Annotated in this window: 100 protein-coding genes, 1 tRNA gene and 2 riboswitches; of the genes, 37 read left to right on the top strand and 64 right to left on the bottom strand. The window is 65.4% G+C overall.

Translation table 11 applies throughout. The features are described 5' to 3' along the window. Positions 1 to 337: 337 nt before the first annotated feature. From ACN0S5_RS16870 to ACN0S5_RS16855, 4 genes are all read right to left on the bottom strand, one after another. Positions 338 to 1,444 carry an NAD(P)H-dependent flavin oxidoreductase gene (locus ACN0S5_RS16870; RefSeq protein ID WP_417209902.1) on the bottom strand — a complete coding sequence of 369 codons (1,107 nt, stop codon included), beginning with the start codon at positions 1,442 to 1,444 and terminating at the stop codon, positions 338 to 340. An 83-nt stretch (positions 1,445 to 1,527) separates the two neighbouring features. Beyond that, positions 1,528 to 2,085, bottom strand: a complete 558-nt coding sequence (locus tag ACN0S5_RS16865) for a GFA family protein (protein ID WP_417209901.1) — start codon at positions 2,083 to 2,085, stop codon at positions 1,528 to 1,530. A 16-nt stretch (positions 2,086 to 2,101) separates the two neighbouring features. Continuing rightward, positions 2,102 to 3,337 carry an NAD(P)-binding domain-containing protein gene (locus ACN0S5_RS16860; protein WP_417209900.1) on the bottom strand — a complete coding sequence of 412 codons (1,236 nt, stop codon included), beginning with the start codon at positions 3,335 to 3,337 and terminating at the stop codon, positions 2,102 to 2,104. 66 nt (positions 3,338 to 3,403) lie between these two features. Next, entirely contained in the window at positions 3,404 to 3,964 is a 561-nt protein-coding gene (locus ACN0S5_RS16855) for an OsmC family protein (RefSeq protein ID WP_417209899.1), read from the bottom strand. Positions 3,965 to 4,016: 52 nt separating this feature from the next. On the opposite strand from ACN0S5_RS16855, the gene ACN0S5_RS16850 reads away from it, so the two are divergent. Next, complete coding sequence (locus ACN0S5_RS16850; RefSeq protein WP_417209898.1) at positions 4,017 to 4,412, top strand: hypothetical protein; 396 nt, start codon at positions 4,017 to 4,019, stop codon at positions 4,410 to 4,412. Positions 4,413 to 4,417: 5 nt separating this feature from the next. Continuing rightward, entirely contained in the window at positions 4,418 to 5,119 is a 702-nt protein-coding gene (locus ACN0S5_RS16845) for a winged helix-turn-helix transcriptional regulator (RefSeq protein ID WP_417209897.1), read from the top strand. 229 nt (positions 5,120 to 5,348) lie between these two features. Here the strand turns inward: ACN0S5_RS16845 and ACN0S5_RS16840 are convergent. Further along, positions 5,349 to 5,433: transfer RNA gene (locus tag ACN0S5_RS16840), tRNA-Leu, on the bottom strand. Between the two features lie 147 nt (positions 5,434 to 5,580). On the opposite strand from ACN0S5_RS16840, the gene ACN0S5_RS16835 reads away from it, so the two are divergent. After that, entirely contained in the window at positions 5,581 to 6,078 is a 498-nt protein-coding gene (locus ACN0S5_RS16835) for a Hint domain-containing protein (protein WP_417209896.1), read from the top strand. An 8-nt stretch (positions 6,079 to 6,086) separates the two neighbouring features. Here ACN0S5_RS16835 and ACN0S5_RS16830 read toward each other — a convergent pair whose 3' ends face one another. Continuing rightward, entirely contained in the window at positions 6,087 to 7,682 is a 1,596-nt protein-coding gene (locus tag ACN0S5_RS16830) for an NAD(P)H-hydrate dehydratase (protein ID WP_417209895.1), read from the bottom strand. A gap of 168 nt (positions 7,683 to 7,850) precedes the next feature. Between ACN0S5_RS16830 and ACN0S5_RS16825 the strand changes: the two genes are divergently transcribed. From ACN0S5_RS16825 to ACN0S5_RS16805, 5 genes are all read left to right on the top strand, one after another. Continuing rightward, positions 7,851 to 8,189 carry a P-II family nitrogen regulator gene (locus ACN0S5_RS16825; RefSeq protein ID WP_323772023.1) on the top strand — a complete coding sequence of 113 codons (339 nt, stop codon included), beginning with the start codon at positions 7,851 to 7,853 and terminating at the stop codon, positions 8,187 to 8,189. An 87-nt stretch (positions 8,190 to 8,276) separates the two neighbouring features. Further along, positions 8,277 to 9,680, top strand: coding sequence for a type I glutamate--ammonia ligase (glnA, locus tag ACN0S5_RS16820; RefSeq protein WP_417209894.1), 1,404 nt, complete (start codon positions 8,277 to 8,279; stop codon positions 9,678 to 9,680). 188 nt (positions 9,681 to 9,868) lie between these two features. Further along, positions 9,869 to 10,114 carry a hypothetical protein gene (locus tag ACN0S5_RS16815; protein ID WP_417209893.1) on the top strand — a complete coding sequence of 82 codons (246 nt, stop codon included), beginning with the start codon at positions 9,869 to 9,871 and terminating at the stop codon, positions 10,112 to 10,114. A 334-nt stretch (positions 10,115 to 10,448) separates the two neighbouring features. Beyond that, positions 10,449 to 11,249: a lytic murein transglycosylase gene (locus ACN0S5_RS16810; RefSeq protein WP_417209892.1), complete on the top strand. Its 801-nt coding sequence runs from the start codon at positions 10,449 to 10,451 to the stop codon at positions 11,247 to 11,249. Between the two features lie 119 nt (positions 11,250 to 11,368). Next, positions 11,369 to 12,034 (top strand): hypothetical protein, encoded by a 666-nt coding sequence (locus tag ACN0S5_RS16805; protein WP_417209891.1) that lies wholly within the window; start codon positions 11,369 to 11,371, stop codon positions 12,032 to 12,034. Here the strand turns inward: ACN0S5_RS16805 and ACN0S5_RS16800 are convergent. Beyond that, a complete protein-coding gene (locus ACN0S5_RS16800; protein WP_417209890.1) occupies positions 12,015 to 12,899 on the bottom strand; it encodes a heme-dependent oxidative N-demethylase family protein in 885 nt (294 codons plus the stop codon). The two genes, ACN0S5_RS16805 and ACN0S5_RS16800, sit on opposite strands and share 20 nt — an antisense overlap. Positions 12,900 to 12,921: 22 nt before the next feature. Between ACN0S5_RS16800 and dddP the strand changes: the two genes are divergently transcribed. Continuing rightward, the gene (gene dddP / locus ACN0S5_RS16795; RefSeq protein WP_417209889.1) at positions 12,922 to 14,262 is read left to right on the top strand and encodes a dimethylsulfonioproprionate lyase DddP; all 1,341 of its coding nucleotides are present in this window, start codon (positions 12,922 to 12,924) and stop codon (positions 14,260 to 14,262) included. A 39-nt stretch (positions 14,263 to 14,301) separates the two neighbouring features. Here dddP and ACN0S5_RS16790 read toward each other — a convergent pair whose 3' ends face one another. The 3 genes from ACN0S5_RS16790 to ACN0S5_RS16780 are packed head-to-tail and all read right to left on the bottom strand — an operon-like array spanning position 14,302 to position 16,145. Next, on the bottom strand, positions 14,302 to 14,868 hold the full coding sequence (locus ACN0S5_RS16790) for an NUDIX hydrolase (protein WP_417209888.1): 567 nt from the start codon (positions 14,866 to 14,868) through the stop codon (positions 14,302 to 14,304). Next, positions 14,858 to 15,286, bottom strand: coding sequence for a hypothetical protein (locus ACN0S5_RS16785; RefSeq protein ID WP_417209887.1), 429 nt, complete (start codon positions 15,284 to 15,286; stop codon positions 14,858 to 14,860). The genes ACN0S5_RS16790 and ACN0S5_RS16785 overlap by 11 nt, the downstream gene beginning before the upstream one ends. Continuing rightward, on the bottom strand, positions 15,276 to 16,145 hold the full coding sequence (locus ACN0S5_RS16780) for an endonuclease/exonuclease/phosphatase family protein (RefSeq protein ID WP_417209886.1): 870 nt from the start codon (positions 16,143 to 16,145) through the stop codon (positions 15,276 to 15,278). Before ACN0S5_RS16780 ends, ACN0S5_RS16785 begins: the two co-directional genes overlap by 11 nt. A 106-nt stretch (positions 16,146 to 16,251) precedes the next feature. Between ACN0S5_RS16780 and ACN0S5_RS16775 the strand changes: the two genes are divergently transcribed. Then, a complete protein-coding gene (locus tag ACN0S5_RS16775; protein WP_417209885.1) occupies positions 16,252 to 17,463 on the top strand; it encodes an alpha/beta fold hydrolase in 1,212 nt (403 codons plus the stop codon). 104 nt (positions 17,464 to 17,567) lie between these two features. On the opposite strand, the gene ACN0S5_RS16770 is transcribed toward ACN0S5_RS16775, so the two are convergent. Beyond that, on the bottom strand, positions 17,568 to 18,173 hold the full coding sequence (locus ACN0S5_RS16770) for a biotin transporter BioY (protein ID WP_417209884.1): 606 nt from the start codon (positions 18,171 to 18,173) through the stop codon (positions 17,568 to 17,570). Between the two features lie 231 nt (positions 18,174 to 18,404). Here ACN0S5_RS16770 and ACN0S5_RS16765 point away from each other — a divergent pair, with 231 nt between their 5' ends. Next, a complete protein-coding gene (locus tag ACN0S5_RS16765; protein ID WP_417209883.1) occupies positions 18,405 to 18,845 on the top strand; it encodes a hypothetical protein in 441 nt (146 codons plus the stop codon). A 9-nt stretch (positions 18,846 to 18,854) separates the two neighbouring features. Here ACN0S5_RS16765 and ACN0S5_RS16760 read toward each other — a convergent pair whose 3' ends face one another. Continuing rightward, positions 18,855 to 19,154, bottom strand: coding sequence for a hypothetical protein (locus ACN0S5_RS16760; protein ID WP_417209882.1), 300 nt, complete (start codon positions 19,152 to 19,154; stop codon positions 18,855 to 18,857). A 223-nt stretch (positions 19,155 to 19,377) separates the two neighbouring features. Between ACN0S5_RS16760 and ACN0S5_RS16755 the strand changes: the two genes are divergently transcribed. Then, positions 19,378 to 19,881: a DUF6985 domain-containing protein gene (locus tag ACN0S5_RS16755; RefSeq protein WP_417209881.1), complete on the top strand. Its 504-nt coding sequence runs from the start codon at positions 19,378 to 19,380 to the stop codon at positions 19,879 to 19,881. Between the two features lie 188 nt (positions 19,882 to 20,069). On the opposite strand, the gene ACN0S5_RS16750 is transcribed toward ACN0S5_RS16755, so the two are convergent. The 4 genes from ACN0S5_RS16750 to ACN0S5_RS16735 all read right to left on the bottom strand — a co-directional run bounded on the left by ACN0S5_RS16750 (position 20,070) and on the right by ACN0S5_RS16735 (position 24,931). Next, positions 20,070 to 21,503: an NAD(P)(+) transhydrogenase (Re/Si-specific) subunit beta gene (locus ACN0S5_RS16750; RefSeq protein WP_417209880.1), complete on the bottom strand. Its 1,434-nt coding sequence runs from the start codon at positions 21,501 to 21,503 to the stop codon at positions 20,070 to 20,072. A gap of 13 nt (positions 21,504 to 21,516) precedes the next feature. Continuing rightward, on the bottom strand, positions 21,517 to 23,088 hold the full coding sequence (locus ACN0S5_RS16745; protein WP_417209879.1) for a Re/Si-specific NAD(P)(+) transhydrogenase subunit alpha: 1,572 nt from the start codon (positions 23,086 to 23,088) through the stop codon (positions 21,517 to 21,519). A 352-nt stretch (positions 23,089 to 23,440) separates the two neighbouring features. Beyond that, positions 23,441 to 23,890, bottom strand: coding sequence for a methyltransferase family protein (locus tag ACN0S5_RS16740; RefSeq protein WP_417209908.1), 450 nt, complete (start codon positions 23,888 to 23,890; stop codon positions 23,441 to 23,443). 90 nt (positions 23,891 to 23,980) lie between these two features. After that, a complete protein-coding gene (locus ACN0S5_RS16735) occupies positions 23,981 to 24,931 on the bottom strand; it encodes an MBL fold metallo-hydrolase (protein WP_417209878.1) in 951 nt (316 codons plus the stop codon). Positions 24,932 to 25,053: 122 nt separating this feature from the next. Between ACN0S5_RS16735 and ACN0S5_RS16730 the strand changes: the two genes are divergently transcribed. Then, on the top strand, positions 25,054 to 25,803 hold the full coding sequence (locus ACN0S5_RS16730) for an SDR family NAD(P)-dependent oxidoreductase (protein ID WP_417209877.1): 750 nt from the start codon (positions 25,054 to 25,056) through the stop codon (positions 25,801 to 25,803). An 89-nt stretch (positions 25,804 to 25,892) separates the two neighbouring features. Here ACN0S5_RS16730 and ACN0S5_RS16725 read toward each other — a convergent pair whose 3' ends face one another. Continuing rightward, positions 25,893 to 26,219, bottom strand: coding sequence for a hypothetical protein (locus tag ACN0S5_RS16725; protein WP_417209876.1), 327 nt, complete (start codon positions 26,217 to 26,219; stop codon positions 25,893 to 25,895). Between the two features lie 200 nt (positions 26,220 to 26,419). Then, on the bottom strand, positions 26,420 to 27,004 hold the full coding sequence (locus ACN0S5_RS16720; protein ID WP_417209875.1) for a TetR/AcrR family transcriptional regulator: 585 nt from the start codon (positions 27,002 to 27,004) through the stop codon (positions 26,420 to 26,422). Between the two features lie 90 nt (positions 27,005 to 27,094). Between ACN0S5_RS16720 and ACN0S5_RS16715 the strand changes: the two genes are divergently transcribed. Both ACN0S5_RS16715 and ACN0S5_RS16710 read left to right on the top strand, forming a co-directional pair. After that, positions 27,095 to 27,550 (top strand): (2Fe-2S)-binding protein, encoded by a 456-nt coding sequence (locus ACN0S5_RS16715; RefSeq protein WP_417209874.1) that lies wholly within the window; start codon positions 27,095 to 27,097, stop codon positions 27,548 to 27,550. A gap of 3 nt (positions 27,551 to 27,553) precedes the next feature. Further along, a complete protein-coding gene (locus ACN0S5_RS16710) occupies positions 27,554 to 29,791 on the top strand; it encodes a molybdopterin cofactor-binding domain-containing protein (protein ID WP_417209873.1) in 2,238 nt (745 codons plus the stop codon). Between the two features lie 308 nt (positions 29,792 to 30,099). Here ACN0S5_RS16710 and ACN0S5_RS16705 read toward each other — a convergent pair whose 3' ends face one another. Both ACN0S5_RS16705 and ACN0S5_RS16700 read right to left on the bottom strand, forming a co-directional pair. Then, positions 30,100 to 30,876 (bottom strand): gamma-glutamyl-gamma-aminobutyrate hydrolase family protein, encoded by a 777-nt coding sequence (locus ACN0S5_RS16705; RefSeq protein ID WP_417209872.1) that lies wholly within the window; start codon positions 30,874 to 30,876, stop codon positions 30,100 to 30,102. A gap of 209 nt (positions 30,877 to 31,085) precedes the next feature. Continuing rightward, positions 31,086 to 33,236, bottom strand: a complete 2,151-nt coding sequence (locus ACN0S5_RS16700) for a malate synthase G (RefSeq protein WP_417209871.1) — start codon at positions 33,234 to 33,236, stop codon at positions 31,086 to 31,088. Between the two features lie 156 nt (positions 33,237 to 33,392). Here ACN0S5_RS16700 and ACN0S5_RS16695 point away from each other — a divergent pair, with 156 nt between their 5' ends. After that, positions 33,393 to 34,022, top strand: coding sequence for a CatA-like O-acetyltransferase (locus ACN0S5_RS16695; RefSeq protein WP_417209870.1), 630 nt, complete (start codon positions 33,393 to 33,395; stop codon positions 34,020 to 34,022). Positions 34,023 to 34,108: 86 nt separating this feature from the next. On the opposite strand, the gene ACN0S5_RS16690 is transcribed toward ACN0S5_RS16695, so the two are convergent. Beyond that, complete coding sequence (locus ACN0S5_RS16690) at positions 34,109 to 35,926, bottom strand: ABCB family ABC transporter ATP-binding protein/permease (RefSeq protein ID WP_417209869.1); 1,818 nt, start codon at positions 35,924 to 35,926, stop codon at positions 34,109 to 34,111. Positions 35,927 to 36,013: 87 nt separating this feature from the next. Beyond that, the gene (locus ACN0S5_RS16685; protein WP_417209868.1) at positions 36,014 to 38,350 is read right to left on the bottom strand and encodes a LysM peptidoglycan-binding domain-containing protein; all 2,337 of its coding nucleotides are present in this window, start codon (positions 38,348 to 38,350) and stop codon (positions 36,014 to 36,016) included. Between the two features lie 129 nt (positions 38,351 to 38,479). Here ACN0S5_RS16685 and ACN0S5_RS16680 point away from each other — a divergent pair, with 129 nt between their 5' ends. Continuing rightward, complete coding sequence (locus ACN0S5_RS16680) at positions 38,480 to 39,031, top strand: TIGR00730 family Rossman fold protein (RefSeq protein ID WP_417209867.1); 552 nt, start codon at positions 38,480 to 38,482, stop codon at positions 39,029 to 39,031. On the opposite strand, the gene rarD is transcribed toward ACN0S5_RS16680, so the two are convergent. The 9 genes from rarD to ACN0S5_RS16635 form a co-directional block, all read right to left on the bottom strand. After that, positions 38,974 to 39,888: an EamA family transporter RarD gene (gene rarD / locus ACN0S5_RS16675; protein ID WP_417209866.1), complete on the bottom strand. Its 915-nt coding sequence runs from the start codon at positions 39,886 to 39,888 to the stop codon at positions 38,974 to 38,976. The genes ACN0S5_RS16680 and rarD overlap by 58 nt on opposite strands. A gap of 154 nt (positions 39,889 to 40,042) precedes the next feature. After that, the gene (locus ACN0S5_RS16670; protein WP_417209865.1) at positions 40,043 to 40,567 is read right to left on the bottom strand and encodes a DUF3592 domain-containing protein; all 525 of its coding nucleotides are present in this window, start codon (positions 40,565 to 40,567) and stop codon (positions 40,043 to 40,045) included. A gap of 410 nt (positions 40,568 to 40,977) precedes the next feature. Continuing rightward, positions 40,978 to 41,577 carry a superoxide dismutase gene (locus ACN0S5_RS16665; protein ID WP_323772065.1) on the bottom strand — a complete coding sequence of 200 codons (600 nt, stop codon included), beginning with the start codon at positions 41,575 to 41,577 and terminating at the stop codon, positions 40,978 to 40,980. Between the two features lie 92 nt (positions 41,578 to 41,669). Beyond that, positions 41,670 to 42,086 carry a hypothetical protein gene (locus ACN0S5_RS16660; protein WP_417209864.1) on the bottom strand — a complete coding sequence of 139 codons (417 nt, stop codon included), beginning with the start codon at positions 42,084 to 42,086 and terminating at the stop codon, positions 41,670 to 41,672. A 70-nt stretch (positions 42,087 to 42,156) separates the two neighbouring features. Then, positions 42,157 to 42,729, bottom strand: coding sequence for a sarcosine oxidase subunit gamma (locus ACN0S5_RS16655; protein WP_417209863.1), 573 nt, complete (start codon positions 42,727 to 42,729; stop codon positions 42,157 to 42,159). Beyond that, the gene (locus ACN0S5_RS16650; protein WP_417209862.1) at positions 42,722 to 45,742 is read right to left on the bottom strand and encodes a sarcosine oxidase subunit alpha family protein; all 3,021 of its coding nucleotides are present in this window, start codon (positions 45,740 to 45,742) and stop codon (positions 42,722 to 42,724) included. The genes ACN0S5_RS16655 and ACN0S5_RS16650 overlap by 8 nt, the downstream gene beginning before the upstream one ends. A gap of 62 nt (positions 45,743 to 45,804) precedes the next feature. Further along, positions 45,805 to 46,134, bottom strand: coding sequence for a sarcosine oxidase subunit delta (locus tag ACN0S5_RS16645; protein ID WP_417209861.1), 330 nt, complete (start codon positions 46,132 to 46,134; stop codon positions 45,805 to 45,807). A gap of 108 nt (positions 46,135 to 46,242) precedes the next feature. Beyond that, positions 46,243 to 46,491 (bottom strand): hypothetical protein, encoded by a 249-nt coding sequence (locus ACN0S5_RS16640; RefSeq protein WP_417209860.1) that lies wholly within the window; start codon positions 46,489 to 46,491, stop codon positions 46,243 to 46,245. A gap of 118 nt (positions 46,492 to 46,609) precedes the next feature. Beyond that, the gene (locus ACN0S5_RS16635; protein ID WP_417209859.1) at positions 46,610 to 47,854 is read right to left on the bottom strand and encodes a sarcosine oxidase subunit beta family protein; all 1,245 of its coding nucleotides are present in this window, start codon (positions 47,852 to 47,854) and stop codon (positions 46,610 to 46,612) included. 172 nt (positions 47,855 to 48,026) lie between these two features. On the opposite strand from ACN0S5_RS16635, the gene ccmI reads away from it, so the two are divergent. The 3 genes from ccmI (at position 48,027) to ACN0S5_RS16620 (ending at position 50,119) form a co-directional block, all read left to right on the top strand. Continuing rightward, complete coding sequence (ccmI, locus tag ACN0S5_RS16630) at positions 48,027 to 49,259, top strand: c-type cytochrome biogenesis protein CcmI (RefSeq protein ID WP_417209858.1); 1,233 nt, start codon at positions 48,027 to 48,029, stop codon at positions 49,257 to 49,259. Between the two features lie 129 nt (positions 49,260 to 49,388). Beyond that, on the top strand, positions 49,389 to 49,871 hold the full coding sequence (ruvX, locus tag ACN0S5_RS16625; RefSeq protein ID WP_417209857.1) for a Holliday junction resolvase RuvX: 483 nt from the start codon (positions 49,389 to 49,391) through the stop codon (positions 49,869 to 49,871). A gap of 11 nt (positions 49,872 to 49,882) precedes the next feature. Next, positions 49,883 to 50,119 (top strand): DUF1289 domain-containing protein, encoded by a 237-nt coding sequence (locus tag ACN0S5_RS16620; RefSeq protein ID WP_417209907.1) that lies wholly within the window; start codon positions 49,883 to 49,885, stop codon positions 50,117 to 50,119. Here ACN0S5_RS16620 and ACN0S5_RS16615 read toward each other — a convergent pair. The 8 genes from ACN0S5_RS16615 to ACN0S5_RS16580 all read right to left on the bottom strand — a co-directional run bounded on the left by ACN0S5_RS16615 (position 50,116) and on the right by ACN0S5_RS16580 (position 58,725). Continuing rightward, positions 50,116 to 51,300 (bottom strand): calcium-binding protein, encoded by a 1,185-nt coding sequence (locus ACN0S5_RS16615; RefSeq protein ID WP_417209856.1) that lies wholly within the window; start codon positions 51,298 to 51,300, stop codon positions 50,116 to 50,118. The two genes, ACN0S5_RS16620 and ACN0S5_RS16615, sit on opposite strands and share 4 nt — an antisense overlap. A 156-nt stretch (positions 51,301 to 51,456) precedes the next feature. Further along, positions 51,457 to 52,233 carry a hypothetical protein gene (locus ACN0S5_RS16610; RefSeq protein WP_417209855.1) on the bottom strand — a complete coding sequence of 259 codons (777 nt, stop codon included), beginning with the start codon at positions 52,231 to 52,233 and terminating at the stop codon, positions 51,457 to 51,459. Further along, positions 52,224 to 53,039, bottom strand: coding sequence for a sulfite exporter TauE/SafE family protein (locus ACN0S5_RS16605; protein ID WP_417209854.1), 816 nt, complete (start codon positions 53,037 to 53,039; stop codon positions 52,224 to 52,226). Before ACN0S5_RS16605 ends, ACN0S5_RS16610 begins: the two co-directional genes overlap by 10 nt. Positions 53,040 to 53,042: 3 nt before the next feature. Then, on the bottom strand, positions 53,043 to 54,035 hold the full coding sequence (gene dusA, locus ACN0S5_RS16600; protein ID WP_417209853.1) for a tRNA dihydrouridine(20/20a) synthase DusA: 993 nt from the start codon (positions 54,033 to 54,035) through the stop codon (positions 53,043 to 53,045). 266 nt (positions 54,036 to 54,301) lie between these two features. Further along, on the bottom strand, positions 54,302 to 55,885 hold the full coding sequence (locus ACN0S5_RS16595) for a tripartite tricarboxylate transporter permease (RefSeq protein WP_417209852.1): 1,584 nt from the start codon (positions 55,883 to 55,885) through the stop codon (positions 54,302 to 54,304). Beyond that, the gene (locus ACN0S5_RS16590; RefSeq protein WP_417209851.1) at positions 55,885 to 56,445 is read right to left on the bottom strand and encodes a hypothetical protein; all 561 of its coding nucleotides are present in this window, start codon (positions 56,443 to 56,445) and stop codon (positions 55,885 to 55,887) included. The genes ACN0S5_RS16595 and ACN0S5_RS16590 overlap by 1 nt, the downstream gene beginning before the upstream one ends. A gap of 25 nt (positions 56,446 to 56,470) precedes the next feature. Next, complete coding sequence (locus tag ACN0S5_RS16585) at positions 56,471 to 57,412, bottom strand: tripartite tricarboxylate transporter substrate-binding protein (RefSeq protein ID WP_417209850.1); 942 nt, start codon at positions 57,410 to 57,412, stop codon at positions 56,471 to 56,473. A 308-nt stretch (positions 57,413 to 57,720) separates the two neighbouring features. Continuing rightward, positions 57,721 to 58,725 carry an aldo/keto reductase gene (locus ACN0S5_RS16580; protein ID WP_417209849.1) on the bottom strand — a complete coding sequence of 335 codons (1,005 nt, stop codon included), beginning with the start codon at positions 58,723 to 58,725 and terminating at the stop codon, positions 57,721 to 57,723. A gap of 209 nt (positions 58,726 to 58,934) precedes the next feature. Between ACN0S5_RS16580 and ACN0S5_RS16575 the strand changes: the two genes are divergently transcribed. Then, positions 58,935 to 59,978 carry an endonuclease/exonuclease/phosphatase family protein gene (locus ACN0S5_RS16575; RefSeq protein ID WP_417209848.1) on the top strand — a complete coding sequence of 348 codons (1,044 nt, stop codon included), beginning with the start codon at positions 58,935 to 58,937 and terminating at the stop codon, positions 59,976 to 59,978. Here the strand turns inward: ACN0S5_RS16575 and ACN0S5_RS16570 are convergent. Further along, entirely contained in the window at positions 59,954 to 60,643 is a 690-nt protein-coding gene (locus tag ACN0S5_RS16570) for a D-lyxose/D-mannose family sugar isomerase (RefSeq protein ID WP_417209847.1), read from the bottom strand. The two genes, ACN0S5_RS16575 and ACN0S5_RS16570, sit on opposite strands and share 25 nt — an antisense overlap. Positions 60,644 to 60,783: 140 nt before the next feature. Beyond that, positions 60,784 to 60,992: riboswitch (cobalamin riboswitch) on the top strand. A 190-nt stretch (positions 60,993 to 61,182) separates the two neighbouring features. Here ACN0S5_RS16570 and ACN0S5_RS16565 point away from each other — a divergent pair. The 5 genes from ACN0S5_RS16565 to ACN0S5_RS16545 are packed head-to-tail and all read left to right on the top strand — an operon-like array spanning position 61,183 to position 64,554. Next, positions 61,183 to 61,935: a DUF4198 domain-containing protein gene (locus ACN0S5_RS16565; protein ID WP_417209906.1), complete on the top strand. Its 753-nt coding sequence runs from the start codon at positions 61,183 to 61,185 to the stop codon at positions 61,933 to 61,935. A 4-nt stretch (positions 61,936 to 61,939) separates the two neighbouring features. Next, positions 61,940 to 62,557: a cobalt transporter CbiM gene (gene cbiM / locus ACN0S5_RS16560; RefSeq protein WP_417209846.1), complete on the top strand. Its 618-nt coding sequence runs from the start codon at positions 61,940 to 61,942 to the stop codon at positions 62,555 to 62,557. Further along, complete coding sequence (locus ACN0S5_RS16555; protein WP_417209845.1) at positions 62,554 to 63,120, top strand: cobalt ABC transporter permease; 567 nt, start codon at positions 62,554 to 62,556, stop codon at positions 63,118 to 63,120. Before cbiM ends, ACN0S5_RS16555 begins: the two co-directional genes overlap by 4 nt. 4 nt (positions 63,121 to 63,124) lie before the next feature. Further along, positions 63,125 to 63,913, top strand: a complete 789-nt coding sequence (cbiQ, locus tag ACN0S5_RS16550) for a cobalt ECF transporter T component CbiQ (RefSeq protein ID WP_417209844.1) — start codon at positions 63,125 to 63,127, stop codon at positions 63,911 to 63,913. Next, the gene (locus ACN0S5_RS16545) at positions 63,904 to 64,554 is read left to right on the top strand and encodes an energy-coupling factor ABC transporter ATP-binding protein (RefSeq protein ID WP_417209843.1); all 651 of its coding nucleotides are present in this window, start codon (positions 63,904 to 63,906) and stop codon (positions 64,552 to 64,554) included. Before cbiQ ends, ACN0S5_RS16545 begins: the two co-directional genes overlap by 10 nt. Before the next feature lie 36 nt (positions 64,555 to 64,590). Here ACN0S5_RS16545 and ACN0S5_RS16540 read toward each other — a convergent pair whose 3' ends face one another. From ACN0S5_RS16540 to cbiE, 7 genes are all read right to left on the bottom strand, one after another. Next, positions 64,591 to 66,360, bottom strand: a complete 1,770-nt coding sequence (locus tag ACN0S5_RS16540; protein ID WP_417209842.1) for a trypsin-like peptidase domain-containing protein — start codon at positions 66,358 to 66,360, stop codon at positions 64,591 to 64,593. Between the two features lie 175 nt (positions 66,361 to 66,535). Further along, complete coding sequence (cobF, locus tag ACN0S5_RS16535) at positions 66,536 to 67,267, bottom strand: precorrin-6A synthase (deacetylating) (RefSeq protein ID WP_417209841.1); 732 nt, start codon at positions 67,265 to 67,267, stop codon at positions 66,536 to 66,538. Then, positions 67,260 to 67,994 carry a uroporphyrinogen-III C-methyltransferase gene (gene cobA, locus ACN0S5_RS16530; protein ID WP_417209840.1) on the bottom strand — a complete coding sequence of 245 codons (735 nt, stop codon included), beginning with the start codon at positions 67,992 to 67,994 and terminating at the stop codon, positions 67,260 to 67,262. The genes cobF and cobA overlap by 8 nt, the downstream gene beginning before the upstream one ends. After that, complete coding sequence (locus tag ACN0S5_RS16525; RefSeq protein WP_417209905.1) at positions 67,991 to 69,304, bottom strand: cobyrinate a,c-diamide synthase; 1,314 nt, start codon at positions 69,302 to 69,304, stop codon at positions 67,991 to 67,993. The genes cobA and ACN0S5_RS16525 overlap by 4 nt, the downstream gene beginning before the upstream one ends. Continuing rightward, on the bottom strand, positions 69,297 to 70,091 hold the full coding sequence (gene cobM / locus ACN0S5_RS16520) for a precorrin-4 C(11)-methyltransferase (RefSeq protein ID WP_417209839.1): 795 nt from the start codon (positions 70,089 to 70,091) through the stop codon (positions 69,297 to 69,299). Before cobM ends, ACN0S5_RS16525 begins: the two co-directional genes overlap by 8 nt. Beyond that, entirely contained in the window at positions 70,088 to 70,465 is a 378-nt protein-coding gene (locus ACN0S5_RS16515) for a cobalamin biosynthesis protein (protein ID WP_417209904.1), read from the bottom strand. Before ACN0S5_RS16515 ends, cobM begins: the two co-directional genes overlap by 4 nt. Continuing rightward, complete coding sequence (gene cbiE, locus ACN0S5_RS16510) at positions 70,462 to 71,661, bottom strand: precorrin-6y C5,15-methyltransferase (decarboxylating) subunit CbiE (protein ID WP_417209838.1); 1,200 nt, start codon at positions 71,659 to 71,661, stop codon at positions 70,462 to 70,464. Before cbiE ends, ACN0S5_RS16515 begins: the two co-directional genes overlap by 4 nt. Between cbiE and ACN0S5_RS16505 the strand changes: the two genes are divergently transcribed. Next, a complete protein-coding gene (locus ACN0S5_RS16505; RefSeq protein WP_417209837.1) occupies positions 71,660 to 72,415 on the top strand; it encodes a cobalt-precorrin-6A reductase in 756 nt (251 codons plus the stop codon). The genes cbiE and ACN0S5_RS16505 overlap by 2 nt on opposite strands. On the opposite strand, the gene cobJ is transcribed toward ACN0S5_RS16505, so the two are convergent. Genes cobJ through ACN0S5_RS16470 form a run of 7 tightly spaced genes read right to left on the bottom strand, consistent with a single transcriptional unit; the run spans position 72,388 to position 80,421 of the window. Beyond that, a complete protein-coding gene (cobJ, locus tag ACN0S5_RS16500) occupies positions 72,388 to 73,143 on the bottom strand; it encodes a precorrin-3B C(17)-methyltransferase (RefSeq protein ID WP_417209836.1) in 756 nt (251 codons plus the stop codon). The two genes, ACN0S5_RS16505 and cobJ, sit on opposite strands and share 28 nt — an antisense overlap. Further along, the gene (locus tag ACN0S5_RS16495) at positions 73,140 to 73,868 is read right to left on the bottom strand and encodes a precorrin-2 C(20)-methyltransferase (RefSeq protein WP_417209835.1); all 729 of its coding nucleotides are present in this window, start codon (positions 73,866 to 73,868) and stop codon (positions 73,140 to 73,142) included. Before ACN0S5_RS16495 ends, cobJ begins: the two co-directional genes overlap by 4 nt. Further along, the gene (locus ACN0S5_RS16490; protein WP_417209834.1) at positions 73,865 to 74,494 is read right to left on the bottom strand and encodes a precorrin-8X methylmutase; all 630 of its coding nucleotides are present in this window, start codon (positions 74,492 to 74,494) and stop codon (positions 73,865 to 73,867) included. Before ACN0S5_RS16490 ends, ACN0S5_RS16495 begins: the two co-directional genes overlap by 4 nt. A 4-nt stretch (positions 74,495 to 74,498) precedes the next feature. Then, positions 74,499 to 75,647, bottom strand: a complete 1,149-nt coding sequence (locus ACN0S5_RS16485; protein ID WP_417209833.1) for a precorrin-3B synthase — start codon at positions 75,645 to 75,647, stop codon at positions 74,499 to 74,501. Beyond that, on the bottom strand, positions 75,644 to 78,943 hold the full coding sequence (gene cobN / locus ACN0S5_RS16480) for a cobaltochelatase subunit CobN (protein WP_417209832.1): 3,300 nt from the start codon (positions 78,941 to 78,943) through the stop codon (positions 75,644 to 75,646). The genes ACN0S5_RS16485 and cobN overlap by 4 nt, the downstream gene beginning before the upstream one ends. 30 nt (positions 78,944 to 78,973) lie before the next feature. Continuing rightward, positions 78,974 to 80,029: a cobalamin biosynthesis protein CobW gene (gene cobW / locus ACN0S5_RS16475; protein ID WP_417209831.1), complete on the bottom strand. Its 1,056-nt coding sequence runs from the start codon at positions 80,027 to 80,029 to the stop codon at positions 78,974 to 78,976. Next, positions 80,026 to 80,421, bottom strand: coding sequence for a DUF1636 family protein (locus tag ACN0S5_RS16470; protein ID WP_417209830.1), 396 nt, complete (start codon positions 80,419 to 80,421; stop codon positions 80,026 to 80,028). Before ACN0S5_RS16470 ends, cobW begins: the two co-directional genes overlap by 4 nt. Before the next feature lie 77 nt (positions 80,422 to 80,498). Beyond that, positions 80,499 to 80,691: riboswitch (cobalamin riboswitch) on the bottom strand. 118 nt (positions 80,692 to 80,809) lie between these two features. Here ACN0S5_RS16470 and cobO point away from each other — a divergent pair. Genes cobO through ACN0S5_RS16450 form a run of 4 tightly spaced genes read left to right on the top strand, consistent with a single transcriptional unit; the run spans position 80,810 to position 84,360 of the window. Continuing rightward, the gene (gene cobO, locus ACN0S5_RS16465; RefSeq protein ID WP_417209829.1) at positions 80,810 to 81,418 is read left to right on the top strand and encodes a cob(I)yrinic acid a,c-diamide adenosyltransferase; all 609 of its coding nucleotides are present in this window, start codon (positions 80,810 to 80,812) and stop codon (positions 81,416 to 81,418) included. Positions 81,419 to 81,422: 4 nt separating this feature from the next. Further along, the gene (locus ACN0S5_RS16460) at positions 81,423 to 82,313 is read left to right on the top strand and encodes a DUF1289 domain-containing protein (RefSeq protein ID WP_417209828.1); all 891 of its coding nucleotides are present in this window, start codon (positions 81,423 to 81,425) and stop codon (positions 82,311 to 82,313) included. After that, positions 82,310 to 82,918 carry an HAD family hydrolase gene (locus ACN0S5_RS16455; RefSeq protein ID WP_417209827.1) on the top strand — a complete coding sequence of 203 codons (609 nt, stop codon included), beginning with the start codon at positions 82,310 to 82,312 and terminating at the stop codon, positions 82,916 to 82,918. The genes ACN0S5_RS16460 and ACN0S5_RS16455 overlap by 4 nt, the downstream gene beginning before the upstream one ends. Further along, the gene (locus tag ACN0S5_RS16450) at positions 82,915 to 84,360 is read left to right on the top strand and encodes a cobyric acid synthase (protein ID WP_417209826.1); all 1,446 of its coding nucleotides are present in this window, start codon (positions 82,915 to 82,917) and stop codon (positions 84,358 to 84,360) included. Before ACN0S5_RS16455 ends, ACN0S5_RS16450 begins: the two co-directional genes overlap by 4 nt. Here the strand turns inward: ACN0S5_RS16450 and cobD are convergent. From cobD to ACN0S5_RS16430, 4 genes are read right to left on the bottom strand one after another with little or no spacing between them, the layout of a single operon-like run. After that, a complete protein-coding gene (cobD, locus tag ACN0S5_RS16445) occupies positions 84,357 to 85,349 on the bottom strand; it encodes a threonine-phosphate decarboxylase CobD (protein WP_417209825.1) in 993 nt (330 codons plus the stop codon). The genes ACN0S5_RS16450 and cobD overlap by 4 nt on opposite strands. A gap of 12 nt (positions 85,350 to 85,361) precedes the next feature. Next, entirely contained in the window at positions 85,362 to 86,297 is a 936-nt protein-coding gene (gene cbiB / locus ACN0S5_RS16440; RefSeq protein WP_417209824.1) for an adenosylcobinamide-phosphate synthase CbiB, read from the bottom strand. Continuing rightward, the gene (locus ACN0S5_RS16435; RefSeq protein ID WP_417209823.1) at positions 86,294 to 87,085 is read right to left on the bottom strand and encodes a propanediol utilization protein; all 792 of its coding nucleotides are present in this window, start codon (positions 87,083 to 87,085) and stop codon (positions 86,294 to 86,296) included. The genes cbiB and ACN0S5_RS16435 overlap by 4 nt, the downstream gene beginning before the upstream one ends. Before the next feature lie 4 nt (positions 87,086 to 87,089). Further along, positions 87,090 to 87,674: a histidine phosphatase family protein gene (locus tag ACN0S5_RS16430; protein ID WP_417209822.1), complete on the bottom strand. Its 585-nt coding sequence runs from the start codon at positions 87,672 to 87,674 to the stop codon at positions 87,090 to 87,092. Positions 87,675 to 87,719: 45 nt separating this feature from the next. On the opposite strand from ACN0S5_RS16430, the gene cobU reads away from it, so the two are divergent. The 4 genes from cobU to ACN0S5_RS16410 all read left to right on the top strand — a co-directional run bounded on the left by cobU (position 87,720) and on the right by ACN0S5_RS16410 (position 90,515). Further along, a complete protein-coding gene (cobU, locus tag ACN0S5_RS16425) occupies positions 87,720 to 88,232 on the top strand; it encodes a bifunctional adenosylcobinamide kinase/adenosylcobinamide-phosphate guanylyltransferase (RefSeq protein ID WP_417209903.1) in 513 nt (170 codons plus the stop codon). Next, positions 88,229 to 89,236: a nicotinate-nucleotide--dimethylbenzimidazole phosphoribosyltransferase gene (gene cobT, locus ACN0S5_RS16420; protein WP_417209821.1), complete on the top strand. Its 1,008-nt coding sequence runs from the start codon at positions 88,229 to 88,231 to the stop codon at positions 89,234 to 89,236. The genes cobU and cobT overlap by 4 nt, the downstream gene beginning before the upstream one ends. Then, positions 89,233 to 89,985 carry an adenosylcobinamide-GDP ribazoletransferase gene (locus ACN0S5_RS16415; protein WP_417209820.1) on the top strand — a complete coding sequence of 251 codons (753 nt, stop codon included), beginning with the start codon at positions 89,233 to 89,235 and terminating at the stop codon, positions 89,983 to 89,985. The genes cobT and ACN0S5_RS16415 overlap by 4 nt, the downstream gene beginning before the upstream one ends. A 74-nt stretch (positions 89,986 to 90,059) precedes the next feature. After that, positions 90,060 to 90,515, top strand: coding sequence for a MarR family winged helix-turn-helix transcriptional regulator (locus ACN0S5_RS16410; protein WP_417209819.1), 456 nt, complete (start codon positions 90,060 to 90,062; stop codon positions 90,513 to 90,515). Between the two features lie 6 nt (positions 90,516 to 90,521). On the opposite strand, the gene arsJ is transcribed toward ACN0S5_RS16410, so the two are convergent. The 3 genes from arsJ to ACN0S5_RS16395 form a co-directional block, all read right to left on the bottom strand. Further along, on the bottom strand, positions 90,522 to 91,781 hold the full coding sequence (gene arsJ, locus ACN0S5_RS16405) for an organoarsenical effux MFS transporter ArsJ (protein ID WP_417209818.1): 1,260 nt from the start codon (positions 91,779 to 91,781) through the stop codon (positions 90,522 to 90,524). A gap of 108 nt (positions 91,782 to 91,889) precedes the next feature. Next, positions 91,890 to 92,894, bottom strand: coding sequence for an ArsJ-associated glyceraldehyde-3-phosphate dehydrogenase (locus ACN0S5_RS16400; protein WP_417209817.1), 1,005 nt, complete (start codon positions 92,892 to 92,894; stop codon positions 91,890 to 91,892). Next, positions 92,891 to 93,718, bottom strand: a complete 828-nt coding sequence (locus ACN0S5_RS16395) for a helix-turn-helix domain-containing protein (protein ID WP_417209816.1) — start codon at positions 93,716 to 93,718, stop codon at positions 92,891 to 92,893. The genes ACN0S5_RS16400 and ACN0S5_RS16395 overlap by 4 nt, the downstream gene beginning before the upstream one ends. A gap of 169 nt (positions 93,719 to 93,887) precedes the next feature. Here ACN0S5_RS16395 and ACN0S5_RS16390 point away from each other — a divergent pair, with 169 nt between their 5' ends. Continuing rightward, a complete protein-coding gene (locus ACN0S5_RS16390) occupies positions 93,888 to 95,087 on the top strand; it encodes a PLP-dependent aminotransferase family protein (RefSeq protein WP_417209815.1) in 1,200 nt (399 codons plus the stop codon). Between the two features lie 82 nt (positions 95,088 to 95,169). Here ACN0S5_RS16390 and ACN0S5_RS16385 read toward each other — a convergent pair whose 3' ends face one another. The 3 genes from ACN0S5_RS16385 to dctP form a co-directional block, all read right to left on the bottom strand. Beyond that, positions 95,170 to 96,573, bottom strand: coding sequence for a TRAP transporter large permease (locus ACN0S5_RS16385; RefSeq protein WP_417209814.1), 1,404 nt, complete (start codon positions 96,571 to 96,573; stop codon positions 95,170 to 95,172). Continuing rightward, positions 96,570 to 97,202 carry a TRAP transporter small permease subunit gene (locus ACN0S5_RS16380; protein ID WP_417209813.1) on the bottom strand — a complete coding sequence of 211 codons (633 nt, stop codon included), beginning with the start codon at positions 97,200 to 97,202 and terminating at the stop codon, positions 96,570 to 96,572. Before ACN0S5_RS16380 ends, ACN0S5_RS16385 begins: the two co-directional genes overlap by 4 nt. A gap of 112 nt (positions 97,203 to 97,314) precedes the next feature. Next, positions 97,315 to 98,331, bottom strand: coding sequence for a TRAP transporter substrate-binding protein DctP (dctP, locus tag ACN0S5_RS16375; protein WP_417209812.1), 1,017 nt, complete (start codon positions 98,329 to 98,331; stop codon positions 97,315 to 97,317). Positions 98,332 to 98,766: 435 nt separating this feature from the next. Here dctP and ACN0S5_RS16370 point away from each other — a divergent pair. Continuing rightward, a partial coding sequence (locus ACN0S5_RS16370) for an acetyl-coenzyme A synthetase N-terminal domain-containing protein (protein WP_417209811.1) occupies positions 98,767 to 98,965 on the top strand: 199 nt, incomplete at its 3' end.

Genomic DNA, 98,965 nt, shown 5'->3' with positions numbered 1-98,965 from the left:
CACCGCCAGCCGCCTGCTCAGCGGCTGGGAAAAACTCGGCCTGGTCGAAAGCAAACGCAAACGCATCAAGATCCGAGACCCGCACGCCCTGGTCATGCTCAGCCAGGGACGATAACCTCACAAACTCCCAACAATCGCCATACGCAACTCGGCAAGAAAGGCGGGCCGCAATCTGGCACGGCGGCGGCCGTTCCGCGCCGACAAGCACCGGGCGCGTGGCCGGTTTGATCGCGGCTTTGCAGAACCGCGGGTGGGACCAATCCCGTACCAGAGCGCCGTGGTCAACAGGGAGGCTTGGACCAAACTCGCGTGCCCAAACCCCGCACGGCAGGAGGGGTCAAGACCGCGAGGCACCTTGTGGAGCGAACCACCGCCGGGCACCGGATGCCAGATCACGGGTCAGCGCAAAAGCCGTCGTCTTGCGCCCAAGGGCCGCCGATTGACCGCAATAGTGGGCACTGAAATCCCGGCTGCCAATGTCTTCGGCGGCGGCCCGCAACGGCCCCATTGCGGCAAAGCCTTTGGGAAAGGTCGGTGCGTCCGCCGACATCGGGCCAAGTTCACGGGTCATCCGGTTGGCAAGCACGCGGGTTGGCCTGCCCGACATCAGGTTGCACAGGGTGGTTTCGCCGTTTGCGGCCCCGTCCAGAGCCTGCCGGTACACAGGGCTTATGGTGGCCTCTTCGGTGAAGAGATAGGCGGTGCCGATCTGAACCGCGCTTGCCCCCAATGCAAAGGCCGCGACGATGCCGCGCGCATCGCCAATGCCGCCAGCGGCAATAACCGGCACATCCACCGCATCGGCAATTTGCGGCACCAGGGACAGTGTCCCCATCTGGCTGCCAAGGCTGTCGGTGAGAAACATGCCCCGATGGCCGCCTGCCTCATAGCCCTGCGCGATGACGGCGTCGCAGCCATTGGCGGCCAGCCAGCGCGCCTCTGTCACCGTTGTGGCGGAACTCAGGATCTTGCAACCGGCGGCTTTGACCCGTGCGACCAACGCCGGGTCCGGCAGGCCAAAGTGAAAGCTGACCACCGATGGCGCGCACTCTTCGATGACGGCGCAGCGCGCCGCGTCGAATGGCTGGATCGGACCTGCGGACAGAGCCGCGGGCATGTCGAGGCCGAGTTCGGCATAGTAGGCGGACAATCGGCCAAGCCACGCCGCGTCGCGGTCAGGGTCTTCCTTCGGTGAGGCATGGGCGAAGAAGTTCACGTTCAGCGGTCTGTCCGTCCTGTCCCGCACGTCAGCCAACAGATCGCGCAGGCGGCCCGGATCGAGCGTCGCGCAGGCCAGCGAGCCAAGCCCGCCAGCCTTGCTGACGGCAAGCGCCATATCAGGACCGCTGGACCCCGCCATAGGTGCCTGGATGATGGGCAGATCAATGCAGAACAGATCGCGAAGTCTGTTGTCGGGCCACATGGCCGGATCCTTTCGTGTCATGGCTATTTGTGTCTTGTCTGTTTGTGTCATGGCTATTCGTATCATGGCCGTCGGACCGCACCTTTGCCGGCGCGGCCGCAACTTCAATTCAACGCGGAGCCTGTCGTTTCAGACAGTGTTTTCAACCTCATAAGGCTGTCCTCGGACCAGGTCGCCTTCCGGTCATAGAACACGTCGACCTTAGGGGTGTCGTCCCCGATGATATACCAGGGTTGCCTTGAGCCGGTGAAGATGTGCACGTCAGGCGGCATCAGTGACGGGTCGTCCAGCGTGCCCACCCGCAGGAAACGAAGGTCTCGGCCCTGATTGAAGATCAGGTAATTGCTCCAGAGCGCGACCTTGCAGGCCGCACAGCGCGCGATGCGCTGACCGCGACCGCTGGGCGTGTCGAGAAGGATCTCTTCGATCTCGCCCAAGCGGACTATGACGCGGTCCGCTTCGATCAGGGCGTTGACGGCGTTTGAACTGCCAGTCTGCCTCTGGCAGAGGCGGCAATGGCACGCGTGGACGATCATCGGGGCCGAGGTGACGCGGTAGCGCACGGCACCGCAGCCGCACCCGCCTTGGCAAAATGTCGGCGTGTCCGGGTGCCTTGCTCTGCTGCCGTTCGGCTCGGTCAACGGGTTTGTGGGATTGTTCATGGTTGGCTCCTGCATGTCAGGCGGCCTGTCGGCGGCGCGTTTCGACCATGTGCCGCGCAAGCGCGCGCGCATCGTCACCCACACCATCCAGAAAGGTGGATCTCCGGGTTCGCAGGAACGGCAGGCCAAGCACGTACAGGCCCGGCGCAACGATGCCGCCATCGTGCCGCAACCGCCCCCTGTCGTCGAAAACCGGCATGTGAAGCCACGACAGGTCGGGTTGAAATCCCGAGGCCCAGACGATGCTGGAGATGGCACCGCCCGCCAGTGGCAGGGTGAGACGCGGGTTCCGCGGCACCGATGTCGGCGCAAAACGGCGCGGCGCATCGGGGAGGTCCAGACCGGTTTGCCGCACCCAATCGTCAATCGCCGCAAGGGCACGATCCATCTTGAGGTCAGACAACGCTGCGGCATTGGCCAGCCCACCGGAAAAAAGCAGCGTCCCGTCGCGGCAGCCGACCAGCCGACCGACAACCTCCACCTCCATGCCCTGAAGCGCGTTGAGATCGAGAAACCGGCGCGACCTGTCACCAACCAGTTGCAGCGAGGGAAGCGCGCGCGCGCGGCCGATGTCGTCGATGTCGTCAAGGGTCGTCGAAACCAGTCCGGCACGCGCCATCAGCCACGCGATGTCATGACCGCGATAGTGGCGCGGCATCCGGATGTGATGGCCGGTCGCAAGGATGACAGGACGACCAGAGCCATGAATTTCTTCGGCAAGCTGCACACCCGTGGCGGAGGCACCGACGACAAGGACGCCGCCCTCGGGCAAATCCGACGGATTGCGATAGGTGAGCGGCGACACCTGAGTGATCATCGCGGGTATGTCCGACGCAAAACCCGGCACGGACGACCGATTGCAGGCCCCGCTTGCCACCACCACGTTCGAGGCGCACCAGACGCCTTTGTCGGTGGCAACGACATAGCCGGACCCGTCTTGAGTAACCGACGTAACGGTGACGCCCGTTTCGACCGGCGCGGCGATATGCCTGGCGTAGTCGGTCAGGTAACAGCGCACTTCGGGCATTGTCATGTACCCATGTGGATCGGCCCCGGTGTACGCGAATCCCGGCAGTCGGCTTTGCCAGTTCGGCGATTGCAGGGTGAGACTGTCCCACCGCTCATGCGCCCATGAATTGCCGACCTCTCCGCGTTCCAGCACGACATGAGGTTGCGACGCCTCCGTCAGGCAATGGCTCATGGCAAGACCAGCCTGCCCGGCCCCGATGACAAGTGTGGATATCCGTTTCATGTGTTGCGCCTTTCGCCAGAAATTGCGCCTGCCCCACAACCGTAGGGGCAGACGCCTTGGGGCCGATCAGACCACGGAGACGACGACATTGGTCGGGTTGGTCAGAATGTCGAACATGGCCGAGCGTTTCTGCGACTGGGCGACCAGGGCACGGATCTCTTCGTCCTTGGCATCGGCGTCGATGTCAAAGCTGACGCGGATCGCCGAAAAGCCGTTGCGGACCTCGGGGTCCATCCCGAGGATGCCGCGCACGTCGATGTCGCCCTCGACCGTCGCGCGGACCGAGCGAAGCTGGATACCCCGGTGTTGGGCAACCGCTGCGACGCCGCCGGTCAGGCAACTGGACAGGGCCGCCAGCACGATCTCTGTCGGGGTCGCGGCGCGGTCATGGGCGGCGAAGACCGCAGGGTGATCGGCTTCGATGGTAAAGCTCTGCTTGCGCGTCTGTTCCTCGCCCAGACCGAAATAGCCGTTGATCGTGTTGACGTTATAGGTGCCGTCCTTCCATTCGCATGCGCTGCGAAAGGTAAAGGCCGCCGCCTGCGGCATCTCGGCAAAGGCGCTGCGCGCCCCGATCAGGGCTTCGGTATTGACGCCGTTGTCAGCGATTTGGGTGTGCATGGTCATGTCTTTGTCCTTTGAGTTTGGGGGGGATGTGTAGCGGGCAGGATTGGTGGGCATGCGGGATCGCCCGGCGAACCAGCCGGAAAAACCTTCGGGGCCGATCAATCCCCGCAACCGGGCAAAACCGCTGCCGTATGGCGGCGACGGATCAAGTTTGAATATCTGGTGTTTCACAGGGGTGTCTCCTTTGGGTCTGACGCCGCCGGACATGTCCGGCGGCACCGTTTGGCGCGAATTTGCGCGCATCGGTGATCGCGCCAAAAACGCGGTGCGCAGCAGGTGCCGTTGCCGGGGCGGCATGGGTGGGGCGTTGTTTCTGGTCTCCAGTGCCATGCGTCAGCACGACGTTTCGTGGGACCAGATGTACTCTGCGCGACGCTCCAAGGCCGCTTTACACAATGGAGCAAGTCGCTATACCGATGGGAGCAAGTCGCTACATTTTATGGAGTAAGCGTCATGTCGCACAGGTATGGCCAGTGGTGCCCGATCGCGAAATCCACCGAAATCCTCGGTGAGAAATGGACGATGTTGATTGTGCGCGAGCTGTTGATGGGCAGCACACGTTTCTCTGAACTGCAACGCGGACTGGGGGCCATTTCGCCAACACTGCTGACACGCCGATTGGCGACGTTGGAGGAATACGACCTCGTTTACAAACGCCGGAAACAGGGCGGGCGCGGCCACGAATATGTGCCGACGCCCAGTTGCAAAAAGCTGCAACCCATCCTGCTGGCCTTGGGCAGTTGGGGCATGGAATGGTCCAAGGCGTTCATGAGCGATGCCGACTACGACGTGGAGTTGCTGATGCTCTACCTTCAACGCAGTGTCGTGACCGATAACCTTCCCGCCGGCAAAACCGTCGTACTGTTTCAGTTCACCGATTTTGCGGAACAACCCAAATGGTGGATCACGGCAGACGGCGAAAATGTCGATGTGTGCACCAGCGATCCGGGGCTGGATGTGGATGTGTTTATCACCACAAAGGTCCGCGCAATGGCGGATGCATGGCTTGGGCGCACCAGTTACCGCGCTGCCAAAGCCTCTGGCGCGCTGGAAATCATCGGCCCCACGGCCCTGACCCGTGACATCACACTCTGGTTGTCTGACTGCATCTTTGCCAACCTGCCCAACGCCGAAGATATTCTTGCCACGGGCTGAGGCGCAGATGTCATAGCCATCCAAGCGGCGGCCGGAGGAGGCTACCCCCGCGGCGCCACGACAATCAAGTCATTGTAATGTATTGTAAGTCTTTGGCCCCGACATATGCGAACCAGTGCTCTGTCGGGCCTAGTCACAGCTTCTGCCTCACGGCCCGGAAGAGCGGCAGAACTCCGTAATTTCACATGTCTTACATGGGTTTACAGGAAATCCGGGGCAGGACATTTGCTGGTGCGGGTGGAGGGACTTGAACCCCCACGCCTTGCGGCGCCAGAACCTAAATCTGGTGCGTCTACCAATTTCGCCACACCCGCTTCGACGCGATCAATACCAAAGCGATTCAGACGATGCGAGCGGAATTTTCCCGGAGTCTTCAGAAGAAATGTCCGGGACATAAACGCATTCTTGCCGTATCCTGTGAAAAAAAGAACGACCAGGCAGCAGATACAGGACAAGAAACGATGGCCCGGAACATGGTCCGGCGTGGCAGTGGCATTCCCACGGCCCGACACGTCGCTCACGATGCGCCGTTCAACGCGCTTCCCCTTGGCACGCTTGTGCTGACCCTTGACGGCGCATTGCCGGTGGAATTTCTCGGTCCCGGCGACCGGGTGATCACCCGCGACAGCGGCACCGCGCGGTTGCGCGCGTTGAACCCGGTGACGCGGCCCCTGCCTGCTGTCACCATCGCCCCCGGCACCTTGGGTCATATGCGCCCTGACCATGAGGTCACCTTGCCAGCGGCGCAGGAAATCCTGCTGCGGGACTGGCGCGCCAGCGCGCTGTTCGGTGCGCAACAGGCGCTTGTTCCGCTGTGCAGACTGGTGGACGGCACGTTTATCCGCAATCTGGGCGCGGTTGAGCTTCAGCTTTGCCAACTCATCTTCGACGAGCCGCATATTCTTTATGCGGACGGGCTGGAACTGGCCTCGGCCATCTCACAACAGGTTCGGTCCTGAGCGCGGGGTCATAGCCCCATCTCCCGGAAAACCTGCGGCAGCGTTTCGGGCAGGTCTTCGGCAATCAGGCCTGGCCCAAAGGCGCGCGCCGCCTCGACGTGCAGCCATGCGCCGGTTTCGGCAGCCTGCATCGCGGGCATTCCGCGCGCCAGCAGGCCACAAATGATCCCTGCCAGAACATCCCCCGAACCGGCTGTGGCCAACCACGGCGCGGCACTGTCATAAACCGCGGCATTCAGACTGCACCGGCCATCCGGTGCGGCGATCACCGTAGCCGCCCCTTTGAACACCACCACACAGCCGGCTCGCGCGGCAGCCGCGCGGGTGGCATCCAGCTTGGAATAGGCGGGACCGGTTTCGGGCGTGGCGGTCAGCCGTTCCGACAGATCCGGGAAAAGGCGCGCGAACTCACCGCCATGCGGCGTGAGAACACAGTTTTCATGCAGCAAATCGAACAATGCCTGGGGCGTGCGCTGGAACCGCGACAGCGCGTCCGCATCCAAAACCGTGCCGCGCCCTGATCCGAGGGCCGTTTTCACCAGTTCCCCGGTCGATGGCCCCAATCCCAAACCCGGCCCCAAACACAACGCCGTGTAGCGTCTGTCCTCCAGCAGTTCGGCCAGACCATGAGTGCCGTCCAGCCCCTGCACCATGATCGCGTTCAGATGAACCGCATGTTCGGACACGGCCCGCATCGGACATCCCACCGTGACCAGACCTGCGCCCACGCGCAGCGCCCCGCGCGCGGCCAGCCGCGCCGCGCCGCCCTTGCCGGGCGGTCCTGACAGGATCAGCGCGTGACCGTGGCCGAATTTGTGTTCGTCCACGTCTTTGCGCAGCGACGCAGGGTGGACAGGCCCGCACAGCGCAGCGGTCTCTGGCCGCCGGGCGCGCCAATCCTTGCCCGTCGGCGTGCCAAGCCCGATGTCCTTGACCACCAGCTTGCCACAGGTCGACGGCCCCTCGCCCAAATAGTGTCCGGGTTTGGCGGTGTGGAAACTGACCGTCAAATGCGCGCGGGCTGAAAACAGCAGGTGATCATCGGCATGGGGAAAGCTGCGCCCCGAGTCGGCGCAAAGGCCGCTTGGGATATCTATGGCGACAATGGCGGGCCGACAGGGCCGATGCCCCGCCTCGGCAGCGCGGCCATCGACCCTGTCCCCCATGTTCCGGAACACGTCGCCCAAGGGCTGCAATCCGCGCCTGAGCCCGGTGCCGAACAGAGCGTCCACCAACACGTCACAGTCCCAGAGGTCCGGCGCGGCGTGCGGGTCCAATGAGCGCACGTCCCCGCTCCAGCGCGCGCAATTTGCCTTTGCGTCGGGCGGCAGTTTGTCGGGGTCGCCGTAAAGGTACACCCTTACGCCCCACCCCCTCTCTTGCAGCAACCGGGCCACCACAAACCCGTCGCCACCATTGTTGCCCGGTCCGCATAGCACCACCGCCCGGTGTTCGCCCTGCCCCAGATCCGGCCATTCCTCCAGAACCGCCGCCACCACGCCCAGCCCCGCGCGCTCCATAAGGTCCAGCCCGGTCACCTGCCCGCTCTGGATGGCAGCCTGTTCAACCGCGCGCATCTGCTCAGACGTCAGAAGTTCCATCATTTTTCCCGCGATTCAGTTTCGCACTTATTTTGTGCGTTATGCTCAAAATTAAGGCGACCGCCTTAAATCGCCACGCCCAACACACGTCTCGGCAGTCTATCGGATTGTGACAGGGAAAGAGAAGTGATCTGCCAAGGCCACAAGGAGCGCAAGGGAGAGGCGAGGTCTATGAAAAAGATCGAAGCGATCATCAAGCCGTTCAAGCTGGATGAAGTGAAAGAAGCCCTGCAAGAAGCAGGCATACAGGGCCTTTCGGTCGTCGAGGTGAAGGGCTTTGGCCGTCAGAAGGGCCATACCGAACTGTATCGCGGCGCGGAATACGTCGTCGACTTCCTGCCCAAAGTGAAGATCGAGATTGTTCTGGATGACGATCAGGTCGATGCTGCCATCGAGGCGATTGTAGAGGCTGCCAAGACCGACAAGATCGGTGACGGCAAGATCTTTGTCAGCAATGTCGAACAGGCCATTCGTATCCGCACCGGCGAAACCGGCTCGGACGCGCTGTAAACCGCACGTCGCACGCGGCACGACAAATGGGCCGGGCGATTTCCACACAAGATATCCCAACAATATGACAGAAAGGGACTCACTGGTATGAGCAACGCTGTTCTCACCATGATCAAGGAAGAAGACGTCGCCTACGTCGACATCCGTTTTACCGACCCGCGCGGCCGGCTTCAGCACGTGACCGTCGTGGCCGATCTGGTCGACGAGGATTTCCTCGAAGAAGGCTTTATGTTCGACGGCTCGTCCATCGCGGGCTGGAAGTCGATCGAAGCATCGGACATGAAACTGATGCCCGATCAGACCAGCGCCTATATCGACCCGTTTTACGCGGAAAAGACGCTTTGCATCCACTGCTCCGTGGTCGAGCCGGACACCGGCGAACCCTATGAGCGCGACCCGCGCGGCACCGCCGAAAAGGCAGAGGCCTATCTCAAGGCGACCGGCATCGGCGACGTGTCCTACTGGGGCCCCGAAGCGGAATTCTTCCTGTTCGACGACGTGCGCTATTCGAACACCATGAACAAGGTGTCCTATGAGGTCGACGCGCTGGACGCGGCGTGGAACTCTGACACCGAATACGAGATGGGCAACACCGGCCACCGTCCCGGCATCAAGGGCGGCTATTTCCCGGTCAACCCGACCGATGACGGTCAGGACATCCGTTCGGAAATGCTGTCGACGATGAAGCGCATCGGCATGAAGGTCGACAAGCATCACCACGAGGTCGCGTCGTGCCAGCATGAGCTGGGTCTCATCTTTGGGACGCTGACCAAGCAGGCCGATGAACTGCAAAAGTACAAATACATCATCCACAACGTGGCGCAGGCCTACGGCAAGTCGGCAACCTTCATGCCCAAGCCGATCTACGGCGACAACGGCACCGGCATGCACTGCAACATGTCGATCTGGAAAGACGGCAAGCCGCTGTTCGCAGGCGACAAATACGCCGATCTGTCGGATGAGGCGCTGTATTTCATCGGCGGCATCCTCAAGCACGCCAAGACGCTGAACGCCTTCACCAACCCGTCGACCAACAGCTACAAGCGCCTGATCCCCGGCTTCGAGGCCCCGGTTCTGCGCGCCTATTCGGCCAGCAACCGGTCGGGCTGTGTGCGTATTCCGTGGACGGAATCGCCCAAGGCCAAGCGCGTCGAGGCCCGTTTCCCCGATCCGTCGGCAAACCCCTACCTGTGCTTTGCCGCGCTGCTGATGGCTGGTCTGGACGGTATCCAGAACAAGATCCATCCCGGCGAGGCAATGGACAAGAACCTGTACGATCTGCCCCCCGAAGAGCTGGAAGGCATCCCGACCGTCTGCGGCTCGCTGCGCGAGGCGATCGACAACCTCAAGGCGGACCACGACTTCCTGCTCAAGGGCGACGTGTTCACCAAGGACCAGATCCAGGGCTTTATCGACCTCAAGATGGAAGAGATCGAACTGTACGAGCACACGCCGCACCCGGTTGAGTTCGGCATGTACTATAGCTGCTGATCGTACCGCGATCACCGGCAGAACGGGCGCCTTCGGGCGCCCGTTTTTTTGTCCGCACTGTCCGAAGTTCATCGGTTTGCCGTGATCCTGCCCAGAAAATGTCCCAACCGCTCCGGACACTGTCGGGAAACAGTGAAAGACACCTCTGGCAGCGCAAGGCTCTGCCCGACATCCGAGGAAGACATGTCATGGACAACAGCTTTGAAGAGCGCCTTGCACGGATCAACGCCAAGTCCGGCGGTGGCGGTGGCAGCGAATCCCCGGCCCCGTCCCCTCGGCCGTCGGCGCAGCCGCGCCAACCGGGTCGCGGCAGTCCGATAAAACTGCTGCTGCTGTCCTTTGTCGGCGGTCTGGTGGTGATCGGCGGCATGACCTTTGCCATCCCGCGCATCCTCGGCGGCGAACCGGTCGCGGTTGTTTCCGAGGCGCGTTAGAGACGCGCGCCGATGACCGGCACCCGCCTATATGTCCACGTCAGATAGTTGGACATATAGGCATCGACCGATCCCGACCCACGACAACGCCAAAGGCGGAACACCGCCTATGCAGGTCAGACCACCGCAACGGCCCCACGGCCAAGGCGGGCATTGCCCCAGATCAAGGAAACCGCCCCCGAGCCGATCCGCACACGTCGTTTTGGCGATGACCGGTCACAGGGGTCATATGGCACCGGTCACGAAGTGAGCGGCGCGCGCGGGGCTTCCCCCTTTCCCCGATCCACACGCGCCGCTAGAGTTTCGGCCAAGCAGCCCTGACCGGAGATCCCCGATGCGCCGTCTCATTCCCGCCCTCGCCCTTGCCCTTCTGACCGCCGCCCCTGCGCTTGCCGCCGGATGCGGCAATACCGCCTCGGGTTTCGATGCCTGGAAAGGCGACTTCGCCAAGGAGGCCCGCGCCGCCGGTGTCGGCGACCGCGGCATCAACGCGCTGATGAGCGCGCGCTATTCGACCAAGACCATCAATGCCGACCGCAACCAGAAAGGCGTGAAATACAGCTTTGAGCGGTTCGTGAAGATCCGCCTTGGATCGCTCGACAGTTTTGCCAACGGCGCGCGCAAACGGATCGCCCAGAACCAGGGGTTCTACAATTCGCTGGAAAACCGCTTCGGCGTGCCCGCCGGAATCATCGTATCCATTCACGGCATGGAAACCGGCTATGGCCGCAGCATGGGGACAGAGCCGGTGATCAACTCGATCCTGACGGTCGCCTATGACTGCCGCCGCCCGCAATTGTTCCGCCCGCATGCCATTGCCGCGCTCAAGATGGTGGATCGCGGGATGCTGTCGCCAACCCAGAAGGGCGCATTCCACGGTGAGCTGGGGCACACCCAGTTCCTGCCGGGCAACGCCATGCGTTATGGCGTCGATGCCAATGGCGACGGGCGGGTGGATTTCTACAATCAGGCCGATGCGCTGGCCTCGACCGCCAATTTCCTGCGCCAGAAAGGCTGGAAAAAGGGGCAGCCCTACGGTCCCGGCACCCATAACTTTGGAGTGCTGAATGAATGGAACGCCGCGACCGTCTATCAGCAGGCCATCGCCGCAGCGGCGGAACGCATCCACCGCTGATCCAAATCCGGAAACAAAGCGCCTGAAATCGCGTAATTTTCTCTAAATTGCCCGATTGCGACCAGATTTGGCAGTCAGTTTCTCCTTGAGCGGATCCGACTCCGCACAAGGAGAGCAGCATGAGTTTCGACTATCCCTATGCAGGTCTGATTCTGCCGGATGCGCAGGATCTGTCCCCCGATCCCTACCTCGACAGTGCGGCGCGTGTGTTGGTCCGGCTTGACCCCTGCGACACCCCAGAGGCAGAGACCCGGCGCAATGGCAGCCGCGTGTTTGGCCGCCATCTTGGCATTTCGGTGATCCCCGAGGAACAAAGCGACTATGGCCCCCGCGTGGTGCTGGAGGTGGTCACTGCCGATGGCTCGCCGCCCGATGAGACCGACGCCGCCCGGTTGCTGTCGGACACGGTACGCGACGCGCTGGAGCACTCCTCCGCCGATATTCTGGAGTGGTATTCCCCCGAAGTGCTGATCGACCGTGAGGACTTTATCCGGCTGCGCAAATTCGTCTCACCCCGTCGCATCGGACAGATCGACGCCAATATCGAAGACGCGCTGTTCGAAAGCGCCGAGGCCGCGCAGGGCATCTTTGGCGCGCTTTACCCGAACGGATCGCACCCCGCCGAGTCCGATGCGCAGGCCGCATTGCCGCCAGAGACTCAACCGACCCGTGGTGGCTTTTTCGGCGTGCGCCGTGCCGGGCAGATTGCCGCTGTGACCTGCCTTCTGGCGGTCCTCACCTCTACCGGACAAATGCAGATATTGTTCAGCCAGTTCCTGCCGTGATGGCGGCGCTCTGCACCACATAGGTGTGGATCGAAAACACCACCGCCTGCGATTCTGGCAGTCGGACAAGGCATTGCCGTTCCGACCGCCAGAACGGCGCGCTGTCCGGATCGACCTCGGCGCGGCGCTGGGTGACGGAGCGCGGTTGGTGCAACTCGGCCGAGGCATAGGGAAAGGCATTGAACCGCCACAGCGGCTGGCCCGCCCGTACCCCGTCGAACAACCGCTGCACCCGGCGCGCGATATCGGCGTCATAGCTGTCGACCGGATCGTGGATCGCGGTCATCGGGCGCATGAATTTCTCATCCAGCCGCCAGCTTGCCGGGAAACACAGCACAGCGCCGGTCAGCACATGTTCGGCCCCGCGCTTTTCCATCAGGCACAGGTCCTCCTGCACGATGCGTCCCAAGGTGCCCAAAGGGTCATTGGCATCGCGCGCCACGGTTGTCCCGTCCGGACAAATCACCGCCGTGCCCGTGACGGTGAACCCCGCTGGCAAGCCCGCCAAAACGCGCGCTGACAGTTCCCGCGCGGCTGGAACGGCCTGCGGGTCCAGCGCCAGCACCGCGTCGCGCCGGGTGTCCAGCAGGTGCCGTCGCTGGGCCATTTGGGCCGCATAGGCCTCATCCACCTGCAACCACTCCGCCGGGTTCAGCGGTTTGATCCCCGGCAGCCTTGGGGTCGGGTGAATGTCGTAGGGAATGCGGTCCTGCAAGATCATGCGCAATAAGTAGCCCGATTGCCGGGTGTCTGGAATCCCCCAATTCGCCATCCGGCCGCCGCGCGCCAGCGTCAAAAAACGACGCTTCAACCGGTCGCAAAGCGGCGCGCCGGTCGCCGTGCGCCCCGGCAGGCTGGTCTGCAAGACAGTTTCGGAGCGCCAGACGATGAACACCCACTACCGCGACACCCGCAAGATTGACCCCACGCGCGGCGCTGTGACCGGCGACAACACCCCCAACGACATGGACCGGATCGAGATTGGTCCGACCCGTCTGGCCCTGAACGAATGGGCGGCGGCGGGGCTGGAACAGCCCGACCTGCAAGCCATGCGCCGCTATCGCTGGCGGCGGCTGACCGATCACATCGTCGCCCGCGATCTGGCCGGGCTGCTGGTCTTTGACCCGCTCAACATCCGCTACGCCACCGACTCGACCAATATGCAGTTGTGGAACACCCACAACCCGTTCCGCGCCGTGCTGCTCTGTGCCGACGGCTACATGGTGATCTGGGATTACAAGAACGCGCCCTTCCTGTCGTCGTTCAACCCGCTGGTGCGTGAGGCGCGGTCCGGCGCGGACCTGTTCTACTTCGACCGGGGCGACAAGGTGGATGTGGCCGCCGATGTCTTTTCCAATGAGGTGCGCATCCTGCTGGAGGAACACGCCCCCGGCAACAGGCGGCTGGCGGTGGACAAGCCAATGCTGCACGGGCTGCGCGCGCTGGAGGCGCAGGGGCTGACCGTCCTGCCCGGTGAGGAGGTCACCGAAAAGGCGCGGTCCGTCAAGGGCCCGGATGAGATCAAGGCCATGCGCTGCGCGGTCCACGCCTGTGAGGCCGCGATGCATGAGATGGAGCGGTTCACGCGGGAAAACGTCCCGCTGGGTGAGGTCTCAGAGAATGACATCTGGGCGGTGCTGCACGCCGAGAATATCCGCCGTGGCGGCGAGTGGATCGAGACGCGGCTGTTGACCTCGGGGCCGCGCACGAACCCTTGGTTTCAGGAAAGCGGACCGCGCATCGTTCAGAACAATGAGATCGTCGCCTTCGACACCGATCTGGTGGGCAGCTATGGCATCTGCGTCGATATCTCGCGCACGTGGTGGGTGGGCGATCAGGCGCCGCGTCCGGACATGATCGACGCGATGCGCCACGGGGTCGAGCACATCCGGACCAATATGGAGATGCTCCGGCCGGGGGTGAATATTCAGGACCTGTCGCGCAACACCCATGTTTTGCGGCCCGAGTTTCAACAGCTCAAATATGGCTGCCTGATGCATGGGGTTGGGCTGTGCGATGAGTGGCCGCTGGTGGCCTATCCGGACAAGATGGTCGAGGGGGCATTCGACTATGAAATCGAGCCGGGCATGACCCTGTGTGTCGAGGTTCTGGTCTCTCCCGAGGGCGGTGATTTCTCGATCAAGCTGGAGGAGCAGGTGGTGATCACCGAGGATGGATTTGAGAACCTCATCAGCTACCCCTTTGATCCCCGGCTGATGGGAGATTGAGGGCTGTCCACGCGTGGCGGGATTCCCGACGTTGCGTTTTCAATGGGTTACAGAGACGAATTTACATCTCGTTAACCACCCCGACGCCAGCCTGCGGGCCATCCGCAGCACGGACTCGGCCTGCGAATAGTGCCTGAGATCACCCAGTGGCACCCATGCAAGCGCGTGTGATTCCGCCGTTGCCGCAATCTTGCCCGCCTCGGCCCGCATCAGAAAGCGCACATCGTAATGCAGATGGGCGGGCTCTTCCCCGCGCGCCGGGATCTCATGGATGTCGACGTCAAAGACCTGATCGGACAACAGGGTGATCCGCGACAGGCCGCTTTCCTCATAGGCCTCTTTCAGGGCCACAAACCGCGCATCGGCGATGCCGTCGCAATGCCCGCCCAGTTGCAGCCAGCGGTCCAGTTTGGCGTGGTGGGTCAGCAGCACCGACGCACCGTCCGGTGACAGCACAAAGGCCGATCCGGTGACATGGCCGCCGATATGCGGATCGCGGGAAAAGGCCGCCTGCCCGTGGTGCGCGCAGAAGGCCGCGAGCCGGGACCACTCTTGCCGGTCGCGCCGGTCGCGCGGCGCAAACGCACCGACCCCGTCAATCCGCATCCAGACGCCCCCTTGCACGTACCCTCGCAGGGGCCGCCCGCCGAGGTGGGCGCGGCGCGCCCCGGCCAGCGCCGGTCGCGCAGACCTGATCCGAGAGTGGCCCGAAACGCGGCAGGCGGATGCGTGCCAGCCCGCTTTCCTCATAGGCCTCTTTCAGGGCCACAAACCACGCATCGGCGATGCCGTCGCAATGCCCACCCAGTTGCAGCCAGCGGTCCAGCTTGGCGTGATGGGTCAGCAGCACCGCGCGCCCATCACGCGACAGCACAAAGGCCGAGCCGGTCACATGACCGCCGATATGCGGATCGCGGGAAAAGGCCGCCTGCCCGTGGCGCGCGCAGAAGGCCGCCAGCCGGGACCACTCTTGCCGGTCGCGCCGGTCGCGCGGCGCAAACGCACCGACCCCGTCAATCCGCATCCAGACGCACCTTGGCCAGCACACCGGCATGGTCGGACCCCAGCAAGGGGCGCACCGCCGCCGTGCCGCCACCGGTCGCATAGGCCTGATCCAGCGGCAGCGGAATGGAAAACGGCCATCCCAGCAGGTTCAGCCAGTAGGTCGGGGACAACGGCCCCGCACGCCGGACGCCGGTGGCGCGGACCAGCCGCCGGACGTCGCTGCCCCAAGGCATCATGTTGAAATCCCCCGCCATCACGATGGGCCCTTGCAACGGTGCAACCATCTGTTCCAGCCGCTGCGCCTGTGGGCGCTGGTCGTGCGGCCAGGGCCAGAGCAGGTGCACCGACAGCACCCAGACCGGCCCCTGCGGCAGCGCGACCTGCACACCGGCAAGGCCGCGCCCGTTTGAACACATCTCGCTGCCCGGCACGACAGGGTGCCGCGACAGCACCGCGACGCTCCACCCGCGCGATGTACACAGATGCTGGTGCGGATAGACCGGGCGCAGGATGTTCAGCACGTGCTGGTTGTGGGAGGACAGCTCCTGCAAGGTCACAAGGTCGGGGGCCTGCGCAAGGATGTCGGCGGCCAGAACATCGGCCTCGCGGTTCCGGTACCAGAGGTTTTTCTGATAGACCGAGACCTCGCCCGCAGCGGGCACCTGCCACTTCATCGCGCCGACCTGCGCCAGACCCAACAGGCACAATCCCCCCAGCGGCCAGCGCAGGTGGCGCGGCCAGCTTGTCCAGATCACCGCCAGAGCCGCCAGCACAAGCAAGGGCACCCGCAACACCGACAGCGTGTCCCCGGCGGGGTGCAACGGCCCGGCCCATGTGGCCAACGCCAGCAAGCACAGGAGCGCTGCAACACTCTTCACCAGCCCGTCCCAGAACCTCACCATGGCGTGACGGCCCTGTCACTTTGGTTGTACCCGCGCCTGCCCCGGCCCATTGTTTGATCCAACCACATCATCAGGACTCCTCATGCCCAGCGAACGCATCAGTTTTCCCGGCCACACCGGGGACCGGCTTGCGGCCCGGCTAGATCTGCCGGACAGCCCGCCCATCGCCACAGCCCTCTTTGCCCATTGTTTCACCTGCGGCAAGGACATAGCCGCCGCGCGGCGCATCGCTCAGCGGCTCTCCGCCATGGGGATCGCCGTGTTGCGGTTCGATTTCACCGGGCTGGGCCATTCCTGCGGCGAATTCGCCAATACCACGTTCCGGTCGAACGTCGGCGATCTGGAGGCGGCGGCGGCCTATCTGGAGGATCGGGGCATGGCGCCCGATCTGCTGATCGGGCATTCGCTGGGCGGGGCGGCGGTGCTGCGCGCCGCGCCGCACATCGCCTCGGCGCGGGCGGTTGTCACCATCGGTGCGCCGTTTGACCCCGGCCATGTCACCCACACCTTTGCCGGGGCGCTGGACAAGATCGACAGCGACGGTCAGGCGCAGGTCAATCTGGGCGGGCGGCCGTTCACCATCGGGCGCGCGTTTGTCGAGGATGTGCAGGCGCAGGACCTTGAGCCGATCATCGGCGCGATGAAAAAGGCGCTGCTGGTGCTGCACGCGCCGCGCGACGCGGTGGTCGATATCTCGAACGCCACGCGGATCTTCACCGCCGCCAAACACCCCAAAAGCTTTGTCACGCTGGACGATGCCGACCACCTGATCAGCGCCCCGGAAGACGCCGAATATGTGGCCGAGGTGATTGCCGCTTGGGTCGATCGCTATCTGGACCTGCCCGCCCCGGCCCCGCCCATCGGCGCGCCCGAGGGCGTGGTGCGGGTGACAGAGGCGGCCCCGGACGGGTTTTTGCAGGACATCCAGAACGGGCCGCACCATCACGCGCTGGCGGATGAACCGGAGGCCTATGGCGGCAGCAACCGGGGCATGTCGCCTTATGGGTTTGTGGCGGCGGGACTGGGGGCCTGTACCTCGATGACGGTGCGCATGTACGCCCGGCGCAAGGGCTGGCCGCTGACCGGGATCAGCGTCGATGTCACCCATGACAAGGTGCATGCGCAGGATGCGGGCACCTCTGCCACGACGCGGATCGACCGGTTCCTGCGGCGGATCACGCTGGAGGGCGATCTGACCGGGGAACAGCGCGCCCGGCTGATGGAGATCGCCGACAAGTGCCCGGTGCACAAGACGCTGGAACAGGGCGCGCAGATCGAGACCGAACTGGCCTGAGCGGCCTCCGAAACACGAAAAGGCCGGGCGTGTTGCCCGGCCTTTTGTATTGCGTCGTCTTGGCCCACCGTCGGTAGGCCGGGCGTTCTGCCCGGCACCACAGGTCAGCCGCGCGCGCGGCCCACCAGTTTCCATGCCAGCGGCAGGACCACGGCGGCCAGCGCCAGCTTGATGCCGTCGCCCAGCAGGAAGGGCGTCAGGCCCCATTGCAGGATCGGCTTGTCCCAGCCGTAGAGCATGCCCAGCCAGATCAGGCCCGGCACATAGATCAGCACGTTGCCCAGCAGCATCGCGCCCGCCATCTTGGGCGCGGAGCGATCCCAGCCCGCGCGCGCCAGCACACCCAGCGCCAGCACCGCCAGCACGTAGCCGACCAGATAGCCGCCGGTGCCGCCCATCATGTATTCGAGACCGTTCAGATCGGCGGTCGAGTTCTGGAACACGTCATAGCCCAGCAGCCCGACGATCATGTAGCCCAGGATCGTCGCCAGCCCCAGCCTGGGGCCGTAGGCGGCGCCAATGGTCAGCACCGCGAAGGTGCCCATGCTGATCATCACCGGCGTTCCGGGCACCGGCGCCTTGATCTTGGCGGCCACGGCGAGGGCGAGAATGCCCAGCACAACCAGCGCCACCTGTTTCAGGCGCAGGGCTGCGCCCTCATTGGCGCCAAACGTCTCAACCAGCACATTGCGGTTCAAAGTGAGGTTCATGGGGTCCCCCTTTCTCATTTCTTGCGTCCAGAGGGTTGTGCCCCAAGGTCAGTTGCATCGCAAGAGCCCAAGCTGATCGCACCGCATCAAATTTGCAAAGCCGAAGTTTGCACCTGAAAATCCGCTGCGGATGAGGCGGACCGGCGGTTTTTCCCCGCAGTTGGTCGCCACTTCCAGTGGACCGGTCAACGAATTTTGCCCTATTTGTCCCCCAGAACCGACGAGGGGGACGTGTTTGTGCGAGTTGACGTGGGTCTAATCTCGGATGGCGAGCTGGCTTTTCTCCGCTTCCGCGGTGCGCAATCCGTTCGCGGGACGCTGGAGGCGCTGGCGATGATGCGCGCCCTGCCCGGCTATTGCCCCGGATTGCCGGAACTGGTCGATCTGTCGGGCATCACGGAAACCAATCTGGATTTCCACGGCATGCGCCGGATCTCACATGAGGCCGGCTCACGAGGGATCAGTGCAACCCGGATAAAGATGATCGCGGTCTATGCGCCGCAGGACACCCTGTATGGCATGGCCCGCATGTTCGCCACGCTGACCGACCTGCATCAGGGCAACGTGCGCGCCGCGGCGTTCCGCAGCGAGATCGACTCGCTGGCGTGGCTGGGCCGAAGCGAAACCCGCTTCATCGACATTCCGGGACATGCCGTCGTCGGACAGGACTGAGGCGCCGCCTTACAGCGGGCCAAGCCGTCCCAGCAATCCGGGCATCTGGCGCAATACGTCCAGCGCCATGTCGGCACTGCGCAGGCTGATGGCGGCCAAGGGATGATCCCAGTCCTGTTCATGCACCGCGTAGATGCGGTATTCGCCCGCCGCGTCGTTTGCGTGATAGCCGAATTCGACAACGATCCCGCGCTTGACGAATTGTGCCAGATCCTCGGCCAGCGCGGCGGTCTCTATGGGTTCCAGCGGTTTGACGACCTGCCAGCCTGCGCCACGGAACACGGAATTGATCTGAAGCGCCAGTTGCATGGTATCCCCTCTTGTTGACCCAAACTAGAAAGGGCGCGGCCAATGAGCGAGACCCTGATTGCCTTGGCAGGAGAGCTCCGGCGAAAACCCGCCGCAGGCGCGGTCAACACCTGAGCAAAGGATGCTGCGGCCCCCATGTGGCGGAGCCTGCAAATCTTGCCTATCCCGCCATCCGCGACCGGACTAGTTGTGAACCGATCAGATCGTTCAAACGGGACGCAAAATGGAATTTACCTTCAACCGGTTTTTTTGGCAGTCAAAGATCAACCTGCCCGCATGGTCGGAGTTCACCAAAGCCACCGCGACTGTTCTGACATTTGCGCCCGAGGGTAGAGACGATGCCCCATTGAGCGCGGAGGAGCTGGCCCTCGTGCAATGGGTGTCGGGCCATTACGCCATGCAGAAGCCCACCATTCTGGCGGCCGTCCTTGAGGCATATCCCGAAGTCCGGCGTCATTACTTTGAAGACTATGACCTCGAGGAGAACGAGGAAGATTTGCCCAGTATACCAACGGCGGAGGGTCTGGCGCAGGTTATCATGCTCACAGACGTGTTTGTGCCCCAGATTTCGAAGGATGGTGTGCCCTACGTCGGATACCAATTCTCATGTGAGTGGGACAAGGAACACGGCCTTGGTATCTTGATGCATGGCAGTCGCATTGTCGAGATTGGCGGCGCTGACACGGCGTTCACGCTTTGGATCGCGAAGAACGATCTGGACACGTGATGCCGGCCTCAGACAAGCGCCATTCTTTCCAGTGGTTCCCTTGCTGGCCGTCGGTGCTGCGGAGCCGATGGATGGGCTGGCCCTCCCCGTGACGCCCTGCCCGCGGGACCAATGCGCCCCTTCAGCCCAATAAAAAGGGCCCCGCGAAAACGCGGGGCCCCGATAGTGCGGGCATAGCCCGGTCTGATTTACGAGATGCGGTTGAGCAACTCGCCCAGCGAGGCCTTGGCGTCGCCGTAGAACATCCGCGTGTTGTCCTTGTAGAACAGCGGGTTCTCGATGCCGGAATAGCCGGTGCCCTGCCCGCGTTTGGAGACAAACACCTGCTTGGCCTTCCAGCATTCCAGAACCGGCATCCCGGCGATGGGGCTGTTCGGGTCTTCCTGTGCCGCCGGGTTCACGATGTCGTTGGAGCCGATGACGATGGCCACATCGGTATCCGGGAAGTCCTCATTGATCTCGTCCATTTCCAGAACGATGTCATAAGGCACCTTTGCCTCGGCCAGCAGCACGTTCATGTGCCCCGGCAGACGCCCCGCGACGGGGTGGATGGCGAAACGCACCTCTTTGCCCTTGGCCCGCAGGCGGCGGGTCAGTTCGGCGACGTTCTGCTGCGCCTGTGCGACGGCCATTCCGTAGCCCGGAATGATGATGACGCTGTCGGCCTCATCCAGCGCCTGTGCCACGCCGTCGGCGTCGATGGCGATCTGCTCACCCTCGACCGCCATCTGTTCCCCCGCAGGGCCGCCAAAGCCGCCCAGGATCACGCTGATGAAGGACCGGTTCATGGCCTTGCACATGATGTAGGACAGGATGGCACCGGAGGAGCCGACCAGCGCGCCGACCACGATCAGCAGATCGTTGCCAAGGCTGAAGCCAATCGCCGCCGCCGCCCAGCCCGAGTAGCTGTTGAGCATCGAGACAACCACCGGCATGTCGGCGCCGCCGATGCCCATGATCAGGTGATAGCCGATGAACAGCGCCGCCACGGTCATCAGGAACAGCGGGAAGAAGCCGCCGGTGCCCATGTACCAGAACAGGCACAGCACCGAGATCGCCGCCGCCCCTGCGTTCAGCATGTGACCGCCGGGCAGTTTTTCCGCCTTCGAGGTCAGCTTGCCCGCCAGTTTGCCAAAGGCCACGACCGACCCGGTAAAGGTCACCGCACCGATGAAGATGCCAAGGAACAGCTCAACCCGCAGGATGCTTTGCTCGACGCCGTCTTTCTTGGCGATCAGGGCGGCGAACCCTTCAAGCGATTTGCGCGCGGTCTCGTCCATGGCCATGACGCGGCCCAGTTCGATATGCGCGTTGAGGCCGACAAAGACCGCCGCCAGACCAACCAGCGAGTGCATCGCCGCCACAAGTTGCGGCATCTCTGTCATCTCGACCTTGTTGGCGACATACCAGCCGATGCTGCCGCCCGCCGCGATCAGGATGATCGACAGCAGCCAGAGGCCAGAGCCCGGCCCGATCAGCGTGGCAAAGACCGCAAGGCCCATGCCGACAATGCCGTACCAGACCGCGCGTTTTGCGCTTTCCTGGCCCGAAAGTCCCCCCAGCGACAGGATGAAGAGGACAGCTGCGACCACATAGGCCGCGGTGGTGAATCCGAAATCCATGATCCCCTACCCCTTAAGATTTCTGGAACATGGCAAGCATGCGCCGCGTGACGAGGAACCCGCCAAAGATGTTGATGCCCGCCATGAAGACAGACAGGGCCGCCAGCAGGATCACAAGGAAGCTCCCCGATCCGATCTGCATGAGCGCGCCAAGGATGATGATCGACGAGATGGCGTTGGTGATGGCCATCAGCGGCGTGTGCAGCGAGTGCGACACGTTCCAGATCACCTGGAAGCCGATGAAGACCGACAGCACAAAGACAATGAAGTGCTGCATGAAGCTGGCCGGGGCGACCAGACCGACCGCCAGCAGCAGACCGCCACCGATGGCCAGCAGGGTCACTTGCTGCTTGGTCTGCGCCTTGAAGGCGGCGACCTCATTGGCGCGCTTTTCCGCGGCGGTCAGTTCCTTGACCTTTTCCTTGGGCTTGGCCGCGATGGCCTGCACCTTGGGCGGCGGCGGCGGGAAGGTGATCTCACCCTGATGGGTGACGGTCGCGCCGCGGATCACGTCGTCTTCCATGTTGTGATTGATCTTGCCGTCCTTGTCGGGCGTCAGATCGGTCAGCATGTGACGGATGTTGGTGGCGTAAAGCGTCGAGGACTGCGTTGCCATCCGGCTGGGGAAGTCGGTGTAGCCGATGATGGTCACACCGTTGTCGGTGACGACCTTCTCGTCCATCACGGTGCCTTCGACGTTGCCGCCCTTTTCGGCGGCGAGGTCGATGATGACCGAGCCCGGCTTCATCGCCTTGACCATGTCCTCCAGCCACAGCTTGGGGGCCGGACGGTTGGGGATCAGGGCGGTGGTGATGACGATGTCGATGTCGGGGGCCAGTTCGCGGAACTTCTTGAGCTGCGCTTCGCGGAACTCGGGGCTGGAGACGGCGGCATAACCGCCGGTGGCCGCGCCGTCCTGCTGTTGCTCCTCGAAATCGAGGTAGACAAACTCCGCGCCCATGGATTCGACCTGTTCGGCCACTTCGGGGCGCACGTCAAAGGCATAGGTGATCGCGCCGAGGCTGGTCGAGGTGCCGATGGCAGCCAGACCCGCCACACCGGCGCCAACGACCAGAACCTTGGCCGGGGGCACCTTGCCCGCCGCCGTGATCTGGCCGGTGAAGAAGCGGCCAAAGTTGTTGCCCGCCTCGATGACCGCGCGGTACCCGGCGATGTTGGCCATCGACGACAGCGCGTCCATCTTTTGCGCGCGGGAAATCCGCGGCACCATTTCCATGGCGAGGACGGATGCGCCCTTGTCCTTGGCCTTGTTCAGGCCCTCTTCGTTCCCGCCGGGGTTGAAGAAGGTGATCAGCGTCTTGTCCGCCGTCAGGTAATCCAGCTCTGCCAGTGTGGGAATGCGCACCTTGGCGATGATGTCGGCCCCGGCCCACAGTGCATCCGCACCATCGACCACGTCGACACCGGCGTCCCGGTAAGACTCATCCGAAAAGCCTGCTTTTGCCCCGGCCCCGGATTCGATCATGCAGTCATAACCCAGCTTTTGAAGCTGGCGAGCCGAATCCGGGGTCATCGCAACGCGATTCTCTCCGGATTCAACCTCTCTTGGCGTCCCTATCTTCACGATAATCCCCTTTGTTCTCAGGTACTCCTACGCCCCTGATGAGGCGTTAATTCGCATTTCACCACGGTTACGCGGCCCTGCAGCGACAAGCAGCGTGGGTTGTAAAACATACCCTAGCAAAAAGTTAAACCCGCGCATCTATTCTTGCGCTCATTGAGTGCTGACTGAAACAATGTTGCGCACAAATTTCAATCCCGGTCCACCGGCTTGCCCAGTTTCTCTTTTTTCTCAGGCAGTTGAAAGCGGTTTTGGCAGCAAACCTGACGTTTTCACGGCGGCGGCGCACCCGAAATTCGCGGTCGCATGCGACGACACGTCCCTTTTTTCCGGGAAAAGCGGCGATCCGACGCGCTCAGACCCAGCGCCGCACGTCTTTTTCGTAGCGGGCAAACGCCGCGCGGAATTTGCGGCGCAGGCGGTCCTCCTCCGGTACGATAAAGCGTCTTTCGATCACCCAGACAAAGATCGGCACCAAGGGCAGCGCCAGCACCGCGCCCCAGTAGAGGATCATCCCCGCAAGGATCATCGAATCGCCCAGATAGATCGGGTTGCGCGAGCGTTGGAAAATACCGCTGGTCACCAGCCGGTCGGCGGTCCGGTGCGGGATCAACGTGGTTTGGTGCCGCCGCATTTCAGCGACCGCCAACGCCATCAGGATCAATCCGCCGCCCACCAGCAGCCCGCCCAGCAGGTCGGCCCAGACCGGCCCAAAGCCGAGGCCAAAGGCAAGGTACGTCTTTTGCAGCCACGCCAGCAGCAGCGCGCCCAGCAGCCAGACCGGCGGCATGTCGACCCATTTCAGCACAGTGGCCTCCTTGTTTGCGGCGCGTGTACGCCATGGCGCGCCGCCTTCTGAGCCGACGAAAGGCCGCAGCGCGCCGGTCGGCGCGCGCTACTCCCACTCCATCTCTTCGTAGACACGCCCGGCGTTCTTGGTCGCCAGTTCCTCGAACGTGTCCAGATGCGCCCATGCGGCCTGATCCACGTAATACGCCCCGGCCAGATCGCCGCCATCGTCGATGTGCTGCCCGATCTTGGCGCGCAGATCCTTGAGGTAGTCCGAGGTATAGCGCGTCACCTGCGCCATGTTGGTCGGGTGGCCATGGCCGGGGATCACATAGGTTGCGCCCAGCGCGGTGAACGGGCCGTCAAACGTCTCGATCCAGCAACTGGTGCAGGTGTCGGCAAAGATCGGCGGCATCCGCTCATGGAACGCGATGTCGCCCGCGATCACGATGCCCCACTGGGGAATCCAGACCTGCGTGTCGCCCGGCCCATGCGCGGACCCAAGGTGCAGCACCTCCAGCGTCACATCGCCCATTTCAACGCTGTAGCTGTCCGAGAACGACAGGTTCGGCAGGGCGATCCGGGTGCCCTCTGCCTTGTCCTGATTGTAGCGCATCATCCCTTGCAGGATGAAATCGCCGTTTTCCTCGACCGCTGCGATGGCGTCCTCATGGGCAAGGATATCGACCCCCAGATCGGCCCAGTAGGAATTGCCAAGCATGGCGTGCCCCTGCCCGTTCTCATTGATCACCAGTTTGACCGGCTGATCCGTGATCGCCTTGATCTCATCATGCAGGGCGGCGGCCAGCCGCGCCGAGGCACCGCCGTTGATCACCACCACCCCGTCGCCGGTGAGGACAAAGGACAGGTTGTTGTTATGGCCCGAATTTTCATAGGTCGGCGGGGCTGTGGCCCCGATGGCGGAAAACACATGCGGAATAACCTCGACAGGTTTGTCGTAGAGTTCGGACTGCGGGTATTTGTCGGCGATATCCTCGCTGGCGTTTGCGGCAACGGCGCAGAGGGCCAGAACAGAGGTCAGGGCAATACGTTTCATGAGATCCTCCCGGTAATCACCATCATATTCACATGCGTGAATAGCATTGCCAAGCGATCCGTCGCGGACCTCTTGTCACAGGACCCTGCCGCTGTAGGCTGCGGACAAAACGGGAGGGTTTCATGCTGGACGGAAAACACGCGCTGGTCACTGGCGGCGGCAGCGGCATCGGGTTGGCCATCGCGCGGGCGCTGGCGGCCGAGGGCGCGCAGGTGACAATCACCGGTCGCCGGGTCGACAGGCTGGAGGCGGCGCGCGGCGACCACATCTTTCCGCTGGCGATGGACGTGATGGATGAAACATCGGTTGTGCACGGCATCGCCGCAGCGGTCGAGGACCGTGGGCCGATCCAGATTTGCGTGCCCAACGCCGGGATCGCCGAGGGGCGGTCGATCCTCAAGACCGACATGGCCTTTTGGCGCACGATGATGGCGACGAACGTCGATGGGGCCTTTCTGACCATCCGCGAATGCCTGAAATCTATGTCCGACACCGATTGGGGCCGGGTGATCGCGGTGTCCTCGATTGCCGGTCTGCGGGGCCTGAAGGGTGCGCCGACCTATACCGCGTCGAAACACGCTCTGCTGGGGCTGATCCGGGCATTGGCGGCGGATTATGCCAAGAAACCCTATACCTTCAACGCGCTCTGCCCCGCCTATGTGGACACCGACATCGTTGACATGAATGTCACCTCGATCATGCAGCGCACCGGCTGGACCGAGTCCGAGGCCCGCGCCACCATGGTCAACGTCAACCCCCACGGGCGGCTGATCGCCCCCGAAGAAGTCGCGCAGGCGGCGGTCTGGTTGTGCCATGAGGCATCGGGCAGCGTGAACGGTCAGGCAATCCAGATCGCGGGCGGCGAGGTCTAGGCCGGGGCGCATAGCGGTTTTGGGCGCTGCCTGTCGATTGGTTCAGACTTTCGGCGCGGCGGCAATCGCCCCCGCACCACTCGCCGGTGTCAGGGGCAGAGCACAAAGCCGGAATTGTCGGTGATACAGGCCCCCCGGTTGATGCAGACGTCGCGGCAACCTTCCAGCTTGGCGCTGCATTCTTCGTAGACGACCTCATCGTCGGCCACCGCCTGTGCCGCCAGCCCGGTGGCCACGCAACTGTCATAGGCGGCCATGCAGGAGGTGTCGCATTGCGACGCCCCGGCGGCAAGGATCACCCGCAGGCTGTCGACGGACATGGCCGCCGGGGCGATCCGCGACTCCGCATGGGCCTGCGTGATCGACAGGGTGGCACATGCAGCGGCGGCGATCCGTATGAAAAGAGCTGTTTTCACGTCAATATCCTATACAGGTTGCGCGTCAGACCCTGCCTGTACCGATGACACCGGCGTGACGCCTGAAACCGGGTCTGCGCCAGCCCCGCCGTTGCGGCGGGGGCCGCTGACCCATGGGATACTTGCGACCCATGGGACACAGTGCGCCAGCACAGGGCGGTTTGCATAGGGTTTTGTCGGCTGCGGCCACGCCCGGACGCTTATCGCGGCGGGTGCAGCCCCCGCCCCAGCACCTGCGCCAGCCGGTCGCGGTCTGCCGCAAACCGCGCATAGGGCGGGCGTTTGATGCCATCGAGCGCGCGCAACAGCAGCGCCGCCATCTCTTCGGCTGTGCCGTCCAGCGCGACCCGGCCCTGTGCGGCCTCATGCGTCAGCCAGTCGGCAAAGACAGCGGTCATGCGCGCCATGCCCGCCTCGACCGCGTCGCGCGCATGGCTGTCCTTGAGGTCCAGCAGTTCCGCGCCGTGCGGGCTTTCCAGCATCTCGCGGATCATCGGCCCGGTCTTGGCCGCAAAGGCGCGCGCCAGTTGCGCCTCGACCGGTCCCGCGCCCGCCAGAGCGACGGCCACCTCATCCGCCGCGCGCTCAAAATAGACCTCGACCATGCGGCGGGCGATGTCTTCCTTGTTGCGGAAATGCTGGTACAGCGCCGGGCGCGACATGCCCGCCGCCCGCGCTATGTCCTCCATCGAGGTGCGGCGATAGCCATATTGGCACATGACCGCCATGGCGGCGGCCAATATCGCCTCTTGCTTGACGAGCTCGATGTCAGGTGCATCCATCATGGGACCAGTCCTGACAAAACTTCGCAATTCTGTCAATTGACACTCTGACATTTTCAGGTATTTCTGTCAGAAACCAGCCAGGAGGACGACATGGCTACCACGCTCACCGTCAACGGCGCCGCCCAAGAGGTGGACCTGCCCGAAGACGTCCCGCTGCTCTGGGCCTTGCGGGATGCGCTCAACCTGACCGGGACCAAGTTCGGCTGCGGCGTTGCCGCCTGCGGGGCCTGCACCGTGCATATCGACGGCGAGGCGGTGCGCTCTTGTCAGGTTCCCATCGGCGACGTCTGGGGCGAGGTGACCACCATCGAAGGGCTGGGCACACCCGACGCGCTGCACCGGCTGCAACAGGCCTGGGTCGACCATCAGGTCGCGCAATGCGGATACTGTCAGTCCGGCCAGATCATGCAGGCCGCTGCGCTGCTGGCCGAAACACCCAACCCCACCGATGACGACATCGACGCCGCGATGCAGGGCAATCTGTGCCGCTGCGGCACCTATCCGCGCATCCGCGCCGCCATCAAATCCGCCGCGCAAGGAGCCTGAGCCATGGCAAGCATCGGCAAGATCGCCCGCCGCACATTCCTGATCGGGGCCGTGGCCGTCGCTGGCGGCGCCGCCTTTGGCGCGTGGTATGTCAGTCGCCCCGCCCCGAACCCGCTGAAGCCCGGTGAGGGTGAGGCCAGCCTGAACCCCTTTGTGCTGATCGACGGCGAGGGTGTCACCCTGATCGCGCCCCGCGCCGAGATGGGACAGGGCACCATGACCACATGGGCCGCGCTGATCGCCGAGGAAATGGATCTGGCGTGGGAGGACGTGCGCGTCATCCACGGACCACCCGCACAGGCCTATTACAACAGTGCCCTGATGGGCGAAGGCATGAGTCACAAGGGCTATGACGCCTCATCGTTCCAGCATTCTCTGGGCGAGATGCTGGGCGTCATGGGCAAGGTCTTTTCCATGCAGGTCACCGGCGGGTCCACCGCCATGAAAGACGGCTATGAGCGGATGCGCGTCACCGGCGCGGCGGCACGCGAGATGCTCAAGACAGCCGCCGCCAAGCGTCTGAACGTCGGGCTGGACGCATTGCGCACCGAAAACGGCGCGGTGATCGCCCCGGACGGCACATCCATCCCCTATACAGAGCTTGCCGTCGAGGCGGCGGAGGTTGAACCACCCAAGGTCGAGCTGCGCGAGCGGTCAGACTGGAAGCTGCTGGGCACCTCGCTGCCCCGCAAGGACGTTCTGGGCAAATCCACCGGCACCGCCACCTTTGGCATCGACACCCGCCTGCCCGATATGCGCTATGCGGCCGTGCGCATGTCGCCCACGCGGGGCGGCATGAAAAGCTTTGACGCGTTTGAGGCCAGCCGCATGGCGGGCGTCGAAAAGGTGGTCGATCTGGGTGACGGGCTGGCGGTGATCGCCACCAACACGTGGCTTGCCCAGCAGGCGGTGGATGCCATCCCGGTCGAATGGAACCCGGCCCCCTACCCCGAGACCACCGAAGAGATGTTCCGCGCCATCGAGGCGGGGTTTGACGCAGAGCCGGATTCCACCCTGCGCGACGACGGCAACCCGGACAAGCTGCCCGACGGCGCAGAGCGCATCAAGGCAGAGTATCGCGTGCCCTTCCTCGCCCATGCCACGATGGAGCCAATGAACGCCACCGCGTGGTTCGACGGCAATCACCTGCGGCTCTGGTGCGGCAATCAGGGGCCGACCTTTTTGCGCGACGCCTGCGCCGCAGAGGCCGGGATCGCCCCCGAAGAGGTCGAGGTCAATGTCACGCTGATGGGCGGCGGCTTTGGCCGGCGGGGTGAGTTCGACTATGCGGTGATCGCGACCCGCGTGGCCAAATCGGTGCCCGGCACGCCGGTCAATGTCACATGGTCGCGCGAAGAGGACATGACTCACGACTTTTACCGCCCCGCAGCCATCGCCCGCATCACCGGCGCGGTCGCGGGCGGCAAGGCGGTGGCCTTTGACGCGCGCGTATCCTCTCCAGCGATTGGCGAACAGGCGCTGAACCGCTGGGTCGGCTTTGCGCCCGGCGGCCCGGCCAAAGAGATCGTCGATGCGATCTTTAACCAGCCCTACGGCATCCCCAACTACCGCGTGACCGGCCACAAGGCCGCGATCACCCCGCCGCTGGGGTTCTGGCGCTCTGTCGGGGCCAGCTTTAACGGGTTTTTCCATGAAAGCTTCATGGATGAACTGGCGCATGCGGCGGGGGCCGATCCGCTGCAATTCCGTCTGGATCTGACCCGTGACGAATGGCTGCCCGCCTACTATGTGCTGGAGGCGGTGCGCGACATGTCCGGATGGACCGGCCAGACAGAGGATGGCGTCGGACGCGGGATCGCCATGGTTTACAGCTTTGGCACCCCGACCGCGATCGTGATCGAGGTGCGTGACGTGGACGGCATGATCCGCCTCACCAACGCATGGATCGCCGCCGATCCGGGCGTGGCGCTGGACCCGGCCAACATCGAGGCGCAACTGACCGGCGGCATGGCCTACGGGCTGTCCTCGGCCATCGGCGAAGAGATCACCTTTGCCGGGGGCGTGGTCGAACAAAAGAACTTCCCCGATTACGATCCGCTGCGGATGCCGCAAATGCCCGCCGTCGAGGTGAAGATTCTTGAGAACCAAAAGCGCCTGAACGGCATTGGTGAGGTCGCCACCCCGCCCGCTGCTCCGGCGCTGGCGAACGCGATCTTTGACCTGACGGGACAGCGCGTGCGCGACCTGCCCCTGAACAAGGCGTTCGACTTTTACCTGTGACGAGGCTGCGCCCGGTTTGACCGGGCGCAGACCCACGGTCCGACAAGACTCCGCCCGCCACCGTTTGTAAATCGTGAACGCCGCCGATTGTGCGGTAATGTCCTTGTGCCGACGGCGGACTTATCCGAACGTATAGGCATCCCTTCCAGGTCTGTTCCTGGGCACGCCGTAAATCGTTAACGATCATTGGCCCCTGCTTTCCCGGCAGGGGCCGCTTTTATCGCCCGTCAGCCTGAAGGGCCGGGTCGGTGCGCTGGCGCGCGCCGATCCTCAGCGGGAAGACGATTTCGGCGGCGGTAAGCCTCGGGTCAGCTGGCGGCGCGCAGGCCCTCGGGGCCCTTCGCGGCCCATGCATGCACGGCCTGCCCAAAGGCGGCGAACAGCGGGCGCGACACCGGATCATTGGCGGCGTTCCATTCCGGATGCCACTGCACAGCCAGCGTGAACCCCGGCGCATCCCTCACATGCAGCGCCTCGGGCGTGCCGTCAGGCGCGTGACCTTCGATCTCGATCCGCGCCCCCGGCGTCTTGATGCCCTGCCCATGCAGCGTATTGGTCAACACCTCTGTCGCGCCGAACAGCCGGTGAAAGACGCCGCCTTCGGTCAAAGTCACCTTGTGACGCAGGGCAAATTTCTCTTCCAGCGTGCCATCGGGGGGCATCCGGTGGTTCATCCGGCCCGGCAGATCGCGGATTTCGGGGTAGAGCGTGCCGCCCATGGCGACGTTGACCTCCTGAAACCCGCGACAGATGCCAAGGAACGGCTGACCACGCGCCACGCAGGCGCGCACCAGCGGCAGGGTGATGGCGTCGCGATTGCGGTCGGGCTGACCGTGCGCCTCTGTCCATTCCTCGCCGTATTCCTCGGGGTGGACGTTGGGGCGACCGCCGGTCAGGACAAAGCCATCGCAGGCCTCAAGCAGTTCCTCGACCGTGACCAGACGCGGGTCCGACGGGATCACCATCGGCAGGCAGCCGGAAACGTCCGAGACCGCCTCGGAGTTCATCGTGCCGCCCGCGTGGGTCGGGTACTGATCGTTGATCATGTACTGGTTGCCGATGATGCCGACAATGGGGCGCGCCATGAATCCTGCTCCTCTTGGACACAAGATATGTAGACCACATGGCCCCGCGCGAAAAGTGTCCGCCCGCACAGAGCGCCCTGCGGCGGGACACAGAACACGCGCCCTGCATGTTTAGCGGGCAGGTCTCCCCACACGAAACAAGGCCCTTCAAAGGGCCTTGCCAACGCTTTTTCAAAAGCGTTTTGCCGCAGGACGCGGATGTTGCGCGCTCAGCCCGCCGCCTTCAGTTCCAGACGACGCTTGTGCAGCACCGGTTCGGTGTAGCCCGACGGTTGCACACGGCCCTCAAGGACCAGTTCGCAGGCCGCCTGAAACGCCACGCCGTCAAAGCCCGGCGCCATCGGCCGATAGGTCGGATCGCCCGCGTTCTGACGGTCCACCACCTCGGCCATGCGTTTCATGATGTCCATGACCTCATCGCGGCTGACCACCCCGTGGTGCAGCCAGTTGGCGATGTGCTGGCTGGAAATCCGGCAGGTCGCCCGATCCTCCATCAACCCGACATCGTTGATATCGGGCACCTTGGAACAGCCGACCCCGGAGTCGATCCAGCGCACCACGTAGCCAAGGATACCCTGCGCGTTGTTCTCGACCTCCCGCGTGACCTGTTCGGGACGCCACTTGCGGAAGGTGGCCAGCGGAATCTCCAGCACCGCGTCCACATGCGCGCGCCGCCCGCCCGCCCGCAGCCGCTTTTGCACGGCGAAGACATCGACCTTGTGATAGTGCAGCGCGTGCAGCGTGGCCGCCGTGGGTGACGGCACCCATGCGCAGTTCGCGCCCGCTTTGGGGTGTTCGATCTTGGCCTCCAGCATGGCGGCCATCTGGTCGGGCATGGCCCACATGCCCTTGCCGATCTGCGCGCGGCCCGACAGGCCGCATTCCAGACCGATATCCACGTTGCGCGCCTCATAAGCGCCGATCCAGCCCTTGCGCTTGATGAAATCCTTGCGGGAAAATGGCCCCGCCTCCATCGAGGTGTGGATTTCATCGCCGGTCCGGTCGAGGAACCCGGTGTTGATAAAGGCGACGCGGTGTTTGGCGGCGCGGATGCATTCCTTGAGGTTCACAGAGGTGCGGCGTTCCTCGTCCATGATGCCCAGCTTGACGGTGTATTGCGGCAGGTCCAGCGCCTGCTCGACAAAGGTGAACACCTCATCGGCAAAGGCGACCTCATCCGGGCCGTGCATCTTGGGTTTGACCACGTAGACCGACCCGTGATGCGAATTGCGCAGGCCGCCTTCGGTGCGTTGCAGGTCATGCCGGGCGATCAACACGGTGATCATGGCGTCCATCAGCCCCTCGAAGATCTCCGAGCCGTCGCGCAGCAGGATCGCCGGGTTGGTCATCAGGTGGCCGACATTGCGCACCAGCATCAGCGCGCGCCCCTTGACGGTGAAGGGCGCAGCGTCCGGGCCAAGGAATTCGGGGTCCGGCGTCAAACGCCGGGTCAGGGTTTCGCCGCCCTTCTCAAAGGTCTCGGACAGGTCGCCTTTCATCAGGCCCAGCCAGTTGGTATAGGCCAGCGTCTTGTCCTCGCCATCGACGCAGGCCACCGAATCCTCGCAGTCCATGATCGCCGAGACCGCCGATTCCAGCCGCACATCCGCCAGCCCCGCCTGATCGCGCGCGCCGATGTAATGGGTGCGGTCAAAGACCAGTTCCACATGCAGCCCGTTGTTGCACAGCAGGATGGCCTCGGGGGCCTTGGGGTGGCCGCGATAACCGCGAAACTTGGATGGATCGGCCAGCGGCTGGTCGTCCACCAGCAGCGCGCCCCCCTGAACGTGATAGCGCCGTGCGTCGGCATGGCTGACGCCCTCGACCGGAAAGGCCTCATCCAGAAACACCCGCGCGCGGGCGATGACCCGCGCACCGCGCCCCTTGTCATAACCCCCCTTGGGCGGGGCCGATCCCAGGGCATCCGTGCCGTACAGCCCGTCATACAGGCTGCCCCAGCGGGCATTGGCGGCGTTCAGAGCGTAGCGGGCATTGGTGATCGGCACCACCAGCTGCGGGCCGGGAACCGAGGCGAACTCCGGGTCGGTATTGGCGGTGTCGATCTCGAAATCCGCGCCTTCGGGGCGCAGGTATCCGATCTCTGTCAGGAAGGCCTTGTAGGCCTCATGGTCGTGCGGCTGGTTGGCGCGGGCCTTGTGCCAGTCGTCGATCTGCTTTTGCAGCGTCTCGCGGGTGTCCAGCAGCGCGCGGTTGCGCGGGCCGAAATCATGCGCCAGCTCTGACAGCTTGTCCCAAAAGGCCTCTGCCCCGATGCCGGTGCCCGGCAAGGCCTGCTTTTCGATGAACGTGGCCAGACGTCCGTCAACGTCCAGACCAGCGCGCGCTACACGGTCGACCATGGTATACCTCTTCTCATGCCTTGACGCGGACCGTAGCATCCTGTTTCCGATAGGCAACAAGCCCCGTGGCATTTATTGCCTCTCCCAAAGCAGAAGCTGTTTCAGGCAGGGTTTGAAACAGCCGTTTTGCGGCAGAGGCATCACAGGAGGTCACCGATGGCCGAACATTTGGTCGATCTGGACAGCTGGCCGCGTGCGGAACAGTTCCGGTGGTTCAAGACCTTCGAGAAACCGCATTACGCCGTGACCGTCAGGTTGAACGCGACACGGCTGATGACAACGCGCAAGCCGCAGGGCGCGTCGGTCTTTCGCGCCTGTCTGCATGCCATCGGGCATGGTCTGCACGCGGTGCCAGAACTGAACATGCGGTTTCGCGGCGATGTCGTGGTGCGGCATGACAGCGTTGTGTTGTCCTCTCCGGTGCCGCGTCCCGGAGGCGGGTTCAATTTCTCCTACGTCCCGTTTCATGAGGATTTCGCGCGGTTCGACCATAGCGCCATCGCGGCGATCGAAGAGGCCCGGAACCGGAAAACGCTGGAGGCGAACACCGGGCGCGGCGACGCGGTGGCCTATATGTCCTGCCTGCCGTGGCTGGATTTCACGTCGCTGGACAATGCCATGCCGGATGCCGAGGACTGCATTCCCCGTGTCGCTTGGGGCAAGATCGTGCCCGAAGGCGGCGGCTGGCGCATGGCGATGAGCCTGCAAGTGCATCACGCGCTGGCGGATGGCGAGCATCTGGGCGCGTATTTCGCCGCCGCGCAGGAGGCGTTGGACGGGGGTTGACGCGATGGGGCGGCGGTGGGGTGGCGGTGGGTTGGAAACCCACACTACGGGTCGGGCCGACCGGCCTGCGGCGGGGAAACCCCGCCCTAGGCGGCCTCGTCCTCGCCCGCCTGTTGCCGCGCCCAAAGCGCGGCATATCGCCCCTGCCGGATCAGCAGATCGTCATGGGTGCCCTGTTCGACCACCTGCCCGTCCTGCAACACCACAATGCGGTCGGCGTCAGCGATGGTCGACAGCCGGTGCGCGATGGTGATGACGGTCCGCCCCTCGCCCGCGCGGCGCAGCGCCTCCTGGATCGAGGCCTCTGTTTCGGTGTCCAGCGCGCTGGTCGCCTCATCCAGCAGCAGGATCGGCGGGTCCTTGAGCAGGGTCCGCGCAATGCCGACCCGCTGCTTTTCACCGCCCGACAGTTTCAGGCCGCGCTCACCCACCTGGGTCGCGTAACCCTCCGGCAGGCTGGCGATAAAGTCATGGATCTGGGCGGCGCGGGCGGCGGCCACGATGTCGTCCTCTGTCGCGCCGTCGCGGCCATAGGCGATGTTGTAGCGAATGGTGTCGTTGAACAGCACCGTGTCCTGCGGAACGACACCGATGGCGGCGTGCAGGCTGTCCTGCGTGACGTCGCGCAGGTCCTGCCCGTCAATCGCCACCCGTCCGCCGTCCACGTCGTAGAACCGGAACAGCAACCGCCCGATGGTCGATTTGCCCGACCCGGAAGGGCCGACCAGCGCCACGTTCTCCCCCGCGCCCACGGTCACGTCGATGCCCTTGAGGATCGGGCGGGCGGGATCATAGCCGAAATGCACATCTTCGAAGGTGACAACACCGCCCGCGACGTCCAGACCCGGCGCGCCGGGTTTGTCCGACACCTCGCGCGGCTGTTCCAGCAGTTCGAACATCTCGCCCATATCCACCAGCGCCTGCCTGATCTCACGGTAGACGGTGCCGAGAAAGTTCAGCGGCATGGTGATCTGGATCATGTAGGCGTTGACCATAACGAAATCGCCCACCGTCAGCGCGCCGTTCTGCACGCCCGTTGCGGCCATGACCATGACAGCAACCAGACCGCTGGTGATGATCAGCGACTGCCCGGTGTTCAGCGCCGCCAGAGAGGTCGCCGTCTTGATTGCCGCCGCCTCATAGCCCTGCATGGCCACGTCATAGCGCGCGGCCTCTCGCCCTTCGGCGCCGAAATACTTGACGGTTTCGAAATTCAGCAGACTGTCGATCGCCTTTTGGTTGGCATCGGTGTCCTGCTTGTTCATTTCACGGCGCAGCTTCACCCGCCATTCCGTCACCTTGAAGGTAAAGATGATATAGAGGCTGATCACCCCCACCACGACCGCCAGATACCAGACATCGAAGAGGAAAAAGAGCACCGCCGCGACCAGCACCAGTTCCAGCATCAAAGGCCCGATGCTGAACAACAGGAACCGCAGCAGGAATTCGACGCCTTTGACGCCACGTTCAATGATGCGGCTGAGGCCGCCGGTCTTGCGCGTGATGTGATAGCGCATCGACAGGCGGTGGATATGGGTAAAGGTCTCTAGCGCCAGACGGCGCAGGGCGCGTTGCCCGACCTTGGCAAAGACCGCATCGCGCAATTGCTGAAAGCCCACGGTCATCAGCCGCGCCACGCCGTAGGCCACGGTCAGCCCCACCGCCCCCAGCATCAGGTCGGACACATCCCCGGACAGCGTATCGACCGCCGCCTTGTAGAGGATGGGGGTAAAGACGGCGATCAGCTTGGCCAGCACCAGAAAGCCCAGCGCGATGACCACGCGGCGCTTGGCCCATGTCTGGCCCTCGGGCCAGAGATAGGGGCCGACGCGGCGGATGGTGCGCCAGCCCGAGCGGCGCTCTTCGCGGGCGATGTCACTGGCGGAGGTCAAATCTGGTGGCATGGGGGACCTTTGGCTGATCCCCTCACCTAGCCCTTTGGGTGCCGGGTTTCCAGAGCCGCCCCAACAATGGCCCGCCGGGGGTGCCGATCAGTTCCCGGTTCCGTCCGGCAGGTTGAAGATCTGGCCGGGATAGATCAGGTCGGGGTTGCGGATCCGCTCTCGGTTGGCCTCGAAGATACGGACGTATTGCATCCCGTCGCCGTAACGCTTGCTGGAAATCCCCCAGAGCGTGTTGCCCGGCTGGATGGTCACGGTGCGGACCGGGCCATCGCCGCCCCCGGCAAGGACGCGTTCCAGCACGGCGGCGCTTTCGCGCAAGAACGGGCTTTCGACGCGGGCGATGACCTGACCGCGCTCGTTGATCTGGTCGATGCGCAGCACATAGGTGCCCTGATCCACCTCTGGCAGTTCCACCCGCCAGCCGCCGTCTTCGCGAATACGCGAGGTGGTGACGGGGGTATTGTCGAGGTAGATGCGCACAAAGGCCGATGTCTTGCCGCGTCCCGACAGCAGAACGTCGCCCTGATCGTCGTAGCTGATCGAATCGAGCGCCACGTCCCCGGGCGCGATGGGCGCGGTTGACAGCGCCTCGATCCCGCGCGGTGTGGACAGAAGCACCGCAGGCGCGCGCGGCGAGGATGGCGGGTCGCCCGCCTCTGGCAAGGCGCGGGCGGTGATGACCGGGTCCACGGCGGGCCGCGCCGGGTCTGCGCCGTCGGCGGGGCCGACAGGTCCGGGGATGGTGGTGGTGACAGCGCCGACCCGCGGCGCATCCGGGTCGGTGTCGTCAACCGGCACAGCGGTGCCGGGCACAGCCCCCGGACGCAGCGGGGCCGCGCCGATCTCGGGCGCGGGTTGCGCGCCGGGAACAGGCCCGCGCGCCGGTGCGCCGTTCCATTTCGGCGCGCCCAGCGGATCGGGACCGGCCCCGACCTCGGGCTGTGGAAAGGCGCGGGCGATCTGCTCGGGCTTGGCAACGGGCGCGCCTTCGGCGGCACTGGGATCGACAGTGGGGTTGGCACCGGGAACAGAACCGGGATCAGAACCGGGATCGGCGGCGGCAACGGCACCGCTGTCCCCTGCGGGCGGCGAGGTGGTGGGCGGCGTGGTTGCCGGGGCCGCGGCGACAGGGACCGGATCGCCCTCGGGGGCGTCGGGGTCGGGCTGCGTCTCAAGGATCGGGCCGGTATCGACGGGGGTCTTGGGCTGACGTTCCGGGGTGATGTCGGCGGCGGCCACCTGCTGCGGGGCCACGATCACCTCGCCCTCGGACAGGACGGTCTTTTCATCGGCGGTCTGACGCAGGCTGATCACCGCCGCCCGGTCCGGCGGCAGGTTGAGGAAGGTGGTGAACTTGCCGTCGCTTCCGATCTCCAGCGTCTCGACGGGTTCGCCATCGACGATGACCTCCAGCTTGGCCCCCGGCTCACCGCCACCGGCGATCAGCGAAAACCCGTCGGTCTCGGCGCGCACCACGTCAAAGCTGGGCCGTTTGATCACCACGTCTCCGTCGAGCAGCAATTCGGGAACCACGGCGGTTGCGCCCGGATCGAAAAGCGGCAGCAGCGATCCGGCCACGGTCGCCGGGTCCGGATCTGGCGCATCGGGCGCGGCGCCGCCTTCTATCGGCGCGGGGGCGGCGGCGGTCTCGACCGGGGCGGGGGCCGCGCTGGTCTCATCCGGGGCGGGGGCGGCGACGGTCACGCCCGGCAAAGGGGCCGCGACAGGCGTGGACGGTTCCGGCTTGGCAGTTACTGTTTCGTCCGGCACGGGCAGCGCGCCCGCCTCATCCGGCGCAGGCGCGGCGGCGGTCTCACCGGGGGCAAGCGGACGGGGGGGCTGCGGCGGCTCGGACGTCACCGGATCGACCACGGCTGCCGTTTCCACCGGCGGGGTTGCCGGGTCGGTCGCATCCACGGTCGCAACCGGCGGGGTCGCCGGGTCGGTCGCATCCACAGCCTCGACCGGCGGGGTTGCCGGGTCGGTTGCATCCACAGCCTCGACCGGCGGGGTTGCCGGGTCGGTTGCCTCCACAGTCTCGACCGGCGGGGTTACCGGGTCGGTTGCCTCCACAGCCTCGACCGGCGGGATCGCAACCGGAGGCGTAGCCGGGTCGGTCGCATCCACAGCCTCGACCGGCGGGGTTGCCGGGTCAGTTGCCTCCACAGTCTCGACCGGGGCCGGATCAGGGGACGTCACCGGATCTGCCGCAGGCTTGGCCGGATCGGCTGAAGCCAGCGGCGCATCCGCTTCCGGCGCAATCGGCGGCACCGGCGCGTCCGGTGCGGTGACAACGGCGGCGGGGGGCGGCCCGTCCACGGGCTTTGTGCCCGGCAACTGGATCATGCCGGTCATCACCATCGTGGTCACGGCCCCGACGGTTCCTGCGCCAGCGATGGCCCAATAGAGTGCGATCTTGCTCATGGCAGCCTTCCGAAAGTCTGTCCCTGAGGCCGCAGTCCCCCGACGGGACCACAGGGTGGTTGAGCGTGTATATCCCACAGGCTACGAAGGGTCAAAAGTCGTTTTCTTTCGCCAACCTCGGGGCCTTTCATGCATAAAATGTCCATCTGCGTCTATTGCGGGTCGCGCAAGGGCGGAAATCCCGACTTCACGGACGAGGCAGAGGCGCTGGGACAGGCGCTGGCCGCGGAAGGCTGGCGACTGGTATACGGTGCCGGCGACGTGGGCCTGATGGGCACCGTGGCGCGGGCGGCACAGGCCGCCGGGGGCGAGACCTTTGGCGTGATCCCGACCCACCTGTTGCAGATGGAGGTCGGCAAGACCGATCTCACCCGGTTTGTGATCACCGAGACCATGCATGAGCGCAAGAAGGTCATGCTGATGAACGCCGACGCGGTGGTGGTCATGCCCGGCGGGGCCGGGTCACTGGACGAGTTTTTCGAGGTGCTGACATGGCGGCAACTGGGCCTGCATCAAAAACCCATCGTGCTGCTGGATGTGGCCGGGTACTGGGGACCGCTCAAGGCGCTGATGCGTCATGTGGTCGACAGCGGGTTCGCCGATGCCTCGCTGCTGGACTACGTTCAGAGCGGCGGTTCGGCAACCGAGGTCATGACGCTTTTGCGGCGCGCCCTGTCCTGAGCGAAACCCGACCCTGAGTACAGCGCCAGAGCGACCCAGATCAGCCCGAAGGCCGCGATATGCCACGGGGTCAGCGGCTCACCGAACAGCACCACGGCGCAAAAGAACTGCAAGGTCGGGTTGAGGTATTGCAGCAATCCCAGCGTCGCCATGTTCACCTTCTTGGCGGCGGCGGAAAACAGGATCATCGGCAAGGCGGTCAGCACACCCGAAAAGATCAACAGGGCCGAGGTCCGGAGATCCGCACCGAAAACGCCTTGGCCCTGCGCCTGAAGCACAAGCAGCCAGAACAGCGCCAGCGGACTGAGCAGCAGAACCTCGGCGGTGACGGACACCACCGCGCCCACGGCCATGCGCTTTTTCACCAGACCGTAGGCACCAAAGGTGACGGCCAGCGTCAGCGCGATCCACGGCGCGCTGCCCAGCCCAAGGGTCAGCGTGGTCACCGCCAGAGCGGCCAGAGCCACCGCCACCCATTGCAGCACGGCCAGCCGTTCGCGCAGCACCACCACCCCCAACAGCACCGCAACCAGCGGAAAGATGTAGTACCCCAGTGAGGTTTCGCGAACCTGCCCGATCTGAACCGAAAAGATGAAGAGAAACCAGTTGGTCGTGACCATCAGGGCGGCAAAGCCGGTGGTCACGACCGCCCTGCCCGTCCCCAGCGCCTCGCGCAATTTGCCCAGCCGTCCCTGCACCGCCAGCAGCCCGGCAAAGACCACCAGCGACCAAAAGGTACGATGCGCCAACAGTTCCAGCGACGGCACGTTGATCAGCAGCTTGTAGTAGATCGGCGAGAGGCCCCAGATCGTGCAAGCGCCGATCATCAGGAGGATGCCTTGGGTCTGGGCGGGCATGATGGTCTCCGGTCAATGCCCCTGCCCTATAGAGCGGCGCGCCGGGCTGCAAGACGGGGCCATCGGTTCGGGGCATCCTCGTTGCGCTGTCCTTGGGGCCGACGCGCGCCGGTCCGGGGCGTCACCGGGTCACGACAAGCCCCCCGGTCGTGCCTCAATCACCTGTTCCGCCGCGCAGCCAGCGGCGCACCCGCCAGGCCCCGAAAAGCGCAGGGATCAGGGTGATCAGGCCAATCGAAAATATCGTCAGCGGCAGCGCCCAAAGCTGTTCGAAGGCAGGCAGTTTCACATTGCCCTTGGTCGCGGGATTGAACAGGATCCCGTGGCGCGATCCGATCTCGAACCCCCAGTTTGCCGAGGATTGTCCGAGGCTGGCCTCGGTCATTTCCCCGTCTCGAAATTCATAGCGAAAGACCGGACCGTAGACCGTGTGGGTGCCCTTCCAGGGGGTCCAGTCCTCCCACTCGTAGACGCGGACAACCTCGCCGGTGGCCGTTTCGGCGCGCGAGACAAAGTTCACGCTGTCAAAGGCCAGAAGCGCCGCCGCCGCCAAAAACAGCACCGGCGTCACGAAGATCAGCACCCAGACGCGCCAGGACACCTGCCGCTGCCCGTCCGGTGTCGTGCGCCACAGGAATTGCTGTGTCTGGTTCATCCGCATGATCAGGCTGCGCAGCATCGTGCCCCCCACGCCTGACCGGCCCGTGACCGTACCGGACCGCCCTTTGGGCAATCCGCCAGAAACCTGACTGCATCCATGGCCTGAAATCCCTTTCCGAAGTGGTGACGATGGCCCGTGTGGCTCCGGGCCATGACGAAGACACCGCCACTTTACGATTTTCCTTCCTGCTTGTGAATCGCGGGGCTCGGAAATCACGGGCCGTGCATCAATCCTCCCGGTTCAATAAAGCTGTGGGCGACGCGCACCCAGTTCTTTGAAAACGCCCAGATGTGGATCGACCGGGTCAGACAGGCCGCCACCGCACGCACAGCAGCGGCGGACGCAAAACGCCCCCGCAATGTCTTGCGAGGGCGTGTTTTCTATCTGACATCGGGCAGGCGATCCCCTGCCCCGATCCGATCCGGGACTTACAGCCGCGAGGCCACGTTTTCCCAGTTCACCAGATTGTCGAGGAAGTTGGCAAGGTAGGCCGGACGCTTGTTGCGGAAGTCGATGTAGTAGGAATGCTCCCACACGTCGCAGCCCAGCAGAGCCGTCTGGTCAAAGCACAGCGGGTTCACGCCGTTTTCGGTCTTGGTGATCTTCAGGCCGCCGTCGGCGTCCTTGACCAGCCACGCCCAGCCCGAGCCGAACTGGCCCGCGCCCGCAGCGGAAAACTGCGATTTGAAGTCGTCGACCGTGCCAAAGCTTTCCTTGATGGCAGCTTCGAGTTCGGACGGCATCGCGTTCGGGCCGGGGCCCATCATTTCCCAGAACTGCATGTGGTTCCAGTGCTGCGACGCGTTGTTGAACACGCCCGACTGCGCCACGGCGCCCGCCTGATACGTGCCCTTTACGATTTCCTCGAGCGATTTGCCCTCCCACTCGGTCCCGGCAATCAGCTTGTTGCCGTTGTCGACATAGGCCTTGTGGTGGATATCGTGATGGTATTCCATCGTTTCCTGGCTCATGCCCTGGCTGGCCAGAGCGTCATGTGCGTACGGAAGATCGGGAAGTTCAAAAGCCATGGTGCACCCCTTCATTATGTGGCGGTATACTGCTCAATAGGTGTCCCTCTCGCAGAGGAAGGTCAACCCTGCCGGACCCCGGAATGATGCGTTCAGCCTGAAAGTTTTGTCACCTTGCAGGTTCCGGCGCGGCTGAACTGGCCTTCAAAGCCAATCGGACGGGCGGACACATTCACCTTGCCATTGGCCTTGAGATAGGTGGCGCGGTACGACATCCGCACGGTCTGGTTCGACGTGGACCGCATGTCCAGTTCCCAGGCAACGGTGACACGCGCGGCGTTGTCGCGCACCAGCCTGCCCTCGACCGGGACGCCTTCGTTAAAGCCCAGGATCGCCGCGTCGGACACAACGACCCGGTCGCTTGCGCGGTCCAGCGCGAAAAAGACCAGCGGTTGTATCCACTGCCGCCCGGAGGTGCCGTCAAGCACGCATTGATACGCGGTCTTTTCGGCCAAAGCCGCGCCGCAAGTAATGGCCCAGAACAGGGCCGACAGGATCATGCGGTGCATTGCGGCTCCATCGTCGGGGTTGCGCAGGCACTATCCGCAGCCGCGCGCCCCAAGGCAACCGCATGCGGGGTTATTTGACGTGAAAGCCCACAAAGCTGTCCGGGTCGGCCACCGTGCTGAGCAGGTTGAACATGTATTCCGCCACCGAGCGAAAGCAGAAAACCCGCGCCGTACTGTCGTCCACCAGCCAGACCCCGGCGGCGACCTGCGCAAACCGCGTGCGACGCAGTTCCCCGGCGGGCAGCGCCTCGGGGGCGAAATCGACCGGGGCCAGCTTGGCCAGCACGTCGCGGATCTGGGTGCCGCGCAGTTGGAACAGCGCGCGCATGTCCGAGACGTTGACGACCAGACAATGCTGCCCCGCCAGCGCGGCGTTCAGCCGGTCAACCGCCGAACCCGCCTGCCGATAGGGCACAAGGATCAGCAGTTCGTCCGGCGACATCCAGAGCAAGCCGGTGTCTCCGGCGGTATTGGCACCGCGCCGGTCAGGCAGTGGCTGTCCGGTCAGGTCGGTCACGGCGGCACTCACCTCGGGCGCGGACAGATCGCCGCGCAAGGTGATCATCCCCTGCGGTCCGATTTCGCGCACCTCGACAAGGCCCTCAAAGCTGGTGCCGCCCAGCGGCAGGGTGGGTTCAGACATTCTGCTTCTCCCCTTCGGGATCAAAGAAGACCGGGTTAACGATGCGGGCCGGGTGCTCTGTCTCGCCATCGTCGCCAATGAAGGTGACGACCTCGCCCATGCGGTCGGGTCCGTGTTTGACCAGCCCCATGGCGATGCCCTTGCCCAGCGTCGGCGAATGATAGGTCGAGGTCACGCGCCCCTGCGTGTTGCGCTGGCCGTTGGCGTTTCTGCCCGGCGCCACCGCATAGGCACCGTCCGGCAGGACAGAACCATCCAGCGTTTCCAGCCCCACAAGCTGCCAGCGCTCCGGGTCGGCCATGTGGCTGCGGGCCTGCGCGCGCTTTCCCAGATAGTCCTCTTTCTTCTTCGAAATCGCCCAGTGCAGGCCCAGATCCTGCGGGATGATGGTGCCGTCGGTTTCATCGCCGATCATGATAAAGCCCTTTTCGGCGCGCATGATGTGCAGCGCCTCGGTGCCGTAGGGGGTGGCGTTCCATTCGGCCCCCGCCTCCAGCACTTTGTCCCAAAAGGCACGGCCCTGATGGGCGGGCACGGCGATCTCATAGCTGAGCTCACCCGAGAAGGAGATCCGGTAGACCCGGACCGGGAACCCGGCCAGCGTGCCATCCGCCCAGCCCATGAACGGCAGCGTGTCCTTGGCCACATCCATGCCGCCCAGCTTTTCCAGCAGCTTGCGCGCGTTGGGGCCAACCACCGCGACCTGGGCGTATTGCTCGGTCACGTTGGCGGTGTAGACCTTCCAGTCCCACCATTCGGTCTGCAACCACTCTTCCATATGAGCATGGATGCGATCCGCGCCGCCGGTGGTGGTGTGGCACAGGAAGGTGTCCTCATCGATGCGCGCCACCACGCCGTCGTCACTGAGAAAGCCGTTTTCCGAACACATCAGACCGTAGCGGCATTTGCCCGGTTTCAGCGTCGACATCATGTTGGTGTACAGCATGTCGAGGAAACGGCCCGCGTCCGGCCCCTTGACGATGATCTTGCCCAAGGTGGAGGCGTCAAGCAGACCAAGGCTGTCGCGGGTGGCCAGCACCTCGCGGTGGACGGCCTGTTCCACGGTTTCGCCGTCGCGCGGGAAACAATAGGGCCGACGCCAGTGGCCGACCGGCTCCCAATGGGCGTTGTTGGCATCGTGCCAGCCATGCAGCGGCGTCTTGCGCAGCGGCTGAAAGATCTCACCGCGCGCCTCACCGGCAATCGCCCCCATGCTGATGGGCGTATAGGGCGGGCGAAAGGTGGTGGTGCCAACCTGCGGGATCGCCTCACCCAAAGATCCAGCAAGCGTCGCCAGTCCGTTGATGTTGCTGAGTTTTCCCTGATCGGTCGCCATGCCCAGCGTGGTATAGCGCTTGGTGTGTTCGACGCTTTCATAGCCTTCGCGCGCGGCCAGTTGCACGTCCGACACCTTGACGTCGTTCTGGTAATCCAGCCAGGTCTTCATCCGCAGGTCGTCCCAGGCATTCGCGGGCATCAACCAGACCGGCATCATCGCCGCCTCATCGGCGTCGGTCGCCTTGGGCGCGGCAAAGCGGCGGGGTTTGCCCCCTGCGGCCTTGGACACGGTTTTTGCCGATGTATCAGCGTCTTCCAGTACATCGTTCAGGCGCAAATGACCGTTGGAACTGCCCACACAGGTGACAAACCCCTCACCATCGTGGCTGGTCGGCGCGCGGGCGGGATCGGGTCGGAAAAAGGCCTGCGTGTCGTCCCAAGTCAGCTTGCCCCCGCAATGCGACCACAGGTGCACCACCGGCGACCAGCCGCCCGACATGGCGACCGCATCGCATTTGATCTCTTCCAGCATCGCGCCGCCGCCCGCCATTGTGCAGAGCACGACGCCAGTCACCCGCTTGCCGCCCTTGACCTTGGCAATGGCGCGCCCGGTCTCGACCCGGATGCCCAGCGCCTTGGCCTCTTCCATCAGCGCGCCGCCGCCGAGTTCGCGGGCATCGATCACCACGGGCACCGCCATCCCCGCCTTTTTCAACGCGATGGCGGTGCGATAGGCGTCGTCGTTGTTGGTCACGACCACGGTCTTTTCGCCCGCAGCGACGCCGTAATTCACAAGGTAGTCGCGCACCGCCGAGGCGAGCATGACACCCGGCACGTCATTGCCAGCAAAGCTAAGAGGGCGTTCGATCGCGCCGGTGGCGTTGATGATCTGCTTGGTCCGGATGCGCCACAGACGGTGACGCGGGCCGCGTGTCTTGGCCAGATGGTCGGTCAGACGCTCATAGCCCAGCACATAGCCGTGGTCATAAACCCCGGCCCCCATGTTGCGGGTGCGCATCGTGACATTTGGCATGTCTTCAAGGGCTTGCACGGTTGCCTTGATCCAGTCGTCCGGCGGCATCCCGTCGATCTCGCCGCCATCCACCGGCGCGCGCCCGCCCCAGTGGGCGGTCTGCTCCAACAGCAGCACCTTGGCCCCGGAATCCCCCGCCGCCTTGGCCGCCTGCAAACCGGCCACGCCGCCGCCGACCACCAGCACATCCACAAAGGCATAGAAATGCTCATAGGTGTCGGGGTCGCGCGTTTCGGGGTCGGGTGCCTTGCCCAGACCCGCCGACTGGCGGATGAAGGGCTCGTAAACGTGCTTCCAGAACGGACGCGGGTGGATGAAGGTCTTGTAGTAGAACCCCGCCGTCAGGTAGCGCGCAAAGAACCCGTTCAGCGCGCCGATGTCATAGTCCAGCGACGGCCAGTGGTTCTGCGAACGCGCCGCGAGGTTCGGGAACAGTTCCGTCGTGGTCGCCCGCTGGTTGGGCTCATGCCGGACGCCCTGCCCGAGGTTCACCAGCGCGTTGGGTTCTTCGGCCCCGCTGGCAACGATGCCGCGCGGACGGTGGTATTTGAAACTGCGGCCCACCAGCATCTGGTCATTCGCCAGCAGCGCCGAGGCAAGCGTATCGCCGTCCGCGCCGGTCATGGACCTGCCGTTGAAGGTGAATTTGACGGTCGAATTGCGGTCGATCAGACGGCCGCCACTGGCGAGACGGATGCTCATGGCTCAGGCCTTTACGTTTGTCTGGCGGGTGGAAAGAGGGGTATTTTTACAGAGAAGAAACATCAGGACAGATCCCTCCACGACCAGCCGGGGCGCTTGGCGGTAATATTGTCCAGCAGGTCCTGCGGCGGCTGAAAGGTCTGTGCCGGGTAGGTGCCGAAGACCTCCATCGTCAGGGTGCAGCGCGCGGCGTGAAACCACTTGCCGCAGCCGTTCACATGCCGCCAGCGTTCGAAATGCACACCCTTGGGGTTTTCGCGGGTGAACAGGTAGCCCTCGAAATCATCGTCCGACGCATCGGGGCCATGGCGCGTGATATGCGCCTCGCCCCCGGCGTGCAGTTCGGTTTCATCGGCCTCGACGCCGCAGCAGGGGCAGGTGAGGATCAGCATGGCAGAGCCTCCTTCGGTGACATGTTCGGTGACATGGGACGGGACGTGAAAAGGCCGGGGCGCGCATGCACCCCGGCCTTGCAGCCGGCCCGAAACGGACCAGTGACGTCAGTTGTCGCCCGCGGGTTTTGCATCCGGGGACGCGTCAACGGCAGGCGCGCCATCGCCCTGCACGGTGATGTTGAGGTCAGCGCCGCCGCCATCCGCGGCAGGCGACCCGATGTCACCGGCAAAGATAACGTAGGCCAGAACCGCGACGACAACCACGAGAATGCCGACAATGAACGCGAGCCCGGTGTTTCCGCCGGTGTCGCGGGTTGTGGTTGTGGTCGTATTGTTGTGCGTGGCGTCCGACATGGGGAGCCCTCCTTTGCTGTCATCTCGACTGTGCGATCTGACAGAGGAACGCCTTTGCCCGCGTCCGGGTTCCATGGCCCGCGCGCAGGGTCGGCAACAGGATGCGCAGGACACAGCATCAGTGAGCCACCCCCGCAGCCACGCTTTCGTCGATGAACTTGCCTTCGCGGAAGCGCCACATGCTGAACTCTTCGGTCAGCGGCGACTGCCCGCGCGCCATCAGCTCGGCAAAGCCCCAGCCAGAGCCGGGGATCGCCTTGAACCCGCCGGTGCCCCAGCCGGAGTTGATGAAACAGCCCTCCAGCGGCGTCTTGGACAGGATCGGAGAGCGGTCGCCGGTCACATCCACGATCCCGCCCCACTGGCGCAGCATCTTGAGCCGGGACAGCATCGGGAAAGTTTCGATCAGCGCGCGCACGGTTTCCTCGACGTGGTGGAACGATCCGCGCTGGGTAAAGCCGTTGTAGCCATCGGTGCCGCCGCCGATGACCATCTCGCCCTTGTCGGACTGGCTCATGTAGCCGTGCACGGTATTGGCCATGACGACGCAGTTCATGATCGGCTTGATCGGCTCTGACACCAGCGCCTGAAGCGGCACCGATTCCAGCGGCAGGCGGAAGCCCGCCATATCGGCCAGTTCGCCGGAGTGCCCGGCCACCACGATGCCCAGTTTCTCGCAGCCGATGTCGCCCTTGGTGGTCTGGACGCCGGTGACGCGCCCGCCCTCCTGGCGGATTCCGGTGACCTCACATTTCTGGATGATGTCCATGCCCATGGCCGAACAGGCCCGCGCATAGCCCCAGGCCACCGCATCGTGACGGGCAGAGCCGGCCCGTTCCTGCCAGAGCGCGCCCAGCACCGGGTAACGCGGCCCGGCGAGGTTGATGATCGGCACGATCTCCTTGACCTCACGCGGGGTGATGAACCGGGTTTCCACCCCTTGCAGCGCGTTGGCATGCGCCGTGCGCAGATAGCCGCGCACCTCATGTTCGGTCTGCGCCAGCATCATGACGCCGCGCGGGCTGAACATTACGTTATAGTTCAGGTCCTGGCTCATCGTCTCGTACAGAGAGCGAGCCTTTTCGTAGATCGCCGCCGACGGGTCCTGTAGATAGTTCGACCGGATGATGGTGGTGTTGCGACCGGTGTTGCCGCCCCCCAGCCAGCCCTTTTCGATCACCGCGACATTGGTGATGCCAAAGTTCTTGCCAAGGTAATAGGCGGTGGCAAGGCCATGCCCCCCCGCGCCCACGATCACGACGTCGTAGCGTTTCTTGGGCTGCGCATTGCGCCAGGCGCGCTCCCAGTGCTTGTGACCGAAGAAGGCTTCGCGGGCGATGGCAAAGGCGGAGTAACGTTTCATGTGGCTCGAATCCGGTTCATCCGTTTCGGGAGTGATGCACTCAAACGCCAATGTGCAGGTGTGTGCAACCGTCACAATACCTTGCAGTTGCGACATGGCGCGCCATGCGGGGCTTTTGCCCTTTTTTCCGGGCCGTCCGCGGCTTAAGTCAGGACGAAGGAAAGGGAGGGCCATGACGCTATTCTGGATCGTGACAGGAACAGCCGCCGTGCTGGCAGCCGCGGCGCTGGTTCTTGCGCTGTTGCGCGGGCGGCGGGCGACCGGCCCGTCAGAGGCCTATGACCTGGAGGTCTACCGCGACCAGCTCAAGGAGGTCGAGGCAGACGCCGCGCGCGGCAAGATCCCGGAAGATGAGGCTGAGCGCCTCAGGGTCGAGATTTCGCGCCGTCTGCTGGGGGCCGACGCCAAGATGCAGGCCAGCGGCGACAGTGCGGTGCAGCCTCGGGTTCTGGGATATGCGTTGGCGGCGGCGATTTCGCTGCTGGTGGTGGGGGGCGGCTTTGCCCTCTACACGTGGATCGGCGCGCCGGGATACGGCGATGCCCCGCTGAAGACACGTCTGGCCCGCGCCGAAGAGGCGCTGAAAAGCCGCGTCTCGCAAGAGGCGATGGAGGCGCGCGTGCCGCCACGGCCCGCGCCCGACGCCGCGCCCGAATACCTGCAACTGGTCGACCGCCTGCGCGGTGCGGTTGCCGAGCGCCCCGACGACATGCAGGGCCACGTCCTGCTGGCCCGGTCCGAGGCGGCGCTTGGCAATTTCCCCGCCGCCTACAAGGCGCAGGCGCAGATCATCCGGCTCAAGGGCGATGCCGCCACCGCGCAGGATTACACCGATCTGGCAGACATGATGATCCTTGCTGCGGGTGGCTATGTCTCGCCGCAGGCGCAGATGGTGCTGGAACAGGCCCTGACGCGCGACCCGGACAATGGCGTCGCGCGCTACTACGGCGGGCTGATGATGGCGCAGGTCGGACGTCCCGACGTCGGCTTTCGCATGTGGAACAAGCTGTTGCGCGAAAGCTCGGCGCAGGATCCGTGGGTCGGGCCGATCACCGAGCAGATCGAGGATCTTGCCTTTCTGGCGGGTGAGCAGAACTTTCAGATGCCCAAACTGGCCGGTGCCGCCCCCGGCCCCAGTCAGGCCGATGTCGCCGCCGCCGCAGACATGACGCCCGAGGAACGGCAGGAGATGATCAAGGGCATGGTCAGTCAACTGTCAGAGCGGCTTGCCGAAGAGGGCGGCCCGGTCGAGGACTGGGCGCGGCTGATCTCATCGCTGGGGGTTCTGGGTGAGACGGATCGCGCCAGCGCGATCTACGCCGAGGCGCAGACCGTCTTTGGCGCCAGCCCCAAGGCGCTGGCGCTGTTGCAAGGCGCGGCGCAGCGGGCCGGGATTGCGGACTGATCCTTTGACACCACCACCCTCGCCCCGCGCGCCCTGCCCCGAGGCACCGGCCAAAGGCCGGGGCCGAGACACCCTGCGCGCCGCAAGGCGCTCAATCGGATTGCGCCTGTCAGACGGGATATCGTGGCCATGATTCATGACGACATCAAGGATTTTCTGGCCGATCTTGCGCCCATGTCGGCCCTTGCCGGGCTTGATCTGGGCACCCGCACCATCGGTGTTGCGGTCTCGGACCGGTTTCGCTCTGTCGCCACGCCGCTTGAGACCGTCAAGCGCAAGAAATTCGGGCTCGACGCGGCGCAACTGATCAAGATCCTGGAGGCGCGAGAGATCGGCGGCATCATCCTTGGCCTGCCCCGCAATATGGATGGCTCAGAGGGGCCGCGATGTCAGTCGACCCGCGCCTTTGCCCGGAACTTTTCCGCGCTCTGGCCGGGGCCGATTGGTTTCTGGGATGAACGGCTGTCCACCGTGGCTGCGGAAAAAGCCCTGCTGGAGGCGGATACGACGCGAAAACGTCGCTCCGAGGTCATAGACCACGTCGCGGCTGCCTATATCCTGCAAGGGGCTCTTGACCGGATGCGCCATCTCGGTACTCCGGACGAGGGATGAAAAGAGGCATGATGAAAGACGATATCTGGCACCGCAACGAGATCGAAAGCCCCTGCGTGAAGATCTGCGTGATCCACCCGCAAGAGCGGCTGTGCACCGGCTGCCTGCGCACCGCGCGCGAGATCACGCTGTGGTCCAACATGTCCCATGACGAGCGGCGCGAGGTGATGGACGATCTGGCGAACCGCTCGGGCCGCCTGCGCAAGCGCCGAGGCGGGCGCGCGGCCCGCCTCAAACGTCAGGATTAGGCAAGCCCGCCGGTCTGGATCAACACGTCCGACATCGCGACCGGGCCGCCGACCAGAACCACCTGATAGGTGAACCCGTCAACGCTCAACGCGACTTCGAAGGGGTATGTTGCGCCCGGCGCGGTCTCGGTGATGAAGACCTCGGCGGTGGCAAGGTCGGCCTCGTCGATATCAAAGACAATCACGTCTTCGCCGCTGGTAAAGTCGACAAAGATCGGGCTGTACTCCGAGGCATTGGCGTCCAGCGTATCCGCGCCCTCGCCGCCATAGACCAGTGTTCCCGCCAGCAGGTCATCCCCGGCGTCGCCATAAACATCGACATCGCCAACCGCATAGATCGCGTCGTTGCCGTCGCCGCCATGCAGGACACCGGAAAAGCCGGAAACAAGGGCGTTGACCCCCGGCGCGCCGATGCTGTCATCGCCCGGACCACCGTCAACGTCGATGGTATAATCCCCGGTCGAGAACAGCTCGAACACGTCGTTGCCCGCGCCGCCCTCGACGGTGACATTGGCCGAATCGACATTGATCAGGTCATTGCCGGGGCCCAGATCGACCACATTTGCATCGGTCAGCGGAGAGGACACAAACGGCCGGTCGATAAAGACCTGATCGTTGCCCGCACCCGCGTCGATGACGTCAGACCCGAAGCCGGATGTGATGACGTCGTTGCCAAGACCGCCGGTCAGGGTGTCGTCGCCCTCATCGCCGTCGATCACATCGTCCCCGTCGTCGCCATCGACCACGTCGTCGCCTGCGCCCGCCAGCAACGTATCGTTGCCCGCACCGCCGGTCAGCACGTCGTCGCCCGCGCCGCCTGCAAGTTCGTCGTCATTGACGCCTCCGCCCAGCACGTCAGCGCCCGGCCCGCCGTCCAGACTGTCCTCGCCAAGCCCGCCGGACAGGCTGTCATCGCCCTCTTCGCCCAACAGCGTATCGTTCCCGGCATTGCCCCTGAGGTCGTCGTTCCCCGCGCCGCCCAGCACAAAGTCGTTCCCCGCCAGCGCAGCGATAAAGTCATCGTCCCCGCCCAGCGTGATCTCGTCGTCCCCCATGGTGGGCGCGTCGGGATCGGTGCCGCCGCCAGAGCCGCCACCATCAGAGCCCCCGCCGTCATCGCCTGAATCCCCCAACACAAGGCCAAGCAGCAAAAGCGGCAGAATAGACATCAAAACAATCATGGAAATTGTCCCCCCACAGGATTTCAAAGGGCGAGTGGACACTTAAACACCTAATTTTGAAACAAAATTTTTAGACCGTTTCGAAATTAGCGACAATTCCGGGCCAAACGCCGTCTTTGATCACGAAATGCGCAAGGACACCGGCACCGGTGCAACTCAGGGCTGCAACCAGCGCCGGACATTGCCGCTGATCAACGGACGGAAATAGGCCACCATACGACCCTCGGGCGCGGCGTTGGCCCCGTCCTGCCACGGTGCGATGCCGTGCAGGGCCAGTCGGTGCAGCAGGATCGCCTCTCCCGGCGCGGCGGGCAGCGTGACCCGGCGACAGGTTTCGAAACAGGCGCGGCGCGCGGCGGCATAGGCCTCGGTTATATCGACACCGCCCCAGTCCTCGGGGGGATAGTCCTCCAGCGCCGTGCGCAGCGCCGCGCGGATCACCGTGTGGCTGCCCTCCCAGACCACCAGCGGGCTGGCCTCCGGATCGGCCTCGGTCAGCGGCAGGCCCAGAATCCAGGCGTGCGGTTCCAGAATGCGGCGGCGGCGGTCCGGCCCTTCGGCGATGATCCCGTCGACATGCGCCGCGTCCCGCGTCAGCCGATAGCGAAATCCCGCATCGCTTTCGCCGCCGCGCCGCTTTGGATAGCCCGGAAAGGTCACCGACAACTGCGCGGGATGCAGGGCGGGCAAAGGCCCCAGCCTGTCGATGGCCGGACCGGCCAGCGGCACCCCCGCGATGCTGCCATCGGGGGAGGTGGGCAGCGCATCGACGCCGACAAACCATGTCCCCTGACATTGCAGCCACTTGGCGCGCATCGCCGGATCGGCCAGCACCTCATGGCCCGCGCTCCGCGCCGCCCGCGCCCATGCCAGCGTCTGTGGGCTGCTCGCAAACCGCGTCCAGCCAAGGGTATCCGGATCGCCTAGCCCCAAAGCGCCTCTCGCATCATGTTGACCGCAACCAGCAGGATGAACCCGGCAAAGACCCGGCGCAAGACCAGCGCCGGCAGCGCATGGGCCAGCCGCGCGCCCAGCGGGGCGGTCAGAAAGGTCATGCAGACGGTGATCAGAAAGGCCGGTCCGTTCACCGCGCCCAGCGTCCACGGCGGTGCGCCCGCGACCGAGACAAGGACAAAGCCGATCACCGAGGGCACCGCAATCAGCAGGCCAAAGCCCGCCGCCGTCGCCACCGCCCGGTGCATCGGCACGCTGTAGAGCGTCATCAGCGGCACGCCGAAACTGCCGCCGCCGATCCCCATCAGGACCGACAGGAACCCGACCATCGGCGACAGCACACCGCGCGTCCCGCCCTCCGGCATCTGCGGGCCGATCCGCCAGTCCTTGCGCCCGAAGGCAAGGTAGAGCCCGACAATCGTCGCCAGAACCGCAAAGATCAGCGCCAGCGCGTCCGACCGCAGCCGCGCCGCGACCATCACCCCCAGCACCGCGCCCAACGCGATCCCCGGTGCCCAGCGGCGCAGCAGGTCCCAGTCGACCGCGCCGCGCTTGTTATGCGCCATCACAGACCGCGTCGACGTGACGATGATCGAGGCCAGAGAGGTGGCCAGACAGACCTGCATCAGTTGCGGCCCGTCAAACTCCAGCGCCGTGAAGACATAGTAATAGGCGGGGACAAGGATGATCCCGCCGCCGACGCCAAACAGACCCGCAAGGATACCGGCAAAGCCCGCCGCCACGACGAGGATACCCACGAGGGGCAGAAAAATCGAGAAGTCCATATGTCAGGCTGCCTTTGCCGATCCGATGTGAGTAAGCGCGCGTTCCAACAGCTCCGGCCCCGCGCCGTCGCGGCTGGCGCCTTCGGACAGGATCTGCCGCCAGCGCCGCGCGCCGGGACGCCCCGCGAAAAGCCCCATCATGTGACGGGTGATCTGGTTCAGCCTGCCGCCCGCGCTCAGGTGCGCCTCGATATAGGGGAACATGGCGCGGGCCACGTCCTCGGGCGTCTTGGTGTCGTTTGGCTGCCCCCAGACGCGGGCATCCGCCGCGCCCAGAATGTCCCATGGCTGGTGATAGGCGGCGCGGCCGACCATGACGCCATCCAGCCCATCGTCCAGAAACCCCTGAACCTGATCCAGATCGGTGATACCGCCGTTGACCGACAGATGCAGATGCGGAAACAGCGCGCGCATCCGGCGGATCAGGTCATAGTCCAGCGGCGGAATATCGCGGTTCTCCTTGGGGCTGAGCCCCTGCAACCACGCCTTGCGTGCGTGGATGATGATGCGTGAACAGCCCACCGCCCCAAGGCGCGCAAGGAATTCCGGCAGCACGGTTTCGGCGTCCTGATCGTCGACGCCGATGCGGCATTTCACCGTCACCTCGATGTCGACAGCGTCCTGCATGGCACGCACGCAGTCGACCACGGTCTGCGGGTGTTTCATCAACACCGCGCCAAAGGTGCCCGATTGCACCCGGTCCGACGGGCAGCCGCAGTTGAGGTTGATCTCATCATAGCCCGCCGCCTGCCCGATCCGCGCCGCCTGCGCCAGTTCGTAGGGATCAGACCCGCCCAGTTGCAGCGCCACGGGATGATCCTCGGGGGCGTGGTCCAGCAGATGCAGCGCACCGCCCCGGACCAACGCGGGCGCGGTCACCATCTCTGTATAAAGCAACGCCTGCCCCGACATGAGACGATGAAAGTACCGGCAATGCCGGTCCGTCCAATCCATCATCGGGGCAACAGACAGTCTAGCGTGTTGGGTTATTCTCATTTTGTTCTTGTATCTTCAGATTCTTGGCGACGCGATCTGTTGCGCTGGCGCAGGCCCCGCCCTGCACAGGCCCCGCCCTGCAAAGTCCCGTGCCGGTCCCGTGCGGCGCGCGGGCCGACCGCGAGCCCACCGCCCAACGCCCGCCTTCAGCCCCGAACGCATCATCGGTCTTCCCTTAGTCCATATCGCCGAAGGAGGCAAACCGCCGCGCCGCAGCAGACCGCCGCCGCCACGGCGCGCGGGTCCAGGCGCGGGGCCACCCCCGGTCAGCGGCGCTTGGCGGACGGCGCGCGCACCCAGTCCGCCGCCGCAATGACCGCGCCCGCCAACGCAAGAAACAGCACCGGGATCGGGCGGGTGACCAGGAACCACGGGTCGCTGCCCGACACCTCGAACGCGTTGCGGAGCGTCGTTTCCAGCGGTTCGGCAAGGATATAGGCAATGAGAAACGGCAGAACCGGCACGCCGCTTTGCCGCATGAGATAGCCGACCAGACCAAAGGCCAGCAGCACATGGACGTCGCTCATCCGGCTGCCCGCGACATAGACAGAGGTGATCGTCAGCAAGAGCACAATCGGCAGCATGACAGCACGCGGCACCCGGATCAGACCGCCCAGCAGCCGCATGACCCACGCCCCCGTCCCCCAGTTCACAAGGTTCGCCACCGCCATCAGCGTGAACAGCGCAAAGACCACGACCAACTCCCGGTTCACCTCTTCGGCGGCAAAGCGGAACACCGCCGGACCGGGGTTGAAACCGCCAATGGTATCGGCGGCAAGGATCAGGAACACCGCCGCCATGTTTCCCGGAATCCCAAGGCTCAGCGCCGGGATCAGGTTGGCCCCCGAGACGGCGGAATTCGCGGCCTCAGTCGCGGCGACGCCTTCGGGCGCGCCGTCACCGAACGGCGGCGCGCCCCGGTGCATCTTGCGCCCGGCGGCATAGCCCAGCGCCGCCGCCAGCGTCGTGCCCAGCCCCGGCAACGCGCCGACAACCGTGCCGATGGCCATCGACACGCCGACAAACGGCAACAGCCTGCGGCGCTCGTCAAGGCTCAGCGCACTGTCGCCCGGCACGGGCCGCTCCGGCGGGTGGCGCGCGCGCCGGGTCATGCGCCACATCTCTTGCAGGCTGGCAAAGATCTCCCCCACCACCAGCACGCCGATCACCACCGCGATCGTCGGCAACCCAGAGGCCAGACCCTCGCGGCCCAGCGACAACCGGGGATAGCTGTCGGTGCCGCTTGCGACAGCGGCGACAAACAGCCCGAAACAGGCGGCCAGCAGCCCCTTCCACGTGTCCTTGCCCACCACAACCGCGACAAAGGACAGCGACAGGATCATCAGCGCGGCCTTTTCCGGCAAGCCCAGCATGGCCTCGATGGAGATGGCCAGAAAAGGCGCACAGACAAACAGCACGATGTCCGAAAACGTATCGCCGCTGACAGAGGCGAAATGGGCCACCCGCAGCGCCTTTCCGGCCTGGCCTTTTTGCGCCATCGGGTGCCCGTCCAGCGTGGTCATATAGGCATCGGGCGTGCCGGGGGTGTTGAACAGGATCGCAGGCACCGCGCCGCCAAGGGTCGCGCCCTTCATGATCCCGACCAAAAACCCCAGCACCGGCAACAGGGCGTCGGGCGCAAACCCGAAGATCGAAATCAGGATCGGCAGGGCAAGCGCCATGGCAAACGGCCCCGACAGCCCCGGCGTCGCCCCGATCAGCACGCCGGTAAAAAACCCCGCCACCACCAGAACAATCGGCCATGACAGCACCACAGGCCCAAGGACAAGCGCCGGATTGCCGAAAAACGCCTCCAGGATACCGGCATAGATATAGTCCAGAACGCCCATCACATGTCGCCATTGGGGGGCAACAACAGGCCGCCAAACGGCAGATCGTAGAGCAGCGCAATCAGGACCGTCGCCGCCAGCGCCTGCACGGCCAACCGCCATGTGACCCGATGCCCGGCCAGCGCCATGAATCCAAAGGTCATGACCGTGCCGCCGGTGACAAAACCCGCGTATTTCCACGGGGCCGTGTCCAGCATCAGCCGATAAGGCGTTTGACCGCCCGACCAGAGCCAGACCAGCGCCGGTCCCGTAACCTGCATCGCGCCAAGGCCCGTCACCGTGGTCAGCAGGCAGTAGAACACAAACCGCAGGTCAATGACCCCTGCGCCCTCCCCGCGGCCGCGCAGACCGGCCCGCAGGGCAATCACCGCACCGGCCAACAGAATCCCCACAGCCGAAAACACCGGAAGCATCGCATCCCCGATGCGGACAGACCGTCTCCAGACCTCTATGACACCGGAGTCGATGTCGCGCGGAATCCAGACCAGCAACGCCAAAAGCGCAAAACCGATGGCCACACCCCCGACGGCAATGTCGCGGGAGGTGCCTTTGCGGGTCATGGCTTTGCCCCCACCGGACCGGCGCCTAGTCTGCCGTGGCCGCGAGCAGGGCTTTGGCCCCGGCCATCTCTGCGGCGACAAAGGCATCCGCCGCGTCGCCGGTCACAACCTTCAGGGCCAGCACCTTATTGATGAATGCATTGGATTTGCTGCCGTCTTTCTGGATCACCGCAGAAATGGCCCCGCTCAGTGCGGCGCGGGTCTCTTCGGGCAGCCCGGCGGGTGCCAACGCCAAAAAAGTTGCGCCAAAGTGGACATCGACACCGATGTCGGCCAGCGGCTGTGCCTCCGGCGACACCTTTAGGGGCCGGGCCTCTGCGTTGGCAAGATTGATCAGGTCGCCCGACCGCACGCCCGCCGCCTGTGGCCCCGCCACCCAGCCGATGTCCACATCAGAGGCGATGATCGCGTTCAGAACCGCCCGCCCGCCTCTGAAGCCGGTGACGATGTTGAACTCGACGCCGTTGACCTTGCCAATGTAATAGGCTCCGTCCGCAAGGCGCGGCGTCATCGACCCGAATGAGATGTCCTCGCCCGCTTTCGCCGCCGCGATCACGTCGGACATGGTCTTCCAGCCCCGGTCGGCCCGCGCGACAATCCCCATCTGGGTGCCCGCGATGGTCGCCAGAATGTCGAAATCCTCCGGTCCGTACCCCGGCTTTTGGACCGCCAGCACGCCATAGGCAAAGGTGTCGGTGACGCCGATCCCGATGGTCAACCCGTCAGCGGCGGCGGCCTTGAGTTCCCGCGCCATCACGGCACCGCCCGCCCCGGTGACGTTTTCGGGGATCATGGTCCAGCCATAGCTGTCGGCGACGTCCTCTGAAATCAGGCGGGCCAGCGTGTCCGCGCCGCCACCTGCCCGGAACCCGATCAGCACCTTTACCGGACCGGGCGGCATCCAATCGGCCAGCACGGCGGACACAGACAAAACCACGGCCAGGGCGGCGGTCAAAAGCGTTTTCATGGGTCCTCCCGAGGTTCGACAGAGTCGATGTCCAAGATGATCACGAATGTCACTCAGACAGAGGTATACCAGTTGGGCCGCCTGCCCATAGAGAATTGCAGCCTGACGCCCCGGCGATGCGCCCAGATCCGCCGGTTTTTATGGCACTCAGGTCCACCGGCCCCGTCACCGGGCGCACGTGTCGTAGATCGGGGCCTGCGCCCGTCCGACATGGCCGCAACGGGCGGCCTCCTGCCGCAGGTCGCCGCGCTTGGCGGCGTGCGCGTGGCCTGGCCGGTTCCGGCCCAATGCGCTCTGGCCTGTGGCGCTCAGCAGTAATCCTCGGGGCCGATGGACTGGTCGGCGGAATAGCGCGCGCCATGCGCCCATCCCACCGGCAGGCGCGCCTCGATCTCGGCCTTCAGGTCGTCGCCCAGCATCATGCTGGCCCCGCGCACAAGGTCTTGCAGGTGGCCGGGGCTGCGGGTGCCGGGAATGGCGTGCATCATGCGGCCCTGCGACAGCACCCATGCAATGGCCAGTGTCGCCGTCGGATAGCCCGCCTCAGCGGCCAGATCGCGCAGCGGCTGGCTGGCCTTGATGTTGCGGGCCAGATTGTCGCCGGTGAACCGTGGATTGACCTTGAGGAACGGCGCCGCCCCGACCCGCTCGGGCGTGGGCGGCGTGTCCGACAACAGCCCGCGCCCGACCGGCGAAAAGGCGACAAGCGCGGTGCCCAGCTCCGCGCAGGCCTGCAACAGACCCAGATCGGGCTGCCGCGTCTGCAACGAATATTCCGACTGCACGGCGGCCACCGGATGCACGGCGGCGGCGCGGCGCAGGCTGGTGGGCGCGATCTCGGAAAAGCCGAAGGCCCCGATCTTGCCCTTCTGGATCAGCCGCGCCAGCGTCTGCGTGACCTCCTCGATCTCGACCCTCGGATCGCGGCGATGGACATAGAACAGGTCGACCCGCTCCAGCCCCAGCCGTTTCAGGCTGCGGTCCAGTTCCGCCTCCAGATGGGCGGCGGAATTGTCGTAACACCGTGCGCCGGTGTCCGGGTCGCGGGTGATCGAGGCCTTGGTGGCGATGCGGAACGGGATGCCGCCCTTGCCCGCATAGCGTTTCAGAAAGCCGCCGATGATCTCTTCGGACTTGCCCATGCCATAGACATTGGCGGTGTCGATGTGATCGACCCCCGCATCCAGCGCCGCATCCAGAACCGCGTGGCTGCCCTCGACGCTGACCGCGCCGTAGAACCCGGCAAAGGACATCGCCCCGATGCCCAGCGCCGACACCTCTGGCCCGCCTTTTCCCAATGCCCTGCGCAACATGTCCTGCCCTCCGCCCAATGTCCGGCGGAGAGTGGCGGCGACAGCCCGGATTGGCAAGGCCCGCCCGAGGGTTCCGCCCGCCGCAGGCGATTGCCTTTCGCCCCGCCCGCCCGCATCTTTGCCAAACCGCGTCGTGCACCGGCGCCCCGCCCCGCGCCCGTTTCCAAAGGAAAGCCATGCGTCCCGTTTTGACCCGAACTGTTTCCGAAATGGAAACGCCGAGCGCATCCGCCCGCGCCGAGGCCATCGCCAAAGGCGGCGACGCCGCCTTTAACACCCGCGCACAGGCACAGTGGCCCTGCCTGAACACGCTGGAACTGCGCCAGCCGCCCGCCGCCCTGCCCGCACCGCAGCGCCTGACCGTCGCCGCATGGAACATCGAGCGCTGCAAACGGGTCGAGGACAGCGCCGAGCTGTTGCGCAGCATCGGCGCGGATGTGGTGCTGGCGACGGAGGTCGACATCGGCATGGCCCGCTCCGGCCAGCGCCACACCCCCCGTGACCTCGCCCGCGCACTGGGCATGGGCTATGCCTTTGGCACCGAATTTGTCGAACTGGGCACCGGCGACCCCTATGAGACCACGCTGTTCGCCGATGTGCCCAACACCCACGGGCTGCACGGCAACGCCATCCTGTCGCGCTACCCGCTGGAGAACGTCACCCTGATCCCGCTGGACGCGGGCGGCATGTGGTTTTTGACACAGCCCAAGAACGACGGCCAGTTGCGCCTTGGCGGGCGCATGGCCGTGGCCGCGCAGATCGCCACCCCCAAAGGCCCGCTGACCCTGACCGCCGCGCATTACGAAAGCGAAAGCGACGCCGCAGGCCGCGCCGCCGATAGCCAGACCCTGATAGACCGGCTGGACACGACCTATGGCACCGGCCCCACCGTGATCGGCGGCGACCTCAATACCAAATCCCTGATGGACGGCAGCCGCACCTACGCCAGTGTCCTCGCCGATCCGGCCCCACATGAACCCTGTTTCGACGTCTTCGACAGCCACGGCTTTGACTGGCGCGGATGTAACGCGGGCCGGCCCACAACCCGCGCCGCCCCCGGCAAACCGGTCAACTATCCGCTGTGGATGCTGGACTGGCTGTTCACGCGCGGCATGGCGGCCAGCGATCCGCGCGTGACCCCGGCCCTGTCCGCCGCAGGTCAGTACCTGTCAGACCACGAACTGCTGACCTGCCGCATCGACATGACCGGCACGCCACGCGGCAACACTCAGACCGACAGCCACTTGGCGTAATCGCTCACCAGCAGGTGCAGCGGGGCCTCGTCCTCTTCGATCTCGGCAAAGCGGCCAATCGGCTCACGAAAGATATTGTCGGTCTCGTCGTCGTTGACCGTGCTGACCTCACCGATCAGCACATCGCCGCCCTCCCCCCAAAAGGCGTGCCAGTCTCCGGGGCGCAGCGTCACGCTTTCCCCTGGTGCCAGCCGCAGCTTTTCGCCCGGCGTATAGTCATGCACGATTCCGTCGCACATCACCCGCCCGCCGCGATCCTCGGCGAAACGCCCCTCATCGTCGGACCCGTACAGTTCAACCACCAAAGTCGCGCCGCCCCGGTTGATGATGTCCTCTGCCTTGATCACATGGGTGTGCATCGGCGACAGCTGGTCCTGCTTCGAGATCAGCAGCTTTTCGGCGTAACACATGCCGCGCCCGCCGGTCAGATCCGACAGCAGCCCGTTGCGCAGGGTGAACAGGAACAGCCCCATCTCGTCATAGCGCCCCGCGCCGTAATCGGTGATGTCCCAGCCACAGCGCGAGTCGATCACATGCCGCGCCGCACCCGCCTGCGCCACAAAGGCCTCCGGCGACCACTGCGCAAACGGCGGCAGCGCAAAGCCATGCCGCCGGATCAGCGCGTCCGCCTCTGTCATGATGGCATTGATGCGTGAACGTTTCATGGTGCGCCCCCCGTTGGCGATAACAGTCCTGCGCCCAGCTATCGGCCGCAACCCGCGCGCCGTCAACCGCCCCGTTCGGATGTCGCATCCGACCGTGTCCCGTGTCGCTTTGTCCATTGCCCCGGCACCCGCCATCTGTCAGACACAAGAGCGTGACCGGTCCCGAAGGCGCGTCCTTCGGGGGAAAGAGGGAATGCCGTACCGCGCGCCACCTGCGCGCCCAACCGGCAGCTGCCCCCGCAACTGTAAGCGGAGAGTCCGGGCCAAGACGCCACTGGAGAAATCCGGGAAGGCAGGCCCAGACAGTGACCCGCGAGCCAGGAGACCTGCCGGACACCCGCCGCCCGCATAGGGGCTGCGGTTCCACCGGACGACGGGGTAAGCGTCTGGCCTTCGCCGCCCGGAGTCCGCTCTGGTCCGACATTGGCCGTCCGATCCCGCCGTCCATCACGCTTTGCGCCGGGGTTGGCGCGACATGGACAAGGACGGTCACGGTGAAGCTGCTTCCCACTCTGAAACCGGCGTTGTTGGCGGGCCTCATGGCCCTGCCCGCCGCCGCCTCTGCACATTTCCTGCTGGAATACACGGTCGACACGATGATCGACCGCCCCGGCGATGTGCCGGTCAAGCTGGTCTTCTGGCACCCGTTCGAAAACGGGCACGTGATGGATCTTGTCCGCCCGCGCGAATTCTTCATGATCCATCGCGGCACCCGGACGGACCTGCTGGACACGCTGGAACCCGTCGCCTTTCAGGGGTCTGGCAACACCGGCGCGGCCTTTCGCGGCTCGGTCCCGGTCCGGCGCTCGGGCGATTACATTCTGGTGACGGTGCCGGAACCCTATTTCGAGGAAACCGAAGACGTCTACATCCAGCAGATCGCCAAGGCGTTCCTCAATCGCGGGACAATGCCCACCGACTGGATGAACCCCGTGGGCCTGCCGGTCGAGATTGTGCCGCTGAACAAGCCCTACAACATCCTCGCCGGGTCGACCTTTACCGGTCAGGTGCTGGCCGATGGAAAACCCGTCGCCGGGGCCGAGATCGAGATTGAATACATGGCCGCAGAGCCGGACATGAACAGCAGCCGCGCCTCGGAGCCCACCACCACCCCGCCCCCCGGCGGCGCGGTTGTGGCGATTTCCGACGTCAACGGCTATTTCACTTTCGGCGTGCCGCGCGCGGGCTACTGGGGTTTTGCCGCGCTCGGGGCCGGGCCAGAAACCGAACATGAGGGCAAGGAGCTGAGCCAGGACGCGGTGCTGTGGATTCGCGCCTGGGATCTGGAGTAGGCCGATGCATATCGTTGACGGAGCCTTGTCCAACCCTGTCGTGATCGGCGGCGCGGTGGCGGCGGTGGGCGGCATCGCCCTTGGCCTGCGCGCCCTGCCGCTGGAACGCATTCCGGCGGCGGGGGTGCTGTCGGCGGCGTTCTTTGTGGCCTCGCTGATCCATGTGCCCGTCGGTCCCTCTTCGGTGCATCTGATCCTCAACGGTCTGGCTGGGCTGATCCTTGGCTGGGCGGCCTTTCCGACGCTGTTTGTCGGACTGCTGTTGCAGGCGGTGTTCTTCGGCTTTGGCGGGGTGACGGTGCTGGGCATCAACACGGTCAATATCGCGCTGCCCGCGGTGCTGGTGGGCCTCGCCTTTCGCCCGCTGATCCTGCGCAGCGGCCCCGCGTGGGCCGCCGCCCTTGGCGGCATCGCGGGCGCGCTGGCCATCGCGCTGACAACCGTCGGCGTGGCGGTCTCGCTGATGCTGACCGGGCAGGAGTTCCTCGCCGCCGCCCATCTGATCTTTGTCTCGCACCTGCCCGTCATCGCCATCGAGGGGCTGCTGACCGGCTTTGCCGTGCTGCTGGCGCGCAAGGTCAAACCCGACCTGTTCACCTCTCTGAAAGGCGCCGAGACATGAGACGCCTTGCCCTGATCCTGACGCTCTGCGCCCTGCCGCTGCCTGTCGCCGCGCATAAGGTCATCGCCTCGGTCTTTCCCTCCGGCACCGCCATCGAGGGCGAAATCGGCTTTTCCAACGGCGCCATGGCCCCCGATCTGACCGTACAGGTCTACGGCCCCGATGGCGCGCTGCTGGGCGAGACCGTGACCGACGCCGAGGGGTTCTTTCTCTATACCCCCACCGCCCCTGTCGCCCATACCTTCCGCGCCGATCTGGGCGCGGGCCATGTCGCCGACACCACCATGCCCGCCGAGGAGGTCGCCGCCCTGCTGGGCGTCGCCCCCGCCGCCGCCCCGCCATCCGCGCCCCCCCAAACCGCCGCCCCCGGCGCGGGCCTCAGCGCCGCCGACCGGGCCGAAATCGCCCGCATCGTCCGCGATGAGATGCGCCCCCTGCGCCGCGAAATCGCCGCCTACCGCGAGAAGAACGACCTGCAAACCATCCTCGGCGGACTGGGCTATATCCTTGGCCTGTTCGGTCTGGCCTTCTACATCGCCGCCCGGCGCAAGCTGAACGGCTAGACGCATGGCACATGTCCTCTCAAACGGCGACAGCACCCTGACCGACACCGGGGCAGAGCGCAGCGCCAGCCGCCTCGGCGCGCTGGACCCGCGCGTGCGCATAATCGCGGCGCTGGTCTTTGCCATCACCACGGTGGCGCTGAACAGCCTGCCCGCGCTGACCGCCGCCCTAGCCACCGCCCTCACCCTGCTGGCGCTGTCGCGCCTGCCCGCCCTTCCGACCCTGAAACGTGTCGCCATGGTCGACGGCTTTATCCTGTTCATGCTGGCGCTCTTGCCCTTCACCGTGCCGGGTGACGTCCTCTTTACCCTCTGGGGCTATCCCGCCACATGGCAGGGCGTCGCCCGCGCCATAGAGATCGGCCTGACCGCCAATGCCGTGGTTCTGACCCTCATGACCCTTGTCGGCACGCTGGAACCTGTCACCCTCGGCCACGCGCTCTATCGCCTGAAAACCCCCGAAACGCTGGTCCATCTGCTGATGTTCACCATCCGCTATATCGAGGTGCTGCGCGCCGAATACCTGCGCCTGCGCGCCGCCATGAAGGTGCGCGGCTTTCGCCCCGGCACAAACTGGCACAGCTACCGCAGCTTTGGCTATCTTGTCGGCATGATGATGGTCCGCGCCATCGAACGCTCTGAGAGGGTGCTGGCGGCGATGAAATGCCGGGGCTTTTCGGGCCGCATCCGGCTGCTGCACGATTTTCGCACCACCCGCGCCGACGCGATATTCGCCGTCACGCTCACCGCGATCCTGATCGCCCTCATCGCACTGGACCTGACATGGCGTTGATCCAGCTTGAGGATATCCACTTTGCCTACCCCGGTCAGGCCCCGGTGCTGTCGGGGGCCTCCATGCAACTGGGCGCGGGGGAACGGCTGTCGATCACCGGTGCCAATGGCGCGGGCAAAAGCACTCTGCTGCGGATGATCCTTGGCCTGCAACGGCCCACCGCCGGGACCGTCACCGTCTTTGACCATCCCCGCAGCCGCGAAAAACACTTTCATGAGGTCCGCCGCCGCATCGGTCTGGTGTTCCAGGACCCCGACGACCAACTGTTCTGCCCCACCGTGGCCGAGGACGTGGCATTCGGCCCCCTCAACCTTGGCAAGACCCGCGCCGAGGCGCTGGAGATCACCGACCGCCTGCTGGACGATCTGGACCTGCACCACCTGCGCGACCGCGTCACGCATAAACTATCCGGCGGCGAAAAGCGCCTTGTGACCCTCGCCACCGTCCTCGCCATGAACCCCGAAGTGCTCTTGCTGGACGAACCCACCAACGCGCTCGACCCAAAGAACGCCGCCCGCCTGACCGAAATCCTGACGGCCCTGCCGCTGCCGATCCTGCTGGTGTCCCACGACCCCGCGTTCCGCAAGGCCATCGCCCCCTGCGCGCTGGAGCTGGCAGAGGGGCAATTGGTGCCGGTCTAAGGCTAGGACCCAAACACCCCCACCAAAACAAAGGCCTCACTCTGACAGCAAGGCCCGCATGGCCGCCCGCGAAGACGGGCCCATATCCCCGTCGATGGGACCGGAATAGTGCCCCAAGGCCGTCAGCTCTTGCTGCATCGCCATAGCCGTCGCGACAGACCAATCCGAAGCGTTGCGGGTAACAACCCAGTCAATGCCTCCTTGCAACCCCTTGATATACAGCTTTGCAGCCTCTTTCGGGGATGTCGGACCTGCTCTGCCGTTTTCGTACATGAATCCAAGGACTGTTTGCCCAACCGCGTCCCCTTGATCCGCGGCTTTGCGGTACCAATCCGCAGCGATCTTGTCTGATTGCGCAACTCCCCGGCCGGTTTGGTACATCACACCAAGATTGCGTAGCGCAGGCGCATACCCCTGATCCGCGGCCTTGCGGAACCACTCTGCGGCGATCTTGTCTGATTGCGCAATACCTTGACCAATTTGGTACATCTTACCAAGATTGAATTGCGCGAGCGGATCGCCCAAGTCACCAGCGCGTGTATAGGCCTCAATTGCCTCTTTATACTGCCCCCCCGATGCGTAGGCGCGGCCAAGAAACGCCAACATTATCGGATGGGTCGCATTGCTTTCCAGGGCTGTTTTGCAGGCGGGGATCGCACGGTCGGCATCAATTTCGTCAAATTCTACACCGACGGGGCGCATGCTTCCGGTGGCGCGATCTGGATGATCTTTAAAACCCGCCAGCCTGTAGCAGGCCCGCAGATCACGCTCGGCTTTAAGCGCCGCCACCCTGTCCGCCTTGGCCTTCTCCAAGGCAAACCGATCCGCCTCTTCAAGCGCCAGTCGGTCCCGGTCTGCTCTTTCCTTGGCCAAACGATCCGCCGTAGCCTTGGCCGCAACCCCCGCCGCGTCGCGTTCCGCCCGCAGTCGCGCCACTTCGGCTTGCAGTGCAGATAGATCACCGTCCGCTGCACCGCCCGCGCTCGCCGTCAACACCTTGGACTGCGCCAAGATCTCTGCCATCGGCACGGCGAAATTCACTTCGCCCGCCCGGCTGCCCGCATTGTGCAGGGCAATCACCTTCTGGCTGCCCGCGTCAATCACCGGAGAGCCGGAATTGCCCGGCAACGTATCGCAGGTATGACGCAGCCGCTGTTTGGCAATTGCCGGACTGTCCGCCCGACACTTCTCACGGCTGATGCGTTGCGCCTCGCCCATCGGGTGGCCGATCACCCAGAACGGATCGCGGTCAGAGGGCAGCGCCGCCGACAATTCCAGCGCGCCGAATTCCGCGTTGGCATCGCCCAGCACTTGCAGAACCGTGTAATCCAGCGCCTCGCTTGTCTCCAGCGGCACCGGGTTGACGTGGAAGGTCTTGACCCCGTCGTCCAGCCCGTCGCGCAGGAACCCGGCATGAAACTGCACCGCCGCGATGCTGGTGGCCCCCTTTTCGATCATCTGGGGGTTTTTCAGGATACCGGGCACGCAATGGTGGTTGGTGATCAGCTTGTTGCCCTCCACCAGAAAACCGGTGCAGGGCGCGTGGCCCACATTGGTCAGGATCTGCACCATCCCCACCGCGCGGCCCGTGCGGGCAAAGACCGAATTCGGCCCATAATTGGAAATGAACTCGTTGTTATAGGCCCCCACCTGCGCCTCTAGCTGCACATCGCCCAGCAGGGATTCCCTCTGTGGCGCGACGACCTGCCCAAATGTCTCTGGCGGGAACAGCATCAGATCCTGCGCGTGGGCAGTAGTGGTCAGGGCAAGGATCGAGGCGGCGGCGGCAAGGCGGGCAATCGGCATCTGAAAAGCGGACTCCGGGCAAAGGATTCGCGCAGCAGTCTAACACCTCGACCTCTGGTGCCGAGTGCGGAATTCCCGCCGTCTCCGGCACGCGGCCTTTCCTAACGACTGGTAAAACCGTCTCTGCAAGCCATTGAAGACGCTACGTCACCTTTGCCGCCACATGTGGACAGGCTCAATCGCGCCGCATCAAATAGGTGTCCATGATCCAGCCATGTCTCGCCCTTGCCTCGGCCCGCGTGGCCACAATTTTCGGCCCAGCCTCCGCCAAAGGCCCCGCCTCCAGCACCTGCTCGGGCATGCCCAGAAAACCACCCCACCAGATCGAAATGCCGGTGGGATCAAGGCTCTGAAACGAACACGCCCCGTCCAGCATGACCACTACGGTCCCGGCCCCCTCAGGCCAGCCATGATCCCGCAGCCGCCGCCCCGTCGTGACCACCACGGCCCCATTCACCGTATTGAACGGCACCGCATGGGCCGAGGTCAGCGCCTGCAAGGCCGTCACCCCCGGCACCACCCTGACCCGTGGCGCAGGGTCCAACCGGGCGGCAATCCTCAGCGTGCTGTCATACAGCCCCGGATCGCCCCAGACCAACAGCGCCACCGGCCCCTCCGACGCGCCCTCCAAGGCCGCCACCCAACGGGTCGCAATCTCATCGTGCCACTGCTCGACCCGCTCGGCATAGGGCAGGCTCTCGTCCCGGACAGGCATCTCAAAGGGGATCACCTGCGCGTCCGACCCTGAGGCCCGCAGGATCCCCAGCCGCAACTCCGCCAGATCCTCCTTGGCCGCGCCCTTGCGCGGGATCAGCACCACCGCCGCCTCCCGCAGCGCCCGCTGCCCCTCCAGCGTCACATGCTCCGGATTGCCGGTGCCGATGCCCACGAGCCACAGCTCAGTCATAACCGACCCCAAACTCGGCCATCGGCCCGTACAGGATCAGCGCCGGCTTGGTCCCGATTTCCCCCGCCAGCCGCGCCGACAGACCCGCCACCGTGTCGCGATGCAGGCTTTGCTCCGCCGTGCCGACCGCCTCGGCCAGAATAGCCGGCGTCGCCTCTGGCAGGCCCTTTTCGAACAGCGCCGCCGCCAGCTTCGGAAAGGTCCGCTTGCCCATGAACACCACGGTCATCGCGCTGGGATCGGCCAGCGCCTGCAAATCCAGATCCTCGGGCAACTCACCGCTGACGTCATGGCCGGTCACAAACTGCACCCGCCGCGCGGTCAACCGCCGGGTCAGCGGGATGCCACAGGCCGCCGCCGCCGCCACAGCCGAGGGGATACCGGGGATGATCTCATAGGCGATCCCCGCCGCCCGCAGCGCCACCTGCTCTTCTTCCAGCCGTCCGAACAGACCCGAGTCGCCGGACTTCAGCCGCACGATGCGCCCACCCTCCTGAGCATACTCCACCAGCAACTGACTGACATGGTGCTGCTTTGGCGACAGCCGCCCGGCCCGTTTGCCCACGCCGATCAGGTCAGCGCCGGGGCGCACATGGCTGAGGATCGGGCCAGAGGACAGATCGTCAAACAGCACCGCATCGGCACGTTTCAGACGGTCCACAGCCTTGAGCGTCAAAAGCTCGGGATCGCCCGGCCCGCTGCCGACGAAACTGACAAAACCGCTCATGATGCCTCCGCCGCGATCAGGTGAAAGAAGGTGCCCGACACATGGCCGCGGAGCGATCCGGTCTCTGGCACCGGGTTGCCATCCGCGTCAGCCACCGCCGCCAAGGGCGCGTCGGGCTGGTCGAGGATGGTGGAATAGTGGAACTCATGCCCGCGCAGGGCCGTGCCGGGGACATAGCCGGACAGGCCCGCCTGCAAGACAGCGCGCCTGTAGCCAAGGTGGAACTTGCGCTTTTCATAAGACGTCACCAGCCCCAAAAGGCCCGCCATCTGATGCGAAACGCCCTCTTTGTCGACCAATGCGGCGCCAAGCGCCATATACCCCCCACATTCGCCATGCACCGGGCGCGTTTGTGCGAAGGCCCGCAAACCAGAGCGGAATGTCTCTGCCGCCGCCAATCGCCCGGCGTGCAATTCAGGGTATCCTCCGGGCAACCAGACCAGATCGGCAGAGGCATCCGGTGCCTCATCCGCGAGGGGCGAAAACGGCAGGATCTCGGCCCCAGCCGCGCGCCAGCCCTCTAGCTGATGCGGATAGGTGAAGGAAAACGCCGCGTCCCGCGCCAGCGCGATCCGTTGCGCGGGGGGCCGAGGAAGTGCGCCCCCAGCGGTGCCACCGCCCGAGGCCGCAGCCCGGATGCGGTCAAGGTCCACATTGGCGCGCAGGAATTCGGCATAGCCGCTGATGGCGGCCTCCAGATCGGGGTGTTCGACGGCCTGTATCAGGCCGAGGTGCCGTTCCGGCAGGGTCAGATCGCCGTTGCGGGGCAGCACGCCCAGCACCTCGATCCCCGCACGCTCCATCCCCAGCCGGGTCAGGCGTTCGTGCCGGGGAGAGGCGCAGCGGTTCAGGATGACGCCCGCAAAGGGCAGGTCCGGCATGTACTGGCGGAACCCCAGCGCCGTGGCCGCCGCCGATTGCGCCTGCCCGCCCACATCGACGACCAGCACCACGGGCCAGCCCATGCGCAAGGCCGTCTCAGCCGAGGAGCCATAACCCGACTGCCCGCGAGTCGCCACGCCATCATACAGCCCCATCGACCCTTCGCCGATGCAGATGTCCGCCCCTGCCGCCTGCCCGCTGATCGCGTCCAGCAAGCCGCCGTCCATCGCCCAAGTATCAAGGTTGAAGGACGCCCGCCCGCTGGCGGCAAAGTGAAAGGCCGGGTCGATGTAATCCGGCCCGGATTTGAACGGCTGCACCACCTGCCCCGCATCGCGCAACGCGCGCAAAAGGCCCAGCATCACCGTGGTCTTGCCCGTGCCAGAGGCCGGGGCCGAAATCATCAGGCCCGGAGGAATCTCAATCATCGCCATGTTGCCACTCCGCCCATGGGCTGTCGGCGCTTTGCGGCCGATAGCGTCTGTCATAATCCGCCGAATACAGCTGGCTTTCGGCCGTCAAACCCGCTCCCAATGCCTTGCCAACAAGGATCAATGCGGTGCGCGAGATGCCTTCATCCACGGCGTCTGTAAGATTGCCCAGCGTGCAGCGGATCACCCGCTGATCCGGCCAACTGGCGCGGTAGACCAGCGCCACCGGGCAATCCGCGCCGTAGTGCGGCACCAGTTCGGTTTGCACCTTTTCCAAATGTCCCACCGACAGGTGCAAGGCCAGTGTCGCGCCGGTGGCTGCGAAATTGGCAAGGCTTTCACCCTTGGGCATCGGAGACGCGCGCCCTTGCGTGCGGGTCAGCACCACCGATTGCGCGATCTCCGGCACCGTCAGTTCCACCGCCAGCGCCGCCGCCGCCGCCGCAAAGGACGGCACACCGGGGGTCACATCATAGGGAATGCCCAACGCGTCCAGCCTGCGCAGTTGTTCGCCCATCGCGGACCAGACCGACAAATCCCCGGAATGTAGCCGCGCCACGTCTAGTCCCGCCTCATGGGCATTGCCAATTTCGGCGATGATGGCATCCAGATCCAAAGGCGCGGTGTTCACGATCCGCGCGCCTTCGGGGCAATGCGCCAGCACCGCCTCGGGCACCAATGACCCGGCGTACAGGCAAACCGGACAGGCGGCGATCAGGTCGCGCCCGCGCAGGGTCAGCAGGTCCGCCGCCCCCGGTCCGGCCCCGATGAAATGCACCGTCATGTGTCGTCTCCTTTAGCGGTCTGTGCCAGCGCGCAGGTGGCCATTTTGTCGGCGGACACCACGCGCGGCGCGATCAGCCGCGCGCCCGGTCCTGCCGCCGCCAGCGCCGCCGCCTCGGCCACACTGCCGGTGCCACGCGCGGCAAGGCTGTCTGGCGACTGCGTTTCCGTGTCCTGCGCGCGCAGCCTGTCGCCGTCTATCGCAAGGACCGGCAGGCCGGCCAGCGCGGCCATTGCGGCAAAGGCGGGCGTTTCGGCCTTGTCCGACGCGGTGGCAAGCGCATGAACCTCCAGCGCGTGCCCTGTCCGGTCCAGCGCGTCTTCAAGGCTGCTGACCGTCGCCGCCGCGCGAAACCCAAAGCCTGCCACGATCACAGAACCACACTCCATTGCACCACCGGATAGGCCGCCTTCCAGCCGGTGCGGGGCCCCAAAGGCGCTGCCTCTGACAATTCGATCCGAAACAGGGTGCCGCCCCGCGCACGATGGGCGGCCATCAGTACCGCCTCGCTTTCCAGCGTGACGGCATTGGCGACCAGCCGTGTGCCCGCTGGCACATGCGCGTATAGCCAGTCCAACAACGCGACGCTCAATCCGCCGCCGATAAAGACCGCATCCGGTGTCGGCAGATCCGCCAGCGCCTCAGGGGCTTTGCCCTCAACCACGCGCAGGCGATCCACGCCCAGCGCGGTGGCATTCGCCGTGATCAACCCGATCCGGTCGGCGCGCGGCTCAATGGCGATGGCCTCGGTTGTCGGATGGCACAGCAACCACTCGATCCCGACGCTGCCGGAGCCACCGCCGATGTCCCAGAGAACCTCAAAAGGCTTCGGGGCCAGCGCCGACAGGGTCAGCGCCCGCACCGGGCGTTTGGTCATCACCCCGTCGCTGTGAAAGACCCCGTCGTCCAGCCCCGAGGCGTGCGGTAAGGGCTTGCCCTCACCCGCGACCTGCACGGCCACCGCAACCGGGTGTTCGAAGCCCTCCGGCACCACGTCGGCCCGCACCTCTGTGACCCTTTCACGCGGCCCGCCCATAGCCTCCATCACCCAGAGCTGTGACGCGCCAAAGCCAAGGGTCGACAGGTAGGCGGCAAGATCCCTGACCGCCGCCCCGTCGCGCAATGTCACAATCATCTGCACACCGCGCGCCAGATGCGGTCGCAACCGCGTCAGCGGGGCCGCATGATGGCCAAGGCACAGCACCTTTTCCAGCGGCCAGCCAAGGTGCGCCGCCGCCAGCGAAAAGACCGAAGGCCCCGGCAGGGCACGCCAGTCACCGCGCGCAAACCGCCGTGCGATCACGCTGCCCGCGCCAAACCAGAACGGATCACCCGAGGCCAGCACAACAACCTGCCGCCCGGAAAACCCCGCCAACAGGTCCAGCCCGTCGGCAAAAGGCACCGGCCAGTCCACCCGCTGCCCCGGCAGGTCAGGCAACAGTGACAGGTGACGCGGCGGCCCCATGACGATTTCCGCTGCCTCAAGGGCGGCACGGCTTGCACCTGTCAGGCCGTCCGGTCCATCTTCGCCCAGACCGATGATCGTCAGCCACGGAGCGCCCTCAGCCATGACCCCGACCCTCTTGATCCTTGGCGGCACGACAGAGGCGACTGCATTGGCCAACCTGATGGCGGACCGCGGCCTGCACGGCACGGTCAGCTTTGCCGGACGGGTGGACCGCCCGCGCCGCCAGCCGTTGCCGCAACGCGTGGGCGGCTTTGGCGGGGTCGCGGGGTTGAGCCGCTACATCCGCGACCACGGAATCACGTATCTGGTGGACGCCACCCATCCCTTTGCCGCACAAATGAGCCGCAACGCCGTGCATGCCGCCGCAGAGGCGGGCATCCCGATGCTGGCGCTCACCCGGCCCGCATGGCAGGCGCAGCCCGGCGACAACTGGACCCATGTGCCGGACATTCCCGCTGCCGTGCGGGCGCTGGACGGTCCGGGGCGTCGCGTGATGCTGGCCGTGGGCCGGATGCATCTGGATGACTTTGCGCCCAACCCGCAGCACACCTACCTGTTGCGTCTTGTCGATCCGCCCAAAACCCCGCCGCCGTTTCCGCAATACAACGTCGTAGTGGACCGTGGGCCGTTCACTGTGGACGGCGACCGCGCGCTGATGGAACAGCACGGGATCGAGTTGATCGTCTCCAAGAACGCGGGCGGTACAGGTGCTTCGGCCAAGCTGGAGGCCGCGCGCGCGCTGAACCTGCCGGTCCTGATGATTGACCGCCCCGCCCTGCCCGACCGGCGCGAGGTCGCAACGCCGCAGGAGGTGCTGGACTGGGTCGCTCATGCCGGGACCGATCTGGGCGTATAGACCCACGGGTCCGCGCCCTCACGTTCAATGATCCGCGTCAGGGATGAGCCGACCAAGACAACCGTGCGCATGTCCGCCATGTCCGGCGTGGCATCGCGCAGATGCACCACACGCAACGCCTCTTCGGGGGTGGATACGGCGCGGGCGAAGATGATCACACGCTCAGGCTCACACGCCTCGCGCAGCACGTCCAGCGCGCGGCCAAACCCCTCGGGCCGGGACTTGGAGCGGGGGTTGTAGAACCCCATGGCGAAATCCGCCTCTGCTGCCAGTCGCAGGCGCTTTTCGATCAGCGCCCAGGGTTTGAGGTTGTCGCTGAGGTTGATGGCGCAGAAGTCATGGCCAAGCGGAGCCCCCGCCTTTGCCGCCGCTGCCAGCATCGCGGTGATGCCCGGCAACACGCGGATCTCCAGCGCGCGCCACTGTGATGGCCCCGCCTCCACCGCCTCGAACACTGCCGAGGCCATGGCAAAGACCCCCGGATCGCCGGAGGAGACCACAACCACACGCCGCCCCTCTGCCGCCATTTCCAGCGCGTGACGCGAGCGATCCAGTTCCACCCGGTTGTCGCTTTCGTGCAGGCGCAGCCCATCGCGTGGCGCAATGCGGCGGACGTAAGGAATGTAGCCGACGATGTCCGTTGCGTCGGCCAATGCCGCCGTGACCTCGGGCGTGACAAGCGTCTCATCCCCCGGCCCAAGGCCCGCGATCACAACCCAGCCGGTCATGGCCTGCGCCCCTGTCCGTGAACGATCACGATAGAGAAATAGGGCGAGACGCGGTCATCCGCCTCGGTCAGTTTCATCACCGCCTGTCCATCCATGCTGGCGCATTCCACCAACCAAGCGCGGTCCAGTTTGCCCGCCTTTTCCAAGGCGGCGCGCACGCGCGGCATATTGCGACCGATCTTCATCACCACCAGCGCGTCGGCATCCGCCATACGCGCGGCCAGTTCGTCCTCGGGCAGGGTCGCCATCAGCACGCTCAGGACATCATCGCCCCATGTGATCGGCTCACCCGTCGCGGTCCAGGCCGCTGACATGCCGGTGATTGCAGGCACCACCCGCACCGGCACCTCACCGCGCAGGCGGGTATAGAGATGCATGAAGGAGCCGTAGAAAAACGGATCGCCCTCACAGAGCACCACCACATCCTCCCCCGCCGCCACCAGTGCCTTGAGATGCGCCACGCAGTCGCCGTAAAAGGCCGACAGAATATCATTGTAGCGCGGGTCGCTCAGCGGAATCTCGGTAGTGACGGGGTACTCCATGGCGAATTCCACCACGTCCTCACGTAGCATACCGTTGACGATGCTGCGTGCGCGGCCTGACCGGCCCGCCTTGCGGAAATAGGCGACGTGGCGTGTGCGGCGCACCAGCCTGTCGGCGCGCACGCTCATCAGTTCGGGATCACCGGGGCCAAGGCCGGTGCCATAGACCGTCCCGCCCCTCATTCTGCGCGGCTCGCGATGGCGTTGATGGCGGCGACGGTGATGGCGCTGCCGCCCAACCGCCCCTCGACAATCAGCGACGGTACCGGCTGCGCCTGCCATAGGGCGTCCTTGGATTCGCGCGCCCCGACAAAACCGACCGGGCAGCCGATGATCGCCGCCGGGCGCGGGCACTCCGGGTCCTCCAGCATTTCCAGCAGGTGAAACAGCGCGGTCGGCGCATTGCCGATGGCCACCAGCGCGCCCTCCAGCCGGGACCGCCACAGTTCCAGCGCCGCCGCCGACCGGGTGGTGCCGAGTTTCGCCGCCAGTTCCGGCACCGACGCGTCGCGCAGGGTGCAGATCACGTCATTGCCCGCAGGCAGACGTTTGCGGGTCACACCCTCGGACACCATGTAGGCGTCGCAAAAGATCGGCGCGCCGCGTTCCAACGCCGCGCGGGCCGCCGCGACCATGCCGGTCGAGACCTTGACGTCGCGTTCCAGCCCGACAAGGCCCGCCGCATGGATCATGCGCACCACCACCTGTTCGGCGTCAGGGGCAAAGCGGTCCAGATCGGCCTCCGCCCGGATGGTGGCAAAGCTTTCCTTATAGATGGCCGCGCCGTCTTTTTCGTATGTATAGGGCATGGGTTCAGGGCCTGATTTGTTTGTCGATTTCCAAAGGGCTCAGCCCGCGGCGGATGGGGTCATCCCACGGGGTCCCTTGCTTGACAAGGTCGAATGCGCCGTCGCGCCCGACCAAAGTGAGGTCCGCATTGCGCGGAAAGGCGCAGCCCTTGGCGCAGCCCGATATGTGCCAGATCTGGCCGTCCGGGATGCGGCGGGCAAGGCGGCGCGCAAGGTCGCGGGTGGTGACGCTGGCCTGCGGGCAACCGGGTGCGCCGGTGCAGGCCTGCACCCGCCTCAGCGGGTCCTGCGGGTCAAGGATCAGGTCCGGGTGGTCCGGCTGGATCATCACGTCAGGCAGGTAGAGCATCCGGTAGGGCGTCACCCGGATCGGGCCGCCCGCCTCGGCCAAGGTACGCAGGGCCGCCGCGCTGAACTGACCAAAGGCGGCGGCGGCGCAGAGGCCACCGTCCCGAGGTCCCGGCGCGGGGGCCGGGACGGGTTCAGCGGGGGCGACATCGCCGCACAGCCCTGATGGCAACAGCCCCCTTCCCCCCATCAGATGCCGCGCCATGCGTCCCCGCCCGTCCGCGCCGACACCGCCACTGTTCAGGAACCACCGCGCCAGATCGAGTGCTTGGGTGACCGCCTCTTCGCTGTCACGCAAACGCCGCCCGGTCGCAGAGCCGTCAGCGCGCAGGATCATCCCACCTGCCGCGCCTTCGATCCGAATATCGCCACTGATCCCGGCCAACCGCCGGGGCGTGCCGGGATCGATCACAAAACCGAACTTGCCGGGCAGTCCAGAGAACTCAGACCTCGACAGGCCCTCTAGCAGCCCCCGCGCGATTTCTTCCGTTCCCGGCGCGCGGAACGGGTCCAGCACAAGGTTGCGGCGGGCCTCGCTGTCCGCATCCCCCAGCAATCCCAGCGCGCGCAGGTCCTGCATCAAGGCCGGATAGGCCACCTCGGACACGCCGCGCAGTTGCAGGTTGGCCCGCGCCGTTGTCTCAACGACACCGCTGCCGTGGCGCTCTGCCAGATCGGCCAAACCGGTGGCCTGCGCCGCGCTGATCGCCCCCAAGGGCGGGCGCACCCGGACCACCAGCCCGTCGCCCGACATCATCGGGCGAAAGGCACCGGGGCACCAGCCCTTGACCTGAGGCGCGCTCACTGCGCCGCCTCCAATGATGCGAGGATCGAGTTGCGCCGTGTCTGCCACAGGCCCGCCTCATGCAGCGCGGCAAAGCGCGCGCGCATCGCTGCCAGCGCCTCGGGATTGGCCAGTTCGAGGAACTGTGTGACGTCCGTATTGCCCAGGGTCGCGTCGAAATATAGATCAAACAGATGGCCCGGCACGACCTCCGCCAGTTGCGCAAAGGCCGCCATGTTTTCCAGCGTCGCGGCAATCTCTGCCGCGCCCCGGAAGCCATGACGCCGCATGCCGTCGATCCACGCCGGATTGGCCGCCCGCGCCTGAACGACACGGGCGATTTCCTCTGTCAGGCCCCGCGCACGGGGCTTTGCCGGGTCGGTGTTGTCAAGGTGATAGAGCGCCGCCTGCCCGCCGGTCACGCCCTGTGCGGCGGCAAAACCCGCCTCGTGGCTGGCGTAATCCTCTGCCAATAGCAGGTCGGTCTCCGGCAGGTCCTGAAGGTGCACAAAACTGTCGGCGCGGCGCACCCTTGCGCGCAGGCCGGCATCATCGCGTGTGCCCTCTCCTTCGTCATACGCCCAGCTTGACGCCGTCAGCCACGCCTGTCCCGCCGCCTGCCGCGCCGCATCGGAATAGTCGCCGATCTGCGCCCCGATCCCCAAGCCAAAGCTGCCCGGTGCCGGGCCATAAACCCGTGCGCCCGCCTGCCCGACAAAGGGGTTCCAGTCGGGCGCTTCGTCCCGCAGGCTCAGGGTCTTGACCGCCTGCCCAAAGAGCACTGACAATGTCGGAAACACATCCCGGAACAGGCCGGACACCCGCAGGGTCACATCGATCCGGGGGCGGTCCAGTTCCGCGATGGTCAGCACCTCGATGCCGCTGACCCGGTCACTGCCCGCGTCCCAGACGGGCCGCACCCCCAGCAGGTGCAGCGCCATGGCGAATTCCTCTCCCGCCGTGCGCATGGTGGCCGACCCCCAGAGATCGACGATCAATCCCTTGGGCCAGTCGCCCTCGTCCTGCAAATGCCGCCGCACCAGTTCCTCGGCCAGCCGCACGCCCTGCGCATAAGCGCTGCGCGTCGGCACCGAACGGGGATCGGTGGTATAGAGGTTGCGCCCGGTCGGCAGCACATCCGTGCGCCCCCGGTACGGCGACCCCGACGGACCAGAGGCGATCCGCCGCCCGTCCAATGCCTCCAATAGCGCGCGACGCTCCGCCGCCGCCGAGGGTGCCACATCGAAGGCGGGGCGATTTTTCGGCGAAAAATCGTAACTCCGGCCCCAGACATGCAGCCCGTCGCCGAACTGGCTTTCCTTGACGTCACAGACAAACCGGTCGATCCGGGTAATCGCCTCAGACGGGCAAGTGTTAGTCGAAATCCCAAGATCGCCTTCGACACCAACGGCTTGCGCCTCATCCCTGATGTCCTGCATCAAGCGATCCCGCCGCCGTGGGTCCAGCCCGTCGGCGTTCGAGAACTCGTCCAGCAACGCCTCCAGCCGCGACAGCCGGTCCGGCACGCTCGCCTCGCGCAGCGGCGGCGGGACATGGCCCAGCGTCACCGCCCCGATGCGGCGTTTGGCCTGCGCCGCCTCGCCGGGATCGTTGACGATAAAGGGGTAGATCACCGGCATCTGACCGATCAGGGCCTCTGGCCAGCATGCCTCCGACAAAGCAACGGATTTGCCCGGCAGCCACTCCAGCGTGCCATGCGCGCCGATGTGGATCAGCGCATCGGCCTGACCTTGCAGCCACAGGTAAAACGCAACGTAGGCGTGGCGCGGCACGCGGGACAGATCGTGGTAGTCGTCGCCGCGCTGTTCCGGCGTTCCGCGTTCCGGTTGCAGCGCCACCAAGGCCGCGCCACGTCTCAGCGCCCGAAAGGAGAACACCCCGTCAACGCAATCCGCATCCTCCTCCGGCGCGCCCCACGCCTTCGCAAGATCATCCCGCAACTCCATGGGAAGACGTGACAATGCGGATTTATAGTCGGCCAAGGACCACGTCAGACGTTCTGCCGCCAGCGCCTCGGCGGAAATCCCTGTTTCTACCGCATACCCTGCCTCATCCAGATCCTCCAGAATGGCCGAGGCCGAGGCCATTGCATCCAGACCCACCGCATGCGCCATGTTCCAGTCGCGCCCCGGATAGGTCGACAGCACCAATGCCAGCCGACGCTCTGCCGCAGGTGTCGCACCCAGTCCGACCCAGCGCGCCACCCGCTCTGCCACCGCCGCCACACGCGCGGCATCCGGCACATGGGCAACCCGCGCGAATTGCAGATCAGGGTCGCGGGCCTGTGGCTCCTTGAACGAGGTCACACCGGCAAACAGCCGTCCATCCACCTCCGGAAGAACCACATGCATCGCCAGATCGGCAGGCGACAGACCGCGCTCTGCCTCGGCCCAAGCGGCGCGGGTCGAGGTCGCCAGCGCCACCTGAAACACCGGCACGCCGCCCGCATCCAGTGGCGAGGTGCCCGCAGCCCCGCGCCCGGAAAACGAGGTCGCGTTGACGATTGCCGCAGGGGCCAGATGCGCGACCTGCCGCGCCATCCACGCCGCCGCCCCCGGGGCTTTTAACGAGGGGGCAAACAGGCCCATGACGTCAAAGCCGCGGTCACGCAGCGCCGTGCACAGGGCCTCGACCGGGGCAAGGTCCGCCGCCACAAGGTAAGAGCGATAGAAGACCACCAGCACCCGCGGCTTTTGCGTGGGCATCACATGCGCCAGAGCCGGGCAGCACACCCCGTGTTCGGGCAACCATGCGCCGACCTCAGGCACGTGTTTTGTGCCCCGCACCGGCCCGGCATACAACCCTGCCGCCAGCGCCATCTGCGCCAGCGCGGCCTGCGCCGCCACCGCACCGCCTGCATCACACAGATGCTGCAACCGCCGCAGGGTCGAGACCGGCAGCGTCGAGACCTCATCCAGCCGCGCATCGGCACGCCCATCGGCGGGCAGCACGGCAAGGGCAATCCCGCGTTCCTGCGCCAAAGCCGCGATCTGCTGGATGCCGTAGGGCCAATATGGCACGCCGCCAATCAGCCGGATCAGAATGCCCTTGGCCCCCGCAAGGGTCTGCTCGACATAGGTGTCCACCGACAGCGGGTGTTTCAGCGCCACAATATTGGCCAACCGCAGCGAGGGCATCCGACCGTCACGCCCGCCGCCACGCTCCCACCCCGCAGCGAAAGCGCCCAGATCGGAATCGGACAGCGACAAGACCACCAGATCCGCCGGGCTTTGCGCCAGATCGGTTGGGGTCTCGGTCTCTTCCAGACCATGGCTTTCGCGAAAGATGACGTGCATGGCGGATGCGGTGCGCGGCGGCCCGCCCCCTTATTCTGCGGCCACCGGGGCCGCGCCAAGGATGGCGCGGATGGCGTCGGGTTTCACATCGTCATGTTCGGCAATGACCACGACGCGGCTTGCCCGCGCCTCCTCCAGTTTCCACGGGCGGTCGTACTGGTGCCGCACCCGCGCGCCAACCGCCTGCACCAGCAGGCGCATCGGCTTGCCTTTGACCGCCGCGTAGCCCTTGACCCGCAGGATGTTCAGTTCTTTTGCCAGCCGTTCAATCGCCGCGACCAGCGTGGCGGGATCGTCCACCTCGGGCAGCTCCACCACGATGGATTCGAAATCATCGTGCTCATGGTCGTCGTGGTCGTCGTGGTGCGAGGGACGTGCATCCATGTCGTCCTCTGCCGCCGCTTCCAGCCCAAGGATCACGCGCGGGTCAATCGCGCCCTCAGCCACCTCGATCACCGGCAGCGGGCGCGGTGCCTCGGCGGCGATGATCGCCTTGGCCTTGGCCACGCCTTCGGGACCGGCCAGATCGGGTTTGGTCAAAAGGATGATGTCGGCGCAGGAGATCTGATCCTCGAACACCTCGGACAGCGGCGTTTCGTGATCCAGCGAGTCGTCGGCCAACCGTTGCGCATCGACCCGTGCCACGTCCGGTGCAAAGCGGCCCGCCGCCACTGCCTCGGCATCCGCCAGCGCGATCACACCGTCGACGGTGATTTTCGACCGGATATCCGGCCAGTCAAAGGCCTTGAGCAGCGGTTTCGGCAGCGCCAAGCCCGAGGTTTCGATCAGGATATGTTCCGGGCGCGGGTCCAGCGCCATCAGCGCCTCGATCGTCGGGATGAAATCGTCGGCCACGGTGCAGCAGATGCATCCATTGGCCAGTTCCATGATGTTTTCCGCCGGGCAATCGGGGATCGCGCACCCCTTGAGGATCTCACCATCGACGCCGACATCGCCGAATTCATTGACCACCACGGCCAGCCGCTTGCCGCCGGGGTTCTGGATCAGATGCGAAATCAGCGTGGTCTTGCCCGAGCCCAGAAAGCCGGTGATCACGGTGACGGGAAGCTTGGCGAGATCGGTCATGTCTTGTCCTCTTGCGGAGTCTCGGGTGACGTTTCGGGCGGAATCCGCGCGATGCAGTTGCGTTTGAAGTGTTCGGGCCGTGCGCGCCATGGGATCACCCCGTCGCTTGCGCCGTGATACAGCGTGACGCCTTCGACCAGCAGGTCCGGATGCGACGCTTCATGCAGGTTTCCGTAAACATAGGTCCAGCGTGCGGGCCCGCCGCGCATGGCGACAGAGCACCCCGAATCGCAGTTTTGCAGGCATTCAACCGGGGTCAGGGTCACGCCTTCGGGCAAATCGCGTGCGGCCAGGGCATCGTGCAGCCGCTGGCCCGGTCGCAGGCCCTCTTCGGGGATCTCCTCACCGCGTCGACACTTGACGCAGACCAGCAATTCCACCGGCGCGGTCATGGCAGGGCCTTTCGCGGCCCGCGGGATTTCTGGTTCGACTTCATCACGACCTCCTCCGGGGCACCCCGCCCGGTCTTTAGTTGCACCTCTTCGATGGCAGGTCTCCTGGCTCACGGGTCGATGCGCTCTTGCGCCTTCCCGGCCATGTCGGCCAGTGGCACGTTGCAAGAACGCTATCCGCTTACAGTTGCGGGGGCAGCCACGGGTTTGAACCGCGTTCCCTGTTTTCCTCCCCGGACAGGCCGGGGAACCATCGTGGCAGGCGTGGTGCGCCCTTCTGATCCGCTTGTCAATCGCCCGCGGGGTCCGCACCCCCGATCATCGCCGCATTGACGGGGGCCACACGCAATGCCATGCCTGCCCAACCCCGAGTTTCCGGAGACGCGCCATGGACGACACCGCCACCCGCCACACCGAAAAGATGCGCCGCATCAAGGCTGCCCGCGACGAGATGATGAAGACCAAGACCGAGGAAAAAGGTCTGATCATGGTCCACACCGGCAAGGGCAAGGGCAAATCCTCTGCCGGGTTCGGCATGATCATGCGCTGCATCGCGCACCAGATGCCCTGCGCCGTGGTGCAGTTCATCAAGGGCAACTGGGACACCGGCGAAAAGACGTTCCTGCGCGACCGCTTTGCCGAGGAATGCCGCTTTTTCGTCTCCGGTGAGGGTTTTACCTGGGAAACGCAGGATCGCGAACGCGACATTGCCGCCGCCCAGAACGGCTGGAAGATCGCCAAGGAACAGATCCTTGACCCCGAGATCCAATTTGTCCTGCTGGATGAGATCAACATCGCCCTGCGCTATGACTACATCGACATTGACGAGGTGGTGGATTTCCTGCTGACGCAGAAACCGCACATGACCCACGTCTGCCTGACGGGCCGCAACGCGAAGCCCGAGTTGATCGAGGCCGCCGACCTCGTGACCGAAATGGACCTGCTGAAACACCCGTTCCGCGACGGGGTGAAAGCGCAGAAAGGCGTGGAGTTCTGAGGCCATGAGCCGCATCGACCGTATGCCCCCCGCCAGCCCCTGCGTCGCGCGCTGCGTGATCGACGAGGCATCGCAACTGTGCACCGGCTGCGCCCGCAGTCTGGATGAGATCGCCGGTTGGGGCAGCGCGTCCGAGGAGGTTCGCTCGGCGGTCTGGGCAGAACTGCCCGCCCGCGCGGCCCGGTTGGGGCTGAAGACCCGCCGGCTGCCGTGGCAGGGCGATACCCTGCTAGCCGAAACGGCCCGCCGTCTCAGCGATGAGGGCGCACGTCTGATCGCGGGCGTCTGGGGCGCAAGTGGCGAACTGGTGCGCCTGCCCGATGCGCCTTGCGCGGTGCAGATCGGTGACGGCGCGCTGACCATGACGCTGCCCGACGCGGCGCTGCGGCTGGAGGCCGCCCGCTACCTGACCGCGTTTGAAATCGACCGCCCGGACGCGCCCGCGCTGATCGCGCTGGCCGTGCCGGTGGGCCGCGCCTTACGCGACAGGCCCGCGATACTGACCGCGCTTGGCCCCGACGAGGCGGCCCTTCTGCCGCACAATGCAGACGGTGCGCGGTTCGACCTCGGGCTTGGACGGCGCGCGGCGCGGTTTACCGTGCGCTGCGACCCATTGCTGGCCGCAACACTGTCCCGCGCCACAGGCACAGCGTGGCCCGATCACCTGTCGCGCACCGGCCTGCCGCTGCGTGACGCCAGCCCGGTGCGGGTGATCGAAACGCCCTGCCTGCGGCTGGAAATCGACGCGGCGATCCCGCTGCCCGACGGCACGTCCCCCGCCGGGCCGCACACCCACCTGCTGCCGGATCACATCGCGCAGGGGCTGGACACACCGCCGACCGTGCCCATGCCCGCAGGCTATGTGGCGACAGCGCTGATCCTGCCCGCACCATGACGGCGGATCTGGTCGTCTGGGATTTTGACGGTGTGCTGAACGCCGAACCCGAGGGCACGCCTTTTGGCTGGGTGCCCCGGCTGGACGCGGATCTTGGCCTGTCGCCGCGCGCCTTTCGCGCCTTCCTCAACCGCCCCGGTCAGGCGGCGCAGGTCCTGCGCGGCAGGCTCTCGCTGCTCGCGGAACTGGACCAATGGCTGACGACACAGGACACAGGCGTCACTGCGGACAGGCTGCTGGCGCATTGGCTGCGGTCCGAGGATCGCCCCGATGCACAGGTCATCGATTGGCTGGACCGCAGTCCGCAGCGCGCGGTGATCGGCACCAACAACCCCGCCCCCCGCGCCGAATACATCATGCAGTCCATGGGCTTCTCCGCCAGAGTTGAGACGATCTTTGCCTCCGGCCCGATGGGCATGGCCAAGCCCGATCCGGGGTTCTACGGCGCAATCGAACGGTGGTCCGGCCTTGCGCCCTCCGCGCTCCTGCTGATCGACGACAACCGCGCCAATGTCGCGGCCGCGGCGGCGCGCGGCTGGCAGACCTATCACTTTCACGCCCACACCCGCGACGGATTGCCCGCGAAACTGGGGATCGCCCCATGAGCCGCGCCATCATGATCCAGGGCACCGGGTCCAACGTGGGCAAATCCATGCTGGTGGCAGGATTGTGCCGCGCGGCGCGGAGGCGCGGACTGTCGGTGGCCCCCTTCAAACCGCAGAACATGTCCAACAACGCCGCCGTGACCAGCAACGGCGGAGAGATAGGTCGCGCACAGGCCTTGCAGGCGCTGGCCTGCGGGCTGGCCCCGCACACCGACATGAACCCCGTGCTGCTGAAACCCGAAACGGATGTCGGCGCGCAGGTCGTCGTGCAGGGCAAGCGCCTGACCACCGCCAAGGCGCGGGATTACGCGAAGTTAAAGCCGCAACTCCTTGGGTCCGTTCTGGAAAGTTTTGAGCGGCTGAAGGCTGCGCATGACCTGATCATCGTCGAAGGGGCCGGTAGCCCGGCCGAGGTTAACCTGCGGCAAGGGGACATTGCGAACATGGGTTTTGCAGAGGCGGCGGATGTACCGGTAATCCTGACGGGCGACATCGACCGGGGCGGCGTCATCGCCCAGATCGTTGGCACGCAGGCGGTCATGGCCCCGGAGGATGCCAATCGGGTTTCCGGATTTATTATCAACAAGTTCCGAGGCGATCCTCAGCTATTCGACGACGGCTATGCGCTGATCGCGACGCGCACAGGCTGGCGCGGCTTTGGCACCGCTCCGTGGTTCCCCGAGGCGTGGAAACTGCCCGCCGAGGACGCGCTGGATGTGCGCGCCCCCGACCGCTCAGAGGGGCTGCACATTGTCTGCCTCTGCCTGTCGCGGATGGCGAATTTCGACGACCTTGACCCGTTGGCGCAGGAACCGGGCGTGCGGCTGATCATGTTGCAGCGCGGCCTGCCGATCCCCGGCGACGCCGATCTGGTGATCCTGCCGGGCAGCAAATCGACACGCGGCGATCTTGCCTTTCTGCGCGCGCAGGGATGGGACATCGACCTGATGGCGCACCACCGGCGCGGCGGGCGTATCCTTGGCATCTGCGGCGGTTATCAGATGCTGGGCGACAGCATCGACGACCCGCAAGGCATTGAGGGGCCGCCGGGCAAAGACCCCGGTCTGGGCCTGCTGCGCATCGACACGGTCATGACGGCAGATAAATCCCTGACCGAGGTGCAGGCCACCCATGCCACCAGCGGCACCGGCTTTCACGGCTATGAAATCCACATCGGGCGCAGCGACGGCCCCGACCGCGCCCGCCCCTTTGCCTTTGTCGCGGGCCAGCCCGAGGGGGCGATCAGCGCCGATCACCGCGTCATGGGCAGCTACCTGCACGGCATGTTCCGCGACGATGCCTTTCGCGCCGCGTGGCTGGCGGGCTTTGGCGTGACGGCGACGCAATCCTACGATGCGGGGGTCGAGGCGGCGCTGGACGCGCTGGCCGACCATCTTGAGACACATCTGGATGTAGCTGGCATTCTGGCTGCCGCGCGCTAGACCCGGCTGAGCGACGGGACCAGAGCCGCCTCCAGCCGCGCCCAATCCGCCTCTGGCCCCGGCAGGCCCAGCCGCAGCCAGCCGTCGGAATAGGGAAACCGCCGCGTCCAGATCCGCGAAGCGGCAAGGCGATCCTGCGCTGCCGCCGCATCCCCGGTCTCATAGGTCCGAAACAGCACCGTTCCGCCCACCAAGGACCATCCCGCCGCCTCGGCCAGCGCATCCATCCGCACCGCGTCGCGCGCCAGTTGGCCGATCATCGCCTCTTGCCACGCCCGATCCGCCAGCGCCTTGACCCCGGCCGCAATCGCCGGACCGCTGACCGCCCATGGGCCAGCCATCCGCCGCATCGGGTCGATCAATGCGGGTGCCCCCAGCGCAAAGCCCAGCCGCACCCCCGCCAGCCCGTAGAACTTGCCAAAGGACCGCAGTACGACAATCCGGATGCCATCGGGCAAGCGGTCCAGATACCGCACCAAGGAATACTCCGGCACCGGGTCGGCAAAGCTTTCGTCCACCACCAGCAGGCCGATGTGGCGGGCAAGGTCGATCAGATCTTCGGGCGTCCAGAACCGCCCGTCCGGGTTGTTCGGGTTCACAACCACGCCCAAAGGCGCGCCTTTCAGGTCGGCGATGGCGTCCACCTGCGTGACCCGCCACCCCTGCGCCTCCAGCGCACCGGCGTGTTCATTGTAGGTCGGCCCGACAACGCGGGCCTCCTGCGGCACCCCAAGGCGCGGCACCAGTTGGATCCCCGCCTGCGCGCCCGCCAGCGGCATGCAGTCAACCCCCTGTCCCGCGCCATAGGCCGCGCGCGCCGCAGCGACCAAAGCGGCCCCCTCTGTCGCCGTCGGCAACGCCGTCCAAGCCCGCGCGGGCAGGTCGGGAAAGGGATATGGGCGGGCATTGATACCGGTCGACAGGTCCAGCCAGTCGCCGTCGCCGTAGCGGGCCATCGCCCGGTCCAGATCGCCGCCGTGATCGCGCATGGATACCCCCCGTCAGAGTGCCGCCAGTCCCGCAAGGACCGCGCCGCAGAGAAACATCGCCCGGACATAAAGCGCAAGGCCGCTGCCGATGCTTTTGGCCTCCGGGTCTGGCGCGCCGTCGTTCACATAAGGCTCCTCCGCCACCCTGTCGCCATAGACGCGCGGACCGGACAGGCGCAGACCCAACCCGCCCGCCAGCGCCGCCTCGGGCCAGCCCGCATTGGGCGAGCGGTGATGCCGGGCGTCCCGCGCCACGACTTGCAGCGCAGCCCCCGCCCGCCCCGACACCAGTGCAAAGACCAGCGCCGTCAGCCGCGCCGGGATCAGGTTCACAAGGTCATCCAGCCGCGCCGCGCATTTGCCGAAATGCTCATAGCGATCATTGCGGTGCCCGATCATCGAATCCATCGTGTTGATCGCCTTGTAGGCCACGATCCCCGGCAGACCGGCGATCCCCCCCCAGAACAGCGGCGCGACGATGCCGTCGGACGTGTTCTCGGCCAGACTTTCCAGTGCCGCGCGGCTGACCCCGGCGGTATCCAGTTGGCTGGGGTCGCGGCCCACGATCATCGACAGCGCATGGCGCGCGGCAGGCAAATCACCCGCCAGCAGAGGGTCGCGCACCGCGACCACATGGTCATACATCGACCGCACCGCAATCAGCGGCCAAGCCAGCAGGCCAAGGATCAGCGTCGCGATCCAGCCGTCGCCCAAGGCCACAGTGACCAATAGCGCTGGAAGCACGGCAAGACAAACGACGATGCCCACCGTGGCCGCCCCCAGCAACAGGCGGGCGATAACGGAGCCACGGTTCAGCCGCGCCTCCAGTGCCGAGATCAGCGCCCCAAGCCACACCACCGGATGCGAGACCCGGCGATACAACGCAGCGGGCCAGCCGAACAGCGCATCGACCAGCAGGCCGACCAGCATGATGGCGGCAAAACTCATGGTGTGCCTCCGGTCGCAAACCTCAGGACTTCTGTGAGGCCAGAGGCTTGCATCGTCTCCTCGGCCCCTTTGGGCACGGTGCCGGGCGCAAAGATCAGCGCGCGGGCGGGGCCGGTGTGCGCACGCGCATGCCCCAGCGCGCCCAGCCGTCTGGCAAGGCCGGGCATCGGGTCGTCCGCGGGCCCGCGCAGGGCGGAACAGCGCTGTGCGGATTGGCTGGCCAAGGCGGCTTTCCCGGTAAGATCGGCCTGCGGCCACGCCGCGACCAGATCGGCGATATCCGCAAAGGCGGCATCCTGCGGGTCGGTGCGTTCCGGCGGCCCCCAGAAGCCGCCGACAATCTCACAGGCCGGGACAGGCCCCATCTGCTGCAAGACCGCGCCCCGCCGCGAGGCCCAGAGCAGCCGGTCCGGCGCGGGCCACATCAGCGGGTCGCTGGCCCCCTCGACGGCGATACAGGCGCGCGCCACGTCCGCACAGTCGTCCACCCCCGCAACCCGCGCCAACCCCACAAGCGCCGCCGTGGACATGCCCGCGCCGCCGCCGGGCGGCAGGTCGGGGGCAATGGAAAACTGCCCGGTCGCCGCCGCGCCGATTTCGGACAACAGGCGCGCCGCCTGCGCCTGATTGATAAGCGCGGGCGCGCCCGCCAAGTGCAGGGGACCGTCGCCGATCCGCGTGACCCGCACCCCGCGCACCGGGCACACCAGCGTCACCAGCACCACCGGCCCGCCGGGGCCAAGACACCCCTGTAGCCACTCTCCGAAATGTCCCGCGACAAACCTCATGCGGTTACAGCGGACGCCAGTTCACGGCGATCACCGATAACCCGCCATCAAAGACCCGCAGCCGCGTCACGGACCACGGCGCGATCTCAAAGGACAGCGCGGCAGGCACCGTCCCCAGTGCCAGCGCCAGCGCCGCGCGGGCGGTCCCGGCATGGGCCACAATGGCCAGTGGCCCCGCCTCTTGCGCGCACCCTGCCAAAGCCATCAGCGCCGGGCGCTTCCGGGCCACCATGTCGGCAAAACTCTCTCCGCCCGGCGGGCGGTGGTCGGCCAGTTCCTGCGGCGACAAGCGGCCAAGGTCGGGCAATTCGCCAAACGACATCCCGTCATGGTCCCCGAAATCCTGCTCCCAGAGCCGCGCATCGCTCTGCACCTCTGCGCCGGGCCACAGCGCCGCCGCCGTTTGCTGGCACCGCAAGGCGGGGCTGGCCACCCGCAGCGGAACCCCGGCCACAAGCGCCTTTAACGGTCGCCAGATCGCGGGATCGCCCAGATCCGCCGGGACATCCGTACGCCCGCACAAACGCCCGCCATGTTGGGCGGGCGCGTGTCGAATCAGCATCAGTTCTGCGGCGTCAGGCGGCGTCATTTCGGGGCTTTTCAACCAGATCGGAACATGCTTTGTCACGACCGCATGGGAAAGTCGATCCTCATCACCGGCGGCGCGCGCTCTGGCAAAAGCACACTGGCCGAACGCATGACGCTTCGGCTGGGTCAGCCCGCGGTCTACATCGCGACCGCGCAGGCCCACGACGCTGAAATGGCCAATCGCATTGCCCAGCACCAATCCCGCCGCGACGCCGGCTGGCGCACGATCGAGGCCCCGCACGACCTGATCGGCGCGCTGCGCGACAGTGACGGCACCGCGCCGCGGCTGGTCGATTGCCTGACGCTCTGGCTGACCAACCTGATGCTGGCCGATGAGGACTGGCAAGCGGCGACACAGGCTCTGGCGGCGGAACTGGCGCACCTGTCCGCGCCGGTCGTCTTTGTCACCAATGAGGTCGGCGCCGGGATCGTCCCCGAAAACGCCCTTGCCCGCGCCTTTCGCGATGCGGCAGGGCTGGTCAATCAACAAATCGCCGACGCCTGCGACGAACTCTGGTTCTGCGTCGCGGGCCATCCGCTAAAGGTCAAACCTGCATGAGCACACTTTCCCTGTCGTCGCTGGACGCGGTCCCCTCTCTCGATCTGCCCGCCTTTGACGAGGCTGCGGCCAAGGCCGCCACGGACCGTCAGATGCAACTGACCAAGCCGCCGGGATCGCTGGGTCGGCTGGAGGATCTTGCCGCCTTCATGGCGGGCTGGCGCGGCACCGACCGGCCCCGGATCGAGCGGGCGCAGGCGCTGGTCTTTGCGGGCAATCACGGGGTCTGCGCGCAGGGCGTGAACCCCTTTCCGCAGGAGGTGACGGCGCAGATGGTGGCGAATTTCGCCGCCGGAGGCGCGGCCATCAACCAGTTGTGCAAATCCACCGGGGCCGATCTGGACGTGATCGCGCTGGACCTTGACCGCCCCACGCGGGACTTTACCACCGCGCCGGCGATGGACGAAGACGACTGCCTTGACGCGATGCAGCGCGGCGCGGCAGCGGTGAACCCGGATGCGGACATCCTGTTGCTGGGTGAGATGGGGATCGGCAACTCGACCGTGGCCGCAGCACTTGCCTTTGCCGCCTATGGCGGTACGGCGCAGGACTGGGTCGGACCCGGCACCGGGTCGGACGCCGACGGCATGAGCCTCAAGGCCCGCGTGATCACCGCCGCCGTCGCGGCGCATGGCGCGCTTTCGCCGATGATGCGCCTTGCGGCCCTTGGCGGGCGCGAACAGGCGGCGCTCTGCGGCGCGGTGCTGGCGGCGCGGATGGCGCGGATTCCCGTTCTGCTCGACGGGTTCATCTGCACCGCCGCCGTCACGCCGCTGCATGCCGCAAACCCCGACCTGTTGGCGCATTGCCTGATCGCCCACCAAAGCCGCGAGCCGGGCCACAGGCGGCTGGCCGAGGCGATGGGCAAGGCCCCGCTGCTGGACCTCGGGATGGCGCTTGGCGAAGGGTCCGGCGCGGCGCTGGCCCTGCCGATCCTCAAAGGCGCGCTAGCCTGCCACAACGGCATGGCCACCTTTGCCGAAGCGGGCATCTCGGGCGCATGACCCCGCGCCGCCGCCTTGATGAGTTGCGGCTGGCGGCGATGATGCTGACACGTGTGCCGATGGGACGGTTGGCCGATCCGGCACCGACCCTGACACAGGCCCGGTGGGCCTTCCCCTTGGTGGGCCTGCCGTTGGGGCTGGTGGCCTGGGCCGTGTTTGCCGGAACGATGGCGCTGGGAGTGCCCGCGCTGACCTGTGCCCTTGCGGCGCTGGCCGTGCTGGCGGCGCTGACCGGCGGGTTGCACCACGACGGGTTCGCCGATTTCGCCGACGGCATGGGCGGGCGTGACCGGGCGCACCGGCTAGAGATCATGCGCGACAGCCGCGTCGGCAGCTATGGCGTGGTCGCGTTGATCTTTGCCGTGGGCCTGTCGGCCTCGGCCCTCGGCGGCCTGCCCGCCTCGGCCTGGGCCGGGTTTGTGCTGGTCAGTGTGGCCAGCCGGTTTGCCATGCTGATCCTGCTCGACACCCTGCCCCCGGCGCGGGACGACGGGTTGGGCCGGATGGCGGCAGAGGCGCGTGGCGCATTGCCGTGGGGCCACTGGCTGCCCGGTCTGGTCCTGACCGCGATGGCCGCGTTGCTGTGCGGCCCCGCCGTATTTGTCGTTCTGGCCGCGATGGCGCTGGTGACAGCTGTGGTGGCGCGGCAGGCGCTGCGCACGCTAGGCGGTCAGACAGGCGATGTGCTGGGGGCGGTGCAACTGGCCACTGAAACGGTTGGCTGGATGGCCCTCGCAGCCGCGCTCTAAAGACAGCCAACCTCATTGCATATGCAACGAGGACAAGGCTAGTCTGTCGGAACCGCGCAACATGGACCGCCGAGATGACCGCATCTTCCGACCCGCCCCCTTTCGACCTCGGGAGCTTTACGCCCTATCGCCTTGCCGTCGCCGCGGACAAGACCTCGGAGGCATTGGCGCGGCGATACCGCGAACAGTTCGGCATCTCGATCCCGGAGTGGCGGGTTCTGGTGCATCTGGGCCAGCCGATTGACGGAGCGGCAACAGTCTCTGTCCGCGACATCGAGGAACGTGTCGCCATGGAGAAATCCAAGGTCAGCCGCGCGGCGTCCCGGCTGGAAGCGTCAGGTTTTATCGAAAAGACGGTGGATGCGGGAGACCGGCGGCTGGTGCGGCTGGCGCTGACCGACAAGGGCCGCGCGCTGATGGCCGACCTGATGCCGCTGGCGACGGCCTATCAGCAGCGGATCGAAACCCAACTGGGAGAGGCTTTTGCCGGGCTGGAGGCCGGGCTGGACGCGATCCTCGACGCGGAATAGCGCCGCTTACACCGCCCGCAAGCGCGCGGCGGCCACCGCGCTGATGGCCACCATGATCGAGGCCGTCGCCAGACAGAGCGGCAGACCGCCGACCTGATAGCTGAGGCCAGACAACAGCGTGCCCAACAAGCGCCCGGTGGCATTCGCCATGTAGTAAAAGCCCACGTCCATCGTCACCCGCGCGCCCTTGGAAAAGGCAAGGATCAGGTAGCTGTGCAGCGCGCTGTTCACGGCAAAGAGCGCGCCAAAGACCAGCAGCCCGACGATGATCGTCGCGGTCAGCCATGGCGCGGGCGCGCCCGCCCACCAGACCAGCGCCGCCAGCCCTGCGGGCACCACGGTCAGCGACAAAGCCCAGTGGCGCGCGGCACCTACGACCTCGGAGGCCGGACGGGTCGCGGCGCGCAGCGCCTTGGGTGCATAGGCCTGCACCGCGCCATACAGGATCGTCCAGACCGCCATAAAGCTGCCGATGGTGAAGAATGCCAAGCGGTTGCCCGCCTCTGATCCGTCCGACAGCACCGCGTAGAAATAGACCGGGATGCCGACCACGAACCACACATCCCGCGCCCCGAACAGGAACACCCGCGCGGCGGATAGCCAATTGACGTTGCGGTCCGTGGAAAACACCTCGGTGAATTTCGCGCCCTTGTTGCCCGCAGGCAGGCCCGAGGGCATCCGCAGGCTGACCGCCAGCAGGACCGCGCCCAGCAGTGCCGCCATGCCCAAGACCGCCGGGACAAAGCCGAAGACCGCCAGCATCGCCGCGCCAGCCAAGAACCCCAACCCCTTGATCGCGTTCTTGGACCCGGTCAGCAGCGCGACCCATTTGAACAGCCCGCCCTGCCCGCTGGGGGCCAGCAGCTTGACCGCCGATTTGGCCGACATCTTGGACAGGTCCTTGGCCACGCCCGACACGCCCTGCACCGCCATGACAAAGATCACCGAAGCGCTCAGCCCCCACCCCGGATCAAGCTGCGCCAAGGCCAGCAGCGCGCCGACCTGCAAGGCAAGCCCCGCATACAGCGTCGAGGTCAGGCCAAATCGCGCCGCGATCCACCCCGCCGACAGGTTGGTGACGATGCCCGCGAACTCATACAGCAGGAACAGGTAGGCCAGTTGGACCGGCGAAAAGCCCAAGCTGTGAAAATGCAGCAGCACCAGCATCCGCAGCGCCCCATCGGTGAGCATGAAGGCCCAATAGGCGGCGGTTACGGCCATATAGGCGGCAAGGCCTTCGGATCGGTCAGAAGCATGGACGGTCATTTTGTGCCTTCGGGCGCTGTGTTGGCAAAAACCCCGCCCCGGCCTCCGCGCCGGGGCCTCGACGGGTGAGGTCCCGGCACGAGGTCCCGGCCCGGGGGCCGGGACGGGTCATCGGTGCAAAGAGGCCGCCACCATATGGGCCACGTCCAACAGACGGTGGGCATAGCCCCATTCGTTGTCATACCAGGCGTAGATCTTCACCTGCGTGCCGTTCACCACCATGGTCGAGGGCGCATCCACAATCGCGGACCGCGGATCGTTGGTGTAATCGGTCGACACCAAGGGGCGTTCCTCATAGCCAAGGATGCCCTTCAACGGCCCCTCTGCGGCGGCCTTGAACAGCGCGTTGACCTCTTCGGCGGTTGTCTCCCGCTCCACCTCGAACACGCAGTCGGTCAGCGAGGCGTTCAGCAGCGGCACCCGCACCGCATGGCCGTTCAACCGCCCCTTCAGCTCGGGGTAGATCAACGTGATCGCCGTGGCCGACCCGGTGGTGGTGGGGATCAGGGAGTTCAACGCCGACCGCGCGCGGCGCAGGTCCTTGGCGGGCCGGTCCACGATGGTCTGGGTGTTGGTCACGTCATGGATCGTGGTGATCGAGCCGTGCTTGATCCGCAGGGCGTCGTGGATCACCTTGACCACCGGGGCAAGGCAGTTGGTAGTGCAAGAGGCCGCCGTGACGATGTCATGTGCGTGGGCCTCATAGATGCCGTCGTTCACCCCCATGACGATATTCGCCGCCCCGCCATCCTTGACCGGGGCCGAAACCACCACCTTTTTCACGCCGCGCTGAAAGTAGGGCGCGATGCGGTCGGCGGTCTTGTAGTGGCCGGTGCAGTCCACAACCACATCGACGCCGTCCAGCGGCAGATCGTCAAGGCTGCGCGTCGTATAGACCGGGATGCGCGTGCCGTTGATGGAAATGCTGTCCTCATCGGCGCTGAACTCCGCACCCCAACGGCCATGCACCGTGTCAAACTCCAGCAGATGCGCGTGCATCGCCGCATCCCCCACCGCGTCGTTGACAAAGGCGATGCTGTCGCCCGCCTCCAGCATGGGTTTGACGATCAGTTTCCCGATGCGGCCCAGCCCGTTGATGGCATAGGTGGTCATGTGAAATCCTCTGCCTTGGCGATGTCGTCGATCCGCGCTTGCAGGCTTGCGCGGTCCAGCGTGTCCACCGGCAGCGCCGCAAATGACAGGATCCGATTGCGCAGCGCGCCGTAGACCTGCTGAAAGGCCAGCAGCCTTTCGGCCTCGGTGCCGGTTGCCTTGACCGGGTCCGGCTGGCCCCAGTGTCCGGTCATCGGTTGACCGGGCCACGGCGGGCATTCCTCATTCGCGGCCCGGTCGCAGACGGTAAAGACAAAATCCAGCCCCGGCGCTCCGTCACCCTGAAATTCGGCGATGGTCTTGGACCGCAGCCCCGACACGTCATGGCCCTTGTCGGTCAGCACCTGCAAGGCCAGCGGGTTCATCGTGCTGTGGGGATGGGTGCCTGCGGAAAAGGCCAGAAACCGGTCGCCCGCCAGATCGCGCAACAGCGTTTCGGCAAAGATCGACCGGGCGGAATTGCCGGTGCAGATGAACAGGACGTTGTATTTGCGATCCGTCATGGGAGACTCCGAAAAGACGTGTGGCAGGCAGATTTCAGGGCGACCCCGGCAGCAATCCGCGCCGAGGTAAGAGATCAGTCGGCCCGCGCCGCCAACATCGGCGGTGTACAGCAGCGAGGTGCCATGGCGGGTCTGCGTTACCAGTCCCGCATTGCGAAGATGTGACAGCCCCGCAGACAGGGTAGAGGGGGCCATGTGCAGCGCGTCGGCGATCTCACCGGCCGGAACGGCATCGGGATAGCGCCGCATCAACAGCCGAAAGACATCCAGACGGCCACTGTGCGACAGGGCGGCCAGCGCGTTGAGGGATTCAGTTTTCATATTTCCGGAAATACGGAAATAGCATCGGGCAAGCAAGCCGTATTTCCGAAATCCCGGAAATAACAGTGGCGGGTCAGCGCCGAACCGACGGTCTTTGCTTGCCATCCCTTTGCCAAACCATGTTAGGAGAGCGGCCATATCGCCAAGCCCTGCTTTCCGGAGGATTCCCTTGTCCCGACGCGCGCCTTTTGCCCACTGGCTGAATGACACCAACGATGTGACCCAGACCTTTCTGTCGGCGGGCCAGATCCCGGATCTGGTGAACCTTGCGGGCGGGCTGCCGGATCCGACGACATGGCCGGTGGCGGAACTGACAGAGTTCGCCGGACGCGCCGTGGCCGATCACACGCAGGACGCGCTGGGGTATTCGCCCATCGACGGCTTGCCCGACCTGCGCGACCGCATTGCCGCCGACTATAGCCGGGGCGATCTGCGGCTGACGCGGGACAACGTGCTGATCACCACCGGCGGGATGCAGGGGCTGGAGCTGCTGGGAAAGGTGCTGCTGAACAGCGGCGATACGATTGCCGCCCAGTCGCCCGCCTACCTTGGGGCCATCGACGCTTGGAAACCACGTGCGCCGCAGTATCGCGCCATGGTGCTGGAACAGCACGGGTTTGATCCGCACGCCGCTTTGACCGACGCGCAATTCGCATACACGGTGCCGAATTTCTCCAACCCCTCGGGGCGGCTGGTGCCAGAGGATCAGCGCCGCGCGCTGGTTGCGGCGGCGCAGGCGACCGGCTGCTGGCTGGTCGAGGATGACCCCTACGGCCACCTGTATTACGACGCGCGCCCCCTGCCCCGGATGCTGGACCTCTCGGCCACCGGCGCGCCGGTCTATGACGGGCCGGTCATCTATCTTGGCACCTTCTCCAAGACCCTTGCACCGGGGCTGCGCGTCGGCTGGGTCATTGCCGCACCAGAGGTGATCACCGCGATGACCACCGCCAAACAGGGGTCGGACATGTTCACCAGCGGGTTGTGCCAGCGGATTGCGCTGCAAGCGCTGGAGCAGGGTCTGACGGACCGCATCCTGCCCGGCATCCTTGACCTGTACCGCGCGCGACGCGATGCGCTGTGCGCCGCGATGGCCGCAGACCTGTCGGATCTGTTCACATGGGAGGTGCCATCAGGCGGCATGTTTGTCTGGGCCGTCGCCCGCGATCCCGCGCTGAACACCGACCGGCTGATGAAAACCGGGCTGGACCACGGCGTCTGTGTCTCTCCGTCCAGCGTGTTTGACCCGCTGGGGCGCGACCGCCGCGCGATCCGGGTGAATTTCACCCTCAATGCGCCCGAGGTGCTGGCCGAAGGCGTGCGCCGCCTTGCCGCCGCGACCCGCATGGAACTGACCCGCGCCGCCTGAGATCAACCGTCACGACCACCAAGACCCCGCGCCGACGCGCGGGGTCTTGCAGGGCGGTTTAGGCCGGATCAACGGGGCCTGACTACGACGCCAGCGACGGCAGCCACAGCACGATCCCCGGAAAGGCCACCAGCAGCGCGATGGTGATCCCGTCGGCCACAAAGAACGGCGTCACCCCCCGGAACACGTCCTGCACCGACAGTTCCGGCCGCACACCCGCCACGACAAAGCAGTTCAGCCCGATGGGCGGCGTGATCAGACAGAACTCGGCCATCTTGACCACCAAGATACCGAACCAGACCGCGCACATGGGTCCCGACATGCCGAATGTCGCCTCTTCGGCGCTGACAAACAGGCCGCCGTTCAGCGCCATGACCGCCGGATAGACCACCGGCAGCGTCAACAGCAGCATCCCGATGGCATCCATGAACATGCCCAGCACCGCATAGGCCAGCAGGATACAGATCAGGATCAGCATCGGCGAATAGGGCAGCGCGGTGATCCAGTCGGAAAACGCCGAAGGCAGATCGGCAAAGCCCAGAAAGCGCACGTAGATCAGCACCCCCCAGATGATGGTGAAGATCATGATCGACAGCTTTGCCGTCTCGACCAGCGCGTCCTTGAGCTCGTTCAGGCGCATGCCCCGCCAAAGCGCCATCAGGAAAACGATGAAGGCCCCGATGGCCCCGCCCTCTGTCGGGGTGCCCCAGCTGTCGCCGCCAAACGGGTTGTAGACAAAGAAGATGATGATCACGACCACCGCCACGATGGGTAGCGCGGGCGGCAGGCTTTCAAACCTTTGCCGCCATGTGAACCCGCCCACCGGCGGGCCGAACCCTTTGATCGTCAGCGCCAGCCCGATGATCAGGATCGCGTAGATCAGCGCCGAAAAGACGCCGGGAATGAACCCCGCCAGCAACAGCTTGCCCACGTCCTGTTCGACGATGATCGCATAGATCACAAGGATCGCCGAAGGCGGGATCAGGGAAGCCAGCGTGCCGCCCGCCGCCACAACGCCCGCCGCGAACCGCTTGTCATAGCCGACCTTCAGCATCTCGGGGATGGCGATGCGGGCAAAGACCGCCGCCGTCGCCACCGATGCGCCGGACACGGCGGCAAAGCCTGCGGTGGCAAAGACCGTCGACACCGCCAGCCCGCCGGGCACCCATGCGATCCAGCGTTTCGCCGCCTCGAACAGCGCCCGCGTCAGCCCGGCGTAATAGGCCAGATAGCCGATCAGGATAAAGGTCGGGATCAGCGACAGCGCCTGCGACGACACCTTGCCATGCGGCACCTGCCCCGCCGTCTTGACCGCCACCGTCAGCGCCCAGCCGAAATCGGCCGGATCATAGCCCTTTTTCGACCAGAAGATCCAGATCAGCCCGACCAGACCGGAAAAGGCAGCGGCAAAGGCCACCCGCATTCCAAGGACGACCATGACCAACAGGCCGCCGGTCACCCAGAGACCGATTTCAATGGATGTCATGTGTCGTGCCCCTGTACCTGATCGGCCTCGGCCAGTGCCTGTTCCGCCGCCGACATGACCAGCGGCACCGCCACCGGTTCCCGCAGACCAAAGATGATGGCGCGGCCATAGCCCCACAATTGCAGCACCAGCCGCAGGCAGATCACCGAAAACGCCACCGGCACCACCAGTTTCGCGGGCCAGATCGGCAAGCCGATGTCGATAGAGCTGTCGCGGCTCCAGTTCGGCTTGGAAAAGTCAAAGCTGCGGTCGAAATGCGCCCATGTGCCCCAGACCAACAGCACCATCAGCAGCAGGACAAGGAACGTCGTGATGAACTCTGCCGCCCAGAGCGCGCGCCCCTTGAGCGCGCCGACGACAATGTCCATGCGGATGTGCCCGCCCGCGCGCTGGACATAGGAAATGCCGAAAATGGCGATGAAGGGCATCGCCGCCTCGATCCAGTCGACATAGCCGCGCAGCGGTTCGTTGAACAGATTGCGCCCGGTGACGGACACCACCGCCAGGCACATCAGCGCAAAGGCCCCAAGGCCAGAAACAAGGGCCATGCCCCACTCGATCCGCGCCAAACCCCGGTCGAGCCGGGAAAGCGGGCTGCCATCCTCAAGGATAGAGGCATGTCCGGCCATCGTTTTTCTCCGGTCTTGTAATTGCAGTAACCCCGCCCCGGCCCTGCGCCGGGGCCTCGCGCCCTGTCAGACAAGAGGCCCCGGCACAGGGCCGGGGCGGGGTCGCGGTGCCTCAGTTGGCAGCGCGCGCCTTGTCCAGCGTCGAGAAGACGAGGTCATAAAGCTCTTGCGCCGGAAGGCCCTGCGCGCTCATGTCCGCCAGCCATGCGTCGTGGATCGGCTTGCCGGCCACGTCGCGGAACTTGGCCAGTTCCTCGTCGGAGATCATGACCTTTTCAACACCCTTCTCGGCCAGCACCTCATCCCAGCGCTTCAGCAACTCGCCGTAGTTTTCGAGGTAATAGGCAATCGCCTCGTCCACCGACTCGTCCAGTGCCGCGCGCTGGTCATCCGGCAGCGCCTCATAGGCGTCGATATTGACCACAACCGGGCAGTTCACGGTGCCGGGGTTCAGGTTCGCCGTCCACCAGTCCGCCTGATTGATGGTGCCAAAGGACAGATGCGCGTGCTGCGCAAAGGCCACGGTGTCGACAACCCCCGACTGCATCGCCTGATAGGCCTCGGACGAGGTCACAGAGGTCGGCACGCCGCCCACCGCGGTAAACGCCTTGCCCAGACCGCCGGTGGCGCGCACGCGCATGCCGTCGAATTCGGCCAGTTCGTCGCGCGGATCGCCGGTGCCCACCAGATTGTACTGCGGCATCGGTGAGGTCATCAGCATGCGCGCGTTCCACTGCGCCATTTCATCGGCCACCGCCGGATGGGCATAGACCGCATGGCTGACGGCCACTTCCTCGGCCAGCGTGTTCACGCCCAGAAACGGCAGTTCCAGCACGGTGATCGCGCGGTTTTTGTCCGCGTGGTAGCCCGCACAGAACTGCGCCATCTCGAAGGCGCCGATGGAAATGCCGTCGAGGTTCTCGGTGTTCTTGGACAGACCGCCATAAGAGATGTTCATGGTGAATTCGCCGCCGGTCTTTTCCGACACCAGATCGGCGATCTTGTGGATGTGCTCTGTAAAGGCGCGGCGCGACCCCCAGACCGACACGTTCCATTCGGTGGCGGCAGCCTCGGTCACAAACGTCGCGGCCACGGCGCTCAACAGCAGTTTTGCAGTAATGCTGGACATATCATCCTCCCCTATGTCTCACAGCGGTATGTTCCGCCTCGCAGCGGAGGTTAGCCGAAAGCCCCGGCACTTCAAGGCTTTTGCCGCAGGCAGGAGATTCGCGACGGGCGAGCGCTAACAGTTCGTATACAGCCGTATACCGCATCGTTTTGTCACACCTCCCCCCTGCGCGGCCCCACCCCACGCACCGCCGGACAAGCCCCGAAAACGCCCCTGCGACGAGGTGTCATTGCCCCGTTGTAAACAAAGGGTTTAGCGGCACTTGGGCAAATTAGTTTACGATTTGCAGGCCGTCGGTGAAAATAATTTACAGCTAAATCATTATTTTTGAACAGGTTATTTCATTCTTTTCCACTTTGAGTATTCTCCGGCTTGTACGCGGTGACGCAACGGAACGGCGCGCCATCGGATCACTTCGGAGAGGGAGCTCCTGTCATGACCGACCAAACCAAACCTGTACCCGGCCACCCCGTTTACCCGCCCTCCGCGGACCTCTCGGCCAAGGCCCACGTCGACGCGGCGCGCTATGATGCGATGTATGCGGCCTCGATCAGCGACCCCGAGGGGTTCTGGGCCGAGCAGGCGCAGCGGCTGGACTGGATGAAGGCCCCGACCGAGATCCGGAACGCCGATT

Origin of the sequence: Antarctobacter sp. (genome assembly GCF_048262615.1) — a bacterium.
Lineage (GTDB): Bacteria > Pseudomonadota > Alphaproteobacteria > Rhodobacterales > Rhodobacteraceae > Antarctobacter.
This window is presented reverse-complemented; position numbering and strand designations above follow the sequence as displayed.

Bases quoted from the DNA above. Each gene is read 5' to 3' on its own strand.
- ACN0S5_RS16870 (WP_417209902.1), bottom strand. From the start codon at position 1,444: ATGACACGAAAGGATCCGGCCATGTGGCCCGACAACAGACTTCGCGAT.
- ACN0S5_RS16865 (WP_417209901.1), bottom strand. From the start codon at position 2,085: ATGAACAATCCCACAAACCCGTTGACCGAGCCGAACGGCAGCAGAGCA.
- ACN0S5_RS16860 (WP_417209900.1), bottom strand. From the start codon at position 3,337: ATGAAACGGATATCCACACTTGTCATCGGGGCCGGGCAGGCTGGTCTT.
- ACN0S5_RS16855 (WP_417209899.1), bottom strand. From the start codon at position 3,964: ATGACCATGCACACCCAAATCGCTGACAACGGCGTCAATACCGAAGCC.
- ACN0S5_RS16850 (WP_417209898.1), top strand. From the start codon at position 4,017: ATGCGGGATCGCCCGGCGAACCAGCCGGAAAAACCTTCGGGGCCGATC.
- ACN0S5_RS16845 (WP_417209897.1), top strand. From the start codon at position 4,418: ATGTCGCACAGGTATGGCCAGTGGTGCCCGATCGCGAAATCCACCGAA.
- ACN0S5_RS16835 (WP_417209896.1), top strand. From the start codon at position 5,581: ATGGCCCGGAACATGGTCCGGCGTGGCAGTGGCATTCCCACGGCCCGA.
- ACN0S5_RS16830 (WP_417209895.1), bottom strand. From the start codon at position 7,682: ATGATGGAACTTCTGACGTCTGAGCAGATGCGCGCGGTTGAACAGGCT.
- ACN0S5_RS16825 (WP_323772023.1), top strand. From the start codon at position 7,851: ATGAAAAAGATCGAAGCGATCATCAAGCCGTTCAAGCTGGATGAAGTG.
- glnA (WP_417209894.1), top strand. From the start codon at position 8,277: ATGAGCAACGCTGTTCTCACCATGATCAAGGAAGAAGACGTCGCCTAC.
- ACN0S5_RS16815 (WP_417209893.1), top strand. From the start codon at position 9,869: ATGGACAACAGCTTTGAAGAGCGCCTTGCACGGATCAACGCCAAGTCC.
- ACN0S5_RS16810 (WP_417209892.1), top strand. From the start codon at position 10,449: ATGCGCCGTCTCATTCCCGCCCTCGCCCTTGCCCTTCTGACCGCCGCC.
- ACN0S5_RS16805 (WP_417209891.1), top strand. From the start codon at position 11,369: ATGAGTTTCGACTATCCCTATGCAGGTCTGATTCTGCCGGATGCGCAG.
- dddP (WP_417209889.1), top strand. From the start codon at position 12,922: ATGAACACCCACTACCGCGACACCCGCAAGATTGACCCCACGCGCGGC.
- ACN0S5_RS16790 (WP_417209888.1), bottom strand. From the start codon at position 14,868: ATGCGGATTGACGGGGTCGGTGCGTTTGCGCCGCGCGACCGGCGCGAC.
- ACN0S5_RS16785 (WP_417209887.1), bottom strand. From the start codon at position 15,286: ATGCGGATTGACGGGGTCGGTGCGTTTGCGCCGCGCGACCGGCGCGAC.
- ACN0S5_RS16775 (WP_417209885.1), top strand. From the start codon at position 16,252: ATGCCCAGCGAACGCATCAGTTTTCCCGGCCACACCGGGGACCGGCTT.
- ACN0S5_RS16770 (WP_417209884.1), bottom strand. From the start codon at position 18,173: ATGAACCTCACTTTGAACCGCAATGTGCTGGTTGAGACGTTTGGCGCC.
- ACN0S5_RS16760 (WP_417209882.1), bottom strand. From the start codon at position 19,154: ATGCAACTGGCGCTTCAGATCAATTCCGTGTTCCGTGGCGCAGGCTGG.
- ACN0S5_RS16755 (WP_417209881.1), top strand. From the start codon at position 19,378: ATGGAATTTACCTTCAACCGGTTTTTTTGGCAGTCAAAGATCAACCTG.
- ACN0S5_RS16750 (WP_417209880.1), bottom strand. From the start codon at position 21,503: ATGGATTTCGGATTCACCACCGCGGCCTATGTGGTCGCAGCTGTCCTC.
- ACN0S5_RS16735 (WP_417209878.1), bottom strand. From the start codon at position 24,931: ATGAAACGTATTGCCCTGACCTCTGTTCTGGCCCTCTGCGCCGTTGCC.
- ACN0S5_RS16730 (WP_417209877.1), top strand. From the start codon at position 25,054: ATGCTGGACGGAAAACACGCGCTGGTCACTGGCGGCGGCAGCGGCATC.
- ACN0S5_RS16720 (WP_417209875.1), bottom strand. From the start codon at position 27,004: ATGATGGATGCACCTGACATCGAGCTCGTCAAGCAAGAGGCGATATTG.
- ACN0S5_RS16715 (WP_417209874.1), top strand. From the start codon at position 27,095: ATGGCTACCACGCTCACCGTCAACGGCGCCGCCCAAGAGGTGGACCTG.
- ACN0S5_RS16710 (WP_417209873.1), top strand. From the start codon at position 27,554: ATGGCAAGCATCGGCAAGATCGCCCGCCGCACATTCCTGATCGGGGCC.
- ACN0S5_RS16705 (WP_417209872.1), bottom strand. From the start codon at position 30,876: ATGGCGCGCCCCATTGTCGGCATCATCGGCAACCAGTACATGATCAAC.
- ACN0S5_RS16700 (WP_417209871.1), bottom strand. From the start codon at position 33,236: ATGGTCGACCGTGTAGCGCGCGCTGGTCTGGACGTTGACGGACGTCTG.
- ACN0S5_RS16695 (WP_417209870.1), top strand. From the start codon at position 33,393: ATGGCCGAACATTTGGTCGATCTGGACAGCTGGCCGCGTGCGGAACAG.
- ACN0S5_RS16690 (WP_417209869.1), bottom strand. From the start codon at position 35,926: ATGCCACCAGATTTGACCTCCGCCAGTGACATCGCCCGCGAAGAGCGC.
- ACN0S5_RS16685 (WP_417209868.1), bottom strand. From the start codon at position 38,350: ATGAGCAAGATCGCACTCTATTGGGCCATCGCTGGCGCAGGAACCGTC.
- ACN0S5_RS16680 (WP_417209867.1), top strand. From the start codon at position 38,480: ATGCATAAAATGTCCATCTGCGTCTATTGCGGGTCGCGCAAGGGCGGA.
- rarD (WP_417209866.1), bottom strand. From the start codon at position 39,888: ATGCCCGCCCAGACCCAAGGCATCCTCCTGATGATCGGCGCTTGCACG.
- ACN0S5_RS16670 (WP_417209865.1), bottom strand. From the start codon at position 40,567: ATGCTGCGCAGCCTGATCATGCGGATGAACCAGACACAGCAATTCCTG.
- ACN0S5_RS16665 (WP_323772065.1), bottom strand. From the start codon at position 41,577: ATGGCTTTTGAACTTCCCGATCTTCCGTACGCACATGACGCTCTGGCC.
- ACN0S5_RS16660 (WP_417209864.1), bottom strand. From the start codon at position 42,086: ATGCACCGCATGATCCTGTCGGCCCTGTTCTGGGCCATTACTTGCGGC.
- ACN0S5_RS16655 (WP_417209863.1), bottom strand. From the start codon at position 42,729: ATGTCTGAACCCACCCTGCCGCTGGGCGGCACCAGCTTTGAGGGCCTT.
- ACN0S5_RS16650 (WP_417209862.1), bottom strand. From the start codon at position 45,742: ATGAGCATCCGTCTCGCCAGTGGCGGCCGTCTGATCGACCGCAATTCG.
- ACN0S5_RS16645 (WP_417209861.1), bottom strand. From the start codon at position 46,134: ATGCTGATCCTCACCTGCCCCTGCTGCGGCGTCGAGGCCGATGAAACC.
- ACN0S5_RS16640 (WP_417209860.1), bottom strand. From the start codon at position 46,491: ATGTCGGACGCCACGCACAACAATACGACCACAACCACAACCCGCGAC.
- ACN0S5_RS16635 (WP_417209859.1), bottom strand. From the start codon at position 47,854: ATGAAACGTTACTCCGCCTTTGCCATCGCCCGCGAAGCCTTCTTCGGT.
- ccmI (WP_417209858.1), top strand. From the start codon at position 48,027: ATGACGCTATTCTGGATCGTGACAGGAACAGCCGCCGTGCTGGCAGCC.
- ruvX (WP_417209857.1), top strand. From the start codon at position 49,389: ATGATTCATGACGACATCAAGGATTTTCTGGCCGATCTTGCGCCCATG.
- ACN0S5_RS16620 (WP_417209907.1), top strand. From the start codon at position 49,883: ATGAAAGACGATATCTGGCACCGCAACGAGATCGAAAGCCCCTGCGTG.
- ACN0S5_RS16615 (WP_417209856.1), bottom strand. From the start codon at position 51,300: ATGATTGTTTTGATGTCTATTCTGCCGCTTTTGCTGCTTGGCCTTGTG.
- ACN0S5_RS16605 (WP_417209854.1), bottom strand. From the start codon at position 53,039: ATGGACTTCTCGATTTTTCTGCCCCTCGTGGGTATCCTCGTCGTGGCG.
- dusA (WP_417209853.1), bottom strand. From the start codon at position 54,035: ATGAGAATAACCCAACACGCTAGACTGTCTGTTGCCCCGATGATGGAT.
- ACN0S5_RS16595 (WP_417209852.1), bottom strand. From the start codon at position 55,885: ATGGGCGTTCTGGACTATATCTATGCCGGTATCCTGGAGGCGTTTTTC.
- ACN0S5_RS16590 (WP_417209851.1), bottom strand. From the start codon at position 56,445: ATGACCCGCAAAGGCACCTCCCGCGACATTGCCGTCGGGGGTGTGGCC.
- ACN0S5_RS16585 (WP_417209850.1), bottom strand. From the start codon at position 57,412: ATGAAAACGCTTTTGACCGCCGCCCTGGCCGTGGTTTTGTCTGTGTCC.
- ACN0S5_RS16580 (WP_417209849.1), bottom strand. From the start codon at position 58,725: ATGTTGCGCAGGGCATTGGGAAAAGGCGGGCCAGAGGTGTCGGCGCTG.
- ACN0S5_RS16575 (WP_417209848.1), top strand. From the start codon at position 58,935: ATGGAAACGCCGAGCGCATCCGCCCGCGCCGAGGCCATCGCCAAAGGC.
- ACN0S5_RS16570 (WP_417209847.1), bottom strand. From the start codon at position 60,643: ATGAAACGTTCACGCATCAATGCCATCATGACAGAGGCGGACGCGCTG.
- ACN0S5_RS16565 (WP_417209906.1), top strand. From the start codon at position 61,183: ATGGCCCTGCCCGCCGCCGCCTCTGCACATTTCCTGCTGGAATACACG.
- cbiM (WP_417209846.1), top strand. From the start codon at position 61,940: ATGCATATCGTTGACGGAGCCTTGTCCAACCCTGTCGTGATCGGCGGC.
- ACN0S5_RS16555 (WP_417209845.1), top strand. From the start codon at position 62,554: ATGAGACGCCTTGCCCTGATCCTGACGCTCTGCGCCCTGCCGCTGCCT.
- cbiQ (WP_417209844.1), top strand. From the start codon at position 63,125: ATGGCACATGTCCTCTCAAACGGCGACAGCACCCTGACCGACACCGGG.
- ACN0S5_RS16545 (WP_417209843.1), top strand. From the start codon at position 63,904: ATGGCGTTGATCCAGCTTGAGGATATCCACTTTGCCTACCCCGGTCAG.
- ACN0S5_RS16540 (WP_417209842.1), bottom strand. From the start codon at position 66,360: ATGCCGATTGCCCGCCTTGCCGCCGCCGCCTCGATCCTTGCCCTGACC.
- cobF (WP_417209841.1), bottom strand. From the start codon at position 67,267: ATGACTGAGCTGTGGCTCGTGGGCATCGGCACCGGCAATCCGGAGCAT.
- cobA (WP_417209840.1), bottom strand. From the start codon at position 67,994: ATGAGCGGTTTTGTCAGTTTCGTCGGCAGCGGGCCGGGCGATCCCGAG.
- ACN0S5_RS16525 (WP_417209905.1), bottom strand. From the start codon at position 69,304: ATGATTGAGATTCCTCCGGGCCTGATGATTTCGGCCCCGGCCTCTGGC.
- cobM (WP_417209839.1), bottom strand. From the start codon at position 70,091: ATGACGGTGCATTTCATCGGGGCCGGACCGGGGGCGGCGGACCTGCTG.
- ACN0S5_RS16505 (WP_417209837.1), top strand. From the start codon at position 71,660: ATGACCCCGACCCTCTTGATCCTTGGCGGCACGACAGAGGCGACTGCA.
- cbiE (WP_417209838.1), bottom strand. From the start codon at position 71,661: ATGGCTGAGGGCGCTCCGTGGCTGACGATCATCGGTCTGGGCGAAGAT.
- cobJ (WP_417209836.1), bottom strand. From the start codon at position 73,143: ATGACCGGCTGGGTTGTGATCGCGGGCCTTGGGCCGGGGGATGAGACG.
- ACN0S5_RS16495 (WP_417209835.1), bottom strand. From the start codon at position 73,868: ATGAGGGGCGGGACGGTCTATGGCACCGGCCTTGGCCCCGGTGATCCC.
- ACN0S5_RS16490 (WP_417209834.1), bottom strand. From the start codon at position 74,494: ATGCCCTATACATACGAAAAAGACGGCGCGGCCATCTATAAGGAAAGC.
- cobN (WP_417209832.1), bottom strand. From the start codon at position 78,943: ATGCACGTCATCTTTCGCGAAAGCCATGGTCTGGAAGAGACCGAGACC.
- cobW (WP_417209831.1), bottom strand. From the start codon at position 80,029: ATGACCGATCTCGCCAAGCTTCCCGTCACCGTGATCACCGGCTTTCTG.
- ACN0S5_RS16470 (WP_417209830.1), bottom strand. From the start codon at position 80,421: ATGACCGCGCCGGTGGAATTGCTGGTCTGCGTCAAGTGTCGACGCGGT.
- cobO (WP_417209829.1), top strand. From the start codon at position 80,810: ATGGACGACACCGCCACCCGCCACACCGAAAAGATGCGCCGCATCAAG.
- ACN0S5_RS16460 (WP_417209828.1), top strand. From the start codon at position 81,423: ATGAGCCGCATCGACCGTATGCCCCCCGCCAGCCCCTGCGTCGCGCGC.
- ACN0S5_RS16455 (WP_417209827.1), top strand. From the start codon at position 82,310: ATGACGGCGGATCTGGTCGTCTGGGATTTTGACGGTGTGCTGAACGCC.
- ACN0S5_RS16450 (WP_417209826.1), top strand. From the start codon at position 82,915: ATGAGCCGCGCCATCATGATCCAGGGCACCGGGTCCAACGTGGGCAAA.
- cobD (WP_417209825.1), bottom strand. From the start codon at position 85,349: ATGCGCGATCACGGCGGCGATCTGGACCGGGCGATGGCCCGCTACGGC.
- cbiB (WP_417209824.1), bottom strand. From the start codon at position 86,297: ATGAGTTTTGCCGCCATCATGCTGGTCGGCCTGCTGGTCGATGCGCTG.
- ACN0S5_RS16435 (WP_417209823.1), bottom strand. From the start codon at position 87,085: ATGAGGTTTGTCGCGGGACATTTCGGAGAGTGGCTACAGGGGTGTCTT.
- ACN0S5_RS16430 (WP_417209822.1), bottom strand. From the start codon at position 87,674: ATGACGCCGCCTGACGCCGCAGAACTGATGCTGATTCGACACGCGCCC.
- cobU (WP_417209903.1), top strand. From the start codon at position 87,720: ATGGGAAAGTCGATCCTCATCACCGGCGGCGCGCGCTCTGGCAAAAGC.
- cobT (WP_417209821.1), top strand. From the start codon at position 88,229: ATGAGCACACTTTCCCTGTCGTCGCTGGACGCGGTCCCCTCTCTCGAT.
- ACN0S5_RS16415 (WP_417209820.1), top strand. From the start codon at position 89,233: ATGACCCCGCGCCGCCGCCTTGATGAGTTGCGGCTGGCGGCGATGATG.
- ACN0S5_RS16410 (WP_417209819.1), top strand. From the start codon at position 90,060: ATGACCGCATCTTCCGACCCGCCCCCTTTCGACCTCGGGAGCTTTACG.
- arsJ (WP_417209818.1), bottom strand. From the start codon at position 91,781: ATGACCGTCCATGCTTCTGACCGATCCGAAGGCCTTGCCGCCTATATG.
- ACN0S5_RS16400 (WP_417209817.1), bottom strand. From the start codon at position 92,894: ATGACCACCTATGCCATCAACGGGCTGGGCCGCATCGGGAAACTGATC.
- ACN0S5_RS16395 (WP_417209816.1), bottom strand. From the start codon at position 93,718: ATGAAAACTGAATCCCTCAACGCGCTGGCCGCCCTGTCGCACAGTGGC.
- ACN0S5_RS16385 (WP_417209814.1), bottom strand. From the start codon at position 96,573: ATGACATCCATTGAAATCGGTCTCTGGGTGACCGGCGGCCTGTTGGTC.
- ACN0S5_RS16380 (WP_417209813.1), bottom strand. From the start codon at position 97,202: ATGGCCGGACATGCCTCTATCCTTGAGGATGGCAGCCCGCTTTCCCGG.
- dctP (WP_417209812.1), bottom strand. From the start codon at position 98,331: ATGTCCAGCATTACTGCAAAACTGCTGTTGAGCGCCGTGGCCGCGACG.